Here is a 114,267-nt window from a genome sequence, read left to right as displayed (position 1 = left end):
GCGATGAATGCACACACGGCACTGGGCGAACGCATCGAAGCGCTCGGTCACGGCTACAAGGAACTCGAAATTCCGCCTGCCGGCCAACTCTCTGTGGACCTGCTAGCGCCCGCTGGTGGTCACGACCAGTTCGCACTGGAGCCGAATGCGTTGCACATCTGGCCGCGCGGCGGCTACATGTGCATTGCCTTGCCGAACACCGAAGGCAGCTTCACCGTCACGCTGTTTCTTCCCGCGCACGGTGAAGCGCCGAGTTTCGAAACGCTGCCGGATGCCCGATCGGCGCGCGCGTTTTTCAGCGAGCAGTTTGCGGATGTGCTGCCGCTGATTCGTGACTTCGACGAAGACTTCGGTGCGCATCCGGTCGGCACGCTGTCCACGCTCTACCTCGATCGTTGGCACATCGACGGCCGCGCGCTGTTGATCGGCGACGCCGCGCACGCGATCGTGCCGTTTCATGGCCAAGGCATGAATTGCGGTTTCGAGGACACCGTGGCACTGGCCGATCTGCTTGCCGAAGCACCTGACGACAGCGCCGACGTATTCGCCGAATTCCAGCGCATGCGCCAGCCCAATGCCAACGCGATCGCCGCGATGGCATTGGAAAACTACATCGAGATGCGCGACTCGGTCGCCGATCCGCATTACCTCGCGCGACGCGAACTTGGCGCATTGCTGGCCGAGCGCGCGCCCACGCATTACATGGCGCGCTATCGGCTGGTCACGTTCACTCACCTGCCCTATGCCTACGCGCTCGAACGCGGCCGCGCGCAGGATGCGCTGCTGGACTCGTTGCTGCATGGCTCGACGCGCGTGGCTGATGTGGATCTCGATGCCGCAGTGCGATCTCTGCATTCGAACCTTCCGCCACTGCCGCGTGACTGAGGATTTCACCACCGCGTACAACGGCACCGACTATCGCGTGCGGTTGTCGCGCGGCGGCTACGCAACGATCCGCATCGGCGCTCCGTTGCCGCCGGCCTTGCGCGAACACGTCGGCACGCAACCATGGGGATTCATCACCGCGTGGAATCCACATGGATTGCGGCAGAATCGGCTCGCAAACCGCGTGGCCCAACGACAGCTGGCCGATGCGCTGAAGGCATTGCCATCGACCGTTGCGATCCTTCCTGCCGTCGGCGTGGGCGACGCATGGCAGGAACCCAGCCTCTTCGTGGTCGGCCCTGATGTCGCATCGCTGAATGCATTCGCGGTGCTTTACGAGCAACTCGCCTGGGTTTACGGCGATGATCTCGGCCTGGCCCGATTGCGCTGGACGCACGACTAGCGGCAGTGCGCCGCATGGACAACCGCAGCCCCCATTGCGGACAATCGAGGCAATGACTTACGCCTCCACTGCCGTGCCCCTGCTCGAAGCGCGGGCCTTGAGCTTCCAGCGCCAGGACGAACCAGTGTTCGCGCCGCTGGATTTCCAGCTTCATGCGGGCGACCTGGTGCTGATTGAAGGCGACAACGGCAGCGGCAAGACCACCTTGTTGCGCATGCTTGCAGGCCTGTTGCATGTCGACGAAGGCGAACTGCTCTGGCAAGGCGAAACCCTGCAGCGCGATCAATGCGCGGGACAAATACTTTTTCTCGGACACCAGCTAGGTCTCAAGGGCGACCTCAGCTCACGCGAGAACCTGCGCATCGCTGTCGGCCTGCATGGTTGTCGCGATGGCGTCGACATTCCGGGCGTGCTTTCCAACATCGGCCTGCACGGTTACGAAGACGAACCGGTGCGACGGCTTTCCGCCGGGCAGAAGAAACGCGCCGCCCTCGCGCGACTGGTGCTGCTTCCGGCAATGCTGTGGCTGCTCGACGAGCCGTATGCAAACCTCGACCGCACCGGCATCGCGCTGGTCAACGCACTGCTGGAAGACCACACCGCCGCAGGCGGCGTGGCGCTGGTCACCAGCCACGGCACGGCGAGTTTCCACGGTGGCGAACCACAGCGGATCCGCATGCATGACTGAGCATCAAGCCAGCCTTGCACCCGCCTGCGCCGCCATGCTTCGACGCGACCTCACGCTGGCGTGGCGTCGTCGCGGCGATATCGCGATGCCGGTGCTGTATGCGTTGATCGTGACGATGCTGTTTCCGTTTGCGCTGGGGCCGGAGGACACGTTGCTCCTGCGCATCGCTGGCGGCGTGGTGTTGGTGACGGTATTGCTGGCGATGCTGCTGGCGCTGGATGCGATGTTCTCCAGTGATATCGAGGATGGATCGCTCGAACAACTCGTCATCGCGCCGCAACCACTGGCATTGATGCTCGGCATGAAAATTCTCGCGCACTGGCTGACCACGGCGTTGCCGCTGATCGTGATTTCGCCGCTGCTGGCCGCAATGCTGCATCTGCCGGTGGCGGTGATTCCGGTGTTGCTGCTTGCCCTGCTAATGGCCACGCCGCTGCTCAGCCTGCTCGGCGCCGTGCTGGTGGCACTGACGGCCGGAACGAGGCGCTCTGGTATGCTTCTCGCCTTGATGTTGCTGCCTTTGTGCGTGCCTGCGGTGATCTTCGCCGCCGGCGCGGTGGCAGCGGCCCAGCAGGGATTGCCGTGGTTCTCGCCCATCGCCTGGCTCGGTGCGGCGTTGGTTCTGGCGGTGGTGCTGGCGCCGATGGCCTGCGCTGCCGCCCTTCGTATCGCGCTGGATGCCTGAATCATGCCCGAGCGTCTGTCCAAGGGAATGCAACCATTCCACGGCAAGTCATCACTCAACCTTTTGTCTATGCATGCTTCATTCTTTCTGCGAACCCCACAGCCGATCAGCGCCTGCCACCCGGACCTTGGCTCATGAGTAGCTCGAGCTGGATCCCCCTCTGGTTGCACAAACTCGGCTCGCCGCCGATCTTCTATCGCTTCGCCGGCGTCGTACGTCCGTGGGCGATGGCGCTTGCGATCATCACCGGCGCCATCGCGTTGTACGGCGGCCTGGTGCTGGCTCCGGCGGATTACCAGCAAGGCGACGCCTATCGCATCATCTTTATCCACGTGCCGAGCGCGTGGATGAGCATGTTCATCTACGGCGTGATGGGCATAGCGGCGTTCATCGCATTGGTGTGGCGGATCAAGCTTGCCGAAGTCGTGGCAATGGAGTCGGCGCCGATCGGCGCGGCGTTCACCTTCATCACGCTGGTCACCGGTTCGCTGTGGGGCAAACCGATGTGGGGCACATGGTGGACGTGGGATGCGCGACTCACATCGGAACTCGTACTACTGTTTTTGTACCTCGGCGTGATCGGTCTCTACCACGCGTTCGAGGATCGTCGGCAGGGTGCGCGTGCCGCGGCGTTCCTCGCGATCATCGGCATCATCAACGTGCCGATCGTGCATTTCTCGGTGAACTGGTGGAATACACTGCACCAGGGCAGCACCATCAGCATCTTCGGCCATTCCAAGATGTCCGGCGCGATGCTGTGGCCGCTGCTGCTGATGATGCTGGCGACAAAGTTCTACTACATTGCGAGCCTGTTCCGTCGCGTGCGCACCGACCTGCTGTCACTGGAAAGCGGCAAGGACTGGGTGCGACAGATCGCGCAAGACGAGGCCCGCTCGTGACGCTCCAGCATTTCCTTTCGATGGGCGGTTACGCCGCTTATGTCTGGCCGGCTTATGCGGTGTTCTTCATCGTGCTGATCGCCGACGCGATCGCGCCGCGTATTCGTCGACGCCGCGTGTTGCGTGAACTGCGCGCGCGCATCGCACGGCAAGGTGTGCGGCAGACGCGCGCCGACTCTTTTTCCACCACGCCGTCCCCCTGACGCGAACGGCTGTCGAACATGCCCATGAATCCCACCCGCAAACGCCGGCTCGTCATCGTCACTTTGGTCGTGGCCGCTGCCGCGCTCGCGGTTGCGCTGGGCGTGTATGCCCTGCAGCAGAACATGAATTACCTGCTCACTCCGAGCCAGGTGCAATCGGGCCAGGCTGGCAGCTACAAGACGTTCCGTCTCGGCGGCATGGTCAAGGGCGGCTCGATCCAGCGCGACAAGGATTCGCTGAAAGTCACCTTCACCGTGGTCGATGCCGATGGCGCGATGCCGGTGGAGTACACCGGCATCCTGCCCGACCTGTTTCGCGACAATCAGTCGGTGATCGCTACCGGCCACATGGACAGCGCGCATTTCGTCGCCACCGAAGTGCTGGCCAAGCATGACGAAACCTACATGCCGAAAGAACTGAAGGACGCGATGGCCAAGGCGCACGGCAACAAGAAGATGCCGCAAGGGGTCGATCAGGGTGATGCCGGCCAAGGCGGCGCGCAGTGATTCCGGAGCTCGGCCAACTCGCACTGATCCTCGCGCTGCTGCTCGCCTTGGCGCAGAGCATCCTGCCGATCATCGGCGCGTGGCGCGGCAACCGGGCGATGATGGCGGTGGCGCGACCGGCCGCGTTCGCGCAAGGGTTTTTCGTGGTGCTGGCGTTCGTGCTGCTGGTGTGGGCGTTCCTGCGTTTCGATTTCTCGGTGCAGTATGTCGCTGAAAACTCCAACCTCGCGCTGCCGTGGTATTACCGCATCGCCGCGGTGTGGGGCGCGCACGAAGGTTCGATGTTGCTGTGGATCTTCATCCTCAACGTGTGGACGCTCGCGCTGGCAACGTTCAGTCGCCAGTTGCCGGAGCCGTTCGTCGCCCGTGTGCTCGGCGTTCTCGGGCTGATCGCGGTCGGTTTTCTCGCTTTCATCCTGTTCACCTCCGATCCGTTCGGACGTCTGCTGCCGATGCCGGCTGATGGCGGCGACTTGAATCCGGTGCTGCAAGATCCGGGCATGACCTTCCATCCGCCCGTGATCTACATGGGCTATGTCGGATTCTCGGTGGCGTTCGCCTTCTCCATCGCGGCACTGCTCGGCGGCGAACTGGAACAGGCTTGGGTGCGTTGGGCGCGGCCTTGGACCAACATCGCGTGGGCGTTCCTCACCTGCGGCATTGTCGCGGGCAGCTGGTGGGCTTATGCCGAGCTCGGCTGGGGCGGCTGGTGGTTCTGGGATCCGGTGGAGAACGCGAGCTTCATGCCGTGGCTGGTCGGTACGGCGTTGATCCACGCGCAAGCCGTCACCGAGAAGCGCGGCTCGCTGCGCGCGTGGACGATCCTGCTGTCGATCTTCGCGTTCTCGCTGTCGCTGCTCGGCACGTTCCTGGTGCGCTCGGGCGTGTTGACCTCGGTGCATTCGTTCGCATCGGACCCGCGACGTGGCCTGTTCATCCTGTGCTTCCTGGTCATCGTGGTCGGTGGTTCGCTGCTGCTTTACGCATTGCGCGCACCCAAGGTCGCAGGCGGAAAACCCTTTGCAGTCGTATCGCGCGAGAGCGCCATCCTCGTCGGCAATTTGATGTTCACCGTGGCCGCGGCGATGGTGTTGCTCGGCACGCTCTTTCCGTTGATCGGCGACGCGCTGAACCTCGGCAAGATTTCTGTCGGCCCACCGTATTTCGGCCTGATGTTTCCGTTGTTGATGCTGCCGATCGTGTTGCTGCTGCCGTTCGGTCCGTACCTGCGCTGGGGCAAGGGCGAGGTGCCCGTGCTCAAGCGCGTGATGGCACGTGCCGGCCTCGCCGCCGTCGCGTGCGCGATCATTGCCGCGTTTCTTGTGGACGGCCAAATGAAAGCCATCGCCGGCGTGGCCGCAGCTGTGTGGGTGGCTGTCGGTGTGGCGCTCTACGTGATCAAGCGCTGGCGCGAGATGCCGCGCGGCCGGCGCTATCCGGCGGAGATGGCCGGCATGCTGTTCGCGCATGCAGGCGTGGCTGTATTCCTGATCGGCGTGCTGCTCTCCGAATCGCTCAGCGTCACCCGCGACGTGCGCATGGCGCCGGGCGATGTGCAGCGCATCGGCGGCTACGCATTTCGTTTCGATGGCGTGACCGAAACGCAGGGCCCGAACTGGCGCGCGGATCAAGGCACGGTCACGGTGACGTTGAATGACAAACCGATCGCCGTGATGCATCCGCAAAAACGCATCTACACGCGCGAGCAGGTGCAGACTGAATCGGCGATCGATCCGGGCATCACGCGCGATCTCTACGTCGCGCTCGGCGAACCGATGGATGCGCAACACATCGACGGCGCGTGGGCGCTGCGGCTTTACAGCAAGCCGTTCATTCGATGGCTGTGGGCCGGCGGTTTGTTGATGATGCTTGGTGGTTTCGTCGCTGCGGGCGATCGTCGCTTCCGCGTGCGCCGCGTGGCCAATGCGCAAGACAACGCCACGCCCGACAAGGTAACCGCGCGTGAGGTTCGCGCATGAGCCGTCTCGTTCCGTTCTTCGGCTTCGTGCTCCTGGTCGCCTTGCTTGGCTTCGGCATCTGGTGGAACACCGGCCATGATCCGAGCGCGATTCCCTCGCCGCTGCTCGACAAGCCGGCACCGGAATTCAATCTGCCCAAGCTTTATGAGCCGACCGCGACGGTGAGCAAGCGCGACCTCCTCGGCAAGCCTTACCTGCTCAACGTGTTCGCCAGCTGGTGCGTGGAATGCGGTGCGGAGCATCCGGTGTTGCAGGCCGAGGCTCCGACGCTCGGCGTGGCACTGATCGGATACAACTACAAGGATGCGCCCGACGATGCGAAAGCTTGGCTGGCGGAACACGGCAACCCGTACAGCGTGCTGATCGCCGATGTACCCGGCACCACCGCGATCGATTTCGGCGTGTACGGCGCGCCGGAAAGTTTCCTGATCGATGGCAAGGGCGTGATCCGCTACAAGCACATCGGTCCGTTGACCAGCGACGTGGTGACGAGCGAATTGAAGCCGGCGATCGCTGTGTTGCTCAAGGAAAAGCCGTGATGCAACTGCTCCGTAGCAGCGCAGCCTGTGCGCGAACCCGTTTGCCGACGAAGTCCGTTCGCGCAGAGGGTGCGCTCCTACGGATCCTGTTCGCTGCCATGCTTTTTTTTGCTGGAGTGATGCATGCGCAGGCGATAGAACCGATGCCGTTTGCCAATCATGCGCAGGAGCTTCGCTTCCAGCATCTCACGGAGCAACTGCGCTGCCCGATGTGTCAGAACGAAACGCTGGCCGATTCAAACGCACCGATTGCACGTGATCTGCGTAACCAGATTTTCCAGATGATGCAGCACGGCAGCAGTGACGATCAGATCAAGCAATATCTGGTCGAGCGCTATTCGAAATTCGTGCTGTACGACCCACCATTGACTGCCGGCACCTGGCTGTTGTGGTTCGGTCCGCTGCTGTTTCTGCTGGCGGGCGCGATCGCGGTTGCGGTGGTGATTCGCAAGCGGGATCGCAGCGGCGCCATCGTTGAACCTTCAATCGAGAACGGGGACGACTGGTGAAAATCGTTTTCTTTCTCGTTGCCGCCGCGATGATCGCCACCGCGCTGATCGCGCTGCTGGTGCCGCTGGTGCGTCACGGCCGCCAATCAGGACGCCCACACGCATTCGTGCTGAGTCTGGTGATCGCCTTCGTGCTTCCGCTCGCAGCCGTGGGCCTGTATCTGTTGATCGGCACACCGGTCGCATTAAACGGTGTGCCGACCGAACCCGCGCAACCGCTTACTCTGAAGCAGGCCGTCACCGAATTGCATGCGCATCTGGCCGAACAGCCCGGTGATCTGAAGGGCTGGATGTTGCTCGCGCAGACCAGCACGATGCTGCACAACCCGGCCGATGCGCGTGATGCGTACGACCACGCGCTGAAGCTCGATCCCGAAAACGGCGAGGCGATGGTCGGCTGGGCCGAAGCCGATTCGATGATCCGCGACGACCACATGATCAATGGCCGCGCACTCGATCTGGTGAAGCGCGCGGTGCAGGCGCATCCGGACAACCAGCGCGGCTTGTGGCTGCTCGGCATCAGCGATTTCCAGCACGGCCAGTATCGCGATGCATCGGCAACATGGCGATTGCTGCAGCCGCAACTCGCACCCGGCTCGACCGTCGCCAAGGCGGTCGCCGAACAAATCGCCGTCGCCGATGCACGTGCCGGTGCCGCACCTGCCGAAGCTTCGAGCAGCGGCGCAATCCTCGCTGACACCCAAGGTGCATCGCTGCAGATACGCGTCAGTCTGTCGCCCGCGTTGACGAACAAGATTGCAGCGGGAGATGTGTTGTTCGTCTACGCCCGTGCGGAGCACGGCGCGCCGATGCCGCTGGCGGTGGCGAAACTCGATCCACACCAATTGCCAGCCAATGTCACGCTCACCGATGCGATGGCGATGGTGCCTGCGACGAAACTGTCGTCCGTGAAGCGCGTTTTCGTCGGCGCGCGGATCAGCCACAGCGGCCAACCGATTGCACAGGCCGGCGATCTCGAAGGCGACGCCGGCGTGGTCTCCGTAGACGCCAGCGCACCGATCGCGATCCGCATCGACAAGGTTCACCCATGACACAGGACGCGCGCCGTTATTTCGCCCTGCCCTCGCCGTTCTCGATGAAGCGCGGCGGCGAGCTTCGCGAAGCGCACGTTGCCTACGAAACCTGGGGCGAACTCAACGCGGCGCGCGACAACGCCGTGCTGGTGCTCACCGGTCTTTCGCCGAGCGCGCACATGACATCATGCGAAACCGATCCATCTCCCGGCTGGTGGCAGGACATGGCCGGTCCGGGCAAGGCGATCGATACCTCGCGCTGGTTCGTGATCTGCGTAAACTCGCTCGGCAGCGACAAGGGTTCCACGTGTCCCGCGTCGATCGATCCCGTCACCGGCAAAGCGTATCGATTGAGCTTTCCCGAGCTCGCACTCGAGGATGTCGCCAACGCCGCGCACGCTGCCGTCGCCAGCCTCGGCATCACGCAACTCGCCTGCCTGATCGGCTGCTCGATGGGCGGCATGAGCGCGCTCGCATACATGTTGCTGCACCCCGGCAGCGTGCGCGCGCACATCAGCGTGGACACCGCACCGCAAGCGCAGCCCTTCGCCATCGCAATCCGCTCGTTGCAGCGGGAAGCAATTCGCCTCGATCCTGGTTGGAACGACGGCAGTTACGATATTCACGCGGCAGAAGGCGGTGTTTATCCAGATACCGGCATGAGCATCGCGCGCAAGCTCGGCGTCATCACCTATCGATCGGCGATGGAATGGAACGGACGCTTCGCACGCATCCGGCTCGATCCGGATCAGCGCGAAGAGGAGCCGTTCGGCCGCGAGTTTCAGGTGGAGTCGTATCTCGAAGGCCACGCGCAGCGCTTCGTGCGCAACTTCGATCCCAACAGTTATCTCTATCTCTCGCGCGCCAGCGACTGGTTCGACATGGCCGAATACGGCAACGGCAGCGTGCAAGAAGGATTGAAGCGCATCCGCATCGAACGCGCGATGGTGATCGGCGTCAGCACCGACATCCTGTTCCCGCTGCAACAGCAAGAACAGATTGCGCAGGGACTGGAAGCCGCAGGCGCAGCGGTGGAATTCGTGGCGCTGGATTCACCGCAAGGCCACGATGCATTCCTGGTGGACATCGAAAATTACAGCCACGCGATCGGCGGATTTCTGTCGCGACTCTGAAAGTTTGTCGGCGCGTAGCGAAGCAGGCTTCGATGTTCCATCAACCGCTTCGATGCGCGACCGCGCGGCAACTACTCAGGCCTTCTTCATCAGATCACCGCCACGGCACGACGGACTTGGCGTCGGCGATATCGAAAGCATGCTGAAGCTGTTGGTGTCGGAACGTATGCGGAAATATCGCGATTCCGAATCGCCCTGCGATTCAAGTGGCGCCAGGTCGAGCTGAACCTGATAGACATTCCGATCGTCCGTGCACGATCGCACCGCGCCGAAAGTGAAACTCTTCGAATTATTTTTCGCGCCGTAATCCGCAGCCAGTTCCGCGTGCATGCGTCCAAGCTCATGCAAGGCCGATGGATCGCTCCATTCCTTCGCCTCGTGCCATTCGACCTGCAGCCATTCGTCGACAAAGTCACGCCCATTGAGCGCGACCGGCTGCACGCGCGTGACAGTATTTCCGTCGATTCGATACCGAAAAATGCCGGTGCGCGTCATCACATCCATGTCGCGCATGCCGACTTCGGCACGCAACTCGAAACCATCGGCCTTCGGCTTGAGCGCGGGTTCGGCATCACCGATCACATAGCCGTGCTGCTGATGGAACAGCGAGTGCGGACTGTCGACTTTCGCACCCGACGCGAGGACGTCCAGATCAAAGCCACTCCATCGCGAAGTGCACCATGGCGTGCCGTGGAACACTACGAGTCTGGGCGTCGCGCCGGACAACACGAGTGTCTTGAATCCAGCGCCGAACGCACCGGATATCTTGTCGTATTCCCCGCTGCGCCACCGCATTGCCGGTCGCCATGCACCATCTCGAGATGCGTAGACGAGGAGCAGATTGTCGTCGCCGCATTCGATCGAAAATCCGAGCTGCACCAGCAACCACTGTGGTGCGTTTTCAGGTTGCTGCACGGACACGATGATGTCGCTGCCGTAGGGCGCGGAAGCGTCCGGCTTCGGCTGCAAATTTTTCAGCGACGCCGTGAGCTCGGTCTGCATGCTGGCGACATCCGGCTTGGCGCTGTCTGCACACGCCAGGCGCGCATCGATCCATGCGGTCAGCGCGTCCTTGAGCATGCGGATATCGGTGCGGACCGCCGGAGGCACGTCGGTATCCATGTCCTCGACGGGCTGCGCCTGCAGATGCGCCTGCGCCTGCGCCACGGTCGCAAGTGGCGCCGCCAACAGGCAGTTCGTTGCCGCATGCAGCGGCGTCCACGCCAGCCATGCCAGCACTATCGCGATCAGGTTCCTGCGCATCGCTCTCTTCCTTTGTTCAGGCACAAGGCGTCGCGGCTGGTGCGCATCGATTCCGCCTATGGCTCGTTCGGCGCCTATAATGCCTCCTGCATCACGCATTCCGCTCCACCGATGGACACGCCTCTATGCTCACCCTGGATTTCCCCGGCAGCCGCACGCTGATCGACGCGATCGACAGCGCCGTCGCCAAGCCCAACACCCACGAACTCACCGACAGCCTGCGCAACAGCCTGTGCCGGCTGATCCGCGACAATGAGGTCAAGCTGCCCGACTGCGTGTTCGAAGCCTGCGCCGATCACTACGCGCGTCGTGAGTTGTATCGCAGCGACGAGCACGGCTACTGCGTGGTAGCGATGACCTGGGGGCCGGGCCAGGGCACGCCGATCCACGACCACGACGGCATGTGGTGCGTCGAAGGCGTGTGGAACGGCGCGCTGGAAATCGTGCAGTACGAACTGCTCGAGCACGACGCCCAGCACTATCGCTTCCAGCCGATCGGCTCGATCCAGGCCGGCGCCGGTTCGGCCGGCAGCCTGATTCCGCCGCACGAATACCACAGCATCCGCAATCCCAGCGACAAGTCGGTCACCGTGAGCCTGCATATCTATTCCGGCCCGATGACCCAGTGCGCGGTATTCCAGCCACTGCCCGAGGATCGCTGGTACGAGCGCGACGTCCGTGTGCTGGGACTCGACCGCGTCCACTGAACCCGGCATAATTCGCAGCTCACACATGCCGGTGTGGCGGAATGGTAGACGCGGCGGACTCAAAATCCGCTTGTGGTGACACAGTGGAGGTTCGAGTCCTCTCACCGGTACCAAATGCTTGTGATCAATCGTTGAATGGTAAAAAGGCGTCCAGGACAGTTGCCTGAGACCGCGAATGCATCTGGACCGTTGCGAGAGTTATCGATCTCGACTTGACCGACGGACGAACAAAAAGCCCCTGCGAATGGGGCTTTTTTTATAGGTCACGGGTTTTTGCAGAAACGAAAGGCGAAGCCCGGCCGGCGGTAAGCTACGGGCATCCGAAAAAGCAGGATCAGCGGAGGACGGTATGGAAACCGACAGCAATCGAATCGCGCGGCTGGAACGCCTCGCGATGGAAAATCTGGGCGCGCTCAACGCCCTGAGCCTGATGATGCAAGCGCTCATCGCAACTCACTCGCGTCCGCGAGACGCACTCATCGCTTTCGACCTGTTTCTGTCCAACTACGAAACGAGTGCCTTGGACCTTGGATTCGAAAGTGGCCACCCCACCGGCAGTCCGAAACTGGCCCTCGACAGCCTGAGACCGCAAGCGGATTTCTACCGCGATGCGTTGCTTGCCGCGATCCGCTATTAGGGTCAATTGCTCCTGCAGGCCACTTGCCCTTCCAACAACGCCGGCGTTGCAACACGTCGCCACGTTCAGACGTCCGAATCCTTACCGGGCAGAATGCCAGCGAACAGCTCACGCAGACTCTGGCGGATGACGCCCACTTCATTGGGATCGCCTTTGCGCAATGCCGTCATATATGCCTTGGCCTGCGACCAGGTGATATGTGGCGGAAGCGGCGGCACGTCGGGATCAGATTCGAATTCGATCAGTACGGGGCGATCCGCTGAAAACGCTTCGTCCCAAGCGCGTGCGATGTCTTCGGGTCGCTCGACGCGGATGCCCTTGAAGCCGAGCATTTCGGCGTACGCCGCATAAGGAAACGCCTCGACGTTCTGCGCGGGCTCGAACTTGGGATCGCCGGCCAGGGCACGTTGCTCCCAGGTCACCTGGTTGAGGTCGTGGTTCGAGAGCACCATCACCACGAAGCATGGATTCTTCCACTGTTTCCAGTATTGCTTGACGGTGACGAGCTCGGCGTTGCCGTTCATCTGCATCGCGCCATCACCCACGATCGCCAATACCGGGCGCTCCGGATGCGCCATCTTCGCGGCGATCGCATACGGAACGCCGCTGCCCATCGTGGCCAGTTTGCCCGACAACGAAGCCATCATGCCTTTCCGCAGTTTCAGATCGCGCGCGTACCAGTTGGTGTGAGAACCACAGTCGCCGCAGATGATGGCTTGATCCGGCAACTTCGGCGACAGCTCCCAGAAGATGCGTTGCGGGTTGATTGGACTGGCCGGCTCCATCGCTTTCGCTTCAAGCGCTCGCCACCACTTGCGCACGTTGAGTTCGATGCGTTCGCGCCAAGCCGGATCTTCTTTTACATGCAGCAATGGCAGCAACGAAGCGAGCACCGCCTGGCTGTCACCAATGAGGTTGACTTCGGCGGGATAGCGCATGGAGACGTTGCGTGGCGCGATGTCGATTTGCACCGCGCGCGCCTGACCATCTTCGGGAAGGAATTCGGAATACGGAAACGTCGTACCGATCATCAGCAGCGTGTCGCAGTCGTTCATCATTTCCCAGCTTGGCTTGGTGCCCAGCAGGCCGATGCTGCCGGTGACGAACGGGAGATCGTCCGGCAACACCGCCTTGCCCAGCAGCGCCTTGGCGACGCCGGCACCGAGCCGGTTGGCCACGGCGGTAACTTCATCCCCCGCCTTCAACGCACCCGCACCGACGAGGATCGCGACACGCTTGCCCGTATTGAGCACTTCGGCCGCGCGTTGCAGTTCGGTGAGGCTGGGAACCGGATGGGCTTTTGCGTAGCCGATGCCGGAATACACCACGCCGTTTTCGCGCGGCGGACTTTCAACGGCCGTCAGCTCCTGGATGTCGTTGGGAACGATCACGCAGGCGACGGTGCGTTCCGCAGCCGCGATGCGAAACGCGCGATCGATGACGTGACGCACCTGGGTCGGCGATGCGATGGTTTCGACATAGCCAGCGAGATCCTTGTAAAGCGATTGCAGGTCGACCTCCTGCTGGAAATCGCTGCCCAACGCACTGCGCTTGCTCTGACCAACGATGGCGACGACCGGCATGTGATCCATCTTCGCGTCGTACAGGCCATTCAACAGATGGATCGCGCCGGGGCCCGAGGTGGCGAAGCACACGCCGACCTCACCCGTGAACTTGGCATGCGCGCCTGCCATGAAGGCCGCCATTTCTTCGTGGCGCACGCGAATGTAATCGAAGCGATCGGCGGCCCGACCCATCGCTCCCATCAACCCGTTGATGCCGTCGCCGGGATAACCGAAGACCCGCTTGATTCCCCAGTCGCTCAAGCGCTGAAGAATCAAATCACCGACCGTTGGTTTCATCGCGTTCGCCATGCAGGGCAAGATGCGAAAAACTAGGCAGGCCACGGTGAATGCGTGGTGTTCGATCGATGACGATTCTGGCTCGGCCGATGAGCTGGACGACTCAGGCGTCGCTGTCGCGCTCGACGTCCTCGCCGTAGTGCGACGGGCCATCGTCCGGCAACTCGACATCCTGGTCGTCTTCGGTCGGCGGGCGCTGTTCTTCGGGCGACGAACGCGGCACGCCGGGCACGCTCGGCTCTGGGCCTGTATCAATGCCTGCGACGTTTTCGACCGGCTTGCCGTCGATATCGGCCTGATCGAATTCGCGCTTCACTTTATGCGGCGGCGGTACGTGGAAAGATGAATCGTTCTGCATCGTTTTTCGCTCCCTGCTGGTTTCACGCAATCTGCCACACACGGTCGTTGCGCGCGCGTGCACTCCATGTTCGACCGGGTTGACGCGCACTTCACTCGACGCGTCGCGGCCCGCCACGTGAAGACCGGTTGAGGAGATTCGCGTCATCGCTTCATGTGTCGCCGACTTGCCTTGGTCGATGCTCGCTGCACACTCGACTCAAGCGGACATGGCAATGACAGGCAAACAGCGCGATACGAAAAAAGATGGCGACGGTAGCAAGGTTGCCAAAAATGGCGGAGGCATCAAGTTCGCTGGAGCGAACGCGAAAAAGGTCAACCCCCAAGCAGGAGCGTCGAAAGGCGCTGTCAAAGGACCGGGACCCTCGCTCGATACAGGCGGCGGACGCGACCCGCATGACGGTCGCGCGCACCAAGGCTTCACCGGGGACGATGGTGCGCATCCATCCACCGACACTTCCGGCAGTCCGTCCTCGTTGCAGCCGGGCGCCGCTGGCGATCTTGGTGCGCAAGGCGACACTCGCAATCACGCGATGCCCGTGGGCAACGCCGAGCGCGTGACCGGTTCGCATAGTCCCAACGCAGGCGGCATCGAGGGATCGCCGGGTGGTCCGAAGAAAGGACCCAAACGCATACCGGGCGATGACGATCCGAAGGATGCATTGGCTGACCGGCCGAACACGCACAACGCCCAACGGAAATCGCAAGTCTGATCTGGCTGCGAGTCGAAGAGAATCGTGCGTGCGGATTCTGTTCGACTCGCGGACGGACTATCGCTTACGGACGAAGGTCCAACGCGTCGCGCAAACGCTGTCCGGCAAATCCCTGTGCTTCGCGAGCTTTCAACACCACGGCGCTGCAACCAAAGAATTCGTGCGTCACGCCGGTGTAGATTTTCCGCTCGACGGATACGCCGGCCTTCTTCAACGCGTCCTCCAGCATGCCGCCATCGCTGCGCAGCGGATCGAGGGTTGCGTTGATGATGGTCACTGGCGGCAGGCCGGTCAGATCGGCATTCACCAGATCGATCCGGGTGTCGCTCTTTTCGTCGTCGTTGTTGAGCAGGTGCCCCACGAACCACTCGACCATCGCCTTGTTGAGCGGCTTGGCAATCGCGTTCTCGATGTACGACTCGGTGTGCATGCTGCCAGTTTGCGCGACGGGATAGACCGCGAGCACGTGACGTGGTGAGGGGTAGCCAGAGCCGAGGATCGCGAGTGCCGTCGCCATCGCAAGATTGGCGCCGGCACTTTCGCCGGCAAGCGCCATGCGTTTCGGATCGCCATGCAGGCGTTCGGCATGCTCGGCCGCCCACTGATAGGTGGCGAACGCGTCATCCCACGCTGCGGGAAACTTATGTTCCGGGGCCAGCCGATAATCCACCGACACGACGATGGCCTGCACTTCTTGCGCCAGTGCGCGTGCGCCGGCGTCATACACTTCGGCGCTGGCGATCACCCATCCGCCGCCATGGAAATAGACAATGATCGGCAGGTTGTCCTTGCCCACCGGCGTGTAGACGAAGGCGTGGAGATCGCCGTTGGCTGTGCTGATCGTCTCGTCGCTGCGCACCACGCCGGGGATCAGCTCCTCCGGATCGGTCGACTTGCCCTGCTTCTGCAGAAGATGATTCACCGCGTCGGTGATGGTCGGCTGTGCGCGTGCTTCCGCGACGCCGAGCTTCTCGATCGCTTTCGGGCCCAAGTCCTCGTGTGCCTTCGCCAGATCGTGCATGTCGTCGTCGGCGCGCAATGCACCAATCGCGTCGGATACGGCGTTGATGATGGGATTGGGTTTGCCTTGGTCGCTCATGAAGCCTCCTGATCAAATTGCGCAATTTTTATCGGCGAATTGCCATGAAGCCCGTGGAAGCACGAGCGACATGGTTAGTTACGGCGACGGAGGCATTCCGGTTGCGCATTCACGCGTTTGCATTCAGCGACTGCCTTGCATCGTGCAATGCGGGTGAAGCGCCAACCGCGGTGCCTTCCGTCGATGGCGTGATCAGTCGCCACACCGATCAATCACCTCGATTTGATTTGTCCACGTGCACTTTCCCCTCCTATCAGAGGGTGTCCACGTTGCGTATCGATCCTGAGCAGAACTCCGGGAGACGCTGTCTTCTCCACACGCCGTCGCGAGCTGCCGGCCTGACTGTCAACGTGCGTTTCGAGCTTTCCCACGCGCATGCGCAGTGCATGCTCCAATCGAATCTCGTGGCGCGAGGCGAAAATGCGCCATCACTGGCGATGGGACCGGCCGACGTGGTCATTGCCATTCCCGTACATAACGAAATCGATCGCATCGATGCCTGCGTGCATGCGCTTTCGCAGCAGCAGGCATTCAGCTTCCTGGCCACGAACCGGGCAGCACGAATCCGCGCGGTTTTCCTGGTCAACAACAGCACCGACGGCACCGCCGAATGGCTTCTGCAGCATCTGCACGAATGGCCGCTGGCGGCGGTGGTTATCCAGGTGGATCTGCCCGATGCCGAACGCAGCGCGGGTCGCGCGCGCTGGCTCGTTAATCATGCGGCAATGGACATGGCGCATGCGGCGCATGGTCAACTCTTCATGACGGACGCCGACAGCTGCGTGCCGAACGACTGGGTGCGTCGCTACAGCCGGATGCTCGAACAGGGTTGGGATGCGATTGCCGGTTGCGTCGCGATCAACCAGGACGACTGCGAGCAGATCGTGAGTTCGCTGGATCATCGCAATCATCTGGAAGCTTGCTACACCGGGTTGATCGATGAACTGGAATCGCTGCTCGATCCGGTGCATCACGATCCGTGGCCGCGCCACTTCAACGCATCCGGCGCCAGCCTCGCCACAACGATGGCGGCGGTGCGACGACTCGACGACTTGCCTTCGCTGGCCTGTGGCGAAGACCGCGCGTTCATCCGAGCCATGGAAGCGCTGGACCTTCACGTGCGCCACGAAACCATGATTCCGGTTCGGACGTCCGGACGTCTGTTCGGCCGGGCGAAAGGCGGCATGGCCGACACCTTGCGGCATCGCTCGCACGTGCCCGACGCATGGTGTGACGATCGCCTGGAGCGTGCGGATCGCGCCTACCTTCGCGCATCGCTGCGCGCCACCTGGCGACAGCTGCACCTGCATCGCAAACCCGAACGCGTGCTGATCGAACAATTCGCAGCCGATCTCGGCGTGTCGCTGCACATCGTCGGAATGGCGGCGGAGCTCGAAACATTCGGCGCCTCTTGGCACGCGCTGGAAGCGGCCTCGCCGCGCCTGGTACGACGCGCGATCGCGCCCTCTCATCTGGCGCTTGAAATCCAGCGGGCACAGGATCTTCTTCGAACCGTGCGCCGTGGCGTGCGGCCGAACTGGCGCGAGCCGGACATACGCGATATCGATGCGGACGGCCCCGATACGAGCGTACCGATGGACTTGGGGATGAGCGCATGAACGTCGCCCCGGCCCATGCGCGACGATCGGTCAACGAACCGCTGATCGATTCGCTCGCCCGTGTGACAAATGATCTCGCCAAGGCGGCGCGCGAAGACGATCAGTCCGAAAGTTTTCCGACCAAGGCGATCTCCTTGCTGCAGCAGGCCGGATGCACGAAAGCCGTGCTGCCGAAAGTCTGGGGCGGTCGATGCCTGGGCTGGCGCCCGACATCGCGGGCGACGCTGCTCGATGTGCTGCAGGCCATCGGTGGCGTGCATCTGTCGGTGGCGCGTTTGTTCGAAGGCCACGTCAACGCCTTTCAACTGCTCTGGACATTCGGCACCTCGGCACAACGCGACGCGCTCTGTGCGCATGTGCATGGTGGCGGTTTGCTCGGTGTGTGGAACGCGCCTTCGCCGCGCGGCGAAATGTCGTTGACGGGACATCCACCGGCCGCTTTCCGGCTGCAAGGTTCCAAGGCTTATGCATCGGGTGCGGGACATATCGAACGGCCACTGGTGACCGCGAAACACGAGCAACTCGGCACTGTCATGGTGTGGCCGTTGGATTCGTACGTAACCGGACCGGCCAGCGAATGGAGTATGCAGGGCATGCGCGCGTCGACGACGCGTTCAGTGACATTCAATAGCGCGATCACGTCGGATCAGGTGTTCGGCGCGGCCGACGATTATCATCGCCAGCCAATTTTCTCCGGCGGTGCCTGGCGTTTTCTTGCCGCGCAACTCGGCGCCGGACGCGCCTTGCTCGATGTAATGCGGCTGACGCTGGTGCAACGCGGACGCGCCGACGATGCGCATCAACGCGCGCGCATGGCTGAAGGTGCTGCCGCGATCGAGACGGCGCGACTCTGGGTCGAAGTTGCATCAAGCGCCTCGTTCGACGATGCACTCGAAGCCGCCGAGGTCATTGCCAAGGTCGACATGGCGCGCATGGTCGTGGAGCGGCAGTTGCTCGACGTACTTGAAATCGTCCAGCGCTCGGTCGGCTTGAGCGCGTTCTCCCGGGCCAGCGAGCTCGAACGCATCGCGCGGGATCTGGCCACTTATCTGCGCCAACCCGCGCCCGACGGTTTGCGCGATGCGATCGGCCGTCGCGCCTTCGACGCACCGATTCATCCGACGCCGGGCCTGCACGATGATCTCAAGCGCTGACTATCACCTCGCGCTGGAAAATCTTCCGGTGGCGACCTTCGAATCGCTGGTCGGCGATCGCACGATTTTCGTCATCGCACCGCATCCGGACGACGAGAGCATGGGCTGCGGTGGCCTGCTCGCGTGGGCGGCGAGTCACGGCCGGCGCGTGGAAGTCTTGTTCCTCACCGACGGCGAAGCCTCGCATCCCGGGTCGGCCGTCGTCCCCGCCATCCAGCTTGGAAAAATCAGGATGCGCGAAGCCATCGCCGCGGCGGAACATCTTGGCGTGCCTTCCGGCAGCCTCGACTTCATGCACCTGCCTGATGGTTCGTTGCCGGGCATGAGCGACCACGCGTTCAGCACCATCACCGAGCAACTGCGACTGGTAATCGGGAAACTCGCGCCGTGCATGGTATGCGTCACCGCATCCACCGATCCGCATGGCGATCACCAGATGGCGCATCGACTCGCTGTTGCCGCCATGAGCGGCCTGGAACATTGCCGGCTGCTTGCGTATCCGGTGTGGAGCTGGGTTTTGCCGGCGGGCGAGAACGTTGCCGATCCGCACGGTTTTCGCGTGGACATCGCGGAGGCACGTGAAAAAAAACGCGGCGCCATTGCCGCGCATGCCAGCCAGCATGGCCGCGTCGTGACCGATTCACCGAAGGCGTTCGTGCTCCCTAAACGACTGCTTGATCGACTCGATCGAGGCTACGAGGTCTACCTTGAAGCCTGAGTTCGACGGACAGTATTTCGAAAACCTGTACGCGGAACATGCGGATCCGTGGAATTACGCCGACAGTCCGTACGAGGCGCAGAAATATGCAGCCACCATCGGCGTGTTGCCGCGCGCCACGTATCGTCGCGGACTGGAACTCGGATGCTCCATCGGCGTGCTGACGGCGCGGCTCGCCCGACTCTGTGACGCACTGACGGCGGTGGATATCAGCGAACGCGCGCTGACGATCGCAATGCAGCGCTGCGCGGATTCACGCGTGACGTTCGTGCATGCGCATCTGCCCGACGGCGAATGGAACGCGCCGTTCGATCTGCTGGTTCTCTCGGAAATTCTTTACTACCTCGAGCCCGATGCGATCGATCGACTCGCGTCGCGACTCACGCACCAGGCAGATCGCGGCGCCGACGTGGTGCTTGCGCACTGGACCGGAGAAACCAATTACCCGATGACTGCCGACGCGGCGGTCGAGCGCCTGCGCTCGTCGATGCCCGTGTCAGTGCTGGAGGAAGTGCGCCATCCCGAATACCGTCTCGACCTGTGGCGGTTCCACTGAGCCGCCATGCAGGTCGACCGACGTTACAACTCGCGCACGATGCGGAAACCGACGCGGCCGCTGCGTGCATCGCTGTCGACGCCCTGCCGGTAAGCCGAATCGACCTGTTCCGGCGAGCTGCCCCATGAGCCGCCGCGCACCACATGCGCGCTGCAACCCGGATTGATCCACGCGCTGCTGTCACTTGGTGCGCGCACGTAGTTCTCGTGCCAGCAGTCCAGCGCCCATTCGGACACGTTGCCGTTGATGTCGAACAGGCCAAACGGATTGGCGACGAAACTCATCACCGGCGCCGGACCCCAGAAGCCGTCCTTGTAGCCTCGGAACGAATGACTCCAGCGTCGGCCGCTGTGCGATCGATCGCCGGAACCGGTGAGGTTTTCAACCGGATGCGTCGGCATGTCGTCGCCCCACCAATAGCGAGTGTGCGTGCCGCCGCGCAACGCGTACTCGAATTCGGTTTCGCTGGGCAGCCGATAGACCTTGCCGGTGCGCTGGCTGAGCCAGTCGGCATACGCCTTGGCATCGTTCCATGAAATGTTGACGACCGGCAGATTGCCCGCGGCCGGATGTCCGGCGTAGTCGTCCTCCCAGCTGGCCTGATCGTCTTCGCGCAATGCGCCGCTGCGCTCGTCGTACACGCTCGCGCCGCCGAGCTTGACCGACTCGGGCACATAGCCGCTGGCGCGCACGAATTCGCGGAACTGATCCACGGTGATCGCGCTGCGTGCCATCGCGAAACCCTTGTCGATGGTGACCCCGTGCTGCGGCAACTCGGTGTCGTTGTGCGCGTCGTCATTGTCCGGCGCGCCCATCTGGAAACTGCCGGTGGGAATCACCACCATCGCCGGCGTCTTGCCCGGCAGGTCGACATAGCGATCGCTGAACACCTGCCCCGGCTTGTAGCTGGCGTAGAGGCGCGCATTGGTGAGCTGTTCGTCGAGATCGGCCAGCGTCGCCAGACCCGGATCAATCGATCGTGCCTGCTCCGCCAGTTTGGTCGCAAGTGCGCGGTTGCCCGCATCGAGCGCGGAATGCGCCTGCGCCAGGATGCCGCTGGCGCGTTGCTCACGCATGTCGTCGACGCGCTTGCGCACGTCCACCATCTGCTGCGAGCCGGGGCGAATCAAGTCGGCTTCGGTCAGCGCCTTGTCCGCATCCGCGAAACTGTTCTGCGCGACCGCTGCGAGTGCGCGATCGAGCACCGCGCGCTGCACCTGGAAAATGCCCTGCTCCGCCACCGCATTCTGCGGGTCCAGTTTCTGCACATCGCGATAGAGACCGAGCGCGCTGCCGCCGGCCGGCTGGTCGGCCTTGCCTTGTGCGAGCAGGCCGGCCGCACTCGCCAGCATCGGCCGCACCTTGGCCAGCGTCTTCAGGCTCGTTTCGAGTTGCGTGACTTCATCGCTCGCATTGGGCAGCGTGCGCAACGCGTTCAACAGATCGGTCGCCGAATCGGCGTCGCCGACCGCGATGTCCTGATCGATGCCGGCGACCAGCCGCGCACGCACGTCGAACAGACCTTGTGCTGCGCGACGGCTATCCGGCTTGTCCTTCAGCGCCAGCGCGAACAGCGCGGCGGCGCTGTCCTTGTCGCCAACGAGTTGCCCTGCATGCAACGCCTTGGTCGCGCGCGTGAGCAAAGCCTGGACGGCCGGCGTATCCGCGCTGAGCTGTTCGGGGAGATCCGCGTTCTTGCTGCTGCGCGCGGCGATCACGGCGGTCGGCGCCAGCGTCAACGGCGGCCCGGCGTTGGCTTCATCGATGGCCGTCGCACTCTGCAGCGGCGGCGCCACGCCCGCAGGCATCACGCCCATCGACATCGACCGGCGCGGCGCCTGGGTCGGATCGACATGAAAGACGCGCGGAAAAAAGTGGTACGTCAACGCGCAACCGAGCACGACGATGCCGAGCGATCCCCCGAGAGCGCGCTGACGGCGCAGGGTTGCGTTGCTTGGCATGGATGGGCGTCCTCGGTGCGGCCTGTTATGGTGCGCCGTCACCATAGGCACAAACCGCCGACAGGGCAATCCACGCCCTGCACCAAGGATCAGCATGTCGTTGCCCGAAGCACCCGATGCCGAATGGATCGACCATCGTGACGCACTGGACGCCTGGCTTGCCGCGCTCCCGGAGGATGCCGCGATCGGGCTCGACACCGAGTTCATGCGTCGCAATACTTTCTATCCGCAACTCGCGCTGCTGCAACTGGGATGGAACGGACGCTTCGCGCTGATCGATCCGCTCGCGTTCGACATCGGCGATGCGTTGCAGCCGCGGCTCGGCACGGGCACGGCCATCACCGTCATGCACAGCGCCGGCGAAGATCTCGAAACACTTTCGCCACTCCTGCCCGATGGACCATGCGTGCTGTTCGACACGCAAATCGCCGCTGCATTCGTGGGCATGGGGCTGGGCATCAGCTATCGCGCGCTGGTCGCTGAACTGGCTGGCGCAGATCTGGACAAGGGCGAAACGCGTTCGGACTGGCTGCAGCGTCCACTCACCGCTTCGCAACGCAGCTACGCCGCGCTGGATGTGGTGTATTTGCAGACCATCCACGAGCAACTGACCGAACGCCTGCGGCAACGCGATCGCAGCGCATGGTTCGCGGAAGATTGCGAACGGCTCCGGCGCCGTGCCAGTCATCGTGTGGGCGATCCGCAACCGCAACGCGCGCTGCGTGGTGCGGCCGACTGGCCGCTCGATCAACAGGCCATGCTGCGTCGCCTTCTGCTCTGGCGCGACCGCAGCGCACGCCGACTCGATGTGCCGCGCCCGTGGTTGATGGATGACGCACTGGCGCTCAGTCTCGCCCAGCATCCGCCCGTCGACGCCGCCGATCTCGATCAGCGCAGTCGCGGCCAGCGCGCGCTGCGTGCGCCACAACGCGCCGAACTGCTCGCGCTGATCGCGTCGCCCGTTGATGCCGACGAGCTCACAACCACCGCGCGCATTCCCGGCCATCCGCAAGGCGATTCCAAAAAAGCCCTCAGCGACATGAAGCACCACATCGACACACTTGCCGGCAAGCTCGACCTGCCCCCTGGCTTGCTATGTCCGCGCAAGGCGCTGGAAGAATACGTCGTCACCGCCGAATGGCCCGAGCTGCTTGAAGGCTGGCGTCGTGAGGTGCTGCACGATCTGCTGGTCGGGCTGCTGCCGGGTTGAGTTGAATCGCGCGTTGTCATTCCAGCACGATCGCCATCGTGGATGGGTACGCGACTTTCGAAAATCCGCAACCGGTCATTGGGAGATGTGGCGCTTGTTTTGGGAATGCGGCCGCCGACGTCGGTCAATGGTTTCTGATGCTTGAAAGTTCAGGCTTTGAAGCAGTTTGCCCTTTCACCGCAGCGCCAAATGCCGCTGCGTCCCTGTCAGCTCACGAACCAGAGACACACACGCGGCGATGCTCTCATCTTTCCAGACAGGGGTTGAACCGTGGCCGACACCGCTCGTGGTGGCAAATTCGTGTTCCTGCGCCGACTCAGCGGCGGGTTGATCACCGGTGCCGCCGACGACGATCCGAGCGGCATCGCCACCTACTCCCAGGTTGGGGCCGCCTACGGCTACGCGACGATCTGGAGCCTGTGTCTCGCGATGCCGCTGATGATTGCCATCCAGGCGATCAGCGCCCGCATCGGCCGGGCATCGGGCAAGGGCATCGCGGACAACATGCGCAACCACTATTGGCGTGGCTGGGCATACATGCTGGTTTTCGCCGTGGTCGTCGCCAACATCATCAACCTCGCTGCGGATATCGGCGCCATGGGCGCGGCGCTCAAATTGCTGATCGGCGGACCCGCTCTGGCATACGCCACGTTGTTTGCCGTCGGCTCGCTGCTGCTCCAGATGTACGTGCCGTTTTCGAAATATTCGCCGTTCCTCAAGGTTCTGTGCCTGAGTCTTTTCACCTACGTGGCCACGGTCTTCATCGTGCACGTTCCCTGGGGCGAGGTGTTCAAGGGCATCGTGGTACCGAAGGCGTCTTTCGACGCGAAGTACGCGGTTGCCATCGTGGCCATTCTCGGAACGACCATCAGCCCGTTCCTTTTCATATGGCAGGCAGCGCAGGAGGTGGAAGAAATCAGGCAGGACGACAACGAGCGCAAGCCGCTGAAGGTCAAGCCCTCGCAAGGTCCGGATGCGATCAAGCGCATCGGCATCGACACGATTTCAGGCATGGTGTTTTCCAATATCGTATGCCGTCTTCTGCTTGAAAAAAAAAAGATCGTCCTGCACGCGCACGGGAAAACCGACATCAAGACCTCGGCCGAAGCCGCGGAAGCGCTGCGTCCCGTAGCCGGCAAGTTCGCTTTCGCGCTGTTCTCCGCGGGAATGATCGGAACCGGCCTTCTATGCGTTCCCATCCTCGCCGGATCGAGCGGCTACGCCGTGTGTGGCGCGCTGGGTTTGCGTTATGGACTGGCCCACAAACCGAGAGAAGCGAAAGCCTTCTACGGGATTCTCATCGGCGTGACGCTGGCGGGCATCGCGCTCAACTTCACTCCGATCGATCCGATCAAGGCCTTGTTCTGGAGCGCGGTGGTGAATGGCGTCGCCGCCGTGCCTTTGATGATCATGATCATGATCATGGCGATGAACCCGAAAGTCGTCGGCAAGTTCACGTTGAATCGTTCTTTAAAAATCTGGGGCTGGCTCGCGACAGCGGTGATGGGCATTGCCGCCGTGGCGATGTTCGCGACGATGGGCGCGTGAGGTCACCGCGAGCCCTGCGCCCGGGAGCTTCCGTGGATCGCAGCGGTGACTGGCGCCCATCGTCTTCGCAAGTCACACGGCCTGGCACTTGTAGCAATCCATGCACCTGAAGCACATGAAAAACCTTGCGGCTGTCGGCGCTCTTGGCGAACACCGTCGTGCGCTGCTAACATCCGCCGCTCACGTGGGGCGGTAGCTCAGCTGGGAGAGCGTCGCGTTCGCAATGCGAAGGTCGTGGGTTCGATCCCCATCCGCTCCACCACTCATCCAGCGAAAAAAGGGCCTCGAAAAATTCACGTTTTTCGGGGTTTTTTCGTTTCCGATCCTTAGAGATTCGAGAGACTTCAGCGGCCCGCATCGCCATGTTTCCGTGATTCAATGAACGAAACAATGATCGACAAATTCCGGCCGCGGTTACGCGATCACACTTTCACCGACATAAAGGCATCGACATGGAATACAGGCAGCTTGGCCGTTCCGGCCTCATGGTTCCGGCGCTCAGTTTCGGCACCGGCACGTTTGGCGGCAGCAACGAATTCTTTCAACGCTGGGGCCAGACCGACGTCGCAGCCGCGAGTCGTCTCATCGATATCTGCCTCGATGCCGGCGTCAATTTTTTCGACACAGCCGACATCTACTCCGAAGGCGCGTCCGAGGAAATTCTTGGCGCCGCACTGAAGGGACGTCGTTCGCGCGCCATCATTTCTTCCAAGGCAACGTTTCGCAACGGTGACGGCCCGAATGATGTGGGATCGTCCCGTTATCACCTGACGCGCGCCTGTGAGGCCAGCCTCAAGCGCCTGGGCACGGATCACATCGATGTGTATTTCATGCACGGCTTCGACGCCAAAACGCCGGTCGATGAAACATTGCGCACGCTCGACGACCTCGTGACCAGCGGCAAGATCGGCTACATCGGTGCGTCCAACTTCTCGGGCTGGCACTTGATGAAATCATTGTCGACGTCCGAGCGGCACGGGCTGGCACGTTATGTCGCCTACCAAGGCTACTACTCGCTGGTCGGACGGGAATACGAGTGGGAGCTGATGCCGCTGGGTCTTGATCAGGGTGTGGGCTTGATGGTCTGGAGCCCGCTGGGTTGGGGCCGGCTCACCGGAAAGATCAAGCGCAATCAGCCAGCGCAAAGCGGGCGCATTGCGTCCGGCGGGGCTACCGGCGGCCCGCAAGTGGACGACGAATATCTCTATACCGTGGTCGACGCGCTCGATGAAATTTCGCAGGAGACCGGGAAGACCATTCCTCAGGTCGCGCTCAACTGGTTGTTGAGTCGCCCGACTGTGGCGAACGTGGTCGTCGGCGCCCGCGATGAAGCGCAACTGCAGGCCAACCTCGGGGCTGTCGGATGGGCGCTGACGGTGGAACAGATGGCGAAGCTGGATCGCGCCAGCCATCGCGCGCCTGTTTATCCCTACTGGCATCAGCTCGGCTTCGGTGAACGGAATCCACCGCCGACCACTTGGTGATCTTGCCAGCCGCTCGTCCGAATCACAGCCTGATGAAATACGGCACGGCCATCAATGCCGCGCCGATCAACACCAGCCAGCCGGTGCTCGACACCGCGTACGGAAACACCATCAACGCCACTCCGCAGATGATCGGAACGACGGCGCGTTGCTTGCGTCCATAGACGAAGTAGCCCAGACCGATCGCGCCGAACAGCACACCCCAAAGCAGCGACGCGGTTGTCACGAAATTCTTCTCACGGCATCAGTCTCGAATGGCATGCGGCAAGAGTGCCGTCAAAAACTGCGTCGCTGCGATCTTCAGGAGAAGAGGTCAGGCGCCGGCGTGAACTCGTTGGTGGATCGTGATCAGAGCTTCCGCTCCACACATGCCGCAAGCATCTTGAAACAGATCCCTAACCCACGCGCTGGAATCGAATATCGTGCCCTTCGCGTCGCGCGAGAAAACCTGTGACATGACCGTTGCCATCGCGTTCGAAAATGCGACGGATGCGCGGCTGGCTCGGTGTGAACAACACGTCGTGGACTTCGACATCGAGTGGCGTCGCTTTGGCGTTGTTGGTGGAGCTGACGAGCGCATCACCCTGGCGCGAAATCCTGACCATCGCATCGGCACCGGCAGAATACGTGCCTGCGTATTCGTCGAGCGCGGTCACCGGCAGATGGATGGCTGGCGGCGCGTCGGGTAATGCGAGCGTCTGGCTGGAAATCATGCGCCACGCGTCTGCTTCCTTCAGCCAGACCTCGGTGGAGCGGAAGCGTGCTTGCGTCACCTGCTCGTGGAAATGAAAGGTGCCGTTGTCGGTGAAACTGGTCACCGCCACGTTGCCATGCAATTCGAGTTTCCAGTCGGTTTGCACGAGCACGTTGTTGTTCGTGGTTTTCGGCGCGGGTGTTGCGGGTGCATCACCGACGATATCTTTCTTCGTCGCGATGTCGCCGCTTTCGTTCATGAAGATCACCCGATCGTCGAGCATGCGATCCAGCGCCTTCGTGTCATTGGACGCGGACGCATCGGAGAACGCCTGCGACAGTTGTTTCAGCTGTGTCGCATCGTCGGCTGCGCGGGCCTGCGCGGATGTCGTGCCGAACGCGAACAGTGCAACGAGGAAAATACATTTCATGTTGAAACCTCTGCTCCATGTGGGGCACCCGCTGCGGGAAAGAACACAACCCAAGTGGCGAAATCTTCGGAAAAACGCACGAACCGATGGGGCGTCCGTGCCGCGACGAAAATCGCATCGCCTTTTGTGGCCGGCAGCACCTTGTCGTCGACCTGCAGATCTCCGTTTCCGCTCACCACGATATAGATTTCGTCCTGCGCATGCGGCGTCTGGAAGTCCGAAATCATCGGCGCAAAAATCGAAAGGCTGACGCCAGCGCGTTGCATCACCTCATCGTCGTAAACGCCATTCGGCCATTTGACAGTCGCCGGCAACGGCAGTCGATCCAGTGTTTCAAGCAGCGACCAGTGTGCACTGGAAGGCATCTGATTCGATTCATTCGATGACATGGCCGTTGTTTCGACTTGCTCCCCAGAATGCCTGCCAACGCCATCGCTAGCCACGTCAAAGCTAGCGACGGGCTTTCGCGCGGGCTATCAAATCCCTGCCCGGCGCAGTGAGCCGATTCGCGCGAAGCGATGCGCGGACGGCGCTCGGCGTCATGCCAACGCAGCGGCGGAAGGTCGACGAAAAGTGGCTGTGATGACTGAAGCCCAGATCCTGCGCCAGCGCAGACAGATCGCTTTCGCCCTGCGCGAGCCGATCGAGCGAGTACGCAATGCGCAGACGCGTGCGGTATTCCGCGAGCGTGAATCCGGTCGCCTTGCGAAAAATGCGCGCCAGATAAAAAGGCGAGCAACCGGCCTTCGCCGCGAGCGCGTCGAGGCTGTCGACATTCGCCAGGTCGGCCTGTATCGCTTCGCGGGCGCGCTGTACGTGTGAGAACGCGGCGCTCGACAGCGACGAGGCGGATTCACCCGCTTTCTCGCCGCGCAGCACCGATTCGCAAAGCAGCGATGCCGATTCCTCCACTGCCAGCGCATCGTCGAAACCGCGCTTCAGCGACGAGTGCAGCGCGAGACAGGCGAAGAGATTCCTGCTCGACACCGAGCGACGGAAATCATCGCGTCCCTGCAGGCGCAGACCGAAAACCTCCTCTTCATGCTCCGGCGCGATTTCGAAGGCAGTGCATTCATCGCCATCCTCGAACGGATGAGAAATGCGATAGCTGTCTCCACCGCGATACAGCAGCGCGGTCGTCGAATCACCGATCACCACTTTGCCGCGGGCGTGATATCCGAATCCGTTGCGGCGAATCATGGTCAGGTGCGTGCGCTCGTCACCGCGTTCGCATCCGCAACCACCACGCGGGTGCCGACAGACGATGTCGGTCACGCGCAACAACGGACTGTCGAACAACGTGGTGAGAGTGGAAAGGCTCATGGCAAGCCCACAATGATCGCAGCGCGACGGACCGTCCAGCGCCGGAAGTCACGGTGCGATCCTCGTTTTCTTGCGGTCGTGTTCCGTCGCCGATCCCGATCATGCCCCCACACGCTGGCAACATCCGCAGCGCGAATGGCTGCGGATGTTGCCATGATGCGTCCGTCGAAAACGCTAAAGCGTCAGCCGCGCGCCGAGTAGAAAACTCCGATCCGGACCGGGCTCGAAATAACGGCCGTTGCCGTCGTTGACGATCACCGTGCCGATGTAGCGACGATCGGCAAGGTTGTCCACGCGTGCACTGAGTTGCAGTCGCTTGCTCTGATCGAGCGCGAACGTGTAGCTGACATCCATGTCCACCAAACCGTAACCGGCCGCACGTTGGGTGTTGGTGTCGTTGACCGTGACCGCGCTGACGCCGGTCAGCGTGACGCCTTCGCGCCAGCCGAGTTCGGCACCGTGTTCGAGTCGCAGCGAGCCGTAGTTGTCGGGCACGCCGGGAATGCGCGCGCCGGCAGGCACCAATGTATTCGGCGCGGCGCATGGCGTGTTTACGCAGGTAAGGAATCCGCTGCGGAAACGCGATTGCAGATGCGTGAAACCTGCGGCGAGTTGCCAGTCGTTGCCGAGTTGGCCGGTTAACGATGTTTCGATGCCTTGCCGCCGCGCCTTGCCGACGTTCTGGTAGGTGGAGCGTCCGTTTTCGTTGGTGGCCACCGCGAGTTCGTCGGTGGTGTCGGCGCGGAACGCGGCCGCATCGAATTCAAGCGCGCGGGTGATCTGCCATTTCGCACCGACTTCGAGATTGCGGCTGCGCGCCGGCCGCAAATTGAATGCGAGGCCGGCACCGCCATCGTTGCGATAACCCAGCTCGTTGTAGCTCGGCGTTTCGAATCCCTTGCCGTAGCTCGCGTAAAAACGCAGGTCATCGGCCGGACGAAACTGCAAGCCGAACACCGGCGTGGTCGCGGCGTATTGCACATCGCCACTGTCGTCGGGGTTCTGCGCGTTGATGTAGAAATCGTGCTCGCTGAAGCGCACCTCGTCATGGCGAAGTCCGAGCAGCAGCGACCACGGTTCGGCGAAGTGCCAGTACCACTGCGCGTACTCCGCCACGTTGTTGACGTTGTCGTCTTCGTCGCGGCGCAACCGGCCCTGCACGCCCAGCGCGTCGCCGACGAAGTTCTCGTAGCCGAGGCGATGCTGCTGCTGATAATCGCCGCTCGCACCGAACACGAATTCGATATCGCGCCCGGCCAGCTCGCCATGATGTGTCCAGCGTGCGTCGAGTCCGCCGTAGTTGGTGTCGGGCGCGACCACGCCGCCGGACTGCAGCGGGTTAGCCTGCGTCGCCACCGGAATCGACTGGAACTGAACGATGCTGCGATGGCCGTAGTAAGCCATCAATCGCAGTTGGTCGTCATTCGAAAGGGGTTGTTCGTAGATCGCGCCGAGCTGGTTTTGCTGGATGCTCTTGCGCGTGTCGAACTGGCTTGCCACCGACGTCGCCTGCGTCGGGTCCGCGTCGACCTGCGCGCGAGTCAGCCCCAGCGCATCCTGCGCCATCGGCTGATAAAGGCGATTGATCACCAGCGTGAGTTTGCGTTGTTGACCGAGGTCGATGCCGAACTTGGCATTGTCCGATTCGCGCCGCACGCGGCTGTGCTGGCGATAGCCGCCGGAGAGGAATTCCGACGCAGCGATGTTGTAGTCGACCGGTCCGACCACACCGCGCGTATCGAGTGAGTAGCGGAACGTGTCGTCGCTGCCGCCATAGACGCCGAGCGTGGTTTGCGGCACCGGCGTGCCGTCGGCGCTCCACAGTTGCACCACACCGCCGGCGGCGTTTCCGTAAAGCACGGAGAACGGTCCGCGCAATACTTCCACGCGATCGGCGCTGTCGAGATTGAAATGCGATACCTGCCCCTGTCCATCGGGCAAGGTGGCCGGAATGCCATCAACGAACAGGCGAATGCTGCGTACGCCAAACGTCGAACGCGCGCCGAAACCGCGTATCGATATCTGCTCGTCCTGCGCGTAATTCTGCCGATCGCGCGCGAGAATGCCGGGCACGCCCACCAGCGTCTCGGAGAGATTGACGCCAGCCTGTCCGCTGCTGGCAGTGACGTTCACTACGCTGATCGACGCGGGGATGTCGAACGGTGGAATATCCAGCCGGCTTGCGTTGACCTGCACGACAGGCAACGTCACCGCCGATTTATCAGGCGCCGTCGCCGCCTGATATGCCATCAACGGCGCAGTGAGCGTCGCCTGGACGACGAACACACCGACAGCACTTCGCCGAAGTCGTCGCGGAAGTTTCATGACATGCGGCACATCGACATCCGTGAGCGCCGGACCATCACCGGCAGACTTACTTTGTCGCACGGATCGTGATGTTGCAGTCAGTGCCGGATGTCGCGACGAACGTGCGAACGTTTCAGGGCGTCGCGACTTTCACCACGCCGCAAAGTTTTTCGAGCAACTCGTCCTGCACGTTGCGCGGCGCTTCGCCATCAACCGCCGGACGGATGTACTGACCATCAGACTGCATCAGCAACGAGCTGGTGTTGTCGACGAGATAAAGCTCGAGCGCGTTGCGCACTTTCTGCTGCAGCTTCTTGCCTTCGATCGGGAACGCCGCCTCGACGCGTCGGTCGAGGTTGCGCTCCATCATGTCCGCGCTGGACAAATACATCTGCGGATCGCCGTCGTTGGAGAACCAGTACACGCGGCTGTGTTCAAGGAAGCGGCCGATGATCGAACGCACGCGGATGTTTTCCGACACACCTTCGACGCCGGGACGCAGGCAGCACATGCCGCGCACGATCAGCTCCACCTGCACGCCGGCCATGCTCGCCTTGTACAGCGCACGGATCACTTTCGGCTCAGTCAGCGCGTTGACCTTGATGATGATCTGCGCAGTACGGCCCGCTTCGGCATGCGCGGTTTCGCGCGCAATCAGTTCGAGCAAAGTCTTTTTCAGCGTGAACGGCGCATGCAGCAGTTTCTTCATGCGCAGCACCTTGCCCATGCCGGTGAGCTGGCTGAAAAGCTTGTGCACGTCTTCGCACAACGCCTCGTCGGAGGTGAGCAGGCTGTAGTCGGTGTAGAGGCGCGCGTTGCCGGTGTGATAGTTGCCGGTGCCCATGTGCGCATAGCGCACGAGGTCGTTGCCTTCGCGGCGCTGGATCAGCATGAGCTTGGCGTGCGTCTTGATGCCGACCACGCCGTAAATCACCATCGCGCCAGCCTGCTGCAATCGCGAGGCCAGCGTGAGGTTGGATTCCTCGTCAAAGCGCGCACGCAACTCAACCACCGCGGTTACTTCCTTGCCCGCGCGCGCGGCATCCACCAGCGCGTCGACGATTTCGGAATTCGCGTTGGTGCGATACAGCGTCTGCTTGATCGCCAGCACCTGCGGATCCTTCGCCGCCTGACGCAGCATGTCGACCACCGGCGAAAACGATTCGTACGGATGCAGAAGCAGCACGTCCTGCTTGGCGATGACCTGGAACAGATCCTCGACGTGCTTTAGCACTTTCGGCAGCGCCGGCGTGAACGGCGGGTATTGCAGCTGCGGATAATTCACGTGACTGGCGATGCGGAACAGCCGCGCGAGATTCACCGGGCCGTTCACTTCGTAGAGTTCAGATTCGGTCAGGCCGAACTGCTTGAGCAGATAGTCGATCAGATCCTTCGGACAGTTGTCCGCCACTTCAAGACGCACGGCATCGCCGAATCGGCGCGAATACAACTCGCCGCGCAGCGCGAGCGCCAGATCCTCGACGTCTTCGGGGTCGAGCGTGAGATCGGCGTTGCGTGTCAGCCGGAACTGGTAACAGCCGAGCACCTGCATGCCGGGGAAAAGTTCTTCCGCATGCGCGTGGATCATCGACGACAGCAGCACGTAGTTGTCGCCGCCTTCGCAGATTTCCTGCGGCATGCGGATCAACCGCGGCAACACGCGCGGCGCCGGCACGATGGCCAGGCCCGAATCGCGGCCGAACGCATCGACGCCTTCCAGCCGGATGATGAAGTTGAGGCTCTTGTTCACCAGCAGCGGAAACGGATGCGTCGGGTCGAGGCCGATCGGCGTGATCAGCGGCGCCACCTCGTCGCGAAAATAGCGGCGCACCCACAGTTTCTGTTTGTGCGTCCACTGCTGCCGCCGCACGATGCGGATGCCCTGCGCCACCAGCTCCGGCAGGATGCGTTCGTTGAGGATCGCGTACTGCCGCTCGATCTGCTTGTGCGCGATCTCGCTGATCTCGGCCAGCGCACGGCGCGGCGGGATGCCGTCCGGCCCGATCAGTTCGTGATCCAGCGCGATCTGGCCCTTGAGGCCGGCCACGCGGATCTCGAAGAACTCGTCCATGTTGCGCGAGAAGATCAGCAGAAACTTCAGCCGCTCCAGCAGCGGCGTGCGCTCGTCCAGCGCCTGATCCAGCACGCGGATGTTGAACTGCAGCTGTGACAACTCGCGATGGATGTACAGCCGGTTGTCGCTCAGATCCGTCGCCACTGCGGGCGCAGGCACGGCGTCGTTGGCGGCCGGTGTAGTGGCGTCGGCGGGAGAACTGTCGCGAATGAGTCGGGTGTTCATGGCTACGAATCCGTGAATCGGTCAGAGAGGTCGCGCGTCCTGCCCGACGATGCGCCAACAGGCATGGTAGCGCCGTGTACGCGGGCTCACGGCTTTATGACAACCGGTTGGACAATGCAGTCTGTCATTGCTCCTTGACAGCCCGGTGACGTGATGCCGGCCACGGTCAGATGTGAGTCGCCGGACGGGCGAGCCGTTCGTGCGAAGCGAGGTAGCGGCTGGGCGCTGCGCCAAGTACGCGCCGGAATGCTGCCGTGAACGCGCTGGCACTGCTGTAGCCGAGGTCGACCGCCACGCGGGTGATCGGCGCGCCCGCGGCCAGCCGGGTCAGCGCCGCCAGCAGGCAGGCCTGTTGCCGCCATGCGCTGAAACTCATGCCGGTCTGTTCGCGGAACAACCGCGTGAAACTGCGCCGGCTCATGCCGGCCTTTTGCGACATCGCATCGATGCCGATCTCCAGCACCGGCGCCGCCATCAGTGCGCGGCACAATCGCAGCAGGCGCGGATCGCGCGGCAGCGGCGTGTTCAACGGCAATGCCGGCATCGCCGCGACCTCGTCCAGCAGCAAGGCCACCAGCCGGCCATCACGTCCATCCAGTTCGTATTCCGCCGGCAGGTCCGCCGCTTCCAGCAGCAACGCATGCAGCAGCAGCGATACGCCGATCACCCGGCAACGCGACGGCAACGCTGCTGAAGCTTCGGTGCGCACATAGACGCTGCGAGTGGAGACCGCGCCGCTCATATGGATTTCGTGCGCGACGCGCGCGGGAATCCACAACGCGCGGCGCGGCGGCACCACCCAGCTGCCTTCGTCGGTGATCACCGTGACCACGCCGGTGGCGGCATAGAGCAGCTGGCCGCGCTTGTGATCGTGCCGCGGCAGCACGAAGTGCGCCGGGTAATCGTTGCCGGTGACGACCACGTCGCGCGGCGTGTCCTCGTAATGGATGATGCGGGTATTGCGCATGCGCTCTGGCCCGGATTCGACAGTATCTGACCCATGGTTACATGCGGGCCGACCCCGGTCCTTTTAAAGTGGCGTCCGCCACCGCGATCCCCATCGCGCCCTTCCCCACTCGAGAGTTGCTCCCATGGATATCCGCGTCGACAAGGCGTTACCGGTTCATCCCGCCAGCTCGTCTGCGGCGACACCGGCTGCGACCGCGTCGGCCGAACGCACGCAGTTCACCGTGCTTGGCGGCATCAGCTTCGCGCACATGCTCAACGACATGATCCAGTCGTTGATCCTGGCGATCTACCCGATCCTCAAGGGCGATTTCCACCTGAGCTTTGCGCAGATCGGCTACATCACGCTGACGTACCAACTCACCGCGTCGCTGCTGCAGCCGCTGGTCGGCATGGTCACCGATCGCCGACCGATGCCGTACTCGCTGCCGATCGGCATGGGTTTCACCTTGTGCGGGTTGCTGCTGCTCGCGGTGGCGCCGAATTTCCCGATCCTGCTACTCGCCGCGGCGCTGGTCGGCACCGGTTCGTCGGTGTTCCACCCGGAATCCTCGCGCGTCGCGCGAATGGCGTCAGGCGGACGGCACGGGCTGGCGCAGTCGTTGTTCCAGGTGGGCGGCAACACCGGATCATCGCTCGGCCCGCTGCTGGCAGCGTGGGTGATCGTGCCGCCGCACGGGCGCACCAACGTGGCGTGGTTTTCGCTGGCGGCGCTGCTGGCGATCGTGGTGTTGCTGCAGGTCGGCCGCTGGTATCGCCACCAGCATGTGGTACAGGCCGGACGCCGTGTGGCCGTGGCGCTGCATCACCTGTCGCCGAAGAAAGTCGCGATGGCACTGACCATTCTCGGCCTGCTTATCTTCTCCAAATACTTCTACTTGGCCAGCCTCAGCAGTTATTACACGTTCTATCTGATCCACAAATTCGGCGTGTCGGTGCAGAGCGCGCAGACGCATCTGTTCGTGTTCCTGTTCGCCGTCGCCGCCGGCTCGTTGATCGGCGGCCCCATCGGCGACCGCATCGGCCGCAAGTGGGTGATCTGGGTTTCCATTCTCGGCGTCGCGCCCTTCACCCTGCTGCTTCCGCACGCCAACCTGATGTGGACCGGCGTGCTGAGCGTGGTGATCGGCCTGATCCTGGCCTCGGCGTTCTCGGCGATTCTCGTCTACGCGCAGGAACTGATCCCCGGCCGCGTCGGCATGATCTCCGGCCTGTTCTTCGGCCTCGCCTTCGGCATGGGCGGCATCGGCGCCGCCGTCCTCGGCCACGTCGCCGACGCCCACGGCATCGAATACGTCTACCGACTCTGCGCGTATCTGCCTCTGATGGGATTGATCACGGTGTTTCTGCCGCAGATGGAGCGGCCGGTCCGGGCGGCGGGCTGAAAACAGCACATAGCGAATGGCGCTCGATAAGCGCGACATCCGGTCGGAAGTTGGCATATCGTAAGGGCCGCCTCTTGCGCGTCGCGGCCATGCAACCATCGGCAACTGGAAGACGCCAGGGTCACGACTGACTCACCGAGCTCCGTCCGTCGGTGAAAAAGACCCTGGCGCCGCTCTCCGGGAGCCGGGCGCCGATGAAAAAGACCCGCGCTCGACTCTCCAAGAGCCAAGCGCTACCTGAAAAGACCCACGCCCGGCTCTCTCTGGAGCCAACCGCCGCTCAAAAAGACCCCACGCTCGGCTCTCCGAGAGTCATACGCCCCCGAAAAAGACCCACTTGCTGGGTGGAAAGAGCCAGACTCCACCGAATAAGACCCGGCGTCGACACTTCGGAGTGTCACGTCCGGCACTCGGAGACCCACCGTCGCCTCTCAACTGTCGGAAAATGTCTCTGGCTCCTTTGTTCAAAGTTAGAAATGTTGCTTTCACTTGGACCCAATGGATCAACGCTCAGGAGCCGTGCTGTGGCCGGATTGTAATAGCGCGTTTTTCAACGACAACAGGATTTGGAATCGACACTGGCGGAGCGGTAATGACAAACATATGGGTTAGCGCGGATGGCGTCCCTCTCCATTCCAACGAGCACCGTCGCACCCCGAAGACATGTCTTTCGACAGCTGCGATTCAACCTCGCCATTCTCGCCGCTAAGGTATAGGACATCGTTCACGACAGGGCGACCTTTCTCGTTGACCACCACCGCAGCCACATACCAAACCAGTGGTTTGTTTGGAGGGTCGCCGACGGTGAGTTGTACGTATACAAGGGAGGAGTCTTTTCCCGGTTCGGTTTTGACGATATGAAAAGCCTCGGGCTCAGCCTCTTCGTTGGCACCCGAAAAGACTCCGTTCTCGATGAGCCCAACCGGCGGTTTCAGGCTTGGGTCTGGAGTTCGTCTACGCCAGTCGATCAAGCATGCATTGTATAGATCAAAGCGATGACGCAATGCCAAGCTGAGGTATGGTGCGAAAGCCTTCATGTCCGCGCCATACGGAATGCCGAGCGGATGCCTTGCTACGAACTGCGTATAAAGGCCGCTGACTACGTTCTCGGATTGCTTCGTAACGGAAGGCTGTGCGCGTTGTGGAATATCCTGAGCTCGCATAATCACCGGCATAAGCCACAGGAGACAGATAAGCGACGGACGATTCATATCTCTACCTCAGGGAACGATGATGACGTGGTAAGCCGACGCGCTGTTTGACATGTCGTTACCATTGAGACGCATGATCCTTATGTTCGGCGGTTAGCCGGAGTATGCCCGCGAAGGTAAGCTGACCATTAATTGAGAATGAAAATGCTCCCACCGAGCGTGCGGAGCGACCATAACGCCGATAACGTGCCACTCATACCGTCAGGATGACGTAGGACTATTCAGTGTTTCGCCTTTGCTGCCTCCATTTCCACAGCTTTATTTGTTACGTCGATCACATCTTCTAAAACAAAATACCCCACGTAATTCTTAAAAGGCGTTTCTACGAAACGGCCAACTAACGCCACCTTGGCCGGTCCTTTTTGTGCCATCACTTGATCGATAAAGTCCTTAATCTCCTTCTTATCGTATCTTTTTTCATCGATAGATAGACCCAATGAGCCCAAGTCACTGCACTTGCTACCATATAAATGCCGCCCATGCATCGTAAACATGACATCAGAATGGAGTTCGAAGCTCTTTTCTCTAAATTGGTCCGTATGTTTTAAAAGATAACAAATATCTACAGCCGAGCGTGGCATAGCAGCATTGCAACTAAGACATATTGTCGCAATAGTTATAAATATTAAAACCTTAGTTTTATTAAATTAGCTGAGCATAAACGGTACCGTTATCCTCTCTTCGATTGCCGTCTGTACGACCGTGTCACGCTCAAATCGGCTTGAACCACCCTATTCCAGAGTCAGCCAGATTCAACAGCGTGCCACCCTGCCCACAGGATGGCACGCGCACGCTCAGTGCTTCGCCGGCGCCGGACCCTGCACAACCTGCGTCATGTTTTGTGGCTTGAGGTATTTCTTGAACGCGTTCTGCACTTCGGCAGCGGTGAGGTTGAGGTAGTACTTGGCGGCGACCATGGGTTGATCGAGCGGTTCGCCGTGCCAGCTCCAGGAGAGCAATGAGCGGGCGATGCCGTCGACGCTGGAGACCTGCACCGGGATCGAACGGATCTGATACTGCCGTGCGTTGGTGAGTTCTGCCGGAGTGACAGCGGTGTTGCGCATGGCGTCGAGGTTCTGCCGCACGAGGTCATCGACGGGCGCGACCTTGCCCGCATCGCTGCCGTACTGGATGTAGAACAGCGAGCGCGAGCGGTCGAAGCTCATGCCGGAACTCGCACCATAGGCGAAGCCGTGTCTCACGCGCACGTCCACCATCAGCCGCGATGCGAAACCGTTGCCGCCGAGCACGTCGTTGCCGAGTTCCAGCGCGTAGCGGTCGGGGTTGTGCATGTTGAGGCCGAGCGTTTGGCCGATCAGCACCTGATCCTGCGACGCATAGGCGTTGGGCACCACGACGTAGCTGGCCGGATTGAGCGGCACCGGTTTGGAAATCACATCCGGTTTCGCGCCCGCCGCTTCCCACTTGCCGAAATATTTCTGCACGGTGGTCTTGGCCTGATCCGGCGTGACATCGCCGACCACCACGATGGTGGTCATGTCGGGGCGATAGGTGCGCGCGAAATAATCCTTTGCATTCTGCAGCTGCAATTTGCCGACGCTGGCCGGCGTGGCCTGGCGCAGTGCGGGATCGCCGGCGGGATACAGGCCGGTGAACAGCGCATGGAACATCTTGTACTGCGGCGATTCCAGCTCGCCGGCCAGCGTGCGTGCAAGCGTTTGCTGCTGCACGTTGAACGCGTCCTGCGGCAGCGCCGGGTTCAGTTCGTTGTCGGCGAGCAGCTGCATGCCTTCATCGAAATGCGCGCTCGGCACGGCGAGGCGGAAATCCGCGCCGCCGCTCTGCGTGGCAGCGATACCGTCGAGTGCCTTGTGGAACGCGGTGCGATCCAGATGCGTGCTGCCGTAGTCGAACAGCGAGCCGAGCAACTTGCCGACGCCGTCCTGGCCTTGCGGCTCCTGCAGGTCGTCATTGTGATCGACATGGCCGACGACGGTGACGGTTTTGCTGGTGGACTCGGGCTGCACGATCAGGGTGATGCCGTTGTCGAGCGTCATCTTCACCGGGTCGAGCGTCCAGTGCGGCATATCGAGCTTGCTCAGTGCCTTGGCCGCCCAATCGGGCAGGGGCACGTCGAGCTTGTCGTCGCCGCCGAAGGATTCACTGCCGCCGAAGCCGTTGCTGTCCGGCGGACGCTTGCCGTTCGGGTCGGGCGTGAGCACCACGGTGACGCGCTGATCATGCTTGAGGTATTCGCGGGCGACGCGATTCACGTCGTCCACGGTGACGTTCTGGATCTGTCGCTCCGCTTCCTCGGGCGAATCCAGCCCCTGCCATGCGAGCGCCTGCGACCAAGAGCTGGCGAGATTCACGGCACTGTTTTTACTGAATCCAAACTGCGCCTGCTCGGAACGCTTGGCAGCGTCGACGAGATCGGCGGAGACGCCGTCCTTCAACATCGCGGCGATCACGCCATCGAGATGCGCCTGTGCCTGCGCTGCATCGCCACCTTTCGGAAAGCCAGCTTCAATCACGCCGATGCCGCCGAGGCTGAAAGGCTGCACCTGCGCATCGGCGCTCAGCACCTTGCCCTGTGCGGCGAGTTCGGAGAGTTCGCTGCGCGCGTTGTTGAGCACGTCCATCAGCACGGACGCAGCCGCGAAATCGTCGCTCTTCATGCCGGGCATGCGATACAGGAATTGCACCGAGCCGGTCGCGTCCGGCGTGGTGTTGTGGAGGGTCTGCGCGGCGAACGTCTGCAACTTCGCCGGTGTGCGCGCAGGCGTTTCGCTGCGCGGAATCGAGCCGAACAAGGCCTTGACCTTGCCGAGCGTGGCCTGCGGATCGACGTCGCCGACGATCACGAAGATCGCGTTGTTCGGCGTGTACCAGTCGTTGTAGAACTTGTGCAGCACCTGCGACGTGGTCGCGTCGAACGAGGGCCGCGTGCCGAGAGGATCGGCCTCATAGCCGGTGCCTGCGTAGAGCAAACCTTCGGCTTTCTCGAAGGCGAGGAAACCCGGATCGGAAATGTCGCGCGACACTTCCTGCTCGATCGCGCCCTTCTCCAGCGCCCAGTCCTTGTCGGTCATCTTCGCACCGCGCATGCGCGTGGCTTCGATGTGCAGCAGCACGTCGAGATAGGCCGACGGTGCGACGAAGTAATACTGGGTCGCGTCGTTGGTGGTGAAGGCGTTGTTGTCGCCGCCCATCTTGCCGGTCATCTCGTTCAACTGCGCGCCGCTCATGCCGGCGCTGTCGCGAAACATCATGTGTTCCAGCGCGTGCGCGGTGCCGGGGAAACCCTTCGGCGTCTGATAGCCGCCAGCGAGGTAGGTGATCTGCGTGGTCACCATCGGCGCCAGCTTGTCGTGCACGATGACCACGCGCAGGCCGTTGTCCAACGTGGCGCGCAACACGTTGCCGGACTGCGCCGCCTGTTCGGTGGTAGCGGCGGCATGCGCCTGACAGGTGCCGGCAAGCACGCCCATGCCCAGCATCAGGCTCCATGCCAGCGGCTTGAGTTTGTTCAACGTCATGGTCGATTCCTTTTGTGGGAAGTGATGAAAGGTGGCGATGTGCCACGCGGCGAATCAGCCATGGTGGCATGGCTCTGGTAGTCGCAAGGAAGTGCCGGAAGTCGCCCTGGCTGGCGCCCTGCGCGCGCCACTCAGCGGGCGCCGATCACCAGCGGCTCGGGTTCGAGCTGCACGCCGAACACGGCATGCACGCCGACTATCACGCGTTGCGCCAGCGCCCACAGCTGCGGGCCGCTGGCCTTGCCGTGATTGACCAACACCAGCGCGTGACGATTGGAGATGCCGGCGTCGCCTTCGCGCACGCCCTTGAAACCGGCGGTTTCGATCAGCCACGCGGCGGATAATTTCACGCTGCCATCGGGCTGCGGCCAAGCCGGCAGCTCGGGGTGATCCTGCTTCAACTGCGCAGCCAACGCGGCGTTCACGATCGGATTCTTGAAAAAGCTGCCGGCGTTGCCGATCACCGCCGGGTCCGGCAGCTTGCTGGTGCGCAGATGCACCACCGCTTCGGCGACATGGAACGGCGCAGGATGATCCACGCCCATGCGTGCGAGCTGCTCTTCGATGCCGGCGTAGTCGGTGCGCAACGCGCGGCTGCGTGGCAAGCGGAAACGCACGGCGGTGATGATGTAACGGCCCGGCTCGCGCTTGAACAGCGAATCGCGATAGGCGAATGCACAGGTCGCCTGATCGAGCTTGACGACGCAGCGCGCGCGCGTATCCCACGCTTCGACGCTCTCGACGAATTCGGCCACTTCGCAACCATAGGCGCCGATGTTCTGGATCGGCGCAGCGCCGACCGTGCCTGGAATCAGGATGAGATTCTCCAGCCCGGCGAAACCCTGGCCCAAGGTCCAGCGCACGAAATCATCCCAACGTTCGCCGGCGGCGACGGCGATGCGCGCGCTGTCGCCGTCGCTTTCCACTTGCACGCCGCGTGTGGCCATCGCCAGCACGGTGCCTTCGAAGTCCTCGGTGAACAGCACGTTGCTGCCTTCGCCAAGGACCAACAGACGTCCATTTCGCACGGCGGGAAAATCCAGCAACTCGGGCAGCTTTGTCGCGTCGCGAATTTCCGCGAGCAGCGTCGCTCGCGCATCCACACGCAGCGTGTTGCGATTCGCCAGCGAGGCGTTTTCGATCAGCGTATAGCCGCCCATATCCACTGGCTCAACCGGCATGCGGAACGTCTTCGCGTTGGCGGCGGATCTCGTTGACACATTCGCCGATCAGATGAGGGCCGCGATAGATCAGGCCCGAATAAATCTGCACCAGCGATGCGCCCGCGGCGATTTTTTCCGCGGCGTCGCTGCCGTCCAGCACACCGCCGACCCCGATCAACGGAACGCGACCTTGCAGTCGTTTGTGCATGCCGGCGAGCACGGCGGTCGACCGCTCGAACAGCGGCTTGCCGGAGAGTCCGCCGGTCTCGTTGCCCTGCGGATCGTCCGCGACTGCACTGTGATCGACGGTGGTGTTGGTGCAGATCACGCCGTCGATGCCGGTACGCGTGAGCACATCGGCAATGGCGTCGAGTTCGATTTCGGCGAGATCAGGTGCGATCTTCAGCAGCATCGGCTTGCGCTTGCCGTGTTGCGAGCCGAGTCGCTCCTGCGCCTCGCGCAGCACCGAGATGAAACGCCGCAGCGTGGCTTCCTGTTGCAGATCGCGAAGGCCCTGCGTATTCGGCGAAGAAATATTCACCGTGATGTAGCTGGCGTGTTCGTAGACGCGCGTGAGGCACAGCAGGTAATCGCTCACCGCTTTCTCGTTGGGCGTGTCCTTGTTTTTGCCGATGTTGATGCCGAGCACGCCGTGATAGCTGGACTGCTGCACATTGCGCACCAGCGCATCGACGCCACCGTTGTTGAAGCCGAGTCGGTTGATGATCGCCTCGTGCTGCGGCAGCCGGAACATGCGCGGCTTGTCGTTGCCGACCTGCGGCAAGGGCGTCACCGTGCCGACCTCGATGAAGCCGAAGCCCAGCGCATTCAGCGCGTCGAGATGTTCGCCGTTCTTGTCGAGCCCCGCGGCGAGGCCGACCGGATTGGGGAAATCAATGCCGAACACCGTGGTCGGAAAATCCGCTGGCGGGGTGGCGATCCAGTGCGCGAAGTCGCTGCGCTGGGCCACGCCCAACCCGTACATCGTGACGCGATGCGCGGTCTCGGCATCGAGCTTGAACAGCAGCGGGCGCAGGATGTCGTACATGGCTCAGGCAGGGTGTCCGGCATAGACGCGGGTGTCGTAATCGAAGCTTATCGTGCCCGCTTCGGCGCAGGTATCGAACAATTCGCACAGGGCGTGCAGCATCGGCGCGTGCTGCGGATGGCCTTCCTTCGGCACGTAGGACGAGGACATCAGCCGCCCGCGCAGCGCATCGAAATCCAGCCGCTGCGCATGCTCGAAACTTGCGCTGCCGCGATAACCGTCGCCGAACCACACGCGCATCCGCGCATCGTCGGCGTAGCGCTCGGCCACGCTGACGTAGTCGGTGCCGTAGGCCAGCAGCAAGGCTTCATAGCCTTCCAGAAAACGCGTGCCAGAGAGCCGGCGGGAATTCCACCAGATCGCGGCGAGTCCACGCGGACGCAGAATGCGGGCGAACTCGCGGCGTGTTGCCCGTTCGTCAAACCAGTGGAACGCCTGCGCCACGGTGACCAGATCCACACTGCCGTCGGGCAATCCGGTCGCATCGGAGGTGCCATCGATGGCGCGAAACGTGTCGTACGGCCTCAACCAGTTTTCGGCGGCCTGCCGCATTGGCGCGTTCGGTTCCACTGCCGTCACGCGATAGCCGGCGTCGAGAAACATCTTCGATGAAATGCCGGTACCCGCGCCGACATCGGCTACCAGCCAACCGACGTCGATGCCCTGCTCGCGCTGGAGCCATTCGAGCAACGCCGGCGGATAGTCCGGCCGATAGCGCACGTAGTCGTCGACGCGGTCGCTGAAGCGGTGGGTGGAATCGAATGCGCTCACGCGTTCATCCGGAAAGCCCTTGGCCACCATCGACGCAAAGCGTCTGTCCGGTGATCCATTCGGCCCACGGCGAAGCGAGGAAAAGTGCAGCGTGCGCGATCGACTCCGGCGTACCGAAGCGACCGAAGGGAATCTTCGCCAGCGTGGCGCGGTAAAGCTGCGGTTCGTCACGCCTGCGCCGATCCCACAGGCCATCGAAAAACTCGATCGAGCCTGGCGCGATGGCATTGACGCGAATGCGCTTGGCGGCCAGCGCCAGCGCCTGCGATGTCGTGTACTGGCTCAACGCCGCCTTGATCGCTGCATAACCCGCACCGTTCACGCGCGGATGAAACGCGGCGATCGAACTGGTGTGCAGGATGCATGCGTGCGTCGACGCTTCGAGATGCGGCAGCGCGAATCGTGATGCGCGCACGGCCGCCATCAGGTCGACATTGAAACCGGCGAGCCAGCTTTCGTCATCGTCACCGAAACCGTAGCCGCTGGCGTTGTTGACCAACACATCGATACCACCGAGCGCAGCAGCGGCATCGGCGATATAGCGCTCGATGGATGCGCCATCGGCGAGGTCGCAGGTTTGCACGTGCGCGACAGCACCGAACGCGACGATGTCATTGCGTGTCTGTTCGAGTGCTTCCACACCACGCGCGCAGATCGACACCGTTGCGCCAGCCTGCGCGAAGGCGAGCGCGATGCTGCGACCAATACCACGACTGCCGCCGGCGACAACGACCCGGCGTCCGTTGAAATCGAATGGCGTCGCGGATCGGGCGTCGGTCATCGCCGATCAGAACCAGTGCAGGCCGGCGCCGAGGAACAGGATACCGATGATGACCGCGATTCCGATCACCACGAGCGCGACATGCACATATCCCAGCACCAGCCCGGCGACCGCCATGCCACTGCCTTCCATCGAACCCAACGGCGCACGACGGATTTCGCTGCGCGCCATGTGGCCGCACACGATCGCGACGATGGCGCCGATAAACGGCAGCAGACACCAGCTGAGGATGCCGAACACAAGGCTGATCACTGCCAGCGAACTGGTGGGTCGCAACGGCGCGACGCCGGACTGCGGTGCATTGGAATCAGGCACGAAAACCGGCGTGTAAGGCGGTGGTTGGCTCATGGATTGCGTCCTGTGGAAACCAGAAAGTCTCGGGAGAAACACAGCTTGAAACACCAACACTTCAGCAGCGCTGCCTGTCTTGCAAGGCAGCGCATCGACGCTTAAAGATCGAACTTGATGCCCTGCGCCAGCGGCAGCGAATCGGAATAGTTGATGGTGTTGGTCTGGCGGCGCATGTAGACCTTCCACGCATCGGAGCCGGACTCGCGACCGCCGCCGGTCTCCTTCTCGCCGCCGAAAGCGCCGCCGATTTCCGCACCGCTCGTACCAATGTTGACGTTGGCGATGCCGCAGTCGGAACCGGCCGAGGAGAGAAACTGTTCGGCGGATTTGAGGTTGTTGGTGAAGATCGACGACGACAGTCCCTGCGGCACGTCGTTCTGCATGTCGATCGCATCGTCCAGCGTCTTGAAGGGCATCACGTAGAGAATCGGCGCGAACGTTTCGGTCTGCACCACTTCGTGCGAATTGGCGATGCCGGTGACGATGGTCGGCAACACGAAGTTGCCCTTGCGATCGGTCAGCGCCTTGCCGCCGGTGCGCACGGTGCCGCCTGCGGCCTTGGCCTTCTCGACGGCCGAAAGGTACGCGCTCACCGCTTCGGAGCTGTTGAGCGGGCCCATCAACGTGGTGGGCAGCGTCGGGTCGCCGATCTTGCCTTCCACCTGCTGGTACGCCTTGACCAGAGTCTCGAGCACGTTGTCGTGGATCGACTCGTGCACGAACAGGCGACGCGTGGTGGTGCAGCGCTGGCCGGCCGTGCCGACCGCGCCGAACACGATGCCGGGAATCGCCAATTTCAGATCGGCGTTTTCATCCAGAATGATCGCGTTGTTGCCACCCAGCTCCAGCAGCGAACGACCCATGCGCTGCGCCACGCGCTCGCCGACCATGCGGCCGACCTTGGTGGAACCGGTGAAGCTGATGAGCGCAACGCGCTTGTCGTCGACGAAGGACTGCGAGAGATCCGTACCCGCGTCGTTGAACAGGAAAAACAGATCCGGGAACCCGCCGGCCTTCAACGCGTCGTTGCAGATACGGATGGTTGCGATCGCCGACAGCGGTGTTTTCGGCGACGGCTTCCAGATACAGACGTCGCCGGCAATCGTGGCGAGCATCGCGTTCCACGCCCACACCGCCACCGGAAAATTGAACGCGCTGATGATGCCGACCAGACCCAGCGGGTGGTACTGGTCGTACATGCGATGGCCGGGACGCTCCGAATGCATGGTCGAGCCGTACATCATGCGGCTCTGGCCCACCGCAAAGTCGGCGATGTCGATCATCTCCTGCACTTCGCCATCGCCCTCCGGCTTGATCTTGCCCATCTCCAGCGCGACCAGCGAGCCGAGTTCATCCTTGTGCTTGCGCAGCGCTTCACCGCACAAACGCACCGCTTCGCCGCGTTGCGGCGCGGGCGTGGTGCGCCACACCTTGAACGCGGCCTGCGCGCGCTTGACGATCACTTCGTAATCCGCCGCGCTGGATGCGTGCACCGTGCCGAGCACGTCGCCCGTGGCCGGATTCACCGGCTGCAGCGCGCCGGCATCCGTGGTTTTCGACCACTCGCCCTGACCGAGGTAACTGCCTGACTGCTCGCCCTTGAGGCCGAGCGCGTTGAGGATGGCGTGGGACATGGTGTCTCCTTGACTTGCATGGCCGGGTGAGCGCCATGGGGGAATGGGAAACCGCCATTCTAACAGGGCTGCGCTGGGGTACTCACGACCGGCCGGCTGCCCCCAGCCTGGCTGCGGGCGATGGGCTCGTCGCGGCAATCATCAACTCCCTCTCCTGCTTGCAGGGGAGGGTTGGGGCGGGTGGGTCTTGATCCTGATTCAATCCCATGGAATGCGCACCGCGACTCCTTATGCGGGGGCGAGAGAAGCAAGCCGCGCGCGATCCATGCGAAAATCCGCTTGCTGCCCTCGTAGCTCAGTTGGATAGAGCGGCCCCCTCCTAAGGGGCAGGTCGGACGTTCGAATCGTCTCGAGGGCACCACCAATCAATACAGGAAAGGCCGGTCATGCCGGCCTTTTCCGTATTCGGCAATGCACCGTTACGAACTGCAGGACAACATCGAACAGCCGGCCTTGTGGCGAGCCCAGTCCGGCCGTTTCTGCGCGTAGACTTCGCGGCCCGGCTGGTCGTCGTAGGGTCGGCGCATCACGTCGAGCAGTTCGATGATGCCGCTGTTGTCGCCGCGCTCGGCCTGGTCGATGGCCTGTTGTGCGAGATAGTTGCGCAGCACGTAGCGCGGGTTCGCGGCGCGTATCGATTCGCGACGTTGCTCCGGTTCCAGCGAATCCTCTGCGAGGCGAGCCACGTAACCCGCCAGCCATTCGTTGAGCGCTGCCTCGTGCGCAACGCGTTTCTGTTCGTCGTAGAACGCCTCACGCATCGGTGCGAGCGTGGGTGCTTGAAGATCGATATCCGCGAGCGCACGAAACCACAACGTCATGTCGATCTCCGCCTGTTGCATCAAGGCGTACAACGCGTCCATCAACGCCACGTCACCATCGCGACATTCGGCCAAGCCGAGTTTCGCCGCGATGTTCGCGCGATGCGCCGATGCGTACATGGCCGCATAACGATCAAGCCCGGCCTGCAACGGCGCGACGTCGGCGAACAGCGGCGCGAGCGCGCCGGCCAGCCGGCTCAGGTTCCACCACGCCACATCGGACTGCTGGCCAAAACGATAACGGCGACGTTGCGCATCGGTGGTGTTGGGTGTCCATTCGGAATCGAAATTATCGATCCACCCATACGGGCCGTAATCGATGGTGAGGCCGAGGATCGACATGTTGTCGGTGTTCATCACGCCGTGCACGAAACCCACGCGCATCCAGTGCGCCACCATCAGCGCGGTGCGTTCGCAGACCTGCGCAAACCATTCGGCGTAAAGCGTTTCGCCCTGGCCATTCAACTCGGGAAAATCGCGACGGATGGTGAAATCGACAAGCAGTTTCAACAGCGCATGATCGCCACGCGACGACGGCAATTCGAAGTTGCCGAAACGGATGAACGACGGCGCGACGCGACAGACAATCGCGCCCTGCTCCGCCGCGGCATTGCCGTCGTAGAACATGTCGCGCACCACCTCGTCACCCGTGCCGACCAGGCTCAGCGCGCGCGTGGTCGGCACGCCCAGATGGTGCATCGCCTCGCTGCACAGAAATTCGCGGATCGACGAACGCAGCACGGCACGACCATCCGCGCCACGCGAATACGGCGTGCGCCCCGCGCCTTTCAATTGCAGCTCCCAGCGCTCGCCGGCATCGTTGATGATTTCGCCAAGCGACATCGCGCGACCATCGCCAAGCTGCCCGGCCCAGTGACCGAACTGATGGCCGCCGTAGTTCATCGCATACGGCTGCATGCCATCGAGCAGCGCATTGCCGCCGAACAGTTGCGCGAAAGCCGGCGTCGTCACATCGCTTTCGTCCATGCCAAGCGTCGCCGTCATCTCGGCGGAATGCGCGAGCAATCGCGGCGACGCCACGGGCGTGGGATCGACACGCGAGTACAGCGCGCCTTCCACCTGGCGCAGTCGCGCGCCCTGCTCCGGATCGGCGGGAAGTTCGCGCACGAACGCATTGTCGAATCGCAGATTGAACATGAGGATGCTCGGGAAAACCGTGCAATTTATATCCGGGCGATGTTGGCGGGATGCAAGATGACGCGGCAGATCTTCTACGGGCGCGCCAACGCCAGCTTTCGCATCGGCGAGCGATGAATCGCTTTCAACCGTTGATAGACGGTGAGCACGGCGGCGCCGTAATCCCTTGCCAGACTCGGCGTGTGGCTGTGGTAATAACCCACGCCGAGCACCGGATCTCGGGTCTGGCGCATGCCGTCATGCAGAATTTTCGCAGCCACGCTGATGTTGGTACGCGGGTTCAACAGGGTCAGCGGATCGCGCACGGCATCGCGATGCATCGGGTAGTAGACCTGCATGATGCCGACGTCCTGCACCGCCGAGCCGAACTGGCTCGCCGCTGCCATCGCCAGTTGCACGTCGTGGCGCTGGCCGCGCACCAGATGATCGTTGACGCGGAACAGCCACGGCGTCGGTGCGACCCGGCCATTCGGATACAGCGCTTTGGACTCCACAAGCGCAACGCTGTAGAGAAGCAGCGGATCGACGCCGGCGGTCTTGCCGACCTGCGACCAGAGACTCTGTCTCGAACCGATGTCGAGGTCGGGCTCCGCGATCGGCATCATCAGATCCATCGTGCTGGCTTCGGATAGCAGCTGATGATCGGATTCGACGGGCGATGACTGAGTGATCGGCGACGACGCGACTGACGCACTGGTTGAAATCGGCGCGGTCACGATCGCAGTTGAAACGAAGATGCGCGGCAATATCAGTGCCGTCGTGGACACCGGAATTTCAGCTGCAACCGCGGGAGCATCGACAGACGCAGGCTTCGCATCGATGCGAAAATTTTCGTTGCGCAACGACATGAACGCGACACTGGCTACGGTACCGATGGCGGCGAAAACCATGCACGCATATCGCAACGTGTTTGCGCGCATGTTCCAGGCGTTGGAAAGCTTGCGCGCGAACGGCGCGACACTGCGAATAATCATCCGACGCAGATCGGCGATCGTCGGCACGCGCCACTCATCCAGCGGCCACGCCGGCGGTACCAGCCATGTTTTCGTCGGTAGTGCCTTCAACGGTTGCGATGATTTTGTCGGGCGCGTTGACGACGCGGCCGATGGACGTGGCCGTCGAACTGGCGATGGCGGCACGGCGTTTCGACCGGCGCGCACGCGCGTCGATGCGGCGAATTTATCCTTGGCCAAAGCCGCCGGCGCGACTCGCTGCGCTTCGAGACGCGTGTTATTTACAGGATCACGTGCAAGCTCGACAGTCGCATGCCCAACAGACGCAGACGAACGCGCGCACGTCACCTGCGTTTCGCAAGGCGCAACTGCAAAGTCACCATCATCGGCGCGCTCGCGCTCGCCGTGCGGCAACTCGGTACGAATGGGAACCGAACCATCCATGCGTGAATCCTGATCAGAACGACCGAGGCGACTGAAGGCCGCATCCGGGTCGGCCATTAAATCAGGTTTGCGATGCCGCTTCATGCGCCCGGTAACGGACGACCCGCAGGAACCCGCGACCGGTTCGCATGCCGGCCGTTATAGTCGACCATCGCCACACGACAAAACCACATGACATCCATCAACAACCTCAACCACGATGCCCTGCCCGTGGATGCGTCGTTCATCGCCGATACCACGCGTTGGCTGGAACGCGCAGTGATCGGTTTGAACCTTTGTCCGTTCGCGCGTGCGCCGCATGTGCAAGGCAAGGTGCGCATGCGCGTGAGTCATGCGCGCGACACTGATGCATTGCTCGACGACCTGTGCGGCGAGCTGCAGTCACTGAATGCGTTGGCGCCGGATGAATGCGAAACCGGATTGCTGATTCATCCTTTCGTGCTGCAGGATTTTCTGGACTACAACGACTTTCTCGATGTTGCCGATGCGGCCGTGCAGACGTTGGGGCTTGAAGGCGAATGGCAGGTGGCGAGCTTTCATCCCGATTACCAATTCGCTGATAGCGAACCGGACGCAATCGAAAATTTCAGCAATCGCTCGCCGTATCCGACGCTGCACCTGCTGCGCGAATCGAGCATCGAACGCGCGATGGAAGTGATGAGCGATACCGACGCGATCTACCGCCGCAACATCGACACGCTGCAACGGCTGGGACTCGATGGCTGGCAGGCGCTGTGGCGCGAAAAGGTCGACTGATCGCGTTTTGCGAAGCATGCGGTTCAGGTCGATGACGGGCGATGCTGTCATGCTGCCCGCGTGAAAAATCTCCCCGACCCCTACGCCGAGAGCGTCGATCCAAGCGTGCAATGCACGACCTGCGAAGCCGTCTGCTGCCGCCTCACCGTCGTGTTGATGCCGGACGATCACGTACCCGAATGGCTGATCGATCGTGATGCGCACGGCATGGAAACCCTCGCCAAGGGCGAGGACGGCTGGTGCGCCGCGGTCAATCCCAACACGTCGGGCTGCACTATCTACGACGAACGCCCGGGCATCTGCCGCAAATACGCAATGGGCAGCCCGAGCTGTCGCGACGAGCGACTGAAGTGGTTCGGCACGGCGATTCCCACCGCGGTGCACATGCTGTAGGAGCGCACCCAGTGCGCGATGATTTTCGTCAAGATGTTTTCGGCGTCGCATAACGAAGAGCTTCGCGCACAGGGTGCGCTCCTACAGCGCAAAGATCAGCGCGACGTCGCTCGCATCGAGCACACGCCATTCGCCGATTGGCAGTTGACCCAGCGTGAGCGAACCCACTGAAATTCGCTGCAGCGTTTCGACATTGTTGCCGGCAGCGGCAAACATGCGTCGCACCTGGTGATAGCGACCTTCGGTGACGGTGAGTCGCGCATAGCGCCGTCCCAATACATCGAGTTTTGCCGGTGCCAACGGCTCCTTCTCGCTTTCGAGCATCATCGTGCCGCTGGCGAAGAGCTCGCCTTCATCGCCACGCAGATCCTGTGCGAGCGTGGCCTCGTAGACCTTGCTCACCTGCGCCTTGGGCGAAATGATCCGGTGCAGCAGCGCGCCGTCATCGGTAAACAGCAACAGGCCCGTGGTATCGCGATCGAGCCGGCCGACGCTCGACAGCACCGGCGAGCGCACGTTGTAGCGCGGCGGCAGCAGATCGTAGACGACACGTCCCGGATCCTTGCGCGAGCAGGTGATGTTGAGCGGCTTGTTCATCATCAGCACGAGCCCGGGTGGTGGATCGAGCGGCTCTTCATCGACGCGGATGTTTTCGTAGGGCACGACATCGTCCGCGTAAAGTACTTCGCCGTCGGCGTCGGTGATGCGGCCGGCGCGGAACAACTGCGTCACGTCCTTGCGGCTGCCGTAGCCGAGATTGGCGATCAGCTTGACCAGTTTCATGCGCGTACTCCGTTCGCTTCGATCACCTTGAAACCATCCTGCACGACTAGCGTGCGCACGTCGCGAAAAAGCGACGACAGTGTTGCTTCATAAGGCAGATGGCGATTCGCCACGATCAGCAATTTCCCTTGCGGCAATAGCGCATCGGCCGCGCTGATGAGGAAGGCGCGGCCGAGTTCCGGCAGATCGGCGCGCCCCTGATGAAACGGCGGATTGCTGACGATCGAGTCGTAGCGCTGCGGCAAACCGCGCGTGACGTCATGCCAGTGCACGGACGTTTCCAGCTCGCGCGTGTGCCTCTGTTTCGCATTCGCAAGGTTGATTCGTGCCGGCTCGAGCGCGCGCGCCTCTGCTTCGTACAGATCGATCGCATCAATGTTCGGGCATCGCGCGATGAGCTGTGTCGCCAGATATCCGTAACCTGCGCCGAGGTCGGCCACGCGGCCATGAAGATCGTGCGGCAGATGTTCCGCCAACAACGCGGATGCGCGATCGACATGATCCCAGGCGAACAATCCCGGCCGGCTGATATAGCCGTCCGGGATCTCGCGTGGTGCATCCAGCGCGAGCCACTCGGCGAGCAGCGATGCATCGACATCGCCGTCCTTCGGCGTGCTCCAGAACGTGCGGCATTTGTACTTGGACACGTGCTGCACGGCGCCGGCGAGCTTCGCCATATCCGCCTCACCCGACTTCGCGCCATCAGTATTCGGCATACTTGCGAGCACGGTGCCGCCGGTTGCGAGATGCGTGAGTGCGCGCGCAAACAGGGCACGCGCCTCGTCGCGCTGACGCGGCGGCAACACCATCACCAGCGAAAATTTTTCATCGGCTGCTGGCTCACCGACGTGCAAGCCATTGCGACCCAGTTCATCGGCGAACGGCATGAAGCCTTGCTCGCACAACCAGCCCGCCTGCGCCATTTCGCGCAGACGAACGCCTGCACGTGCGCGCAGGAAAAGCGCGCGGCCATCGCGTGGCAGGGACAGTTCCCATTCAAACGGAACGAACAATGCGGCCAGCGCCGAATCCGGCGCGGCCGCGAAGATGGCGGCAGGTTTCACGTCAGGTCTTCAACGATGGAACGGCGCCATTATACGTGCCGACAATCGATCGCCGGCATGACAGATCACGCGCCGCTCGATTGTCCGAGGCGTCCGACCCAGCGATACAGCACCACCATCACCGCGATGAAAGCCGCACCGCCCAGAAACATCGCCGGTACGCCTGCGAACGAGTCACCGACGAGCGCAAGCGGATAGTCCTTGCCGGAAAACGCCACGAACGCGGCGATAGCCACGCCAAGCAAACCCTCGCCGACTATCATGCCGGATGCAAGCAATACGCCGAGCTGCTTGGTCGCTTCGGGATTCTTGGAGCTGCGATCGGCACGACGATCGAACCACCATCCAGCCACTGCACCAACCACCACCATCAGCGTGCTTTGTGTCGGCAGATAAATTCCCAGGCCTACCGCCAATGGCGACAGATGCGCGGACTTGGTGGTGCGACGAAGCACCTCGTCGATGATGATCATCAACACGCCGATAGCGCCGCCGATCTCCAGCAGTTCTCCATCGATATTGTGTTGAATCACGCCCTGAGCCAGTGCCGAAATCAGGCCGGCCTGCGGCGCGGCCAGCGCATGCGCGCGAGGTGCACCAGGCGCGCCGACGAAACCGTAGGCATGGTTGAGCAGGTCGAGGATTGGCGGAATGATCGCGGCACCGGCAAGTACGCCGATGACGAGCGCCCATTGCTGCTTCGACGGTGTGGCATCCACGAGCTGACCCGTCTTGAGATCCTGCAGGTTGTTGTTGGCGATGGCTGCGGCGGCGAACACGATCGAAGTGATGAAAAGCGCGAACGCCACCAACGCTTTTTCGCTGTCCGCCGGCAGCGCCGACCGAAGGCCCAGCATCAGCAGCAACGCCGCGCTGATCACCACGATGATGCCGATGCCCGACAGCGGACTGTTCGACGAGCCGATCAAGCCGGCCATGTAGCCGCACACCGCGGAGACGAAGAAACTCATCAGCACCACGAAGATCAATCCGCCCACCACGAGTGCCACGATGTGGTCGCTCAAGCCATGGCCGGCGGTCATGGCGAAGTTCGCGATCAACCAGCCGATGGGAAACAGGCACGCCAGCGAAATGAGACCGACTTGGCCGATCGGAATGTCCTGTTCGGTGCGCGGCAACGATGCGGCGTTGCCGGCGTTGCGCGCACGCGATGCAGCCATTGCAGAACCCAATCCGCTGATGACCGGCTTGACCAGTTTGGCCAGCGTCCAGATGGCCGCTACGCCGATGGTGCCTGCGCCGACGAAGCGCACCTTGTGGCTCCAGGTGGCGTTCGCCAGATCAGCAATCGAACCCACGGCCGGCGCCAGCGCCGAGAAATGCGGCACTCCCCAACCCCATCCGATCAAGGCGCCCACCAGCATCGCGATGCCCACCCACAGCCCGACCAGATGACCGATACCGAACAGCGCGAACGACAGGAAGAAATCGAATCCGGTAACTCCACCATCACTGCGAACGCGGAAATAGTTCACGACATCGCCGGCGAAAACGCGCGTAGCCACCACGATGGCGAACGCGGCGGAGACGATCGAACCCCACAACACGGCAAGCAAGCCGGCGCGGTTCGATTCAGCGGCTTCTTCGGCGCTCATGCCTTCGCCCGTGCCGGCACCGACCTTGAGCACTTCAGCGCACGCCACGCCTTCGGGATACGGCAGATCGGAATTGGTCACCAGTGCGCGACGCAACGGAATCGAATACATCACACCGAGGATGCCGCCGAGTGCGCAGATGGCGAACGAGGTCCAGTAGTTGAAGCCGGTCCACCAGCCGATCAGGATCAGCCCCGGCAGCACGAAGATGATCGACGACAACGTGCCGGCCGCCGAGGCGACCGTCTGCACGATGTTGTTCTCCTGCATGGTGGCGCCCTTGAAGTAACGCAGCACCGCCATCGAGATCACCGCCGCGGGAATCGACGTGGCAAATGTAAGTCCTGCTTTCAGGCCGAAATAGACATTTGCCGCGGTGAACACCAGCGTGATCAGTATGCCGATGATTAGCCCGCGCAAGGTCAGTTCCTTGCGTGGCGCCTCGATGGATGTGGGCTGTGCGCTCAAGATGGTTCTCCCCCGGCTGAATGCCAGTGCGGAAGATAGCGTGGATGAGCGCGTGAGGCTATTTCCCGGCTGCCTGCGTCGCCAAGCGCAGCGTCAACGCACTTTCAAAATGCCGCTGCTCGCCAGATAACGGATCGACAAACGTTAGAGTTTTCGCCAGCAACTGCAGCGGCTGTTGATAGTCATCCGGCGACTTTTCCTGCAGCACGGGATACATCGTGTCGCCGACGATCGGCGATCCGAGTGCGGCCATGTGCACACGCAACTGATGCTTTTTTCCAGTGACCGGAAACAACGCGTAGTACCAGAGCTCTTCGCCTCGCGCGAGCACGTCGATGCGCGTATTGCTGTTCGGCTCGCCCTCGCCTTCCTGCATGCGGAAAAACGGCTCGCCCGCGACGAGGCGGGTGCGGCGCCGAAGGGGAAATGTCGTCTCGCTCATTGCCGGTGCGATCGCTTCGTAACGCTTGTCGATGCGGTGTTCGCGAAACAATGCCTGGTACGCCGAGCGGCTGACACGGTTCGCCGAAAACATCACCAGCCCGGCCGTCGCGCGATCGATCCGGTGCAGTGGCACCAAGTCAGCGTTGCGCAGTTTTTCGATCAATCGCCACAATAACGTCTGCTCGACAAACATGCCGGACGGCGTCACCGGCAGGAAGTGTGGCTTGTCGACAATGACCAGATGCTCGTCGATGTGCAGCACGGTTTCGGCGAATGGAATCGGCACTTCATCCACGACTTCGCGCTGATAGTGGATGTGCATGCCGTCGTTGCAAGGCGTGTCCATCGTCACGATTCGGCCGGAGCCATCGCGCACTTTTCCCCGCGCCATGCGGTCGATCCACTGCTCGCGCGTAATGGTCGGGAAGCGAATGCAAAGTCCATCGAGCACGGTCGCCCACGGTCCCGTCGGCAAGTACGCCGTGCTGGCGTGGAGATTGCGCTGTATGGATGGGTCGAATGGCTTCATGAGTTCGCGCATTCTAGTGCGCGCAAGGTCAGTCCATTTCCGCGGACGGCTCGGCGAACGGATGCAGCGCGTAGAATGGCCGGCTGTTGTCCAGAGACCCGCCCCATGGCGCTCAACTCCACCATCTACAAAGTCGAACTGCAGATCAGCGACATGGATAGGCATTACTACGCCACCCATGCGCTGACCCTGGCGCGCCATCCGTCGGAAACCGAAGAACGCCTGATGGTGCGGCTGCTGGCGTTCGCGTTGTACGCAGACGACCGGCTGGAATTCGGCAAGGGCATCAGCGACGAAGACGAACCGGCGCTGTGGCGCAAGGCGTATACCGACGAGATCGAACTGTGGATCGAAGTCGGCCAGCCCGATGAAACACGCATCCGCAAAGCCTGCGGTCGTTCGCGCCAGGTGGTGGTCATCAACTACGGCGGCAACGTGGCCGACATCTGGTGGAACAAGAACGGTGCATCGCTGGCGCGCAACCGCAACCTCACCGTACTGGATATCCCGACATCCACCGTCGCCGGCCTCGTCGCGCTGCTGCAGCGTGGCATGCGCCTGCAATGCCTGATCCAGGACGGCCAACTCCAGGTGATGAACGACGTGGATTCGGTAACGGTCGACCCGGTGAAGCGGATGGTTTCCGGCGCCTGATCGGTTGGCCGCCTTTTACCGGATAATCGCCCGGCCCTTTCTTCTCATCACACTGGAGTCACCCATGCGCTGGTTGCTGCCCCTGTTCGCCGTCATCACCCTCGCCGCCTGCAGTGCAGCGCCGAGCGCGCACGCCACCGGCCAGGTCGACAAGCTTGTCATCGTCGATCACAAGGTAGGCACCGGCGCCGAGGCGAAACCCGGCATGAAAGTCACCGTGCACTACACCGGCTGGCTCTACGACAACAGCGCCAAGGACAAGCACGGCAAGAAATTCGACAGCTCGCGCGACGCGGGCGAGCCGTTTTCCTTCAACCTCGGCGAAGGCCGGGTCATCGAAGGCTGGGACCAGGGCGTGGCCGGCATGCACGTGGGTGGACAGCGCACGCTGCTGATTCCTGCGGCACTCGGTTATGGCGCCAACGGCGCAGGCGACGACATTCCGCCGAATGCTTCGCTGGTGTTCGACGTGGAGTTGCTGGGGGTTTCCGGGCCCTGAAGTTTTTGGCGTTGCTGGATTTCGAAGCGAGCTACACGTAGCTCATCGAGGTTGAGTGCTCGTCAAAGGATGGTCAGAGAAAGCGAGCGGAAAAGTGAATACTCGGGTCACAGCTCCTCGTCATCCCGGCCTTCGCCGGCATGACGTAGAAACGTTCCTCAGTCGGTCAAACCTGAGCTGCAATGACCTGGTGATCCACTGAAAATACTGCGCCACGAAGCGGACGAGCGCGACCGAAAAACTACTCCCCTCTTTCCGCCGCCTCGCGTCCGAGCTGGCGAATGATCGCCTCTTCCCGTGCATCGATGATCGACTGCATCACGCTGTCCACGTCGGCCAGCGTCTCGTCGAATTCGAAATGTCCGGTGAGTTCCGTGTCCGGATGCAGTTCACCCAGCTCGTACAGCGCCCACATCTCTTCGGCGTAGTGCGTGTCCAGCAGCTCGGGCGCGAAACGCGAAAGGCTGATGGCGATATTGCCGACGTCGCGCCGAAGCATGGTGCGCGCCGAGTTGTTGCCGGACGCGCTCACGGCCTGCGGCAGGTCGATGATCACCGGGCCGTCCGGCCCCACCAGCACGTTGTATTCGGAAAGGTCGCCATGTATCAGGCCGACGCAGAGCATGCGCGCGACCTGCTGCATCAGGAAACGGTGGTAGTCGCGCGCGACCTCGGCGGTCAGCTCGACTTCGCCCAGTCGGGGTGCCGAATGGCCGTCCGCATCGATCACCAGTTCCATCACCAGCACGCCGTTGAAGTAGCCGTACGGTTTCGGCACGCGCACGCCGGCAGCGGTGAGCTGGTAGAGCGCGTCGACTTCGGCGTTCTTCCACGCGGCTTCGGCTTCCTTGCGACCGAACCTGGTGGCCTTGCCCATCGCGCGCGCCTGCCGGCTGCCGCGCACCTTGCGGCCTTCCTGGTATTGCACGCGGGCCTGGAAACTGCGCTGCGCCATGTCCTTGTAGACCTTGGCGCAACGGATGTCGTCACCGGAACGCACAACGTAGACGGACGCTTCCTTGCCGCTTTTCAGCGGTCGCAGCACCTGATCGATCACACCTTCGTCGATCAGATCCTGCAGGCCCTTGGGTGTTTTCATGCGTCGGAAGCTTCGGCGATTCGTGAATTAACGCCCATTATGGCCGATCGGCAGCGAATGACGTCGGCAACTGGCTCAGGCGGGGCTACCGGCACCCAGCGCGTCCCGTGCGGTTGCCGCGATTTCGAATGAATGCCGCCGCGCCGCATGCTCGAACACGTTGGCGGTGATCAGCAATTCGTCCGGCTTGTGCCGTGCGATGAACGCCGCAATGCCCCGCGCCACCGTATCGGGCGCGCCGACCACGGCGCAGGCCAGCGCGCGTTCCACCATCTGCTTTTCCGGTGCGCTCCAGTACGTCTCGATGTCGTCGATCGGCGGCGGAATCAGGCCCGGACGACCGCGACGCAGATTGATGAAACTCTGCTGTTGGGTGGTGAACAGTCGCCGTGCCTCGGCATCGGTATCCGCGCCCACCACGTTGATGCCGAGCATCGCGTAGGGCTGCTGCAACCGCGCTGACGGATGGAAGTCGCGTCGATAGAGTGCCAGTGCCTCTTCCATCGCGTCGGGCGCGAAGTGCGACGCGAACGCGAATGGCAGGCCGAGCCGGGCCGACAAGATCGCGCTGAACAAGCTCGATCCAAGCAGCCACACCGGCACCTCGATGCCTGCGCCAGGAACGGCACGCACCGGCTGGCCGGCAACGGCGGGTTCGAAGTAGCCAAGCAATTCCATCACGTCGTGCGGAAACGCATCGGCGCTGTCGAAATAGCGGCGCAACGCTTTGGCAGTCGGCTGATCGGTGCCCGGTGCGCGGCCCAGACCCAGATCGATGCGGCCGGGATAGAGCGACGCAAGCGTGCCGAACTGCTCGGCCACCTGCAGCGGCGCATGGTTCGGCAACATGATGCCGCCGGCGCCGACGCGGATGGTCGAGGTGCCACCGGCCACGTGGCCGATCAGCACCGAAGTCGCCGCACTGGCGATGCCCGGCATGTTGTGATGTTCGGCCAGCCAGTAGCGCCGGTAGCCGAGTTTTTCGGCCAGCTGCGCCAGATTCAACGTATTTCGGAACGCCTGCGCGGCATCGCTGCCTTCGGTCACCGGCGCCAGGTCAAGCACGGAAAAGGGGATCATGTCGAACTCTCGCCATCACGAAGCTCCCGATCTGGGGGCGGTCTGGCGGATTGCCATCGCCTCATCGTCATCGCATTGGGGCGCCTACAATGGCGAACCTCCGCACGCGGCACGTCGATGACAGAACCGGTACGCCTCGCCAAGCGCGTCATTGCGCTGACCCAGTGTTCGCGCCGCGAGGCGGAGCAATACATCGAAGGCGGCTGGGTGCGGGTCGACGGCGCGGTGGTGGAAGAACCGCAATTCATGGTCGATGCGCAGACCGTGACGCTCGATCCGCATGCCGAACTGATACCGACGGAACCTGCAACGCTGGTGCTGCACAAGCCGGTCCGTTACGACGCGGTCGGCGGTGCGAACCCTGCGAACGTCCTGATCACACCCGAATCGCGGTCGTCCGATGATCCGTCCGGCGTGCGTCCGCTGAAGCGGCATCTGCACCGGCTCACTTCGCCGCTGTCGCTGCCGACCCGTGCCAGCGGCTTGTTGATCTACACGCAGGACTGGCGCGTCACGCGCAAGCTCACCGAGGACGTCAATCGGGTCGAGCAGGAATTCGTGGTCGATGTCAGCGGCACGCTGGTCCCCAACGGGCTTGCCCTGCTCAACCACGGTTTGCGTTTCAACAACTACGCGATGCCGCCGATCAAGGTGAGCTGGCAGAGCGAGCAACGCCTGCGCTTTGCCTTCAAGGTGCTGCAACCGACCCAGATCGAGGCGATGTGCCAGGCAGTCGGACTCACCGTGCTGGCGATGAAACGTCTGCGTGTGGGGCGAATTTCGCTGTCGAAGTTGCCGGTGGGGCAATGGCGCTATCTCGCGCCGGACGAACGCATCTGAAGGACCATCGCCGCGATGGGTTTTCACTGTCCGCATGTACACAGGCGCTGTCGGAACCGCTTAGAATTCCCTGCGCGTCCCACGCAGCACATCACTCGACCACACTGAGGAGCACAGCATGAGCAAGGGCCTGGATTCAAAGAAAAGCGAAAAGAAAAAGCCGGAAAAGACGATGAAGGAAAAGAAGCTCGCCAAGCAGGAAAAAAAGAAGAACAGCAAGTAATCGTTTCTTCTAGCGAGTAATCACGTGCCGGACGGGGCGACCCGTGCCGGCACGTTCTTTTTCTAGTACTGGCCCATGTAATCGCGCTTGCCGATCTCGATGCCGTTGTGGCGCAGCAGCGCGTACGCCGTGGTCACGTGAAAGAAGAATTGCGGCAAGCCATAGCTCAGCAGATAACCCTGGCCCTCGAAGCGGCGCTCTTTCGGCGTACCCGGCCGGGTGACAATTTCGCGCGTAGCCGCATTGGCGAATTGCGATTCGTCCAGGCTGCCGATGAAGGCCAGCGTGCGACCGATCAGGTCGCGCAGTTCGCCAAAGCTCTGTTCCTTGTCGTCGAATTTCGGCACTTCTGCTCCGGCCAACCGTGCCGAGATACCGCGCGCGAAATCGCAGGCCACCTGCACCTGCCGGCTCAGCGGAAACATGTCCGGAAACAGCCGCGCCTGCGTCAGCGCGGACGCGTCGATATTCTTTTCCACGACATGTGCATCCGCCTTGGCCAGGATCGCGTCGAGCGCACCGAGCATCTGTCTGAAAACCGGAACGGAGCTGTCGTAGATGTTGCTGGTCATGCGGCTTCTCGAATCGTGGAAAGGATCCGGAAGTCTAACCCGCGTTGTGATCTTTCCCTTCGCGCAGCAGAAGGCTGCAGCAAGTCACCGCGCCCTCGGCTTTCTGCAATTCGGAGACATCCACCGAGATGACCTTGAAGCCTGCGCCGAGAAGACGCTCGCGTGTGCGCGGAAAACTCGCCGGCATCAGCAAGCCATCGTCGACACGTACCACGTTCGCGGCATGCGGCTCGGCCGGATCTATGTCGATGATCCGATAATCGGCGAACGGCTCGCGATCCACCCAATCCGGTTGCAGCAGAACTGTGTCGTCCGACAGTTGCGTCACCGCGGATTTCAGATGCAGGCAGCCACGCGTCGGCACGCCCTGCACGGTGTAACCGTGCGGCGCCACCAGCGCGCGCAGTTGCGCGATGCCCGATGCATTGCTGCGCGCGGATTCGCCCACGTAGAACGCGCGCCCCATGCGCATCACATCACCGCCATCGATGGTGCCCGGCGCTTCGATCGTTGCGAGCGGCCGGAATTTCTTCAGCGCAGCGGCAACGCTCGCGACTTCGGGACGACGCGATTCCGCACCGGGCCGGGTCATCACCGCGAGTTCGTCGATCACGATGGCGACATCCTCGACGAACACGGAGTCGGGAAGATCACGCTGAACCGACAACGTCACCACGCGGCAGCCGAGGGTTTCCAGCGCGTGCATGTAATCGCGATGCTGGTCGGCAGCTCGCGCGATGTCGATCGGTTCGCGCGCCACGAACGATAATTCGCACCGCGCCATGGCGGGACTGACTTCACGAGTAATGGCGATCCACATGGCGTTCCTTTCTTGCGGCGTCAATGACAAACAACCACTAGCAATGACGAAGTTGCCAGGCGGCTAAAGCCTCATCGTAGCGCGCGCGTGCTTCATCGTAGATATCGAACACGCACCGCACGCATCCTTCGCCACAGCAATCAGCGGCATCCGGTTCGACCGGAGGCATGGGACGTGGATCGGCGGTATCGTTTTTCATCGCGCGCAGCGTAGCGCTGTTCGCCGTGCCCGATGTCGAGACTTCGACCTCGACTTGGAAGATGGGCCGTCGGCTGCGAAGATCGGGAGAGAACGCTTTCGGGACCCACAGATGCACGCATGGCCGGCCCATCCAAAACGACGCGCGATCTGGCGCGATCTGGCGATCATGCTGATCGTCACGACACTGGCTGCCTGCAGCATGCCGCGCAAAAATGCCGCGACGGTGCGTTCGCCCTATCGCGTGATCGGCTACGACAAGGCGATGGGTAGCGAGATCCCGCCAGGTGATGTCGATCGAATCGATGTGCTGATTTTCGCGTTTGCCCGCGTGCTCCAAGGCTATGTGGTGCTCGATCCACCGGTGCAGCGGCGGCTCTCGCAATTGGTCGCTCTCCAACAGCGGCATCCGCATTTGAAGGTCGTATTGTCGGTCGGCGGATGGAAGGCCGGTGGTTTTTCCGAAGCGGCCGCCACCGTCGATAGCCGCGCGCGCTTTGCCGACAGCGCGGTGCAGTTGATGGTGGCGAATCATGCCGATGGCCTCGACATCGACTGGGAATACCCCGGCCACCACGAATCGGGCATTGTCTCCAACGTCGAGGACCGCGTGAATTTCACGCTGCTGCTGCAGGAGCTTCGTCGCGCACTCGATCGCGCCGGCAATGTGGATGGTCATCACGGCGCCGATCACTACACGCTGAGCATCGCCGCTGCCGATGGGCCGTTCGTCAGCGACATCGATATCGCCGCCGCGGCAGCGAGCCTCGACTGGTTCAACCTGATGACCTACGACTTCGTCAATTCGATGACGCCATTCACTGGCCACCACAGTGGCCTCAACGATTCGACGACAGCGCCCACGGACGCGCGCAGTACGGACAAGGCGGTACGACAGTTTCTCGCCGCCGGTGTGCCGGCGCGCAAGCTGGTGATTGGCGCAGCGTTTTACGGTCGCGAATTTGCCGAGGTCTCAGCCGGCAACAACGGGCTGTATCAGTCTTACGGCCACTACCAGGGTGAACACCCTTGGCCGCAGCTCAAGGCCGATTTCATCAATCAAAACGGTTTCGTTCGCCACTGGGATGCGAAAGCGCAGGCTCCGTATCTGTGGAACGCAACCACGCATCACTTCATCAGCTATGACGACGCGCAATCACTGGCCGCGAAGGCGAATTACGTCAAGGCGCACCAGCTCGGCGGCATCATGTACTGGGAACAGGGCGAGGATCCGCAGGGCGAGCTGCTGGATGCGATCTGGCGCGGCTTGCAGTAATTTCACTGTTGGCATCGGTCGACCGGAGATACAACGATGATCACTCCATCGGCACTGCACCCTGAAAGCACCACCAATCTCTATCTGCATGTGCGCGTGCTCATGGGGATGATCGTCGGTCTCGGACTCACTCACTTGCTGCGCCATTTCGCGCGCATCGTGGAGCATCCGAAGCGGCACGCCATTTATTGGGTGCACATGGCCTGGGCGCTGTCGATGTTCCTTTACCTATTGCATTTCTGGTGGTGGGAATTCCGGCTCGCCACTGTCGATCAGTGGACTTTCAACCTCTATCTGTTCGTGGTGATCTACGCGCTGCTGCTGTACCTGTTGTGCGCGCTTATATTTCCCGAGAATCTCGACGAGAACGAAAGTTATCGCAGCTATTTCTACTATCGCCGGAACTGGTTCTTCGGCGTGCTGGCCGCGGTTTACGTCGTGGACTATCTGGACACGTGGATCAAAGGTGCCGACTACCTGCACAGTTTCGGCGCGGTATTCCCACTGCGTAACGCGGGATATGTCGTGGCCAGCCTCGTTGCGATGAAGACGGACAAGGCGTGGTATCACGCCGCATTCGTGGTTGCCGGTCTGTTGTTCCAGCTCTACTGGATCGGGCAGCAGTTCGAGGTCTTGTGAACTGCCGCCCGAGCATCCTGCGCCGGATTACTTCGGCTTGCGAAAACGGTAAACGAACTGATCGGTATGGCCGCGGATGGATTTGTCGAACACCTTGATGGTGTGCGGGTCCTTCGGATTGCGCAGAACGCTGCTCTCGCCGTCGAACACGAAGCCCGCTGCCACGACCTGTTTCTTGACGATGGCCGGATCAATGCGGTGGAGCGTGTCGGTGTCGGTCATGCCGGTGCCGGCGGGCGCGACGTGGTCGACGATCACCCACAAGCCGCCCGGCTTGAGCGCATCGAACACCTGCTTGTTGAGCACCGCCGGATCCTCGCTGCCCATGAACTTGTCCGGATAGTCGTGGTAGTTCTGCGAGGTGAACACCACGTCGACCGGCTCGGGCGTGCTCAGTTGATTGGCCGCCTGATTCAACACGCTGACGTTGGAGTAATGCGGATCGGCGGCGAGCTTGACGGAGCCGGCGGCGTCATCGGTATCTTCCTTTGCATATTCGTTCGGCCACACCGCGTAGACGTGACCCTGCGGTCCGACGATGCCGCTGAAAACACGCGTGAAATATCCGCCGCCGGGAATCAGGTCGACCACTTTCTGACCCGGCTTGATTTCGGCGAATGTCGCCAGCGCTGCCACTTTGCGGCGTGCGTCATCGGCCTTGTCGGTCGCGCGGGCCGGATCGTTGATGGCCTTGGTGACAGCGGCAGATGCTGCGCCGTCATGCATGCCCGACATGGCGGCGAATGCGGCGACTGGAAGCGCGAGGGCGATCAATACGGCAAGAACCTTGGGACGCATGTCGTACTCCATGTTGGGGAAAGGAGCATGAATTGTGCGCCCAATGGCCGGCGTTTGTGCTGTGTCTCTTGGCACGTACATCACGGTCGATTTTCTTCTGCAATGCACCGCGGATTTTCAAGGTCGGTGTCTGGTCGAATCGGCGATGCAGAAACGGCAAGACAGGTCGCGCAACCTGCATTCCCGCGCCGAGAGCAGCCACTGCCCGGGCACGATTCCAGAGCTGCGGGTATAACTTGCCATGCGCGCCGCTGCGGCGCGTCATCGGTCAATGATCCATCAAGGGGAGCACCGCATGAGGCAAACCATAATCCGGTCCTGGCTGCTGATCGGCAGCGTGGCGACCACGTTCGGTGCGGCCGCTGCATCGACAGCCACGCATGACGATCACGGCATGCTGGGATTTTCCGCCGCCAATGCAGCCGCTCAGCGAAGCCTGGAACAGCGGTTCGATGCGCAGCTCGATCCCGCCGACCTGCGCGCATGGCTGAAACAGATGTCGTCCGAACCGAACCAGGTCGGCTCGCCGCACGACAAGGCGAACGCCGAATTCATGCTGGCGAAGTTCCGCGAATGGGGTTGGGACGCGCACATCGAAACCTTCGACGTGCTGTACCCGACACCGAAGAAAGTAGCGCTGGAACTGCTCGGACCGAAACCTTATATGGCCCTGTTGAACGAGCCCGAAGTGGCGGGCGATGCGACCTCGGCGATCCGCGACGGCGCGCTGCCGCCGTACAACATCTACGGCGGCGATGGCGATGTATCGGCGACGCTCGTCTACGCCAACTACGGCATGCCCGACGACTACAAGGAGCTCGCCCGTCGCGGCATCGACGTGCGCGGCAAGATCGTGCTTACCCGTTACGGCGGTGGCTGGCGCGGCTTGAAACCCAAACTCGCGCAGCAGCATGGTGCGATCGGCTGCCTGATCTATTCCGACCCGCATGAAGACGGCTACGCGCAGGGCGATGTGTATCCCAAGGGCGGCTGGCGTCCGGCGCAAGGCGTGCAGCGTGGTTCGGTCGCCGACATGCAGGTATACCCCGGCGATCCGCTCACGCCCGGCATCGGTTCCACGCCGGGTGCGAAGCGTCTCGCGTTGAAAGATGCAACGACGCTGCTGAAAATTCCGGTGCTGCCGATTTCCTATGGCGATGCCACGCCGTTGCTGCAATCACTGACCGGTCCGGTGGCGCCGCAAGGCTGGCGCGGTGCGTTGCCGCTGACGTATCACATCGGCCCGAGCACCGCGAAAGTGCACATGACGGTGGCGTCGGACTGGGGGCAGAAACCGGTCTACGACGTGATCGCCGTGATGAAAGGCTCGACCGCGCCGGATCAGTGGATCGTGCGTGGCAATCATCACGACGGCTGGGTGTTTGGCGCATGGGATCCGCTCGCGGGAAACATCGCGCTGATGGCCGAAGCCAAGGCGATCGGCGGACTCGTCAAGCAAGGCTGGCGGCCGCAGCGCACGCTGGTCTACGCAAGCTGGGACGGCGAGGAGCCGGGTCTGCTCGGTTCCACCGAGTGGGCCGAGACACATGCCGCCGAGCTGCAGCAGAAGGCCGTGCTTTATCTCAACTCCGATACCAACGGTCGCGGCATTCTCGGCGCCGGTGGGAGCCATTCGCTGCAGCATCTGGTGAACGAAGTCGCCGACGGCGTGATCGATCCGGAAACGCATGTGAGCGTGCGCGAACGCCTGCGCGCGCACATGCGCGTCGAAGCTGCCGGCGGCGCAAGCCCCGAAGCGAAGATGGACGCCAAGCTTGCCGCGGAGGGCGGTGATCTGCCGATCGAGGCACTCGGTTCGGGCTCCGACTTCAGCGCATTTTTGGAACATCTCGGCATCGCTTCGCTGGACCTCGGCTTCGGTGGCGAAGACGACAATGCCGGCATCTACCACTCGCGCTACGACTCGTTCGATCACTACATCCGCTTCGGTGATCCGACCTTCGTCTACGGCACGACGCTGGCCAAGGTCGCCGGGCATATCGTGCTGCGCAGTGCCGATGCCGATGTGCTGCCGATGCGCTTCGGCGATTTCAGCCAGCAGCTGGATCGCTACGTCGACGAACTGCACAAGCTGGTCGACGCCACGCGCAAGGCGACCGCCGAGCAGCACGAACTGCTCGACAGCCACGCTTTCGAACTCGATGCCGACCCGCAACATGCGATCGCACCGCCGGCACGCGAATCCGACGTACCGTCGATCGACCTCACCGCACTCGACGCAGCGAGCAGGAAGCTCGACAGGAGCGCGCAGGCATTCGAAGCAGCATATGCAGGTCGCGCGCAGACCAGCTTCAATCTGTCATCGGCGCAGAAGCGTGACGTGAACCGCCGCATGGCCGCGATGGAACAGGCGCTCGGCGACCCCGACGGCCTGCCCGGTCGCGCGTGGTTCAAGCACATGATTTATGCCCCGGGCATGCTCACGGGCTATGACGTGAAAACCGTGCCGGGCGTGCGCGAAGCGATCGAAGGCCGTCGCTGGGACGAACTGGCGCGCTACACCCAGGTCACCGCCGACGTGATCGATCGTTATCGTGCACAACTCGACCAGCTCACGGCCGCGCTGAAAAAATAGACGGCATCGGGAGGCGAGCCACGGATGGATCGACCGCGCCCTCGCCACGAGCGCGGGATCGAAAATCCCTACCCAACTGATGGGCTACGCGTGTCGGACGAGGGTCTGGCACAGTGGCGCGATCGGCTGCGTGCGGCCATTGGGGAATGCTCACCATGCGCGTATCGACACGGTTTTCCATCGGCGTGCTGTTCACGCTCGGCACGCTCGCCGCGCAAGCTGCCAACGATGCGAGCGGTCCCACCCACTACGCGCGCGCGGCCGGCCAGCCGATCGATCAGGCGTACACCGACCAGATCCTGAAGTTCACCACCGATCCGACGTTTAACTCGCCGCTCACCGATTACCTTCCCGCATCGAGCAGCGTGCCGACGCCGGAAAAAGTGCTCGGCCACATATCCGGCGCGCCGAACTACCTGCCTTACTCCGCGGACGTCTATCGCTATTTTCGCGCACTGGCAGCGGCGAGCCCGCGGGTCAAAGTTTTCTCGATCGGCAAAACCGAAGAAGGCCGCGAGATGATCGCGGTCGCCATCGCCGACGAGAATCTGATCGCCGATCTCGACGCCAACAAGGCGCGACTGGCTAAGCTTGGCGATCCGCGCACCATCGGCATGAACGACGCGACAGCCGACCAGCTGGTCGCCCAGTCCACGCCGGTCTACTACATCACCGGCACCATCCACTCCACCGAAACCGGCGCGCCCACCGCGCTGATGGAACTGGCTTATCGCCTCGCGGTGGACGACGCGCCGTACATCAAGCACATCCGTTCGAACGTAATCACGCTGATCACGCCGGTAGTGGAGGTCGATGGCCGCGACCGCATGGTCGATCTCTACAACTGGCATCAAGCGCACCCCGGCCAGAACCATCCGCCGCTGCTGTACTGGGGCCATTACGTGGCGCACGACAACAACCGCGACGCGATGGGCATGACGCTGGCGCTCACGCGCAACGTCGCCGACACGTACGTCGGTTGGCATGCGCAGGTGCTGCACGACCTGCACGAATCGGTGCCGTTTCTCTACGACAACACCGTGGGCGATGGTCCGTACAACGCGTGGATCGATCCGATCCTCACCGGCGAATGGCAGCAACTGGGTTGGAACAACGTGCAGGCGCTGACCCAGATGGGCATGCCCGGCGTGTTCACGCATGGCGATTTCGATACCTGGAGCCCGGGCTATCTGATGTTCATCGCCGCCATGCACAACGGCATCAGCCGCCTGTACGAAACCTTCGGCAACGACGGCGCCGACACGCTCAAGCGCACGCTCGACCCTGCCGACTATCAGCGCACCTGGTACAAGCCGAATCCGCCGCTGCCGGAAGTGACCTGGTCGCAGCGCGACAACAACAATTACGAGCAGACCGGCCTGCTCACCGCGCTGGATTATTTTTCCGGCAACGCGCAGTTGTTCCTGAAGAATTTCTACCTCAAGAGCAAACGCTCGATCGAGAAGCCACAGGAAGCCGGCCCTGCTGCGTATGTGTTTTCCGCCGACGACAAGCGCGTCGGCGCGCAGGCGCAGCTGCTGCATATCATGCAATTGCAGCACGCCGAGGTGAGCCGGCTGTCCTCGCCAGCGAGCGTGTCGATGCCTGCAACCAAGGGCGACGACGGCAAGCCGGGCAAGCCCACCACGCAAACATTCCCTGCCGGAAGTTATGTAGTGCGCATGGATCAGCCGTACTCGCGCATCGCCGATACGCTGCTCGATCGCCAGTACTGGTCGCCGAAAGATCCGCAACAGCATCCCTACGACGACACCGGCTGGTCGATGGGCGACCTGTTCAATGTGCGGGTGACGCGGGTGACCGATAACTCAATTCTGAAAGCGCCGATGAGCGCGGTCACGCAAGCCATCGATGTTCCCGCAGGCTTGGCGAGCATCGACGTGACGGCGACGACATTGCCACGCATCGCGCTGATGCACACCTGGCTGGACACACAGACGGAAGGCTGGTGGCGCATGGCGCTGGACAAGCTGCACGTCCGTTACGACTACATCAGCACGCAGGACATCGCGCGCATCGGCAACCTGCACGCGAAGTACGACGTGATTCTGTTCGGTCCGATCGGCGGCACCAGCGCGCAGCAGATCGTCGACGGTTTGCCCATGTGGGGCAACCCGATGCCGTGGAAGAAAACCGCGCTTACGCCGAACATGGGCAACATCGACAGCACCGATGACATTCGTCCGGGACTCGGCACGATGGGTCTGGCTGGGCTGAAGCAATTCGTGCGCGACGGCGGCCTGCTGATTACCGCCGAAGACACAGCGAAGTTCGCCATCGACGAAGGCCTTGCGCCGGGCGTGTTCGTCACGCCGACGAACCAGCTGAAAGTGGTGGGCAGCGTGCTGCAGGCGAAGTTCGTCGATCGCGAGAGTCCGATCGCCGACGGCTATCGGAGCGATGATCTCGCGATGTACAGCGCCTTAGGTCAGTCGTTCACCGTGTCCAACCAGATCACTGGCGATCGCGGCGTGCCGAACGCCAAGGATTTCCAGCGCCCGACCGGACGCGGCGGCCCGCACGACGTCGACACGCCCGAAGGTCGGCCCGGTACCGAACCGCCGGCGCTGCCGGATGCCAAGCCATGGCAGCCGCTGACGTTGAACGCCGAACAGATGCGCAACAATCCGTGGCTGATTCCGGCGAATCAACGACCGCGGGTGATCCTGCGTTATGCCGATGTCGGCCATCTGCTGGTGGCAGGCCTGCTCGATGGCGGCGACGAAATGGCCGAGCATGCCGCCGTTGTCGACGCGCGTTACGGCAAGGGGCATGTATTGCTGTTTGCCAGCAATCCGATCTGGCGTGGCGAAACCATCGGCAGTTATCCACTGGTGTTCAACGCCATCGCACACTTCGACGAACTGGATCAGCGCGCCTCGAAATAAACGCGCTCAGACGGCGCGCGAGGGCTGATGCGTTGCAAGGCTGACGTTGACGCGATTGCGCCCGTCGCGCTTGGCGCCATACAACGCTTCGTCGGCATGAATCAACAACTGGCGCAATTCGTAGCCCGAGTTGCTGCTGCTTGCGACACCGAAACTGGCGGAAATGCATATGCCGGAAACATCATCGTCGGCTGTGACCGAAGCGATCGCCAGGCGCATCAACTCGACACGGCCGAGTGCCTTTTCCAATGGGCAATCCGGCAGCACGATGCCGAACTCTTCGCCGCCCAGACGGCCAAAGATATCCGACGTGCGCAAATGCGCCTGGCAGGTGGCGACGGTGCGGCGAAGCACGCGATCGCCTACGGAATGGCCGTGCGTATCGTTGATGCTCTTGAAGTGATCCAGGTCGATCAGCACCAGACAGACTTCGCGCGCGGATTTCCGGCATGCCTGCAGTTGCTGTTCGGAGGCGGTGACGAAGTGCTGGCGATTGAAAATTCCGGTGAGTCCATCGCGGCGGGCAAGACCCATGAAGCGCAATTGGGATCGCTTGATGCGATAAGCCCAGAACGCAATGAACGCCACCACCATCAGCAGCAGCACGATGTACAGCCGGCTGGCTTCGCCCTTCTTTCGTCCGAACGCCTGCTGCAACTGCAGGATCTGGTTCTGCTTGCTCAACGTATCGATCTGCAACTTTTTCGAGAGCAGTTCCTGCTGCACGATCTGATAAGCCAGCACGCGCGAACTCAGCGCATCCTGATAGCGCTGGCTCGCCTTCATGTATTGCTCGTGGTACGCCAGCGCAGCGGCTGGATTGCCGTCGCCTTTCTCGATCATGTAGAGAACCTGGTAGGCCATGCTCAGCGACTCGGCGTACTGATCCTGCACGCTCTGCGCGATCACCCGCAATGCCGACTCGCGGGCCTGCTCGATATGGCCCGTGTCCAGATACGCCTTGGACAACAACGCATCGAACTGTGAAATCTGCCATTGATAACCGCTGCGCCGCACTTCGGCGTCGTGATCCGTCAGAAGCTGAATCGCCTGCCCCGACTTTTTTTGCTGTACATCGAGGCTCGCCACGAAAAAGCGGATGCCATTGGCATAGAGCGTGTCGCCTACTTTCAAACAAAGGTCGATGCCGTTCTGAAACTGTTGTCCGATGCCGGCGAACTTGCCATCCCGGTAGAGCGCGCCGAGTTTGACGAAGGTTATCTTGCAGGAAATTTCGTCGGCTGCCGGATGATCCTTCAACAACTTGTCGGCATAACTGGACGCCAGACCATATTGCCCGGCCTCGCCATAAAGATAGGCCGCTGTGGTGAAGGCCTGCGCACGGACATCCGGATCGCTGATTTCCGGCAGCTCGCCAAGCAGCAGATTCAGCTGCTTGAAGGCTTCGTCGAAGCGTGATCGCTCTGCCAGCGTGTTCACCAGAAGCAGGCCGCCGCGGAATCGCAGGATGGTATCTCCCGAGTTCTCGATCAATGCATCGATGAGCGAGGTCGACGCCTGATAATCGCCCTGATACCCGTTCTGCCAAGCCTGCAAATAGTCCAGATAAAACTTCTGTTCGGTCGACAAGTCGGCCGAGTCGGCGTGCAATTCATTCAGCAGCCGAAGGAACCGATCATGGTCGGACGTCTTTGAGTTGTCCGCCTGTACCAGCAGGTCCGCGACCTTCGGTTTTGTTGCCGTATCGCACAGGGCCATGCTTGGACCGAATGATCCAAGCAGGAGACAAACCGTTAGCCACACAATCCGGAACCTCAATGCGTGCATCGGTATTCCCAGCCGGTATCCGAAGTTTTCACGCATCGCTGTCGGTCTTGCATGTGCCAATTTCTCTCGCTTCGCCAGCATGTTTCAAATGCGACCGCGGTCCGCCCGAGCCGTCCCGCATAATCGACGCCGCGATCATGCGGGACAGCTGCCGTTCCGAATGTGAAGCACCATTGGCACTCCCGCACCGGCCGAACTCGTTGCCATGTCACATCAGGCTGTGTGCCGATTTTCAGGCACACAACTCCTGGTGGAACGCCGTGTCGTCGTTCATGCCCGGAAGCATCATGCAGCAGACCGTGGCGGGAAGCATCATGCAGCAGACGTTGCTGGCGCCGAGCGCGGTTTCGAGCTGTTGCGGATTCTTCGAAAGAAGGGCTTCCTGCAGTTCAGGGGCGATCTGCATCGCGGTCATGGTGGCCAGCATGTCGCTGCGCGAAGCGTTCCGCAGGTTGGCGTTCTGGCCGATCATTTCCAGGAAGTTGATGATGTTGGACATGTGAATTCTCCAGTAGGGGGCAGGGTTTGGATGTCGGGTCTGCTTCGTGATGAAACAGATGCCCGCGTTCAAGCCGCCCAAGAGGGCAGACTTGAAGTTCCATCTTAAGTGTGGCCCCGCCACGTAGCACTGGCGCTCATGCGGCGGCGTGCTGCAGTTCTCCTTTCCAGGGAGCTGCGGCGTGCAAAAACGCCCGCATACCGGCGTACGGACGTCTGATTGACCTCTTCAGCCGGCGTCGTTGGCAGCCGCGAGGTCGAGTTCGGCGAGTCGCGCCCGCATCACGGTGTCCGGCTGGAGTGCGCGGACGGGCGGAACCACCACCGTATCGGGCATGCCGATATCGGCTTTGGGCAGGTCGCCAAGGGTGATCCGCTCCATGCGCGGCTGCTGGATGGGCAACGTGGCGCAACGGTAGATGATCACTTCGTGCGTCAGCGGGTACTCGCGCGCGAGCACTTCCACCAGCAACTCACGATAGGCCGGCCCGGTCGAGAACCGGGTCAGCGACTGGTCGCCGACCAGGCCGACCTGCCACAGGATCAGATAAGCGGTCGGATCGATGCGGCGCTGGTAGAACAGCAACTGGCTCGCCTCGAAATGCTGACAACCGAAGTTGCCCGGATCGATGCCGAGATCGGCATACAGACAATCCTCAGCCGAGATGCCGGGCTCCATGTGGGCCTCGAAACCTTCGCTGCGCGCCATTTCGATGGTCTTGTGTGGCGCCCACGCAAACACACCCGGATGCCCATAGAAAGCTCCGCAGACGCGCTTGCCCGCGCGCACTTCGGCCATGATGGTTTCCACCATCTGCCAGTAAGTCTGCATGCGCGACTTACCTTCCTGATAAAGCGGTTGCAGGCTTCGCACGTCCGCATTCATCTGCTGCAGCCACAGCTCGACAATGCCATCGGAAAGGTTTGCAAACACCACATCCGCTTGTTCGATATGGCTGCGCGATAGCGGACTGATATGCGACCCGAGCGTCATGCCGAGCCCCACGTTGACCAGACTTCCGGTTGGCCGTTCTGCATTCATCGGTGCGCGCTCGCGACGTGGCGGAGCACGCATTATTTACTGCGCTTGAGGGTTGCGCCAGTTGTCCACGAGTTCTTGCGCCCACGCGTTCTGCACGACGCATTGAGTAAGCTGCCTCATCACATCATCAGGAGTCCGTCATGGAGTACGTGAAGCTCGGCCGCACCGGCCTGGACGTATCGCGCGTCTGCCTCGGTTGCATGACCTACGGCGAACCGCAGCGTGGCAATCACGCTTGGACGCTGGACGATGCAGCGAGCAGGCCGCTGATCCGCAAGGCGATCGATCTGGGCATCAATTTCTTCGATACCGCCAACGTGTATTCCGACGGCAGCTCCGAGGAAATCGTCGGCCGCGTGCTGAAGGAATTCACCCAGCGCGATGCGATCGTGCTGGCAACCAAGGTGCACGGACGCATGCACGCAGGCCCCAACGGCATGGGGCTGTCGCGCAAATCGATCATGGCGCAGATCGATCACAGCCTGCGCCGGTTGGGCACCGACTATGTCGACCTCTACCAGATCCATCGATGGGATCCGCACACGCCGATCGAGGAAACACTCGAAGCCATGCATGACGTGGTGAAGGCCGGCAAGGCGCGCTACATCGGTGCGTCGTCGATGTACGCCTGGCAATTCAGCAAGGCGCTGTACCTCGCCGAACAACATGGCTGGACGCGTTTCGCCACCATGCAGAACCACTACAACCTGCTCTATCGCGAAGAAGAACGCGAAATGATGCCGCTCTGTCAAAGCCAGGGCATCGGCGTGATTCCGTGGAGCCCGCTGGCGCGCGGCCGCCTCACGCGCGATTGGAACGACACCACCGAACGCATGCAGACCGATGAATTCGGCAAGACGCTGTACACCGTGCCCGACGCTGACAAGCGCATCGTCGAAGCAGTCGCCAAAGTTGCCGCAGCTCGCGGTGTGTCGAAAGCGCAGGTCGCACTGGCCTGGATGGCGCAGAAGCCGTTCATCACCGCGCCGATCGTTGGCGCGTCGAAGGCACAGCATCTCGATGATGCAGTCGCGGCGATGTCACTCGTGCTGACGCCGGAAGAAATCAGCGCGGTCGAAGAACACTACGTGCCGCACGAGATCGCCGGACACAGCTGATCACGACAGCCTTCGGACCAATCCCGCGCAAGATCGTCGATCGCGTTCGCGGTGGCGATCCTGTTGTGCGGTTTCAACAGCCTCATGCGATCCGTTGATGCTGATTGCGCGGCGGCGACGATGCCGAAACTGTTTCCTGCTCGAACGCCCGCCACCACGGCGACCGCAATGTCGAATCAGGCGTGATGGTTTCGCCCGGCCGAGGCTGCACCAGCTGCACGCCCTGCTCCGCGGCCAGCGCGCGAATGCGCTCGGCGGGTTCGTCCCAGCGATGCATTGCCAGATCAAACGTGCCCCAGTGCACCGGCATCATGGTGCGACCCTTCACGAGTCGATGCGCGGCAATCGACTGCTCCGGCTGCATGTGAACGTCGGGCCACAATTCGTTGTACGCACCGCATTCGACCAGCGTGAGATCGAACGGTCCGTAGCGTTCGCCGATCTCTGCAAAGCCGGCGTGCATGCCCGTGTCGCCGCTGAAGAACAACCGTTCGCGCAAGCCCATCACCACCCACGACGCCCAAAGCGTGCTGTCGCGATCGCCCAGTCCGCGCCCGGAAAAATGCTGAGCGGGCGTGGCTGCCAGCGTTAACGGGCCGAAGCTCGCTTCCTGCCACCAGTCCAGTTCGATCACGTGTTCAGCCGAGACGCCCCAAGCGGTCAGCCGTGCGCCCACGCCCAGCGTCGTGTAGAAACGGCCAACCTTGCCAGCCAGCGCGCGAATCGTGTCGCTATCCAGGTGATCGAAGTGATCATGCGAAAGAATCACCGCGTCGATCGGCGGCAAATCATCGACTGACAGCGCCGGGGGCGTGAACCGCTTCGGTCCCGCGAACGGCACCGGCGAAGCGCGATCGCTGAGCACCGGGTCAGTCAGCAGGCGCAGGCCGTCAATTTCGATCAGCGTGGTGGAGTGACCAAGCCACGTCACCCGTAGCGCCTGCGATGTCGGTCCTTTCAGCACATCAGCGCGCACCGGAACCACCGGCAAGGACAAGCGCGGTTTGCGGCGAAGGCTGCGATGAACCCAGAACATCCGCAGCACTTCACCCAGCTTGCCGGTATGCGTGACGGCGACGTTCTGGAAACGACCGTCGCGCCAAGTCAGCGCGCCGGTGTGATCCTGCTTGGACGTGTTGCGGCGCATCGCCACGCGCCAGCCTACGAGTGCGAGGGCGATGATGACTGCGATGAAAACGATGGACGCCATGACGGACTCCGGCAATAAGTAAACGATGCCGTGTACTTTATAGATGGCCATAAAAAAAGTAAACTGTCGCGTGTACTTTCAGGACAGCCGCTCGTGAATCGAAGCCTCACCAAACGTACTGCCATGCTGGACGCGGGTATCGCCGAACTCGTGGAAGCGGGCCTGGCCGGCGCGAGCATGGAATCGATCGCGGCGCGCGCCGAGGTTTCCAAGCGCACGCTGTACAAGCACTTCCCTTCCAAGGACGCGGTGTTTGAAGCCGTTTTCGCATTGCTGATCGAACGGGTCGATCCGCTCGGCAAGCTCCATTACGACGCCAAGCGCGACTTCGCCACGCAATTGCGCGAGATCGCAAAAAAGGAAATGCAGCTGATCTGCGATCCGGGTTTCGTGCGACTGAGCCGCGTCATGATGATCGAATGCATGCGCTCCGAACAACGCAGCCTTCAACTGATGGTGCAGTTCGGCGAAAAGGAAAACGGCCTGTTCCGCTGGTTCAGTGAAGCCGGCAAGGCCGGCAAGCTGGGCAAGCTCGATCCGCGCGTCGCCGCCGAGCTGTTCGTGGCCATGCTCAAGTCGCCGGCGTATTGGTATTCGGTCATCGGCTGGCAACCATCGCCACGCAAGGCGGCGCAGAAACGCATCATTGACGAGGCATGCACAACACTACTCAGCCGTCTGGCATCGCCGACGCGGCGATAGGTTCTGCAACGAGAACCCGCACAGGCCTATTCGTCGTCGACACTCAATCGTGCTTCGCTGGAAGCGCCTGCCCGGCAATCGCGGCGCGTATCTCGCGCAACTTCGCCTTGAGCGTTGCCTCGTTGGCCGGGCCGACGCGCAGCAAAAGTTTCTGTCCTGCCGAAAGCGATTCCAGCGACGGATCGACATACGCGTACGACGACTTCGATGGAATCAACGCGGCTGGCTGGTCGAGGTCGGGAGCGGCGAGCATGTTGTCGATCACCACGATCAGCCGGTCGTTGAAATATCCCCTGGGATAACCGAGCTGTCGATACGCGTCCTGAAACAGCGGATAGCTGCGCACGTACCACGACACCAGCGCTTTCGCGTCGACGTTTTCCACGATGCGCATGTACGGCGCGTAGCGCGCAATGTTCTGCTCGCTCATCAGCGTGCCGGCGGGGCCATTGATCGCGATGAAATTTCCTCGCGGCGTGCGAGCCGGCAGCATGAACGTGCCGAGTCCACGACGCGGCAGCGAGTCGATGGTCGCGACGATGCGCGGAATGACCTGCTGCGATATCAGCAGCGAGTGAACGTCACTCGCACCAGCCAGGTCGGCAAGTGCAGACGCCACGCTCGCATCGCTGTCGTCCAGTGCGGGCAACGCAGTCGTCGATGCGCTGGCCGGCACCGACGCCTGCGAAATCGGATGCTGGATCGGCGGTGGCGCCGGGTTGGCAACGTTCGTTGCTGCGGAAGACGCGGCCGTTGCCGGAGATGCCGATGTACCGAGCTGCGCCCCGCGACGCGCCAAATAGACGCCAGCGGCCACGACGCCCAGCACCACGATCCCAGCCACGATCCAGCCACCGGTGGAATTCTTCTTGCCCATCGCACGTCACCACTCGTCAGTTCAACGAGTTTTGGACTGACATGAGCACGATTCGTTCATCGCGATGCGAAAGCGTGCGTCCCGGTTTATCGCAAGCTGGTTTCCGCGCCTGCGCCGCAGGCGACGCCGTCTACGCCTTCAGCCGGTAGCCGGTGCGGAACATCCACCACACCGCGATCAGGCACAGCGCGAGAAACACCAACGTCATGCCCATGCTGATGCCAACGCTCACGTCGGACACGCCATAGAAACTCCAGCGGAATCCACTCACCAGATACACCACCGGATTGAACAGCGTCACCTTCTGCCAGATCGGCGGCAGCATGTGTATCGAGTAGAAACTCCCGCCGAGAAACGTCAGCGGCGTCACGATCAACAGCGGCACCAGCTGCAGTTTCTCGAAGCTGTCGGCCCAGATGCCGATGATGAAACCGAACAGGCTGAAAGTGACCCCGGTAAGCACGAGGAACGCGATCATCCACAACGGATGCGCGATATCGAACGAGACGAACAGCCGTGCCGTGCCCAGGATGATCAGACCGAGCATGATCGATTTGCTCGCCGCCGCGCCGACATAGCCCGCGACAATCTCGATGTACGACACCGGCGCAGAAAGGATTTCGTAGATGGTGCCGGAGAACTTCGGAAAGTAGATGCCGAACGACGCATTGGAAATGCTCTGCGTCAGCAGCGACAGCATGATCAGGCCGGGCACGATGAAGGCGCCGTAGCTCACACCGTTGATCGCCGTCATGCGCGAGCCGATGGCTGCGCCGAACACCACGAAGTACAGCGAGGTGGATATCACCGGCGAGATCACGCTCTGCAGCAGCGTGCGCCAGGTGCGGGCCATCTCGAAATGATAGATCGCTCGGATAGCGTGGAAATTCATGGGCGTTCACTCACCAGGCTGACGAAAATATCTTCCAGCGAACTCTGGCTGGTCTGCAGGTCCTTGAAGTCGATGCCCGCTTCGCCGAGCTTGCGCAGCAGCACGTCGATGCCGGTGCGATCCCCCTGCGTATCGAACGTGTAGACCAGTTCGTTGCCATCGGGCGACAGCTCCAGCGCATAATCCGACAGCGATGGCGGGACGCCTTGCAGCGGACGTTGCAGATGCAGCGTGAGCTGCTTGCGGCCGAGCTTGTTCATCAGCTCCGCCTTGTCCTCGACAAGGATCAGCTCGCCCTTGCTGATCACGCCGATGCGGTCGGCCATTTCTTCGGCCTCTTCGATGTAGTGCGTTGTAAGGATGATGGTGACGCCGGTTTCCCGCAGCGAGCGCACCATTTCCCACATGTCGCGCCGCAGCTCCACGTCGACACCCGCGGTGGGTTCGTCGAGAAACAGGATCTGCGGTTCGTGCGACAACGCCTTGGCGATCATCACGCGCCGCTTCATGCCGCCGGACAAGGTGCGCAGCCGGCTGTCCTTCTTGTTCCACAGCGAGAGATCCTTCAGCACCTTCTCGATGTACGCCGGATTCGCCGGCTTGCCGAACAGGCCGCGGCTGAAGCTCACCGTGTTCCACACCGTTTCAAATGCGTCGGTGGTCAGCTCCTGCGGCACCAGGCCGATCTTGCTGCGCGCCGCGCGGTATTCGCGTACCACGTCGTGGCCATCGGCGAGCACCTTGCCCTCGCTGGGATTCACGATGCCGCAGATGATGCTGATGAGCGTGGTCTTGCCGGCACCGTTGGGTCCGAGCAGCGCGAAAATCTCGCCCTTCCGGATCTCCAGATCGATGTGCCTGAGCGCTTGAAAACCGGAAGCGTAGGTCTTGCTGAGTTGCTGGACAGAAATGACCGACTGCACTCGAAATCCTTGAAGTGGCGGATAGGCAAACGGCGATGGTAAGCCGACGACATCCGAAGGGCCACCGGACAATGTGTTTCCGTCAGCGGACAAGGTCGGATTCACGGCCGGCTGACGCCTTTGGCGACACCATGCCCATGCATGGGGGCATGCACGGAGTTTCATCGATGACGCCCAGAGCCGCCGCTTCGGCGCCGCGCACACCGGTCGACGATCGGCCGAGCGTGCCTGCGCTCTATGTCGGCTGCGCGGGTTGGTCGATTCCGGCGCAATACGCCAGCGAATTTCCCGAAGGAAAAAGTCACCTCGCGCGCTATGCGCAGGTATTCAACGCGGTCGAAATCAACTCGTCGTTCTATCGCCCGCATCTGCCAGCCACGTATCGCCGCTGGTCAGCCACAGTACCGAAGACGTTCCGCTTCGCGGTAAAGATGCCGCGCGCGATCACCCACATGGCACGCCTGCGCGATTGCGGTCCGGCGCTGGAAACCTTTCTCGGCGAAGTCGATTTTCTCGACGGCAAGCTGGGCTGCCTGCTGCTGCAGTTGCCGCCGAGCCTGGCTTACGACCCCGCGATCACGCTGCCGTTCTTCGACCTGCTGCGCAAGAAGCATCGCGGCCCGGTCGCCTGCGAACCGCGCCATGCCAGCTGGTTTCACGGCACCGTAAACAACGCGTTGCGCGAACGCGGCATCGCGCGCGCGGCAGCCGACCCTGCACGTTTCACACAGGCCTCGGTACCGGCGGGCGATCGATCGCTGCAATACCTGCGTCTTCACGGCTCACCGCGCATGTACTACGACGCCTATGTCGATGACGTGCTAGGCCACGTCGCGCGCCGCATGCAACGTCCCTGCCGGCAGACCGCTGCACGCTGGTGCATCTTCGACAACACCGCGCTGGGGCATGCCACTGGCAATGCGCTGTCGATGAACCGGCTGTTGCGCGGTCAGGCCAAATAGACGGCTTCACCTCGCGTGCTCGTATCGCATCGGACACTTTCCCGCGTCTCCCACGGAAACGGTCATGCCTGAAGGTCCTTCCATCGTCCTGCTTCGCGAGGAGATCGCACACTTCTCCGGCAAGATCATCCGGCGCGCGGAAGGCAACGCGAAGATCGACATGCAGCGCGTGGCCGGCAAGCGCGTGAAGTCGATCCGGAGCTTCGGCAAACAGACCCTGATCGCACTGCCCGGCTTCGCCATTCGCATCCATTTGCTGATGTTCGGCAGCTACCGCGTCGACGAACGAAAGGACGCCGCGCCGCGCCTCAGCCTTGGCTTCCACAATGGTGAACTGAATTTCTACAGCTGTTCGGTGCGACTCATCGACGGCGAACTCGATGATTTGTATGACTGGCGTGCGGACATCATGTCCGACAGCTGGGACCCAAAACTCGCGCGCAAGAAACTCATGGTCATGCCCGATATGCTGGTTTGCGACGCACTGCTCGATCAGAACGTGTTCGCCGGCGTCGGCAACATCATCAAGAACGAGGTGTTGTATCGGATCAAGGTGCATCCGTTGTCGACCATCGGTGCACTGCCGCCGCGCAAGCTCGGCGAGCTGATCAAGGAAGCGCGCGAATACAGTTTCCAGTTTCTCGAATGGAAACGCGCCTTCGTGCTGCGCAAGCACTGGCTGGTGCACAACCGCAGCCGCTGTCCGATTCACGACATTCCGCTCGAACGCGCGCATCTGGGAAAAACGAATCGCCGCACATTCTGGTGCGACCTGTGTCAGAAACTCTACGAGGCGGATTGACCGACATGTCGCAGGCATCCGGTTCGCGCGTTGTCGTCATTGCCGCCCTCGTCGGAAATCTGCTCATCGCCGTGGCCAAGTTCGTGGCCGCTGCGTTTTCCGGCAGCTCGGCGATGCTCAGCGAGGGCGTGCATTCGCTGGTCGATACCGTCAACGAAGTGCTGCTGCTCTATGGACTCAAGCGCGCGGCGAAGCCAGCCGATACCAGCCATCCTTTCGGCTACGGCCGCGAACTTTATTTCTGGAGTTTCGTGGTCGCGTTGCTGGTGCTGGCGATGGGTGCGGGCGTGTCGCTGTACGAAGGCGTGGCGCGCATTCGCCAACCCGAGCCGGTCACGCATCCGCTGATGAATTATTTGGTGCTGGCGATTTCCGCCTTGTTCGAAGGCACATCGTGGACGCTCGCGCTGCGCGAATTTCGCCGGCTCAAGGGACGACTCGGTTACTTCGAAGCGTTTCGCCAAAGCAAGGATCCGAGCACGTTCACCGTATTGCTGGAAGATAGCGCCGCGCTGCTCGGCATCCTCGTCGCGCTGGCCGGCCTGGTCGGCGCGCAACTGCTGCATATGCCGGAACTCGATGGGGTTGCATCGATCGGAATCGCGATCGTGCTGGCCATTTCCGCCAGTCTTCTGCTGCGCGAAACCAAGGGATTGCTGATCGGCGAACCGGCCCATCCCGTCGTGCGCGACGCGATCATGAGGATCGCCAATGCGGACCCAGACGTGCGCTGCGCCAACGGCGTGATGACCGTGCAGGTCGGCCCGAACCAGGTCGTCGCCGCACTCAGCGCGGAGTTCGAAGATGCGCTCACCACGTCGCAGATCGAGGCATGCATCCATCGCATCGAGGACAAGGCCAAGGAGGCTTATCCCGAACTCACCGCGCTGTTCGTCAAACCGCAGACGCCGGAAGTCTGGCGCGCAAGACGCGAGGCGATCGCCGACGAGGACGAGCTTGCGCCATGAGCAGCCTGAGTCTGTTCGGCGACGGGCCGCAGCTGCTGCTCGACGACGCGACCGGTCGCATTGCACTCACGCCTGAACTCGTCGATGCGCCCACCGCGCAAGCGTGGTTCCAGCAACTTCACGAAGGCATCGCGTGGAAAAGCGGCCGTCGCGTGATGTACGAACGCGAGGTCGATGTGCCACGACTGCGCGCGTATTTCCGCGCCGACGATCCGCTGCTGCCGTTCGCGCTGCAGGACGCGCTCGCCATCGTCAGGACGTCGGTCGGTGCGCCGTTCGACAGCATCGGGCTGAATCTCTACCGCGATCAGCACGACAGCGTCGCGCCACACAACGACAAGCTCGCCGACATCGTGCGCGGCCAGCCGATCGCGCTGCTGTCGCTGGGCGCGATGCGCCGCATGACCATCCGCGCCAAACAGCCACCGCGGCGCGTGCTGCAGGTCGATCTGGAACCCGGCAGCCTGCTGGTGATGAGTTGGGAAACGCAGCGGCATTACGACCACGGCATTCCCAAACAGCGCGTGCCGATGGCGCCACGCATCAGCCTCGCGTTTCGCGTGCGCGGCGACAACGCGTGATCACCCGGCTTCCACGCTCGCGTGGCCTACGATGTGGCTCGTCTCGCTTGGCCCAGGAAGTAGTCGCATGAAAACCATCAAGCTCGCGACGTTCAACATCAACGGCGTGCGTTCGCGAATGCCGGCATTGCTCAAGTGGCTGGCGCACGAACAACCGGACATCGTGTGCCTGCAGGAATTGAAAGCGCCGGACGATGCATTCCCTTTCGCCGAATTGCGCGCTGCAGGTTACGGCTCGATATGGCACGGACAACGCGCGTGGAACGGCGTGGCGATTCTTGCGCGTGGAATGGACCCGATCGAAAGCCGGCGTGGCCTGCCCGGCGGCAAGGGCGATGACCAGAGTCGTTACATCGAAGCGGCCGCGCACGGCATCATCGTCGGTTGCCTGTACCTGCCCAACGGCAATCCGCAACCCGGCCCCAAGTTCGATTACAAACTCGCGTGGTTCGAACGTTTCATCCACTACGCGGCCACGCTGTATCGCAGCGGACATCCGGTGGTGTTGGCCGGCGATTACAACGTGGTACCAACCGACTTCGATATCTACAACCCGCGCTCGTGGTTGAAGGATGCGCTGCTGCAGCCGGAGAGCCGCGCCTGCTATCAGCGCCTGCTCGATCAGGGCTGGACCGACGCGTTGCGCGCCACGCATCCGGACGAGCGCATCTACACCTTCTGGGATTATTTCCGCCGTCACTGGCAGACCAATTCCGGCCTGCGCATCGATCATCTTTTGTTGAGCGGCGAACTCGCACCGCGTCTGAAAAGCGCGGGCGTCGACCGCTGGGTGCGCGACGAACCCAGCCCCAGCGATCACGCGCCGACGTGGATCACCCTGAGCGTCGCATCGACTCGCAAGAAAGCCGCATCGAAATCAAACCCGGTAGCGACGAAAAAATCTGCGGTGAAATCCGCGACGGCCAAAAAGACCGCGAAGCGCAAAACGGCAGCGAAGAAAAAAACCCCAACTACTCGTTGAAGTCGTTCAACGATCACGCATACGACAAGGCCGCGGGACTTCCGTCACGCGGCCTTCGCGTTGGCGCCAGTGAGGCGACTTACTTGCGGCGCTTGTCCGCGTCACGCTGGGCATCGGCGGCCTTGCCCACTTCCTTCTGCACCTTGCCTGCATTCTTCTCGATATTGCCGGCGACCTGCTTGCCCGTGTTGCCGGTGACTTTGCCGACAGCTTCCTTCACGGCGCCCTTCACTTCGTGCTTGGTGCCTTCGGTACGATTCTTGTCCACGTGAACTCTCCGGAGATGGGGCCTGCGGATTGCAGACGTCACCAAACTACGGATGTCGAAGTGGGCGAAGCGTGACCACCATGTGCGCATTGCGTTGACATCGCCGGCGTGCGCGACTCTCACGGCTCCGCGACACGCACTGCCGGATGCTGACTCGCGCAACCGCGCCATCCAACATCAGCGAGCCATGCATGGATCTGAAAAGCGGCTACCCGTTCTGGGCCATCAAGAACGGACTCATGCATGCGTTTCCCCAACTCCAGAAAGATCTCCGCTGTGACGTCGCGATCATCGGCGGCGGCATCAGCGGCGCCCTGATCGCCAACGAACTGGCGGAGCATGGCCACGACGTGGCGGTATTCGAGGAACGCGACATCGGCTGGGGCAGTTCGGCGGCCAGCACAGCCCTGCTGCAATACGAAATCGATACGCACATGATCGACTTGGCCAAGTGGTACGGCGAGGACGACGCCGCGCTCGCCTATCGCGCCTGTGCCGATGCCATCCCGATGCTGCAGGCCTTGTCCGGCGAACTGCGCGATGTCGATTTCGGCCGCATGTACAGCCTCTATTACGCCAGCCGTCGTCGCCACGTGCCGGTGATGCAGGAAGAAATGGCGCTGCGCAGAAAACACGGATTCGAGGTGAGCTGGCTGGAGCCGGGGGAGCTGCGCGATCACTACGGCATTGACGCGCCCGGCGCGATTCTCAGCGAACTGGCCGCGCGCATCGATCCGTATCGCATGGCCTATCGATTGTTCACGCGACTTGAAAAGCGCGGCGCAGGCGTGTTCGATCGGACACGCATTGAGAGGCTCGACGCCACTGACGACAGTGTCACATTGCAGACGGCCGATGGCGTGCAGATACATGCAAAGCACGTTGTTTTCGCAGCCGGATATGCCAGCCAGAAATGGTTGCATCAACGCGTTGCGCGCGACCGCAGCAGCTACGCCTTCATCACCGATCCGTTGAACAAGGCGAGCCTGCGCGCGCTCGCCGACACCATGGTGTGGGAATCGGCGCGGCCGTATCTGTACATGCGCAGCACCGGCGATGGTCGCCTGCTGGTGGGTGGCGAGGACGACGACATCGACATTCCGATTCGCCGCGACGCGCGCGTGGACAAGAAAGCGCGCACGCTGGTGAAAAAAGTCACGCGTGCCCTGCCCGGTCTGGAGCTCGCACCCGCGTTTGCATGGGCCGGCACCTTTGCGGAAACCGACGACGGCCTGCCTTTCTTCGGTACGCATGAGCAATACGGACCGCGCGTGCAATTCGCAATGGCCTATGGCGGCAACGGCATCAGTTACAGCATGGCCGGCGCGCCGTTGATTCGTGCATTGATCGAACGCCGGCCGCATCTGCTGGCTGATTTGTTCTCGTTCGATCGGCTGAAGCGATAGACCTTCGGCCTATCGCCCAATCGCGCCCCGCCGGCTATCGTTGGCCAACCGCATTCGCGGCACAACCGGGGAACGGCATGACGAAGTTGAAACCACGCGCACGGGCACTGGCGTGCCTGCTGCTGTCGATCACCGCGCTGAGCGCCTGCGCCACCGATGCGAAACCCAAACCCAAGGCCGATGACGACGCTTCACTGCCCGGCACCGTGTGGATCAACCCGGTCATCAAGGATTTCGGCCGCGTGCATCCGCGCCCCGACGCGGCAGTGCAACCCGACCCCGCGGCCGATTACAAGGTCATCGTCGACGTGGTCCACGGCAGCAAGGATCACACCGAGGTCTACGGTTCGCTGCAGCGGCTCGCGCGCATCGTCAACCTGATGGGCTTCGCCAAGGTGCCACCGGAGCATGTGCATATCGTCGCAGTGATCGAAGGCGAGGCCAGTATCGCGGCGGCGAACAACACCGAATATCGCAAGTTCTACAAGGTCGACAACCCGAACATCGCGATCATCCATGCGCTGAAACAAGCCGGCGTGACCCTGCTCGTCTGCGGACAGGCGCTGGCGGAGAACGGCTTGAAGGACACCGACGTCAATCCGGACGTCACGGTGTCGCTCTCCGCATTGAGCGATTTCGTGGTCTACGGGCAACGCGGCTACAGCTACATGCAGTTGTGATGTTCGCGGCGCGCAGCAAATATGCACGCTGCGCCTACGCAGGTGACGCGACCATCGCAGCTCCGTGCATGAGGCCAGCGGCATGACACTCACACCCGCGATCATCGATCACCATCCGCTGCCGTTGCGCGATCGCGCGGTGCTGATCACCGGTGGTGCGCAAGGCATCGGTCGCGGCATTGCGCAGGCCGTACTGGGCGCGGGTGGTTCGGTGATGATCGGTGATCTCGATGTGGAAGCTGGCCGCGCGTGCCTCGATGAATGGAAGGTTGGATCGCGCGCGGGGTTTAGCCGTCTGGACGTCGCGAAGGAAAACAGCGTGCAACGTTGGATCGCCTCGGCACACAAGCGCTTCGGGCACATCGACGGTCTGGTGAATAACGCCGGCATTGCCGATCCGCACCGCGGCAAACTCGCCGAACTCACTTTGGCGAGCTGGAACCGCTACATCGCCACCAACCTCACCGGCGCGTTTCTGTGCAGCAAGCACGCGCTGCCGGCCCTGGCCGATGCGCATGGCGCCATCGTCAACATCGCCTCCACCCGCGCGCTGCAATCCGAACCCGACACCGAAGCCTACGCCGCCACCAAAGGCGGCCTGCTGGCACTCACCCACGCCATGGCGATCAGCGCCGGGCCTGATGTGCGCGTCAACGCGATCCTGCCCGGCTGGATCGCCACCGACGCCTGGCGCAAACCCGCCGCGCGGCGCGCACCCAAACTGAGCCGTCAGGATCACGCCCAGCATCCTGCCGGTCGCGTCGGCACGCCGGAAGACATCGGCGGTTTGGCCGTCTATCTGTTATCCGCGCAAGCCAGCTTCATCACCGGCCAGCACTTCACCGTCGATGGCGGCATGACGGTGAAGATGCAGTACGCGTGATTACTTGTCCTTCAGGCCTTCGACCTGGATACGCAGCGTCACGTCCATGCTGAAGCCGTAGGACTTTCCCATGTCGAGGCCGAAATCGGCGCGATTGAAATGGGCCAGCGCATCGGCGCCGCACAGTTCGCGCTTGTACAGCGGATGCGGAATGCACTTGAAACTGTTGATGGTGAGCGACACCGGCTTGGTCACGCCATGCAGGGTGAGTTGGCCGTCCACACGGGTGGGTGCGCCGCTGACGAAGCCGGCGAGCTGGCCGTTGTAGCTGGCGTCGGGATACTTCGCGATATCGAAGAATTCCTTGCTGGTCGCCCATGCGTTCAACTTGTCCTGGCCGAAATCGATGCTGGACAGGTCGAGATCGACGTGCAGCGTGCCGCTGCCTTTTTGCTTGTCCAGCACGACCTTGCCGGTAGTGTGGTTGAGCTTGCCGCGCCACACCGACACGCCGCCCATGTGGTCGGCCTCGAAGCTCGGATAGGTGTGGTTCGGATCGAGCGTGTACGTGGCGGAAGCGGCCACAGTGGCGCCCATCGGCGCCAGCGCCAGCAGAGCCAGCAGTAATTTAGTTTTCATCGTGGCGGGTTTGATCCTCATGTCCATTCCTTGTGGTGATTGAAAACCGCGCCAGCGGCGGTTCTTGCAAGTGCGACGAACGGAAAGACGGTGAATCGACATCCTGTCCGCAGGTTCTTCCGATACAAGGCACGACCCGATGTGCTTGACGTCACTTATCCCCGGGGTCCGTTTGCCACATACTCGATGGCTGAAGTCACGGGAGATTCGCATGCACGTCCGGCATCTGCGTTCCATCTTCGCCAGCATGGCCCTGCCCTTCGGGCTGTCGTTCCTGTTTGCCACGCCGGTTTACGCGCAACGCGTCGATCCACAAACCAAGCTGATCGAACAGCGCAACGACATCGAGCAGCAGCTGGAACAAATCGCCGTCATCGATCGCAAGGTGATGGTGAAAATGCGCGACGGCAAGCTGATGGCGGCCGATATCTACAGGCCGAAGAACGCCGGCAAGGTGCCGATCATCTTCGAGCGCACGCCGTACAACTTCAATTACTGGGACGTGAAACTCGGCGCACCGGCGGACATGAGCCGCGAGCTTGAAGCCGTGAAACGGGGCTATGCATACGTGGTGATGCAGGAGCGCGGGCATTTCTTTTCGCAGGGCAACTACGACATCCTCGGCACGCCGCTCAGCGATGGCAGCGACGAGATCAAGTGGATGTCCACACAACCGTGGGCGAGCGGCAAGGTGGGTACGACTGGTTGTTCGTCCACCGCGGAATGGCAGCTGGCGGTGGTCGCACAGAACGATCCGGCGCTTGCCACGTTCAACGTGCAGGGTTTCGGCGCGGGCGTGGGTCGCGTCGGTCCGTATTTCGAGCAGGGCAACTGGTACCGAGGTGGCGCGGTGCAGTTGCTGTTCGTGTCATGGATCTACGACTACGGCATCCAGAATCAGGTGCGGCCGATGTTTCCGTCGAACACGACGCAAGCCGAACTGGTCAACGCCTCGCGCGATTTCGACCTCGCCACGCAGATGCCGCCGGTGGACTGGAACAAGGCGTTTTGGCATCTGCCGCTGAAAGACATGATCAAGGCCGTCGGTGGCCCGCCGGGCATCTTCGAGACACGCATGCCCGTATCCACCGGCGGCAACATGGTGGCTCGCACGCCGAACGATCCAGCCTGGTACAAAGGCGGCCTGTGGAACGACGGGCTGAAGATCAGCAAGCCCGGCCTGTGGTTCATGAGCTGGTTCGATGTGTCGGTGTCGCCGAATCTTGCCGCCTATAACGAAGTGCGCCGCACCGCGCCCAAGGCGGTTGCCGATCAGCAATACGCGGTGATCGCGCCGGTACTCCATTGCGCCTATACGCGCGCCACCAAGGACACCATGGTCGGCGACCTCGACATGGGCGATGCGCGATTCGAATACAACAAGCTTGTCTACGGCTGGTTCGACCATTTCCTCAAGGGCGAGGACAACGGCATCCTGCAGAAGCAGCCGAAGGTGATGTACTACGTGATGGGCAAAAACCAGTGGGAGCAATCGCCCACCTGGCCACCGGCCGGCGCCACCACGCAGGATTTCTACTTCAGCAGTGCCGGCAAGGCGAACACGCTGTACGGCGACGGCGCGCTCACCGCGAAACCCGACACTGACGATCATCCGGACGCGCTCGTCTACGACCCGGCCAACCCGGTCATGACCTTCGGCGGCGGTGGTTGCTGCCAGGGCACCGCGGTGAAGTTCGGCTCGTACGACCAGCGCAGCGAGGAAGCGCGTAACGACGTGCTGGTTTATGACTCCGAACCGTTCAAGGAGGGTACCGAAGTCAGCGGACCGATCACCGTGACTTTGTATGTCTCTTCCAGCGCGAAGGACACCGACTTCACCTTCAAGGTGATGGACGTCCATCCGGACGGCCAGGCGTTCAACATCACCGAGAACATCCAGCGCATGCGCTACCGCGACGGCTACGACAAGCCACTCGCGTGGATGTCGCCGGGACAGATCTACAAGGTGACGTTCCAGCCGATCGACACCAGCAACTATTTCGATGCCGGCCACAAGCTGCGCATCGCGATATCCAGCAGCAACTTCCCGCGTTTCGACCGCAATCTCAACACCGGCGGCAACAATTACGACGAGGACAAGGGTGTGATCGCGCACAACGTCGTGCACCACGACGCGCAACATCCATCGAAGATCACCATCACCGTGGTGCCCGGCGGCGGCAAGCCGATGAGTGTCGGCATGGACAAGCCGGACTGACGACTCAGCTGCGCGGCTTGCGCAATCGCTTTGCGTTGCCGGTGGCGCGCCGATGGAACGGCGCCATGCCGGCGGTGGCGATCTCCGCCGCGGCACGCATGGTTTTCTTTGCCGCCACGTCCGCGCTTATGCGAGGTGATGTGCCGATGCCGCAAAGCGCGGCAGCTTGTCGGTTGGCGAGGTTCAACCACTGCATCATCGACGCCTGGTAAAGGCTCGCCGCCTTCATCGACATGGCCTGCGCCGATTCGGCCGAGGCGTCGACTTTTTCCTGCACCATCCGGCCCATCTCGCGCCTGTCGGCGGCATCGGGATTCGCGCCCATCGACGCCATGCGCTGGCTGCGATGGGCGACGACTTCGCCCGACGCCAGCAGCATTTCCGCCGACTTCGTTGCCAGTGTCGTCCACATGGCGAACGGATTGATCGGCCACGACAGCGCGGAGGAACGAGTGCGACGGGACATGACGATGACCTCGAGTTGATGCGTATTCATGACCGATCGGCAGTGACGCGTGGGTGATGTGACGGCGCGCGACGATGTCACACGCTTCGACATTCTGCGAACAATCGCGTTCCTATACTTCACAGTCTGCTTTTGCGCCACTCCCCAACAAGGATCTCCATGAACGTCTCCCACGCCACTTCGGCCAACGTCGACGCGCTGTTCCAGCCCACGATGGTAGGCGACATCGAAGTGCCCAACCGCATCGTGATGGCGCCGCTCACGCGCAACCGTGCCAGCGCCGGCAACGTGCCGACCGAACTCAATGCCACCTACTACGCGCAGCGCGCGAGCGCCGGCCTGATCATTGCGGAAGCCACCCAGATCAGCCCCGAAGGTCAGGGCTACATCGCCACGCCGGGCATCCATTCGCGTGAGCAGATCGAGGGCTGGAAAAAAGTCACCGCCGCCGTGCACGCGAAGGGCGGGCGCATCGTACTGCAGCTCTGGCATGTGGGGCGAATCTCGCATGTTTCTCTGCAGCCGGATGGAAAGCCGCCGGTAGCGCCGTCGGCGATTCGCGCCGAAGCAAAAACCTTCATCGCCGAAGGCTTCGTGGATGTATCCGCGCCGCGTGCGCTGGCGCTCGAGGAAATTCCCGCGTTGATCGACAGCTATCGCCAGGCCGCGGCCAACGCGCGCGAAGCCGGTTTCGACGGTGTCGAAGTGCATGGCGCCAACGGCTATCTGATCGACCAGTTCCTGCGTGACAAGAGCAACCATCGCACCGACGCGTACGGCGGCGGTATCGAAAACCGCACGCGCCTGTTGTTCGAAGTGTGCCAGGCGGTGGCCGGCGAAATCGGTGCGGGCCGCACCGCCGTGCGCCTGTCGCCACTTACCCATTCCGGCGACATTGCCGATAGCAGTCCGCAACGCCTGTTCAATCGCGCGGTCGAACGGCTGGCCGGCCTCAACCTCGCCTACCTTCACATCATCGAAGGTGAAACCGCCGGCGCGCGCGAGCCGGAACCGTTCGACTACGAGCGGATGCGCAAGCCGTTCAAGGGCGCATGGATGGTCAACAACGGCTACGACCGCGCGATGGCCATCGACGAAGTCGCCAGTGGACGCGCCGACCTCGTTGCGTTTGGTCGCGAGTTTCTCGCCAATCCGGATCTTCCGCGCCGCCTTCGCGAAAATGCCGCACTCAACAAGCCGGATCCCAAGACGTTCTACGGCGGTGGTGCGGAAGGCTATACGGATTATCTCGCGCTCGATTGACCTTCCGGACACTCAGGCCTTGCGCTTGCGCACGTGCAAGGCCACCTGCGCACCATCTTCCGGGTGCAGGAAAAAGAACCCGGGCACGGACAGCAGCGGGATCACGGCCATCAACAGGAATGCGAGATGAAAATGCGCGACAGTCAAGCCGCCGCCGCGCATCGACACCAGCCCGAGCAGCATCGCGGCGATCGACACGCCGAAACTCACGCTGAGTTGTTGCAGCACGCCACCGAGTGACGTCGCGCGACTCAACTGCACCGCCGGCACGTCGGAATACGACAGCGTGTTGGAACTCATGAACTGGCACGAGCGCGTCAACCCGAATGCGAACACACAGACGACCACGATCCAGTGCGGCGTATCCGCGCGCAGAAACGCGAACGACGCCACCATCGCCGATCCCGCGATGGCGCTGCCGATCAGTACGCGATCGAAACCGAACACGCGCAGCAAGCGGATCAGGATCTTGCGGATCGAAAAACCGCTGATCGCACCAACGAACGTGAGCGAACCGGATACCACCGGGCTTACTCCGAAGCCCAGCTGCAACATCAGCGGCAACAGGAACGGCACGCCATTGAGTCCCACGCGGCAAAGCCCGCCGACCAGCGTGCCGATGCGAAACGAACGCTGGCGGAACAGCGTGAGATCCACCGCCGGCGCGGTGACCTTGCGCGCATAGCGCCCGAATGCAATCAACAGCAACACGCCGGTCGCAACCACGCCAGCAATCGCTGCGACCGGTATCGTCGGACGTCCAATGTTCTCCATGCCGTACTGCAGGAGCATCACCGCCATGCCGACCATCAGGAAGCCCGGGAAATCGAAACGCGCCGGCGACGCTTCACGGAAATCCTCGAAGTAGCGCAGCGCGAGAATCACCCCGGCGATGCCGAACGGCACGTTGACGAAAAACACCCAGCGCCACGACGCATAGGTCGTGAGCACACCGCCAAGCAACGGCCCGATCACCGGCCCGACCACCGCCGGCAGCGTCATGTACGTCATCGCGGTAACAAGCTGGCTGCGCGGAAAACTGCGAATCAGGATCAACCGCCCTACCGGTGTCATCATCGCGCCACCCAGACCTTGCAGCGCACGCATCGCGATCAGCATGGGGAACGTCGTCGCCATGCCGCAGAACATCGAGCCGACAGTGAAAACGATCAGCGCCAGCGCGAAGATGCGGCGTGCACCGAAGCGATCGGCAAACCAGCCGCTCACCGGAATGAACATCGCCAGGGCCAGCACATAGGTGGTCACCGCCAGGTTCATGCTGAGCGGCGTCACGCCAAGGCTGCGCGCCATCGCCGGTACGGCGGTCACGATGATGGTGGAGTCGAGTTGCTCCATCAGGAACGACACGGCCACGATGCCGGGAATCAGCAGGCGCAGGCGCGGATCACGCTCGACGGCGAACTGCGGCGTTTCCTGCACCGTTGCCTGCTCCTTCGCGTCCGCACTCATGCAGGCCGCCGGCTTCGCTCGATGGAGCAAAGAGACCGCACGCAGCGCACCTTGTTGCAGGCAGGAGATTTATGAAGGAAACTCACAAACATAGTTTATGAGTGAGGCTCACATAGTGTCAATTCAGCCGCCGACTGCGAAGGCGCCGCAACGAGAGCGCGGTCGATTGCGTGTCGCTGCGCTGCTGGATGCGAGTGCCACGCTGTTTACTGCGAAGGGCTACGAAGCCACCACCATGACCGAGATCGCCGCGCACGCCGGCGCATCGATCGGTTCGCTGTACCAGTTTTTTCCGTCGAAAGAAGCCTTGGCCGAAGCACTCTTCACGCGCTATGCCGATCACGCCTCGCGCACGCTGCAAACGCTTGTGGCGCGAGCGCCCGGCATGTCACCCACGCAACTTGCGAATTTGCTGGTCGATCGTATGCTGGATTTGCGCAAGGATCGAGACGCAGCCATCGCCCTCACGCACGTCGTGGCCGGCATCATGGAACGCCGCATGCCGTTGCGCGGCGCCATGCGCCAGCAGGTGGCGACCATCCTGCGTGCGGCGAATCACCGACTTACCGCACGTCAGGCGGATGCGGCGTCGGTGTTGATCGCGCAGGTGATGAAAATGGTACCCGCGTTGAAAACCGAGCAGGAGCAACGTCGCAAGCCTTTGATCGCGGAGGCGAGGAAGATGCTGGCGTTGTATATCGGGAATGTGGTTGAAGGGTGATTTTCGTGACTGACGCACGCTGGATGGGCGGATCAAGTGCTCAGGCAGGAGAGCAAAACTTCCCGATGCATCTTCAACGACATCGTTCATGCGTTGATGTGTCCGGCATATCCATTCCATGTCCGCGGACATCGAGCAGCTCGCCTTGGCAGCGTCGAAACTGCGTAGCCATGGTGATTCTTGTTGTGTGGTCGGGTGGCCAGATTCTTGCTGGTTGACCGGATCGCAACTGCTCGGAGTCGCTCATGTCGTCTGTCCTTCGTTTATACGTTCGCCGGCTGCTGCGATCCGCGTTGCTGCTGATGGCGGTTATCGTGCCGGCGGCTTTTGCCGCTCCCCAAGACAGCATCACATCGCTCTCATATCAGCTGCAGCCGGCGTTGGTGGATGGAAAGCTCGAAGCGCTCGACATGCGGATGGCCTTTGACATGCCGGCATCGGGTCTCGCGCGAATCAGACCGCCCCAAGGCATTGGCCAGGAAACACCGTCGCGCAAGGTGATGGCGACCGCCGTGCATGCGGGCACGCTGGCGAGCACTTCTGATGGAATATGGACATTGCATGCCGCGGCCGGCAGTCGTGTCGAAATCCTCTATCGCTTGACGCCCGCTACCGATGCCACATTGGTCGGCGGCAGTGGCTATCAGGACATATTGATGGGCGCGGACTGGTTCCAAGGGATGGGGGAAAATCTGTTCGCGCATCCCGACGGCGACACGAAGGCCGTCGTGCGGTTCGAATGGAAAGGTCCCGTGACATGGATGCTGGTGACGCCATTGCAGGAGCTGGCGAAAGCCGGGCCGCTCACGCTGCAGAATCTGCTGCAGACCACGATGGTCGGTGGCACCCATGTGCAACGGGCCACGCGCCCGATTCGTGGTGGCACACTTCGAATGGCCGCGGTCGGTCACTGGATGATTCCACTGGATGGTTATGCCGACATCGCCGCTGCCGTGATCAGCGAACAGCGCGCTTTCTGGAACGACACCACCGGCCCGTTCACCGTGACCGTGGTGGCGATGGATCGTAATGACTACTTCAACGCCGGCGTGGGTCGCGACGGCGCCTTTGCTGCCTACGTCGCCCGCAAGGTCACGCCCGTCACGGTGCACGGGTTGATCACGCATGAATACACACACATGTGGATACCCAGGCGCACCGGCCGCATGCCCGACGGCGCGGACGAACCCCTCGCCTACTGGTACTCCGAAGGTTTCACCGTATTCCATACCAGCCGCGCGATGCTGGGGTCGGGCGCGTGGACGCTTCAAGATTTTGCCAACGACTTCAACTCCATCAGCACCGGTTACGACATGTCGCCGGCACGACACATCACCAATAGCGAAGTGGCCACGGGCTTCTGGAAGAGTCGCGATGTGCAGGAGGTGCCATACAAGCGCGGCGCGATCCTGGCGTGGATACTCGATGCGCGGTTGCGCGCGCGAACACAGGGTCACAAAACGATGAACGAGGTACTGCTGCATATGCGCGATCGCTTTGCGGCCAATCCATCGCTTGGCGTGCGGGCGAATCTCGTGCGCAGCTATGCGGATGAAGGTGGTGGCGCTATCGAGGACTGGCTCTCGCGCTACATCGACAAGGGCGAGCAGATGGCACTGCCTGGCAGGCTATTTGAGGGCTGTCTGAAAATGCTGGAAGAACAGAAGGCAGGGATCGGAAGGGTGCGGTCGGTGATGGTGGTGCCCGGGTTGAGCGAGGATGCATTGAAGGGCTGCGTGAAGCGGATCGGAAGATGAGTTTGTGCCTGGGCGTTTGGTGCCTGGGCCGCCATCCTGACCAAGACTGGATCCAGCGCTTGATGCGCCCTGTCGCGCATCCACAAGCTTCAGAGTTTTGGTCTGTTGCTCGGCTTGTTGCGGGCGCGGCGTGGCCGTTTGCGTGCTATCTGGCACAGGCTGACAACGGTGGCGATTGCGCAGACGGTAACGGCCGTTAGTAGCCAGCGTGGCTGGGGCATCCATTTCCCCCTTCCCCACCGCTGCAGACTGAGGCGCCTCAACTCCGTGGACGCAAGTACAAACCGGACGACGTTTACGGCGGTTTCAAATCTACACTCGGCGCCGGCACACGCGATGCGCGGCGTATCCTCAGTGCAGCGTGGTCGGCATCAGACAAACCATCTAGGTGAATGGCATCCATGGAAGCTTCAGCGATTGCGGGCTGGTCGGATTTCTGGTGGCGGCCGAAGGTGCGGCAGCGGCGCTGGCGGTGTTGTTGTTTGTGGCGATCTCGATCAACCTCGCACGCATCAATCGAGCTGGCGGGTGTTTCGGGGCGCGCCAGCGGAACCATCGTCCTGCTCGCGGCCACGCTCGGGTGCGACGCTGGTGGCGCTGATACCGCACTTATCGACGCCGCAACTCGGTGTGGCGTTGCTGTCGACGCGGTGCCGGTGCCTGCGTGGGTCTTGCCGAGATGGTGCCGGCGTTGAAGACCGAGCAGGAGCAGAGTCAAGCCGATGATCGCGGAGACGAGGATGATGCTGGCGCTCTATATCGGGCAAGATAGTGGGCGAATAGTTGCGATGGCGATGCGTCGCCGATCCGCGCCACGATGGAAGCCATGCCGATCTGAAAACCGGCAACTCAGAGCCCCTCCAACCAATGTCATGCGCTACCAAGGTCCCCCATCAAGCGAGTGCATATTCGCTGGTATATCGGAAGGCGGGTCGACAGCAGGCTCAGCAAATAAATCGACATGTCGGAACAGCGCTGAAACGACGCCATGTTTGCCTGATTCGTGTCGTGCAGATCGATCAAATTCCGTCGCATGGCCTCGCCATGGTCGCGCTTTTCTTCCAGCAGATTCACCAGCGCCGCGGCCAGTCGCTGCGCCTCGCTCCGTCGACATGACTGGACACTCTCGCGAATTTGGACATCGACACGCCCAACCACTTCGATGATCGACGCAAGTTCATCGAGCAGGTTGTTTTCCATCGAGTCCCATGCGTGTGTCATGAATATTCCGCTCAAGGATCGGACACGGCACTGATTTTAAGCTGTCAAGGCTCGCACGGCATTTTTCAGGACTTGTGCGAGTGTCGTCAACAATTCGGGCCCAATGCAACTCCGGCCAGCCATACGCGCTCGTGATGAAACACTACCAACGTGACCGCAGATCGACCGGCGCGCGGGGAGAAATCGTCGAGCTGCATTTATTCGCCATGTCTGGCGTCAATGAAACTGCGGCTGTGCCAAAGATTTGCTCTCAAGACATCATGCGCGACTGAAGCCGAAACGCGCCCGTTGATCGCCCGCCCTTCGTGCCCGTTTTGGCTTCCCGAGAAGGATTTTCGCCCTGCTAGAATCCATCTGCCGGCGCACGGTATGTTGCCGGTTCGGGGATACACCACCTTGCTGGGAGTCGGTCGCGATGGCCATGCCGTTGTCGTGGAAAGTCGGAGCTGCCGTGGCGGCGGTTATTGTCGCCGTGCTTGCGTGGAACGGAATCTCCCAGTATTCCGCGGCACGCCACGCTGATGAAATCATGCGCGAGTCCGCACGCACCGCCGAACTTGAAGCGCAACAGGCCAAGGCGCATGCCGAGCAGTATCACGCCCAACTGGCGGCCGATCTGAAACATCAGCGTGATGACCTGTCCAGCACCTATCAACAGGTAAACGAGCAGGCGCAGCAATATCAGGCGCAGCAACTCGTTCTGCAGAATCGAAAGCAGCAGGAAGAACTCCGCGTGCAGGCAAGCTACAAGCTGGACCGGAACCAGCGCTGCGACGACGGCATCGTCATCAACCACAATGGGTCGAGTTTTTCCCAGGTGGTTGGAAACGATGGCTCGCCAATAACCTGCAAGGGCGACACGGCAAGCGCGCCACTGCGCTGAATCGTTACGCTTTCAGAGTCGCGCACGTCGCTGGCGGAAGACGATCGTGCGGGTGTCGCTCGCCATGGAAGCGCTTCTATTTCTTGCGGGAAACATTCAGAGCGATTGCCGCACGAATCAGTGCCTTCAATGCCGCGCCGTTGACCTTGTCGGATTCGTGGATGTCGATGGCACGGCGAGTATTGCCTTCGAGGCTTGCGTTGAAAAGTTTCGACGGATCGTCCAGCGATGCGCCCTTGGCGAAGGTCAGCTTGACGCAGTTCTTGTAGGTTTCGCCGGTGCAGAGGATGCCGCTGTGCTCCCACACGGGCACGCCGCGCCATTTCCATTCCTCGACGACTTCGGGGTCGGCCTGCCTGATGAGCGCGCGGACTTTCGCGAGTGCCTCCCCACGCCAGTCGCCGAGTTCCGCAATCCGTGCATCGATCAACTGCGAGGGATCGCCGCTGCTGGTTTCTTTCGTGCTGCTCTTCATGCTCATTTCCCATTGATCGAGTGATCAGTGTCGTGTCGCTTGAGTGCCATGAACGACACGGCGCACGACGTACTACTTAGGGCTGCTGCTGCACGCGAAGCAGATTGCCTGCGGGATCACGCACGGCACAATCGCGAATGCCGTACGGCTGATCGGTCGGCTCCTCGACGATCTCGGCACCACTGGCGACGATTTTTTCGAAAGCGGCATCGAGATTCGGAGTCGCCAGCAGCATGATTGCGTAAGTACCTTTCGCCATCATCTCCGCAATGGTGCGCTTTTCATCATCCGTGATGCCAGGGCTTGCAGTGGGCGGATACAGCACGATGGATGTGCCGGGCTGGTTAGGCGGGCCGACGGTGATCCAGCGCAGGCCGTTGTAGCCGACGTCCTTGCGCACCTCGAAGCCGAGCGTGTCGCGATAAAACGCGAGCGAGGCATCCGGGTCGGTCTGCGGAAGGAAGCTCGCATGAATGTTGATGTGCATGGTTTTCGTGCCCGCTGTGGAAAGAATCGTCATGCTAGATCCGGTTCGGCCGCGGGCGCTTCTCGATTCCTGACCGGTCGCGTGATCTGTCGCGCCACGCAGGATGGCAGTCCTTCCGTCGCGAGCGCCGCTTCACGCCGATAGACGCCGGGTGATACCCCGACCAGCTCGGTGAAGCGCGTGCTGAATGTTCCAAGCGAAGCACAGCCCACTGTGAAGCACACGTCGGTAACGCTGAGGTCACCACGACGCAGCAGCGCCATCGCGCGCTCGATGCGTCGCGTCATCAGATAGCTGTACGGCGACTCGCCGAAGGCCAGCTTGAACTGGCGACTCAGGTGCCCGCCCGACATGTGCACGCCGAGCGCAAGCGCTTCGACATCCAGCGGTTTCGCGTAGTCGCGATCGATGCGGTCGCGCACACGACGCAGTCTCGCGAGGTCGCGGAGACGTTGCGCTTCGGCGGTGCGGTTGTTCATCGGATCGAGCATCCCATGTGAGGCAAGTTGCGCTCAAGTCCGTCGGGAAAGCACAAGTGCGCGCGGGAAGAAATGGTTGTGCGGCCGTCGGCAGGCGTTACAACCCGTCGAGAGCAAGCACGGCAGCATGTGGATTTTTTTCACCCGGCGTAAGCATGAATCCCGCCACGATTGTCACTCCCGGTCTTCGACGTATGGAAGTAAAACTGGCCCATCACCACATCGAGCGATAGACGCGAGCGGCATCCTGTTCGACGCGCAGATCGCTCAACCCGGAGATTGCCATGGGCACGAAAAAATCATCGATCAACGACCTGCCGGAGAGAGATGGAAACCCGACGCAGCGCGCCATCGCTGCTCATCCTGTGGTGTCGCCGCAAGAGTGGCATGCAGCGCGTGAGCAATTGCTCGTCAAGGAGAAAGCCGTCATGCGCAGCCACGATGCGCTGGCCGCCGAGCGGCGACGCATGCCGTGGATGGCGGTTGAAAAAATGTATGCATTCGATGGTCCCGAAGGCAAGCTGAGCCTGCTGGATCTGTTCGCGGGTCGGCGTCAGTTGATCGTCTATCGCGCATTTTTCGAGCCCGGTGTGCATGGCTGGCCTGAGCATGCATGCATCGGCTGTTCGTTCGGCGCCGACCAGGTCGGTCACCTCGCTCATTTGAATGCGCGTGGCACCACACTCGCTTATGCGTCACGCGCACCGCAGGCAGACATCGCGCGGCTCAAGGCAAAAATGGGTCGGGAGAAAATCCCTTGGTACACCATCACCGACAGCTTCGACGCAGACTTCGGCGTGGACGAATGGCATGGCCACAATGCCTTTATCCGCGACGGCGATCGCGTGTTCCGCACCTGTTTCATCAACGGCCGTGGCGACGAGGCGATGGGCACGACGTGGAGCTACCTCGACATGACTGCGCTTGGCCGGCAGGAAATCTGGGAGGACTCGCCCCAAGGTTATCCGCAGAGCCGGCCATACAAATGGTGGAACTGGCACGAGCTTTACGAACCTGGCGCTGCCGTCGATCCGGCATGGGATCGCGTGTCGGAAGCCGGCGAGGCCGCTTTCCGCAAGCACGAAGATTAAGCACCGATGCACGGTTCGCGCAGGTATCGACAACAGCACAGGTCGCATCACACGCCGATGGAGACATACGCATGAACAATGCATTGAACGACGAACTGAAAGCACCCAACATCGTCGATCGCGACACCTACCTTGCTGAAGTGGACGCGCTGCGCGTTCGTGAAAAAACGCATATGCGCGAGGGCGATGCCATTGCCGCCTCACGCCGGCGCCTGCCGATGGTCGAAATGGATGCGACGACAACGCTCATCGGCGAGCGCGGCGAAACAACCTTGCTCGATGCATTCGAAGGACGTCGCTTGCTGATCGCGTATTACCTCATGTGGTTTCCGGGCCAACCGGCGCGCGCGCAGTGCGAGGGGTGCACGTTTTTTACCTCGCAGGTGCGTGAACTGTCGCCACTGCATGCGCGCGACGCCACCTATGCCACGTTCTGCCAGGGCCCGTACGAAGAAAGCTCGCGCTACCGCAACTTCATGGGCTGGACGATGCCGTGGTATTCGGCGCAGGCGTCGATTGACACCCTGCTGGCCGGACGCAAGCCCGGCATGATGCATCTCGTCTGTTACCTGCGCGAAGAGTCGCGCGTGTTCGAGACCTACTGGACCTGGATGCGCGGCGTCGAGGCGATGGACAACGACTACCGACTACTCGACCTCACCGTCTACGGTCGGCAGGAAACCTGGGAGGATTCGCCCGCCGGCTGGCCGCAACGATGGGATGGCAAGCAGCGCATGCGCACGTATGGACGTCCAACCGCGCAATGGTCGCGCGTCGAAGCCGGTTATTCCGACGATCTCGGAAACGGCGCTGACTGAGCCCGAAAAGTTCGCTGTGACTTCGCGTCGGGTTACTTCCGCAGCCGCGCGCCGGCACAGGGTGCCATGCCCGACTGCATCGCGTGGAACTCGATCGACAGACCGAGATCGTCACGCGTTGGCGCGAGGAAAGATTCGCCCGACAAGCCGCGATACGTTGTGAGCTTTTGCTCGTAACCACGCTCCACCCATCGTTGCGCGCGCCCCAGATCGATGACGCCATAGCTCACGCCAAGGATGCGCGGGCTGCCGTGTGCCATCGTTTCGGCAGCGATGCCGTTGCCATCCGGCTGCAGCGCGAGCAGTGCCGTCGGGCCAACCGGCACGCAGAAACCGCTGGCTCCCAACGCGGGCAACTTGATGGGCACCGCGTGACCGAAGCCCATTTTTTCGAGCTGTTTGCGATCGGATTCGGCGTCGCCCGACACCAGCCATATCGACGACATTTCGCGTGCGCCGTTCGGATGTTCGCGCGTCGCGTCGTAATCGCCCATGTTGGAAGGATCGAACTGATCGGGCGCGTAGTCCGCCGCATAGTCGATGAAGAAAGTGCTGCTCGATAAAGGCGCGTGGTCGAACGCAAACAGACGCCAGCCAGGTTTCTTTGCGTCACCCGGGCCACTGAAAAACGGCGTCACCGCGTAGTGCTGGTCCAACATCAAACGACGAATCGCGTCGAGCGCGGAAGAACGAAATCCAAAGCTTCGCGATCCGGGGCCGCCCTTGAATACGTTCTGGTCTTCCTTCATACCCGGATCGAAAACCGGGTCAGGTTTGGTGATGCCGAGCAGCTCGACAAAACTGCTGTCGGCAAGGCGCACATACCGATTCGCCACGCCGCCAGGATCGTGTCCGGGACGAACCTGAAAACCCAGCTTGACCGCCATTATCGACGTGACCTGATCGATGCTGCGCCCCCACAGCAGGATGTGATCGAGCCGCGTGGGCGACGTGGAAACGGGCGTTGCTTGTAATGCTCCGAAAGAAAGAAACACGACCGAACCCAGCAGCTTTGCGCGCATTGGAAACTTCCTCGGAGAAAGTGCAGCGATTCTGCCATCGGCGGTGCATGAAGGCCACGAGGAAAACGGAGAAAGGATGATGGGAAATAGAGAACATGCGGCTCGATATGTTCGACTGATTCGACTTCGTTCTTCGACTTTCGTTCGAACACATGTTTCACAGTCGCGCGAAATCACCCAGGTTCTCCGTTCTCCGTTCTTCGTTCTCCGCTCTACCTCATCCACTTTCAGACAGCGACGCCGCCAATCGTCGCAGCGTTCCCGAAGGATCGTTCTCGATCGGCAAGCCATGCGACGGAAGAATCCGAACCAGTCGCGGGTCGTCGGCCCATTGGCGCAATTGCGCGGCGAGCGCGTCGGCATCGTCGACGAGTTTCTTTTTTGCGAAGGCGGGAATCTGCGGTTCGTCGCCGGCGTACCCCATGCGCGCGAGCAACCAACCGCCGAAGCCGCCCGACTTCTGCATGTTCGCGATCAGATCGTTCACCACGATCGTCGTGCCGGCCGCACGCTTGATCACCAACGCGGATTCGTGGCCATCGGTGCCGGGCACGGTCACCAGATCCACTTCGGGATCTTCGAAGGCGTTGTGATCCGTATCGACGGCCACGATCTCCCGCACCTTGTCGATCGCGCCGGCAGGCGCGATCACCTGCACGTTGGGATAACGTGTTTTCCATATGCCGACATCGCGGCGATGGTGATCGCCTGGCACGACGAGAAAGGCCATCGAGCCGAACCCCTCGAGCGCCTGCATTTCGTCTTCATCGAGCGCGATCGCGCTGTAGACAACGAGTCGTCCGTCACGCAGGCGCGCGACTGTCATGCGGCGTTCGAAATCCACCAGCGGCATGCGGATATCACCTGTCACGGTGAGCAGGCCATCATCGACCTGCGCCAGCTTGCCGTGCGGCAGCACCTTCCATTCTTTGAGGATGTTCGGCATGTCACACCACCTTGCGCGAGGGCGGCCGCGGTGCAGCCGACAACGCGGTGTGCCATGGATGCGGTCGAAGCGATGTGAGCGACAACAACGCCATCAAACCATCGCAGGAACCGAGCGACATCGGCAGCATCGTTTGCCAGTGGAACCTGCACACGATTTCGCAGGTCGAGACGATTTTCGGAGAAGCCTCGCTGCATTCATCAGGGCGGCGTGTCGATTTTTGAGACGTTGACGTTAACTCTGCCCACATAACCTGAACTGGCTGATTTCCTGCGGTTTCCATAACGATCGTTTGGGGGTACGGTCACCGTCCCTTGATCGAAAGCGGAGTGCGTCATGGCCCTGTGGAAAGAACCCGTCAAAACCTCCTCCGCTGACACACCCGAAGTCGCGGACCTGACGCATCGCGCCAATCCTGAAACCCGACCGGAGGTTGAAACGCCGGCGCCATCATCGTCCTTTCGCTCCACGTCGGCGCCCACGCCCGTCGTGACGCCGAGCAAACCGAAGACCGAGTCACTGATCGCGCCCGAGATAACCATCGAAGGCAAGATCGAAGGCGCCGGTCACGTGCGCATCGCCGGCAGCTTCAAGGGCGATGTGAACGTGCGCGGCGACCTCACCATTGAACCCGGCGCGCGGGTCACCGGCAGCGTGCGCGCAGAGAAAGTAACCATCGCGGGCGAACTGGTCGGCAACATCGAATCCGCAGTGCATGTGGATCTGCTGCAGACCGGCGCACTCACCGGCGACCTGAAAGCCGGATCACTCAGCGTCGCGGCCGGCTCACGCATGCGCGGCCAGGCCGAGTTCGGCTGGGACGACGCCGATGGCAGCAACGCGCGCAAGCATCCCGGACACGATGGCAATGCGTTATGAGCCATGCGCCCCAGGGTAGCGCCGGGGCGACGCGTACCTGTCCGCACTGCCGGGAAACCATTCTGGAAAGTGCGAGTGTGTGTCCCGCCTGCCGCCACAAGCTGCGCTTCGCCGAACCGACCAGTACCGCCACGACGTCCGCCTCCACGCCGCTGCGCGTGGAAGGCAGCTTTCGCAATCCGGTTGACAACGGTGCGTGGGAATATTCGATGGTGCTGACCATCCGCAACGAGCGCGGCGAAGAAGTCGCGCGCAAGCTGGTTGGCGTCGGTGCCATGAGACCGGATGAACAACGCACGTTTACTCTCAGTGTCGAGATGAACCCTGCACCCACGGGCGGGAAGCGCACCTGGCATTAATGCGCGCAGTTCAGGGCGTGCATTACGCCGCGGGAACCGCGATGGCGACCACGCGACTCCATGGCGAGTGTGCGTGACTGTTTGTTTTGCACAGAGTTTCATCAGTCCGGGACATTCCCGACGCTCGCCCATTTCATTTTTTTACAGCTGATTTTTTGCGGTAATGAGGACCATCGGATCGATGCGTCCGCGATGAATGCCGGAACGTCCGGCGATCCGATGATTGGCCGAAACTTCTTCCGTCGATGCCGCAATGCAGCACGATTTAAGCGCAAAAAATGTGCACCGGCTCACACTTTTCGTGGACGCGAACGGGCAATCTCCCTGTCATCTTTCGCGGCAGGTACCACGGCCTTGCGATCGAGTCGGGTAGCAACGCGGCCCCATTCGATCGTCTTGTAACCCGACATTTCCTGATACGGCAGCGCATGGCAACACGCCCGCGCACGCAGCCTGACCTTCCGGAGAGCTACCGAAAATCACCCGAATTCGAACACGACGACGCATCAAACGCCAAAAAATTTAGATCGTTCTAAATTCAACAGGAGAGGGAGAGCAACAGCCGTAAAACACGCCAGGACACCAGCTGCAGACGGGCACCCGTGGGGGGAATCACCGTGCAGGCTCCAGTTCGATTCTTTGTGGACCACACCATCCGCAAGACGACGCAAAAGCCAAAACGGTCAGCTGTCTTTGACTTCATAGCGCGAGCCGGACTGAACCCGGACTCGCCGGAAAGACGCACTCGCATGGGGATCACCACAACATGAATTACCTGACGCACGTTTCCGCCCGCAAGCCGCTGTATGTCGCTCTCGCCCTGGCAACCTTGTCACTCGGCGGCCTGGGAATGCCTGCCAATGCCCTCGCGCAAAACTCTGCGCCTGCTTCAAGCGCGACAGCAACTCCGGCGCAAGCTCAAACGCCGAACAACGCCAAGGCGAAGAACGACAAGAACAAGTCGGCCGACAAGAGCAAGACCGCAAACACTGCAAACACCACCGACCTTCAGGCTGTCGTCGTCACCAGCTATCGCCAGTCGATCGACCAGAACGTGCAGGACAAGCGCGACGCCAATTCCATCGTCGAGGTGATCAACGCGCAGAACATCGCCCAGTTCCCTGCCAAGAACATTGCCGACGCGCTCGCGCATGTGCCTGGCGTGGTCATCACGCGCGAATCCGGTGAAGGCAAGACGGTCAGCATCCGCGGCCTGTCGCCCGAGCTGACCTTGACGGAGTTGAACGGCAATTACGTCGCCTCGGCCGATACCTCCGCGGGCCTCACGCGTTCGTTCAACTACACGATGATGCCGGCCAACATGTTTTCGGACATCAAGCTCTACAAGAGCCTTGAAGCGCGGCTGGACGAAGGCGGTATCGGCGGCAATGTGGACCTGCGCACGCGTCGCCCGCTGGAGATGAAGGCGAACGACGGCTTCATCTCCGTCAACGGTGCGGGATCGGACAACAGCGGCAAGATCAGTCCGCAGGTGTCGGCGTTGTGGTCGTGGAAAAACAAGGACCAGACCCTCGGCTTCCTCGTCGCAGGTTCGTACCAGAAGCGCCGGGATATCGACTACACGTCCAACGCGTCGAGCTGGCACTGGTGGGACAACAACTGCACCGATTACTCCACGTGTACCCATCAACCAACGGACACGAAGGGCCAGCCGTATGGTGCCGACGTGGCGCCCAATCTCGCGCTGTGGCCGGGTGGCGGCGTGGTCGATCAGGCCGGCAACAGCTACTCGGGCTACTGGATGCCACAGCAGTTTTCTACCAGCCGCAATCAGCTGGATTTGAAGACGCAGGGCCTGCAGGCCACCATGCAGTTCAAGCCCACCGATCATTTCCTGATGACCGGTAACTACTTCCGCTTCGAGCGTCAGCAAACGCAGATCACCAACACGCTGGAGGTTCCGGAATGGGGCTTGCCGAGCAACAGTGACTTCACCGATCAGCAAGGTCGCCTGCTCGCGCCGAACGGTTTGACGTTCGATCCATCGCACACCGTTGTCACCGGCGCGAACTACGTGCTTCCGCCCGCGGGTCAAGGCTGCAATGCGACCACCAACCCCAGCACCGGCGCGCAACGCCAGCCGGTCGATGTCTGCTCCACGGAAATCCCGTGGGTCACCGGCAACTACTCCGTTGAAAAGGCCACCTCGCAGACGATCAACCTCGAAGGCGAATGGGACAACGGCGGCGCTCTCAGTGGCACGTTCAACGTCGGTCGCACGTGGGCGACGGGTGGCCCGTCGATTGAACTGAACATGGCGGCCAAGCCGCGCAACTTCGTCAACGGCCAGTGGGTGGATGGCAGCAACGGCGCCGAGTGGACGCTGGACGGCAAGCCGACCATCACCGCCTCGCCGAATGTGCTGCAGAACATGCTGGCCGGCGCGGGTCAGGTGGATCTTGGTTCGACCGGCTCCAACATGGTCAACACCTCAACCTCGCAGAACTTTGCCCAAGCGGATTTCACGTGGGCCTTCGACAACAGCTGGATTCAATCGCTGCAGTTTGGTGCCAAGTTCCGCGACAACAACGCCGAACAGCAGAACAACGAGATGCGCTGGTACTGCAAGGGCACGACATCGCAGTTCCAGACCTGCGATCCGAATGCCGGTCAGTTGCCGGCAGGTTTCCTCGAGGCGAATTCGCTTGACGGCAATACCGAGGCATACAACGACAGCACCTTCCCGGCAATCAATTTCCCGGCCTACTACGACCATCTCAACTCGACCTACGACCGAGTGCTCTTCAACCACCCCGAAGACAAGTCGTCGATCCAGGAAAAGATTTCCGCAGCGTATGTGCAGGCGAACTTCGACACCGGCACGCTGCGCGGCAATGTGGGTCTGCGCTTCGTCAGCACCAAGCAGAACCTCACCGTCGCCGACGAGATCACCACCAACAATGCGGTGTACTACCACGACGCCGGCGGCAACATCCTGATCTGCCCGGCCACTGGCAAGAACGTCGCCGGCGGTGCCTGCGCGCCAGGTGATTTCCAGTATCTGCCGCAGGAACAAGCGGTGGTGCAGTCCTTTACCAACGCCTCCACCAGCAAGCGATACAACAAGTTCCTGCCGAGCTTCAACATCGCGTGGACGCTGGCAAACGACTTCGTAGTACGCGCCGCCGGTTCGCAAGCGATGGCCCGCGCCAACTACACCGATCTGGCCCAACTGGGCAGCCTGACCAACGATACGCAGGCTTACTACAACGACCGCAAGCAGTTCGGTGCACCGCTTCCGGGCTGGTACGGCAGTGGCGCCAATGCAGATCTGCAACCATTCACAGCCACCCAGTTCGATCTGGCGGGCGAGTGGTACTACGGGCCCCACTCCGTCATCGGCCTGGATCTGTTCAAGAAGGAAGTCAAAAACTTCGTCGTACCGGTCACCGTCGACAACATCAACGTGGATGTGGGCGGCACCTCGCAGAACTTCATGCAGTACAGCACCAACGCCAACGGTCGTTCGGGCGAATCCAAGGGCATCGAGCTCTACGCGCAGCACACGTGGGATGCGGGCTTTGGCTACATCGCCAATTACACGCTCAACAAGACCAACGAAACCCCGGTGTCGCTGGGGGACACGCTGGTCGGCAAATCCGAACTGATCGGCAGCGCCAAATACGCGGCCAACGTGTCGCTGTTCTACGAAAAGAACGGACTGTTGCTGCGCGCCAGCGACAATTGGACCGGTCGCACCATGCAGGGCTTGTCGTCGGGTCTGCCGATTTATTCGCAGCCATACCACCAGATCGATCTGAACGGCGATTACGAGTTCAACAAGCACCTGATGCTGACCGCGTCGATCATCAACCTGACCAAGTCGACGCCGCACGAGTATCTGGGCGACGACACCCGCGCGCGTTTGTACTCGCTCGAATACGCCGGACGTCAGTACTACGTGGGTGTGACCTACAAGTTCGGTGATGGCGACTGAGCAAGGAACGGACGAGGTCGGGTTTTTCACCCGACCTCGTCGTTGCAACAACGCATGCATCCCACTCCGTCGCAGGAATACATCATGAATTCGTCCAAGGCACGCCTCCCCCGTGCTCTCGTCATCGTGTTGTCGATTTTCGCGCTTGGAACACTCGGCGCAGGACACGCCAAGGACAACAAACACGCTCACTCCTACCCGGCCGTCGATGAAGCCAACCCGCTGGTCGGCACCGCGCCGCTCGATCGAAAAGAGTTGATCGGCAATGCGCCGCCGCCCGGCGAGCCGCTGTATTCGGGCATGACATCGCCGGGCGCGAGCCTGCCGCAAAGTTCGACCGAAGCGGCACCAGTCAACGTCAACGCCGACCTCAGCTATCCCACCGGTGTGGCGGTTTCCTATGGCTACGCGCGCCCCACCATGATCGGCTTCACTGGTGGCGGCTCGACGTATGGCGCGCGCGCCGCGCCGATGATCATGCCGGTGGTCGGCGACTGGAACATGCCGCCGGACTACGCGCCGTCGTACTACGACAAGATGAGCGAGAAGGCATCGCCCGGCTATTACGCGGTCGACCTCGCGACTTTCCACACGCGCGCCGAACTCACGGCGGCGCAGTGGTCGAGCCTGATGCGATTCACTTTCCCGGCAAGCCATCGCTCGAACGTCGTGGTCAATTTGCGTCACGCCGGTGGCGACGTGGAAGTGATCGGCGACCACACCATCCGTGGCATGGCTGAAGGCACGCGCGGCGAGCGCGATACGGATGGCGCTTATTTCGTGGCCGAGTTCTCCCGCCCGTTTGCGCGCTTCGGCACCTTCCACGCCAACGAGGACGAAAAAAATCGAGGGCTTGGTACCGAAGACGTGCAGGCCGACCGTCGCACGGTTTCCGGCCATTACGCCGGTGCCTACGTCACCTTCGACACGCAAGCCGGCGAGCAAGTGGTAGTGCGCATCGCCCACGGCCACAGCGTCGAAGAAGCGGACCAGCGACTGAATGCCGAAGGCCACGCCTTCGACTTCGATCGCGTGCACGACGAGGCGCGCGCGGCCTGGGCGAAACTGTTCGACCGTGTGGAAGTGACCGGCGGCACGCCGAAGCAGCGCATGTTGTTCTACTCCACGCTGTATCACTCCTTCGCCAGCCCGCGGTTGATCGCGCGCAAGGGCCAGAAATTCACCGATATGCATGGTCAGGTGCAAGTCGTCAGCTACGACCGCTACACGCCCGTGCCGTTTTGGGATACCGGCCGCAACCAGATCACCTTATTGATGTTGCTTGAGCCCGAAGTCGTCCGCGACATCATGCAGTCCGAACTGGACATGGCGCACGACCGCGGCTACATGAACACCTCGTTCCACGGCGACCACGCGGTATTCCTCTACGACGGCGCCATGCAACGCGGCATCACGTTCGATTACGCCGCCGCGTACGAATCGCTGCGCAAGAACGCCACCGATCCGAAGGGGCCGCGCGGTTATCTCGCCGAATACATGAAGAACGGCTGGATCTCCGACATCATTCCGCCGGGCAATCCGAGCCCGCCCTACGCTGCCGGAAAAGCCGGCGTCGCCACCACGCTCGAATACGCATGGGACGACCACGCGCTAGCCGATGTCGCGCGTCGACTCGGCAAGACCGACGATGCACAAATGTTCATGCGTCGCGCAACGAACTACCGCAACGTGTTCGATCCGTCGGTCGGTTTCATGCGCGGCCGCACCGAAGACGGCAAGTGGATATCGCCCTTCGATCCGGCTGAGCCTTACTACAACTTCATGTCGAAGGAAGGCTCGGGTTGGTCCACGCTATGGCTTGTACCGCATGACGTGCAGGGCCTGATGAATCTGCTCGGCGGTCGCGATGCGTTCAACGCCAAGCTCGACACGTTCTTCTCCACGCCGTATGCGCCGAAGGGCATCTGCCGCGACTGCACCGGCGTGATCGGGCAATACGTGCAGGGCAATCAGCCCGATCAGCAGGCGGCGTATCTCTATGCGTGGAGCGGCCAGCCGTGGAAGACGCAGGCACTGACGCGTCGCATCCTCGCCGACCTCTACGGCAGCGATGTCACCGGCTACGGCTATCCCGGCATGGACGATCAGGGCTCCACGTCATCGTGGTATGCGCTGAGCGCCATGGGTTTCTATCCGGTTGATCCCTCCACGCCCGATTACGTCATCGGCAGCCCGATCTTCGATCGCGTTCGCTTGCAGATGGGCAATGGCAAGGTTTTCGAAATCGATGCGCGCAACAACTCGGAGCGGAACAAGTACATCCAGTCCGCCACGCTCAACGGCAAGCCGTGGACCAAACCGTGGTTCAGCCATGCCGATATCGAGAATGGCGCGACGCTGGTACTCACGATGGGGCCGGAGCCGAGCAAGACGTGGGGCTCCGATCCGCACGACGCGCCACCTTCGATGTCGGCGATTGCGCCGTGATTTCCGCAGAACAAGTTTCGGTGCGATTCGTGCGCCGAGTGAATTCGATTCCGTTTTTCCTTCCTGACAGGAGAGCCCTGATCATGAATCTGTTGATCCGATCCAAGCGAATCATGTCGCTGGTGAGCCCGTTCTCGAAAATTGCATTTGGACGTCCATACGCGCCGCGCGTACGCCTGCCCATGACACTGGCCGTGACCGCTCTGATGACACTTGCCGCCGCGCTCGCGCCGACCACCGTCGTGCAGGCCCACCAATCCGGAATGCAGGCCGATGGGCCGACGACCGTCGCGCGATCCCGCGTTGCTGCGGATGTGCTGATGAGTTCGTACGATCCGGACAAGGCCTGGTTCCCCTCCAGCTGGTGGAATTCCGCCGTCGCGCTGCAAACGATTGGCGACTACATGCAACGCACCGGTGACCGTCGTTATGTCGGTCAACTGGACAACACGTTCGAGAAGGACAAGGGCGTGTTTCCGGCCGGCGTGTTGTCCGGCGATCCCCTGCTCGGCAATTTCACCAGCCGCGCCATCGATGACACCGAGTGGTGGGGCCTGACCTGGGTGCAGGCGTATGACGTGACCGGCAACCGGAAGTATCTGGACATGGCGGTCACCATCGCTACTTACGTGGACGGCTATTGGGATACCGGCACGTGCAGCGGTGGCGTGTGGTGGAACGCCGAGCGCACGTACAAGAACGCCGTCACCAACGGACTGTGGATTCGCCTCACCGCCGAACTGCACAACCGACTTCGTGGTGACCGCGTGTGGCTCGATCGTTCGCGCACGGCCTGGGCGTGGTTCCAGGGCAGCGGCATGATCAACGCCAACGGACTCGTCAACGATGGCCTCACCGATACGTGCACCAACAACGGACAGACCGTATGGAGCTACAACCAGGGCATGGCGATCGGCGCGGGCCTGGAACTTTGGCGCGCCACGCGCGACCCGACCATTTTGAAGACGGTGCGCCGGTTGGCGGATGCCGCGATCGGTACGAATGGACTGGTGTCCAACGGCGTCCTTACCGAAAGCTGCGATGCGCTCGACCAGACCTGCGACGACAACGGCAAGCAGTTCAAGGGCATCTTCATGCGTTACTGGACTGACTTGGTCGACACTACCAATGATCGAACTTATCGGTCCTTCCTCGACACGCAGGCCAACACCATATGGAACGACGATCGCGATGCGGCCGGCCGACTCGGCACCCGCTGGTCCGGCGCGACGAGTGACGACCATCCCAACGTCTTCGATTGGCGCACCGAGGCCAGCGCCATGAGCGCGCTGCTCGGCGAAGTACCGCTTTGGACACCACAGGAATCGCTCGCCGACACGCTGTCTCCCGCGCAACCGGTGATCATGCCGTCGGCGTCGGGCAATTCATCCATCGCCATCAATCTGGGAACTTCGGCGACGGGTTGGCTTCCGGTCAATGTCCAGGCATCGATCCAGGCGCCCGAAGGATGGAGCGTCTCGCCCGCATCGACGCAACTGCATCTGCGTCCGCACGGCACGGCAAACCCCGTCAGCGGCACGACGCCGCTGCAACTCACCGTGCCGTCCGCGGCCACCGACGGACATCATGCGATGACTGCCACCGTCACGGCACCCGGGTTGCGCTTCGACACGCAGGCCGATGTACTGATTGCGCATGCGATCAACTTCGACACGGGTACCGTCGACGAAAATCCGTGGTTGTTCGATGGCACCCACTCGCAGAGCAACGGCGTACAGAATCGGTTTGCCGATGGAAACTCGTACTTCACCTATCGCTTCCCGTTCCCGTCCGATACGACATCCGCGCATGTCACGCTGACCATCGACGCCGAATACCTGGTGCAGGTCAGCGCCGACAATCAGACGTGGACGACGGTGCTGAAGGAAGATCAGCCGATCACCGATGGCTCGAACAAGGCCGACCAGATCATCGACCTGACGCCGTACCTGCCGCCCGCCAGCAACGGTGCGAGGCCGGTCTATCTCAAGGTATCCGACTCGTTCCCCGATGATGGTTGGGGTGGACGCGTGTACCACGTCGCAGCGAATATCATCGAATAGCCGACCCCATGTTTTTCCCTCACTGATGAGGAACACCGAATGATGTTGAAGGCTCCGCGCGCGATGGTCTGGATGGGCATGACGGCAACGATGGGACTCGCCCCGGCAGCAATGGCGACGACGCAAGCCGCCACGTGGAGCGGCAAGATCGCACCATTGTCGACGCCATGGACGGCCGAAGTTTCGCCGCGCAACGCGCTGCCCGACTACCCACGACCGCAACTGGCACGCCCGTCGCTGGGGCATCCTCGATGGATGAGCCTCAACGGGTTGTGGCAATACGCGGCAAGCGATGTGCAGAGTGCGCCGCTGTTCGGCCAGACGTTGAAGGACAAGGTGCTGGTGCCCTACCCGATCGAGTCGGTGCTGTCGGGCGTACAAAAGCATTCGGACTTCATGACGTATCGCCGGATGGTGGATGTTCCGGCGAGCTTCACTGCGCATGGCCAGCACGTGCGGCTGAACTTCGGCGCCGTCGCGCAGAGCGCCACGGTGTACGTCAACGGTAAAAAAGTGGCTCGACATATGGACGGCTATACGTCCTTCAGCGCGGATATCACGGCAGCACTTCACGCGAAGGGCTCGCAGGAGATCGTCGTCGCCGTTCACGCGCCGGTGGACAGCGAGAACGTGATGGTCGGCAAGCAGCGACTGAAACCGGACGGCATCTTCTACACCGCAGCCTCTGGCATCTGGCAGTCGGTGTGGCTGGAGCCGGTGCCTGCCACCAGCCTGGCTCAACTGGATTTCACCGCAGTATCCAGCCTGGATGCCTTCACGGTGAATTCGACGCTGCAAGGCGACAGCGTCGACGCCGCACTGCACGTCATCGCGTATGTGGACGGCAAGCCGGTTGGCGAAGCGCGCGGACCCGCCAACCAACCGCTGCGCCTCGCCATCGCGCGTCCGCATCTGTGGAGCCCGCAAGATCCGTTTCTGTACACCTTCAAGGCAACCCTTGTTCACGGCGACCAGCGCGATGATGTGACCAGCTACGCCGGCCTGCGCAGCATCGGCATCGCGAAAGTCGACGGGCGCAATCGCATCGTGCTCAACGGCAAGCCGACGTTTCTGCTCGCCACGCTGGATCAAGGTTATTGGCCTGACGGCATCTATACCGCACCCACCGACGCTGCCCTCAAGTTCGACATCCAGAAAACCAAAGACCTCGGCTTCAACACCATCCGCAAGCACATCAAGGTCGAACCCGCGCGCTGGTATTACTGGGCCGACCACATCGGCCTGATGGTGTGGCAGGACATGCCGGCGCTGCCCACTGGCAGCAACGACAAACTCAGCGACGCCGACAAGGCAGGATTCCGCGCCAGCGTCTCCGCCATCGTCACGCAGCTCAAGGGCAACACCTCGATCATCGGCTGGATTCCGTTCAACGAAGGCTGGGGTCAGTGGAACATTCCGGCCGCAGCCGAACTGGCCGCACAGATCAAGCAACTCGATCCGTCGCGCCTGGTCGATGCGCGCAGCGGTGCCAATTGCTGCGACACCAAAGGCGATCCGCACGCCGGCGATGTCTACGACGTGCACGACTATCAAGGCCCCGGCCTGCCGAGCCCGGACGCCACGCGCGCCGCCATCGATGGCGAACACGGCGGCCTGACGCTCGGCGTCCCCGGCCATGTGTGGCCCAACACCGCCATCAATCCCTATGGCGGGGTGAAAGACAACGAAGCGCTCAACGAGGGCTACGTCGCCAACACCGCCGTGCTGCGCGACAAGGGCCCGGCCATCGGCGTATCCGGCAGCGTCTACACGCAAATCACCGACGTCGAAGGCGAGCACAACGGCCTGTACACCTACGACCGCAAAATCGAAAAAGTGGACGAGGCAAAAGTATGCGCGATCAATCAGGCGACGATCCGTGCGAACGGTTCACTCTGAGCATGCTTTGACGCAGGACCTGAGCAACGACTCAACGCCAGGCACTGATCTGGACGTATAAATGGAGACTTCAAGATCGGTCCCCTCCCCTCCAAACAGGGGAAGCTCGCTCTTGATCCTCAAAAGCGCGAGCGTGCCGATCACTTCGCAAGTCCTTGCAAGTCGGCAATGCAGCCACCGCGAATCTCTGGATAGCATCAACCGCGAACCGCTATGCTCCGCCAACGCGGCGCGGGGGCGCCGATCATCAGGGAAGCAAACATGACGACACGATCCATGGGACCGGGAGCGGGCTTCGGGTGGCTTTCGCAGGGCATCAGCGTGGCTTTCAATCAC

General features: G+C 62.0%; 105 protein-coding genes and 3 tRNA genes (1 of these 108 only partly in view). 58 read left to right on the top strand and 50 right to left on the bottom strand.

All coding sequences use genetic code 11. From position 1 onward, the window contains the following. From GSQ73_RS11105 to GSQ73_RS11050, 12 genes are all read left to right on the top strand, one after another. Positions 1-885, top strand: the 3' portion of a protein-coding gene (locus GSQ73_RS11105) for an NAD(P)/FAD-dependent oxidoreductase (RefSeq protein ID WP_158883971.1). 510 nt of this gene lie to the left of the window's left edge; only the last 885 of its 1,395 coding nucleotides appear in the window; its start codon lies off the left edge, out of view; it ends in the stop codon at positions 883-885. Next, positions 878-1,288 carry a DUF3293 domain-containing protein gene (locus tag GSQ73_RS11100; protein WP_254063387.1) on the top strand — a complete coding sequence of 137 codons (411 nt, stop codon included), beginning with the start codon at positions 878-880 and terminating at the stop codon, positions 1,286-1,288. The genes GSQ73_RS11105 and GSQ73_RS11100 overlap by 8 nt, the downstream gene beginning before the upstream one ends. A gap of 52 nt (positions 1,289-1,340) precedes the next feature. Next, positions 1,341-1,976 (top strand): cytochrome c biogenesis heme-transporting ATPase CcmA, encoded by a 636-nt coding sequence (gene ccmA / locus GSQ73_RS11095; RefSeq protein WP_158883967.1) that lies wholly within the window; start codon positions 1,341-1,343, stop codon positions 1,974-1,976. Then, positions 1,969-2,661 (top strand): heme exporter protein CcmB, encoded by a 693-nt coding sequence (gene ccmB / locus GSQ73_RS11090; protein WP_254063386.1) that lies wholly within the window; start codon positions 1,969-1,971, stop codon positions 2,659-2,661. The genes ccmA and ccmB overlap by 8 nt, the downstream gene beginning before the upstream one ends. 134 nt (positions 2,662-2,795) lie before the next feature. Then, positions 2,796-3,560, top strand: coding sequence for a heme ABC transporter permease (locus GSQ73_RS11085; protein WP_158883965.1), 765 nt, complete (start codon positions 2,796-2,798; stop codon positions 3,558-3,560). A 20-nt stretch (positions 3,561-3,580) separates the two neighbouring features. Then, entirely contained in the window at positions 3,581-3,763 is a 183-nt protein-coding gene (gene ccmD / locus GSQ73_RS11080; protein WP_158886413.1) for a heme exporter protein CcmD, read from the top strand. A 24-nt stretch (positions 3,764-3,787) separates the two neighbouring features. After that, positions 3,788-4,270, top strand: a complete 483-nt coding sequence (ccmE, locus tag GSQ73_RS11075) for a cytochrome c maturation protein CcmE (protein ID WP_174236097.1) — start codon at positions 3,788-3,790, stop codon at positions 4,268-4,270. After that, positions 4,267-6,249, top strand: coding sequence for a heme lyase CcmF/NrfE family subunit (locus GSQ73_RS11070; protein WP_158883961.1), 1,983 nt, complete (start codon positions 4,267-4,269; stop codon positions 6,247-6,249). Before ccmE ends, GSQ73_RS11070 begins: the two co-directional genes overlap by 4 nt. Further along, complete coding sequence (locus tag GSQ73_RS11065; protein ID WP_158883959.1) at positions 6,246-6,788, top strand: DsbE family thiol:disulfide interchange protein; 543 nt, start codon at positions 6,246-6,248, stop codon at positions 6,786-6,788. The genes GSQ73_RS11070 and GSQ73_RS11065 overlap by 4 nt, the downstream gene beginning before the upstream one ends. A 98-nt stretch (positions 6,789-6,886) precedes the next feature. Further along, positions 6,887-7,297 carry a cytochrome c-type biogenesis protein gene (locus GSQ73_RS11060; protein ID WP_174236096.1) on the top strand — a complete coding sequence of 137 codons (411 nt, stop codon included), beginning with the start codon at positions 6,887-6,889 and terminating at the stop codon, positions 7,295-7,297. Then, on the top strand, positions 7,294-8,349 hold the full coding sequence (locus tag GSQ73_RS11055) for a hypothetical protein (protein ID WP_158883957.1): 1,056 nt from the start codon (positions 7,294-7,296) through the stop codon (positions 8,347-8,349). Before GSQ73_RS11060 ends, GSQ73_RS11055 begins: the two co-directional genes overlap by 4 nt. Then, a complete protein-coding gene (locus tag GSQ73_RS11050) occupies positions 8,346-9,464 on the top strand; it encodes a homoserine O-acetyltransferase (RefSeq protein WP_158883955.1) in 1,119 nt (372 codons plus the stop codon). The genes GSQ73_RS11055 and GSQ73_RS11050 overlap by 4 nt, the downstream gene beginning before the upstream one ends. A gap of 75 nt (positions 9,465-9,539) precedes the next feature. Here GSQ73_RS11050 and GSQ73_RS11045 read toward each other — a convergent pair whose 3' ends face one another. Further along, positions 9,540-10,727 (bottom strand): hypothetical protein, encoded by a 1,188-nt coding sequence (locus tag GSQ73_RS11045; protein ID WP_158883953.1) that lies wholly within the window; start codon positions 10,725-10,727, stop codon positions 9,540-9,542. Between the two features lie 125 nt (positions 10,728-10,852). Here GSQ73_RS11045 and GSQ73_RS11040 point away from each other — a divergent pair, with 125 nt between their 5' ends. The 3 genes from GSQ73_RS11040 (at position 10,853) to GSQ73_RS11030 (ending at position 12,071) form a co-directional block, all read left to right on the top strand. Further along, entirely contained in the window at positions 10,853-11,434 is a 582-nt protein-coding gene (locus GSQ73_RS11040; protein ID WP_158883951.1) for a cysteine dioxygenase family protein, read from the top strand. A gap of 27 nt (positions 11,435-11,461) precedes the next feature. After that, positions 11,462-11,547, top strand: a tRNA-Leu gene (locus tag GSQ73_RS11035). Positions 11,548-11,783: 236 nt separating this feature from the next. Beyond that, positions 11,784-12,071 carry a hypothetical protein gene (locus GSQ73_RS11030; protein WP_158883949.1) on the top strand — a complete coding sequence of 96 codons (288 nt, stop codon included), beginning with the start codon at positions 11,784-11,786 and terminating at the stop codon, positions 12,069-12,071. A 65-nt stretch (positions 12,072-12,136) separates the two neighbouring features. Here the strand turns inward: GSQ73_RS11030 and GSQ73_RS11025 are convergent, their stop codons facing one another. Further along, positions 12,137-13,933: a thiamine pyrophosphate-requiring protein gene (locus GSQ73_RS11025; RefSeq protein ID WP_158883947.1), complete on the bottom strand. Its 1,797-nt coding sequence runs from the start codon at positions 13,931-13,933 to the stop codon at positions 12,137-12,139. Between the two features lie 103 nt (positions 13,934-14,036). After that, a complete protein-coding gene (locus GSQ73_RS11020; protein WP_158883945.1) occupies positions 14,037-14,291 on the bottom strand; it encodes a hypothetical protein in 255 nt (84 codons plus the stop codon). Between the two features lie 214 nt (positions 14,292-14,505). On the opposite strand from GSQ73_RS11020, the gene GSQ73_RS11015 reads away from it, so the two are divergent. Then, positions 14,506-15,003 (top strand): hypothetical protein, encoded by a 498-nt coding sequence (locus tag GSQ73_RS11015; RefSeq protein ID WP_158883943.1) that lies wholly within the window; start codon positions 14,506-14,508, stop codon positions 15,001-15,003. Between the two features lie 64 nt (positions 15,004-15,067). On the opposite strand, the gene GSQ73_RS11010 is transcribed toward GSQ73_RS11015, so the two are convergent. Then, entirely contained in the window at positions 15,068-16,102 is a 1,035-nt protein-coding gene (locus GSQ73_RS11010) for an alpha/beta hydrolase (RefSeq protein WP_158883941.1), read from the bottom strand. A 386-nt stretch (positions 16,103-16,488) separates the two neighbouring features. Between GSQ73_RS11010 and GSQ73_RS11005 the strand changes: the two genes are divergently transcribed. The 4 genes from GSQ73_RS11005 to GSQ73_RS10990 are packed head-to-tail and all read left to right on the top strand — an operon-like array spanning position 16,489 to position 20,149. Continuing rightward, on the top strand, positions 16,489-17,721 hold the full coding sequence (locus GSQ73_RS11005) for a glycosyltransferase family A protein (RefSeq protein ID WP_158883939.1): 1,233 nt from the start codon (positions 16,489-16,491) through the stop codon (positions 17,719-17,721). Continuing rightward, entirely contained in the window at positions 17,718-18,875 is a 1,158-nt protein-coding gene (locus GSQ73_RS11000; protein ID WP_158883937.1) for an acyl-CoA dehydrogenase family protein, read from the top strand. The genes GSQ73_RS11005 and GSQ73_RS11000 overlap by 4 nt, the downstream gene beginning before the upstream one ends. After that, positions 18,859-19,593 (top strand): PIG-L family deacetylase, encoded by a 735-nt coding sequence (locus GSQ73_RS10995; RefSeq protein WP_158883935.1) that lies wholly within the window; start codon positions 18,859-18,861, stop codon positions 19,591-19,593. Before GSQ73_RS11000 ends, GSQ73_RS10995 begins: the two co-directional genes overlap by 17 nt. Then, complete coding sequence (locus tag GSQ73_RS10990; protein ID WP_216844767.1) at positions 19,583-20,149, top strand: SAM-dependent methyltransferase; 567 nt, start codon at positions 19,583-19,585, stop codon at positions 20,147-20,149. The genes GSQ73_RS10995 and GSQ73_RS10990 overlap by 11 nt, the downstream gene beginning before the upstream one ends. 23 nt (positions 20,150-20,172) lie before the next feature. Here GSQ73_RS10990 and GSQ73_RS10985 read toward each other — a convergent pair whose 3' ends face one another. Next, positions 20,173-22,110 (bottom strand): formylglycine-generating enzyme family protein, encoded by a 1,938-nt coding sequence (locus tag GSQ73_RS10985; RefSeq protein ID WP_158883933.1) that lies wholly within the window; start codon positions 22,108-22,110, stop codon positions 20,173-20,175. Between the two features lie 94 nt (positions 22,111-22,204). Here GSQ73_RS10985 and GSQ73_RS10980 point away from each other — a divergent pair, with 94 nt between their 5' ends. The 4 genes from GSQ73_RS10980 (at position 22,205) to GSQ73_RS10965 (ending at position 26,352) form a co-directional block, all read left to right on the top strand. Continuing rightward, positions 22,205-23,320 (top strand): HRDC domain-containing protein, encoded by a 1,116-nt coding sequence (locus GSQ73_RS10980; protein ID WP_158883931.1) that lies wholly within the window; start codon positions 22,205-22,207, stop codon positions 23,318-23,320. Between the two features lie 270 nt (positions 23,321-23,590). Beyond that, entirely contained in the window at positions 23,591-24,868 is a 1,278-nt protein-coding gene (locus tag GSQ73_RS10975) for a divalent metal cation transporter (RefSeq protein ID WP_158883929.1), read from the top strand. 186 nt (positions 24,869-25,054) lie between these two features. Continuing rightward, positions 25,055-25,130 (top strand) — tRNA-Ala (locus tag GSQ73_RS10970). Between the two features lie 190 nt (positions 25,131-25,320). After that, positions 25,321-26,352: an aldo/keto reductase gene (locus GSQ73_RS10965; protein WP_158883927.1), complete on the top strand. Its 1,032-nt coding sequence runs from the start codon at positions 25,321-25,323 to the stop codon at positions 26,350-26,352. Between the two features lie 22 nt (positions 26,353-26,374). Here GSQ73_RS10965 and GSQ73_RS10960 read toward each other — a convergent pair whose 3' ends face one another. The 7 genes from GSQ73_RS10960 to GSQ73_RS10930 form a co-directional block, all read right to left on the bottom strand. Beyond that, a complete protein-coding gene (locus GSQ73_RS10960) occupies positions 26,375-26,578 on the bottom strand; it encodes a hypothetical protein (protein ID WP_158883925.1) in 204 nt (67 codons plus the stop codon). Between the two features lie 169 nt (positions 26,579-26,747). Beyond that, positions 26,748-27,476 (bottom strand): nuclear transport factor 2 family protein, encoded by a 729-nt coding sequence (locus GSQ73_RS10955; RefSeq protein WP_158883923.1) that lies wholly within the window; start codon positions 27,474-27,476, stop codon positions 26,748-26,750. After that, the gene (locus GSQ73_RS10950) at positions 27,473-27,865 is read right to left on the bottom strand and encodes a cupin domain-containing protein (RefSeq protein ID WP_158883921.1); all 393 of its coding nucleotides are present in this window, start codon (positions 27,863-27,865) and stop codon (positions 27,473-27,475) included. The genes GSQ73_RS10955 and GSQ73_RS10950 overlap by 4 nt, the downstream gene beginning before the upstream one ends. 61 nt (positions 27,866-27,926) lie before the next feature. Beyond that, complete coding sequence (locus tag GSQ73_RS10945) at positions 27,927-28,799, bottom strand: AraC family transcriptional regulator (RefSeq protein ID WP_158883919.1); 873 nt, start codon at positions 28,797-28,799, stop codon at positions 27,927-27,929. A 174-nt stretch (positions 28,800-28,973) separates the two neighbouring features. Then, entirely contained in the window at positions 28,974-31,124 is a 2,151-nt protein-coding gene (locus GSQ73_RS10940) for a TonB-dependent receptor (RefSeq protein ID WP_158883917.1), read from the bottom strand. Between the two features lie 115 nt (positions 31,125-31,239). After that, the gene (ppk1, locus tag GSQ73_RS10935) at positions 31,240-33,405 is read right to left on the bottom strand and encodes a polyphosphate kinase 1 (protein ID WP_158883915.1); all 2,166 of its coding nucleotides are present in this window, start codon (positions 33,403-33,405) and stop codon (positions 31,240-31,242) included. Positions 33,406-33,571: 166 nt separating this feature from the next. Next, positions 33,572-34,372: a helix-turn-helix transcriptional regulator gene (locus GSQ73_RS10930; RefSeq protein WP_158883913.1), complete on the bottom strand. Its 801-nt coding sequence runs from the start codon at positions 34,370-34,372 to the stop codon at positions 33,572-33,574. 124 nt (positions 34,373-34,496) lie between these two features. On the opposite strand from GSQ73_RS10930, the gene GSQ73_RS10925 reads away from it, so the two are divergent. After that, positions 34,497-35,756, top strand: coding sequence for an MFS transporter (locus GSQ73_RS10925; RefSeq protein ID WP_158883911.1), 1,260 nt, complete (start codon positions 34,497-34,499; stop codon positions 35,754-35,756). Positions 35,757-36,364: 608 nt separating this feature from the next. Here the strand turns inward: GSQ73_RS10925 and GSQ73_RS10920 are convergent. From GSQ73_RS10920 to GSQ73_RS10880, 9 genes are all read right to left on the bottom strand, one after another. After that, positions 36,365-36,967, bottom strand: a complete 603-nt coding sequence (locus GSQ73_RS10920) for a hypothetical protein (protein ID WP_158883909.1) — start codon at positions 36,965-36,967, stop codon at positions 36,365-36,367. A 221-nt stretch (positions 36,968-37,188) separates the two neighbouring features. Continuing rightward, complete coding sequence (locus GSQ73_RS10915; protein WP_158883907.1) at positions 37,189-37,548, bottom strand: hypothetical protein; 360 nt, start codon at positions 37,546-37,548, stop codon at positions 37,189-37,191. A gap of 213 nt (positions 37,549-37,761) precedes the next feature. After that, positions 37,762-40,467 carry a pitrilysin family protein gene (locus GSQ73_RS10910; RefSeq protein ID WP_158883905.1) on the bottom strand — a complete coding sequence of 902 codons (2,706 nt, stop codon included), beginning with the start codon at positions 40,465-40,467 and terminating at the stop codon, positions 37,762-37,764. Between the two features lie 131 nt (positions 40,468-40,598). Continuing rightward, positions 40,599-41,627 (bottom strand): UDP-N-acetylmuramate dehydrogenase, encoded by a 1,029-nt coding sequence (gene murB, locus GSQ73_RS10905; protein ID WP_158886407.1) that lies wholly within the window; start codon positions 41,625-41,627, stop codon positions 40,599-40,601. Between the two features lie 10 nt (positions 41,628-41,637). Beyond that, positions 41,638-42,678 (bottom strand): quinone-dependent dihydroorotate dehydrogenase, encoded by a 1,041-nt coding sequence (locus tag GSQ73_RS10900; RefSeq protein ID WP_158883903.1) that lies wholly within the window; start codon positions 42,676-42,678, stop codon positions 41,638-41,640. A gap of 3 nt (positions 42,679-42,681) precedes the next feature. Then, positions 42,682-43,449, bottom strand: coding sequence for a class I SAM-dependent methyltransferase (locus GSQ73_RS10895; protein ID WP_174236095.1), 768 nt, complete (start codon positions 43,447-43,449; stop codon positions 42,682-42,684). A gap of 4 nt (positions 43,450-43,453) precedes the next feature. After that, positions 43,454-44,230: an SDR family oxidoreductase gene (locus GSQ73_RS10890; protein WP_158883899.1), complete on the bottom strand. Its 777-nt coding sequence runs from the start codon at positions 44,228-44,230 to the stop codon at positions 43,454-43,456. A gap of 6 nt (positions 44,231-44,236) precedes the next feature. Continuing rightward, entirely contained in the window at positions 44,237-44,578 is a 342-nt protein-coding gene (locus GSQ73_RS10885) for a DUF4190 domain-containing protein (protein ID WP_158883897.1), read from the bottom strand. A gap of 101 nt (positions 44,579-44,679) precedes the next feature. Beyond that, positions 44,680-46,215, bottom strand: a complete 1,536-nt coding sequence (locus GSQ73_RS10880) for an aldehyde dehydrogenase family protein (protein ID WP_158883895.1) — start codon at positions 46,213-46,215, stop codon at positions 44,680-44,682. Positions 46,216-46,499: 284 nt separating this feature from the next. Here GSQ73_RS10880 and GSQ73_RS10875 point away from each other — a divergent pair. After that, a tRNA-Arg gene (locus tag GSQ73_RS10875) sits at positions 46,500-46,576 on the top strand. Positions 46,577-46,634: 58 nt separating this feature from the next. Here the strand turns inward: GSQ73_RS10875 and GSQ73_RS10870 are convergent. Then, positions 46,635-48,194 (bottom strand): YdiU family protein, encoded by a 1,560-nt coding sequence (locus tag GSQ73_RS10870; RefSeq protein ID WP_158883893.1) that lies wholly within the window; start codon positions 48,192-48,194, stop codon positions 46,635-46,637. Between the two features lie 74 nt (positions 48,195-48,268). Next, positions 48,269-49,591: a transglycosylase SLT domain-containing protein gene (locus GSQ73_RS18050; protein WP_254063385.1), complete on the bottom strand. Its 1,323-nt coding sequence runs from the start codon at positions 49,589-49,591 to the stop codon at positions 48,269-48,271. 171 nt (positions 49,592-49,762) lie between these two features. Between GSQ73_RS18050 and GSQ73_RS10860 the strand changes: the two genes are divergently transcribed. After that, entirely contained in the window at positions 49,763-50,347 is a 585-nt protein-coding gene (locus tag GSQ73_RS10860; protein WP_158883891.1) for a DUF1415 domain-containing protein, read from the top strand. A gap of 60 nt (positions 50,348-50,407) precedes the next feature. Further along, entirely contained in the window at positions 50,408-50,740 is a 333-nt protein-coding gene (locus GSQ73_RS10855) for a YkgJ family cysteine cluster protein (RefSeq protein WP_158883889.1), read from the top strand. A gap of 81 nt (positions 50,741-50,821) precedes the next feature. Here GSQ73_RS10855 and GSQ73_RS10850 read toward each other — a convergent pair whose 3' ends face one another. From GSQ73_RS10850 to GSQ73_RS10835, 4 genes are all read right to left on the bottom strand, one after another. Continuing rightward, positions 50,822-51,523: a pseudouridine synthase gene (locus GSQ73_RS10850; protein WP_158883887.1), complete on the bottom strand. Its 702-nt coding sequence runs from the start codon at positions 51,521-51,523 to the stop codon at positions 50,822-50,824. Continuing rightward, on the bottom strand, positions 51,520-52,587 hold the full coding sequence (locus GSQ73_RS10845) for a class I SAM-dependent methyltransferase (protein ID WP_158883885.1): 1,068 nt from the start codon (positions 52,585-52,587) through the stop codon (positions 51,520-51,522). Before GSQ73_RS10845 ends, GSQ73_RS10850 begins: the two co-directional genes overlap by 4 nt. Positions 52,588-52,652: 65 nt before the next feature. Further along, positions 52,653-54,671: an oligopeptide transporter, OPT family gene (locus tag GSQ73_RS10840; protein ID WP_158883883.1), complete on the bottom strand. Its 2,019-nt coding sequence runs from the start codon at positions 54,669-54,671 to the stop codon at positions 52,653-52,655. Between the two features lie 58 nt (positions 54,672-54,729). Further along, entirely contained in the window at positions 54,730-55,644 is a 915-nt protein-coding gene (locus GSQ73_RS10835; RefSeq protein WP_158883881.1) for a pseudouridine synthase, read from the bottom strand. Positions 55,645-55,749: 105 nt separating this feature from the next. On the opposite strand from GSQ73_RS10835, the gene GSQ73_RS10830 reads away from it, so the two are divergent. Together GSQ73_RS10830 and GSQ73_RS10825 are read left to right on the top strand one after the other, a co-directional pair. Next, positions 55,750-56,298 carry a YaeQ family protein gene (locus GSQ73_RS10830; RefSeq protein WP_158883879.1) on the top strand — a complete coding sequence of 183 codons (549 nt, stop codon included), beginning with the start codon at positions 55,750-55,752 and terminating at the stop codon, positions 56,296-56,298. Positions 56,299-56,362: 64 nt separating this feature from the next. Further along, a complete protein-coding gene (locus GSQ73_RS10825) occupies positions 56,363-56,797 on the top strand; it encodes an FKBP-type peptidyl-prolyl cis-trans isomerase (RefSeq protein ID WP_158883877.1) in 435 nt (144 codons plus the stop codon). A gap of 241 nt (positions 56,798-57,038) precedes the next feature. On the opposite strand, the gene GSQ73_RS10820 is transcribed toward GSQ73_RS10825, so the two are convergent. After that, the gene (locus GSQ73_RS10820; protein WP_158883875.1) at positions 57,039-57,896 is read right to left on the bottom strand and encodes a PA4780 family RIO1-like protein kinase; all 858 of its coding nucleotides are present in this window, start codon (positions 57,894-57,896) and stop codon (positions 57,039-57,041) included. 75 nt (positions 57,897-57,971) lie between these two features. Then, a complete protein-coding gene (locus GSQ73_RS10815; RefSeq protein ID WP_158883873.1) occupies positions 57,972-58,976 on the bottom strand; it encodes an LLM class flavin-dependent oxidoreductase in 1,005 nt (334 codons plus the stop codon). A gap of 117 nt (positions 58,977-59,093) precedes the next feature. On the opposite strand from GSQ73_RS10815, the gene GSQ73_RS10810 reads away from it, so the two are divergent. Beyond that, a complete protein-coding gene (locus tag GSQ73_RS10810; RefSeq protein WP_158883871.1) occupies positions 59,094-59,816 on the top strand; it encodes an rRNA pseudouridine synthase in 723 nt (240 codons plus the stop codon). A 285-nt stretch (positions 59,817-60,101) separates the two neighbouring features. Here the strand turns inward: GSQ73_RS10810 and GSQ73_RS10805 are convergent, their stop codons facing one another. The 3 genes from GSQ73_RS10805 to GSQ73_RS10795 are packed head-to-tail and all read right to left on the bottom strand — an operon-like array spanning position 60,102 to position 61,630. Continuing rightward, positions 60,102-60,611, bottom strand: a complete 510-nt coding sequence (locus tag GSQ73_RS10805) for a DUF1993 domain-containing protein (RefSeq protein WP_158883869.1) — start codon at positions 60,609-60,611, stop codon at positions 60,102-60,104. Positions 60,612-60,645: 34 nt separating this feature from the next. Next, positions 60,646-61,431, bottom strand: a complete 786-nt coding sequence (locus GSQ73_RS10800; protein ID WP_158883866.1) for an arginine deiminase family protein — start codon at positions 61,429-61,431, stop codon at positions 60,646-60,648. 37 nt (positions 61,432-61,468) lie between these two features. Continuing rightward, the gene (locus GSQ73_RS10795; RefSeq protein WP_158883864.1) at positions 61,469-61,630 is read right to left on the bottom strand and encodes an oxidoreductase-like domain-containing protein; all 162 of its coding nucleotides are present in this window, start codon (positions 61,628-61,630) and stop codon (positions 61,469-61,471) included. Positions 61,631-61,741: 111 nt separating this feature from the next. Between GSQ73_RS10795 and GSQ73_RS10790 the strand changes: the two genes are divergently transcribed. Further along, entirely contained in the window at positions 61,742-62,905 is a 1,164-nt protein-coding gene (locus GSQ73_RS10790; RefSeq protein WP_158883862.1) for a glycoside hydrolase family 18 protein, read from the top strand. Between the two features lie 36 nt (positions 62,906-62,941). Then, positions 62,942-63,544: a hypothetical protein gene (locus GSQ73_RS10785; RefSeq protein ID WP_158883860.1), complete on the top strand. Its 603-nt coding sequence runs from the start codon at positions 62,942-62,944 to the stop codon at positions 63,542-63,544. Between the two features lie 27 nt (positions 63,545-63,571). Here GSQ73_RS10785 and GSQ73_RS10780 read toward each other — a convergent pair whose 3' ends face one another. Next, positions 63,572-64,342 (bottom strand): methyltransferase, encoded by a 771-nt coding sequence (locus GSQ73_RS10780; RefSeq protein ID WP_158883858.1) that lies wholly within the window; start codon positions 64,340-64,342, stop codon positions 63,572-63,574. A gap of 295 nt (positions 64,343-64,637) precedes the next feature. Between GSQ73_RS10780 and GSQ73_RS10775 the strand changes: the two genes are divergently transcribed. Further along, entirely contained in the window at positions 64,638-66,938 is a 2,301-nt protein-coding gene (locus GSQ73_RS10775; RefSeq protein WP_158883856.1) for a transferrin receptor-like dimerization domain-containing protein, read from the top strand. A 155-nt stretch (positions 66,939-67,093) separates the two neighbouring features. Then, a complete protein-coding gene (locus tag GSQ73_RS10770) occupies positions 67,094-69,847 on the top strand; it encodes a M14 family zinc carboxypeptidase (RefSeq protein ID WP_158883854.1) in 2,754 nt (917 codons plus the stop codon). 6 nt (positions 69,848-69,853) lie between these two features. On the opposite strand, the gene GSQ73_RS10765 is transcribed toward GSQ73_RS10770, so the two are convergent. The 3 genes from GSQ73_RS10765 to GSQ73_RS10755 form a co-directional block, all read right to left on the bottom strand. Continuing rightward, on the bottom strand, positions 69,854-71,566 hold the full coding sequence (locus tag GSQ73_RS10765) for a GGDEF domain-containing protein (protein WP_158883852.1): 1,713 nt from the start codon (positions 71,564-71,566) through the stop codon (positions 69,854-69,856). A 301-nt stretch (positions 71,567-71,867) separates the two neighbouring features. Next, positions 71,868-72,134: a hypothetical protein gene (locus GSQ73_RS10760; protein WP_158883850.1), complete on the bottom strand. Its 267-nt coding sequence runs from the start codon at positions 72,132-72,134 to the stop codon at positions 71,868-71,870. Positions 72,135-72,362: 228 nt separating this feature from the next. Continuing rightward, on the bottom strand, positions 72,363-73,175 hold the full coding sequence (locus tag GSQ73_RS10755; protein ID WP_174236120.1) for an SAM-dependent methyltransferase: 813 nt from the start codon (positions 73,173-73,175) through the stop codon (positions 72,363-72,365). Between the two features lie 140 nt (positions 73,176-73,315). Between GSQ73_RS10755 and GSQ73_RS10750 the strand changes: the two genes are divergently transcribed. Beyond that, a complete protein-coding gene (locus tag GSQ73_RS10750; RefSeq protein ID WP_158883848.1) occupies positions 73,316-74,293 on the top strand; it encodes an aldo/keto reductase in 978 nt (325 codons plus the stop codon). Positions 74,294-74,375: 82 nt separating this feature from the next. Here GSQ73_RS10750 and GSQ73_RS10745 read toward each other — a convergent pair whose 3' ends face one another. Further along, positions 74,376-75,503 carry an MBL fold metallo-hydrolase gene (locus tag GSQ73_RS10745; protein WP_254063384.1) on the bottom strand — a complete coding sequence of 376 codons (1,128 nt, stop codon included), beginning with the start codon at positions 75,501-75,503 and terminating at the stop codon, positions 74,376-74,378. A gap of 93 nt (positions 75,504-75,596) precedes the next feature. Here GSQ73_RS10745 and GSQ73_RS10740 point away from each other — a divergent pair, with 93 nt between their 5' ends. Continuing rightward, positions 75,597-76,205: a TetR/AcrR family transcriptional regulator gene (locus GSQ73_RS10740; protein ID WP_158883846.1), complete on the top strand. Its 609-nt coding sequence runs from the start codon at positions 75,597-75,599 to the stop codon at positions 76,203-76,205. 43 nt (positions 76,206-76,248) lie between these two features. Here the strand turns inward: GSQ73_RS10740 and GSQ73_RS10735 are convergent, their stop codons facing one another. The 3 genes from GSQ73_RS10735 to GSQ73_RS10725 all read right to left on the bottom strand — a co-directional run bounded on the left by GSQ73_RS10735 (position 76,249) and on the right by GSQ73_RS10725 (position 78,897). Next, on the bottom strand, positions 76,249-77,082 hold the full coding sequence (locus GSQ73_RS10735) for a DUF3014 domain-containing protein (RefSeq protein WP_158883844.1): 834 nt from the start codon (positions 77,080-77,082) through the stop codon (positions 76,249-76,251). A gap of 130 nt (positions 77,083-77,212) precedes the next feature. Then, complete coding sequence (locus tag GSQ73_RS10730) at positions 77,213-77,974, bottom strand: ABC transporter permease (protein WP_158883842.1); 762 nt, start codon at positions 77,972-77,974, stop codon at positions 77,213-77,215. After that, complete coding sequence (locus GSQ73_RS10725; protein WP_158883840.1) at positions 77,971-78,897, bottom strand: ABC transporter ATP-binding protein; 927 nt, start codon at positions 78,895-78,897, stop codon at positions 77,971-77,973. The genes GSQ73_RS10730 and GSQ73_RS10725 overlap by 4 nt, the downstream gene beginning before the upstream one ends. A 167-nt stretch (positions 78,898-79,064) precedes the next feature. On the opposite strand from GSQ73_RS10725, the gene GSQ73_RS10720 reads away from it, so the two are divergent. The 5 genes from GSQ73_RS10720 to xth all read left to right on the top strand — a co-directional run bounded on the left by GSQ73_RS10720 (position 79,065) and on the right by xth (position 83,192). Beyond that, positions 79,065-79,859 (top strand): DUF72 domain-containing protein, encoded by a 795-nt coding sequence (locus tag GSQ73_RS10720; protein WP_158883838.1) that lies wholly within the window; start codon positions 79,065-79,067, stop codon positions 79,857-79,859. A 64-nt stretch (positions 79,860-79,923) separates the two neighbouring features. Then, a complete protein-coding gene (locus tag GSQ73_RS10715; RefSeq protein ID WP_158883836.1) occupies positions 79,924-80,661 on the top strand; it encodes a DNA-formamidopyrimidine glycosylase family protein in 738 nt (245 codons plus the stop codon). Positions 80,662-80,666: 5 nt separating this feature from the next. Further along, on the top strand, positions 80,667-81,629 hold the full coding sequence (locus GSQ73_RS10710; protein WP_158883834.1) for a cation diffusion facilitator family transporter: 963 nt from the start codon (positions 80,667-80,669) through the stop codon (positions 81,627-81,629). Further along, the gene (locus GSQ73_RS10705; protein WP_158883832.1) at positions 81,626-82,210 is read left to right on the top strand and encodes an alpha-ketoglutarate-dependent dioxygenase AlkB; all 585 of its coding nucleotides are present in this window, start codon (positions 81,626-81,628) and stop codon (positions 82,208-82,210) included. Before GSQ73_RS10710 ends, GSQ73_RS10705 begins: the two co-directional genes overlap by 4 nt. A gap of 67 nt (positions 82,211-82,277) precedes the next feature. After that, on the top strand, positions 82,278-83,192 hold the full coding sequence (xth, locus tag GSQ73_RS10700) for an exodeoxyribonuclease III (protein ID WP_158883830.1): 915 nt from the start codon (positions 82,278-82,280) through the stop codon (positions 83,190-83,192). A 79-nt stretch (positions 83,193-83,271) separates the two neighbouring features. Here xth and GSQ73_RS10695 read toward each other — a convergent pair whose 3' ends face one another. Further along, positions 83,272-83,460, bottom strand: coding sequence for a CsbD family protein (locus tag GSQ73_RS10695; protein ID WP_158883828.1), 189 nt, complete (start codon positions 83,458-83,460; stop codon positions 83,272-83,274). A gap of 191 nt (positions 83,461-83,651) precedes the next feature. Here GSQ73_RS10695 and GSQ73_RS10690 point away from each other — a divergent pair, with 191 nt between their 5' ends. The 3 genes from GSQ73_RS10690 to GSQ73_RS10680 all read left to right on the top strand — a co-directional run bounded on the left by GSQ73_RS10690 (position 83,652) and on the right by GSQ73_RS10680 (position 86,429). Then, a complete protein-coding gene (locus tag GSQ73_RS10690) occupies positions 83,652-84,866 on the top strand; it encodes an FAD-dependent oxidoreductase (RefSeq protein WP_158883826.1) in 1,215 nt (404 codons plus the stop codon). Positions 84,867-84,943: 77 nt separating this feature from the next. After that, complete coding sequence (locus GSQ73_RS10685) at positions 84,944-85,546, top strand: DsrE family protein (RefSeq protein ID WP_158883824.1); 603 nt, start codon at positions 84,944-84,946, stop codon at positions 85,544-85,546. A gap of 82 nt (positions 85,547-85,628) precedes the next feature. Beyond that, positions 85,629-86,429, top strand: coding sequence for an SDR family oxidoreductase (locus GSQ73_RS10680; protein ID WP_158883822.1), 801 nt, complete (start codon positions 85,629-85,631; stop codon positions 86,427-86,429). Here GSQ73_RS10680 and GSQ73_RS10675 read toward each other — a convergent pair whose 3' ends face one another. Next, positions 86,430-87,029 carry a YceI family protein gene (locus tag GSQ73_RS10675; RefSeq protein WP_254063383.1) on the bottom strand — a complete coding sequence of 200 codons (600 nt, stop codon included), beginning with the start codon at positions 87,027-87,029 and terminating at the stop codon, positions 86,430-86,432. Positions 87,030-87,219: 190 nt separating this feature from the next. Between GSQ73_RS10675 and GSQ73_RS10670 the strand changes: the two genes are divergently transcribed. After that, positions 87,220-89,226 carry a CocE/NonD family hydrolase gene (locus GSQ73_RS10670; protein WP_216844766.1) on the top strand — a complete coding sequence of 669 codons (2,007 nt, stop codon included), beginning with the start codon at positions 87,220-87,222 and terminating at the stop codon, positions 89,224-89,226. Between the two features lie 4 nt (positions 89,227-89,230). Here GSQ73_RS10670 and GSQ73_RS10665 read toward each other — a convergent pair whose 3' ends face one another. After that, on the bottom strand, positions 89,231-89,692 hold the full coding sequence (locus tag GSQ73_RS10665) for a polyhydroxyalkanoate granule-associated phasin (RefSeq protein WP_158883820.1): 462 nt from the start codon (positions 89,690-89,692) through the stop codon (positions 89,231-89,233). Between the two features lie 159 nt (positions 89,693-89,851). Here GSQ73_RS10665 and GSQ73_RS10660 point away from each other — a divergent pair, with 159 nt between their 5' ends. Then, on the top strand, positions 89,852-90,955 hold the full coding sequence (locus GSQ73_RS10660) for an alkene reductase (protein WP_158883818.1): 1,104 nt from the start codon (positions 89,852-89,854) through the stop codon (positions 90,953-90,955). Positions 90,956-90,967: 12 nt separating this feature from the next. Here the strand turns inward: GSQ73_RS10660 and GSQ73_RS10655 are convergent, their stop codons facing one another. Then, a complete protein-coding gene (locus GSQ73_RS10655; protein WP_158883816.1) occupies positions 90,968-92,425 on the bottom strand; it encodes a DHA2 family efflux MFS transporter permease subunit in 1,458 nt (485 codons plus the stop codon). A gap of 115 nt (positions 92,426-92,540) precedes the next feature. Between GSQ73_RS10655 and GSQ73_RS10650 the strand changes: the two genes are divergently transcribed. Together GSQ73_RS10650 and GSQ73_RS10645 are read left to right on the top strand one after the other, a co-directional pair. Then, a complete protein-coding gene (locus GSQ73_RS10650; RefSeq protein ID WP_158883814.1) occupies positions 92,541-93,146 on the top strand; it encodes a TetR/AcrR family transcriptional regulator in 606 nt (201 codons plus the stop codon). A 245-nt stretch (positions 93,147-93,391) separates the two neighbouring features. Then, positions 93,392-94,903, top strand: coding sequence for a hypothetical protein (locus GSQ73_RS10645; RefSeq protein WP_158883812.1), 1,512 nt, complete (start codon positions 93,392-93,394; stop codon positions 94,901-94,903). An 870-nt stretch (positions 94,904-95,773) separates the two neighbouring features. On the opposite strand, the gene GSQ73_RS10640 is transcribed toward GSQ73_RS10645, so the two are convergent. After that, entirely contained in the window at positions 95,774-96,124 is a 351-nt protein-coding gene (locus GSQ73_RS10640; protein WP_158883810.1) for a hypothetical protein, read from the bottom strand. A gap of 415 nt (positions 96,125-96,539) precedes the next feature. Here GSQ73_RS10640 and GSQ73_RS10635 point away from each other — a divergent pair, with 415 nt between their 5' ends. After that, positions 96,540-97,007, top strand: a complete 468-nt coding sequence (locus GSQ73_RS10635; RefSeq protein ID WP_174236092.1) for a hypothetical protein — start codon at positions 96,540-96,542, stop codon at positions 97,005-97,007. A gap of 76 nt (positions 97,008-97,083) precedes the next feature. Here GSQ73_RS10635 and GSQ73_RS10630 read toward each other — a convergent pair whose 3' ends face one another. The 3 genes from GSQ73_RS10630 to GSQ73_RS10620 all read right to left on the bottom strand — a co-directional run bounded on the left by GSQ73_RS10630 (position 97,084) and on the right by GSQ73_RS10620 (position 98,448). Next, positions 97,084-97,482: a DUF1801 domain-containing protein gene (locus GSQ73_RS10630; RefSeq protein ID WP_158883808.1), complete on the bottom strand. Its 399-nt coding sequence runs from the start codon at positions 97,480-97,482 to the stop codon at positions 97,084-97,086. Between the two features lie 76 nt (positions 97,483-97,558). Further along, entirely contained in the window at positions 97,559-98,002 is a 444-nt protein-coding gene (locus GSQ73_RS10625) for a VOC family protein (RefSeq protein ID WP_254063382.1), read from the bottom strand. Then, the gene (locus GSQ73_RS10620) at positions 97,999-98,448 is read right to left on the bottom strand and encodes a helix-turn-helix transcriptional regulator (RefSeq protein WP_158883806.1); all 450 of its coding nucleotides are present in this window, start codon (positions 98,446-98,448) and stop codon (positions 97,999-98,001) included. The genes GSQ73_RS10625 and GSQ73_RS10620 overlap by 4 nt, the downstream gene beginning before the upstream one ends. A gap of 284 nt (positions 98,449-98,732) precedes the next feature. Here GSQ73_RS10620 and GSQ73_RS10615 point away from each other — a divergent pair, with 284 nt between their 5' ends. Both GSQ73_RS10615 and GSQ73_RS10610 read left to right on the top strand, forming a co-directional pair. Then, complete coding sequence (locus GSQ73_RS10615) at positions 98,733-99,539, top strand: DUF899 domain-containing protein (RefSeq protein ID WP_158883804.1); 807 nt, start codon at positions 98,733-98,735, stop codon at positions 99,537-99,539. Between the two features lie 71 nt (positions 99,540-99,610). Next, positions 99,611-100,357, top strand: coding sequence for a DUF899 family protein (locus GSQ73_RS10610; protein WP_174236091.1), 747 nt, complete (start codon positions 99,611-99,613; stop codon positions 100,355-100,357). Between the two features lie 32 nt (positions 100,358-100,389). Here the strand turns inward: GSQ73_RS10610 and GSQ73_RS10605 are convergent, their stop codons facing one another. Together GSQ73_RS10605 and GSQ73_RS10600 are read right to left on the bottom strand one after the other, a co-directional pair. Beyond that, on the bottom strand, positions 100,390-101,379 hold the full coding sequence (locus GSQ73_RS10605; protein ID WP_158883802.1) for a VOC family protein: 990 nt from the start codon (positions 101,377-101,379) through the stop codon (positions 100,390-100,392). A gap of 217 nt (positions 101,380-101,596) precedes the next feature. Further along, on the bottom strand, positions 101,597-102,325 hold the full coding sequence (locus tag GSQ73_RS10600) for a hypothetical protein (RefSeq protein ID WP_158883800.1): 729 nt from the start codon (positions 102,323-102,325) through the stop codon (positions 101,597-101,599). A gap of 336 nt (positions 102,326-102,661) precedes the next feature. Here GSQ73_RS10600 and GSQ73_RS10595 point away from each other — a divergent pair, with 336 nt between their 5' ends. The 6 genes from GSQ73_RS10595 (at position 102,662) to GSQ73_RS10570 (ending at position 113,931) form a co-directional block, all read left to right on the top strand. After that, complete coding sequence (locus tag GSQ73_RS10595; protein WP_158883798.1) at positions 102,662-103,204, top strand: polymer-forming cytoskeletal protein; 543 nt, start codon at positions 102,662-102,664, stop codon at positions 103,202-103,204. Next, complete coding sequence (locus GSQ73_RS10590) at positions 103,201-103,563, top strand: hypothetical protein (RefSeq protein ID WP_158883796.1); 363 nt, start codon at positions 103,201-103,203, stop codon at positions 103,561-103,563. The genes GSQ73_RS10595 and GSQ73_RS10590 overlap by 4 nt, the downstream gene beginning before the upstream one ends. Positions 103,564-104,329: 766 nt before the next feature. Next, on the top strand, positions 104,330-107,521 hold the full coding sequence (locus GSQ73_RS10585; protein WP_158883794.1) for a TonB-dependent receptor: 3,192 nt from the start codon (positions 104,330-104,332) through the stop codon (positions 107,519-107,521). 84 nt (positions 107,522-107,605) lie between these two features. Beyond that, positions 107,606-109,969 (top strand): GH92 family glycosyl hydrolase, encoded by a 2,364-nt coding sequence (locus tag GSQ73_RS10580; protein ID WP_158883792.1) that lies wholly within the window; start codon positions 107,606-107,608, stop codon positions 109,967-109,969. 83 nt (positions 109,970-110,052) lie between these two features. Continuing rightward, entirely contained in the window at positions 110,053-112,032 is a 1,980-nt protein-coding gene (locus GSQ73_RS10575; RefSeq protein WP_254063381.1) for a glycoside hydrolase family 76 protein, read from the top strand. A 39-nt stretch (positions 112,033-112,071) separates the two neighbouring features. Then, positions 112,072-113,931 carry a sugar-binding domain-containing protein gene (locus GSQ73_RS10570; RefSeq protein WP_216844764.1) on the top strand — a complete coding sequence of 620 codons (1,860 nt, stop codon included), beginning with the start codon at positions 112,072-112,074 and terminating at the stop codon, positions 113,929-113,931. Positions 113,932-114,267: the final 336 nt, after the last annotated feature.

Origin of the sequence: Rhodanobacter sp. L36 (genome assembly GCF_009765755.1) — a bacterium.
Classification (GTDB): Bacteria; Pseudomonadota; Gammaproteobacteria; order Xanthomonadales; family Rhodanobacteraceae; genus Rhodanobacter.
This window is presented reverse-complemented; position numbering and strand designations above follow the sequence as displayed.

Bases quoted from the DNA above. Each gene is read 5' to 3' on its own strand.
- ccmA (WP_158883967.1), top strand. From the start codon at position 1,341: ATGACTTACGCCTCCACTGCCGTGCCCCTGCTCGAAGCGCGGGCCTTG.
- ccmB (WP_254063386.1), top strand. From the start codon at position 1,969: ATGACTGAGCATCAAGCCAGCCTTGCACCCGCCTGCGCCGCCATGCTT.
- GSQ73_RS11085 (WP_158883965.1), top strand. From the start codon at position 2,796: ATGAGTAGCTCGAGCTGGATCCCCCTCTGGTTGCACAAACTCGGCTCG.
- ccmD (WP_158886413.1), top strand. From the start codon at position 3,581: ATGGGCGGTTACGCCGCTTATGTCTGGCCGGCTTATGCGGTGTTCTTC.
- ccmE (WP_174236097.1), top strand. From the start codon at position 3,788: ATGAATCCCACCCGCAAACGCCGGCTCGTCATCGTCACTTTGGTCGTG.
- GSQ73_RS11065 (WP_158883959.1), top strand. From the start codon at position 6,246: ATGAGCCGTCTCGTTCCGTTCTTCGGCTTCGTGCTCCTGGTCGCCTTG.
- GSQ73_RS11060 (WP_174236096.1), top strand. From the start codon at position 6,887: ATGCTTTTTTTTGCTGGAGTGATGCATGCGCAGGCGATAGAACCGATG.
- GSQ73_RS11050 (WP_158883955.1), top strand. From the start codon at position 8,346: ATGACACAGGACGCGCGCCGTTATTTCGCCCTGCCCTCGCCGTTCTCG.
- GSQ73_RS11045 (WP_158883953.1), bottom strand. From the start codon at position 10,727: ATGCGCAGGAACCTGATCGCGATAGTGCTGGCATGGCTGGCGTGGACG.
- GSQ73_RS11040 (WP_158883951.1), top strand. From the start codon at position 10,853: ATGCTCACCCTGGATTTCCCCGGCAGCCGCACGCTGATCGACGCGATC.
- GSQ73_RS11030 (WP_158883949.1), top strand. From the start codon at position 11,784: ATGGAAACCGACAGCAATCGAATCGCGCGGCTGGAACGCCTCGCGATG.
- GSQ73_RS11025 (WP_158883947.1), bottom strand. From the start codon at position 13,933: ATGAAACCAACGGTCGGTGATTTGATTCTTCAGCGCTTGAGCGACTGG.
- GSQ73_RS11020 (WP_158883945.1), bottom strand. From the start codon at position 14,291: ATGCAGAACGATTCATCTTTCCACGTACCGCCGCCGCATAAAGTGAAG.
- GSQ73_RS11015 (WP_158883943.1), top strand. From the start codon at position 14,506: ATGACAGGCAAACAGCGCGATACGAAAAAAGATGGCGACGGTAGCAAG.
- GSQ73_RS11010 (WP_158883941.1), bottom strand. From the start codon at position 16,102: ATGAGCGACCAAGGCAAACCCAATCCCATCATCAACGCCGTATCCGAC.
- GSQ73_RS11005 (WP_158883939.1), top strand. From the start codon at position 16,489: ATGCTCCAATCGAATCTCGTGGCGCGAGGCGAAAATGCGCCATCACTG.
- GSQ73_RS11000 (WP_158883937.1), top strand. From the start codon at position 17,718: ATGAACGTCGCCCCGGCCCATGCGCGACGATCGGTCAACGAACCGCTG.
- GSQ73_RS10995 (WP_158883935.1), top strand. From the start codon at position 18,859: ATGATCTCAAGCGCTGACTATCACCTCGCGCTGGAAAATCTTCCGGTG.
- GSQ73_RS10985 (WP_158883933.1), bottom strand. From the start codon at position 22,110: ATGCCAAGCAACGCAACCCTGCGCCGTCAGCGCGCTCTCGGGGGATCG.
- GSQ73_RS10980 (WP_158883931.1), top strand. From the start codon at position 22,205: ATGTCGTTGCCCGAAGCACCCGATGCCGAATGGATCGACCATCGTGAC.
- GSQ73_RS10965 (WP_158883927.1), top strand. From the start codon at position 25,321: ATGGAATACAGGCAGCTTGGCCGTTCCGGCCTCATGGTTCCGGCGCTC.
- GSQ73_RS10955 (WP_158883923.1), bottom strand. From the start codon at position 27,476: ATGAAATGTATTTTCCTCGTTGCACTGTTCGCGTTCGGCACGACATCC.
- GSQ73_RS10950 (WP_158883921.1), bottom strand. From the start codon at position 27,865: ATGTCATCGAATGAATCGAATCAGATGCCTTCCAGTGCACACTGGTCG.
- GSQ73_RS10945 (WP_158883919.1), bottom strand. From the start codon at position 28,799: ATGAGCCTTTCCACTCTCACCACGTTGTTCGACAGTCCGTTGTTGCGC.
- GSQ73_RS10940 (WP_158883917.1), bottom strand. From the start codon at position 31,124: ATGAAACTTCCGCGACGACTTCGGCGAAGTGCTGTCGGTGTGTTCGTC.
- ppk1 (WP_158883915.1), bottom strand. From the start codon at position 33,405: ATGAACACCCGACTCATTCGCGACAGTTCTCCCGCCGACGCCACTACA.
- GSQ73_RS10930 (WP_158883913.1), bottom strand. From the start codon at position 34,372: ATGCGCAATACCCGCATCATCCATTACGAGGACACGCCGCGCGACGTG.
- GSQ73_RS10925 (WP_158883911.1), top strand. From the start codon at position 34,497: ATGGATATCCGCGTCGACAAGGCGTTACCGGTTCATCCCGCCAGCTCG.
- GSQ73_RS10920 (WP_158883909.1), bottom strand. From the start codon at position 36,967: ATGAATCGTCCGTCGCTTATCTGTCTCCTGTGGCTTATGCCGGTGATT.
- GSQ73_RS10915 (WP_158883907.1), bottom strand. From the start codon at position 37,548: ATGCCACGCTCGGCTGTAGATATTTGTTATCTTTTAAAACATACGGAC.
- GSQ73_RS10910 (WP_158883905.1), bottom strand. From the start codon at position 40,467: ATGACGTTGAACAAACTCAAGCCGCTGGCATGGAGCCTGATGCTGGGC.
- murB (WP_158886407.1), bottom strand. From the start codon at position 41,627: ATGGGCGGCTATACGCTGATCGAAAACGCCTCGCTGGCGAATCGCAAC.
- GSQ73_RS10900 (WP_158883903.1), bottom strand. From the start codon at position 42,678: ATGTACGACATCCTGCGCCCGCTGCTGTTCAAGCTCGATGCCGAGACC.
- GSQ73_RS10890 (WP_158883899.1), bottom strand. From the start codon at position 44,230: ATGACCGACGCCCGATCCGCGACGCCATTCGATTTCAACGGACGCCGG.
- GSQ73_RS10885 (WP_158883897.1), bottom strand. From the start codon at position 44,578: ATGAGCCAACCACCGCCTTACACGCCGGTTTTCGTGCCTGATTCCAAT.
- GSQ73_RS10880 (WP_158883895.1), bottom strand. From the start codon at position 46,215: ATGTCCCACGCCATCCTCAACGCGCTCGGCCTCAAGGGCGAGCAGTCA.
- GSQ73_RS10870 (WP_158883893.1), bottom strand. From the start codon at position 48,194: ATGTTCAATCTGCGATTCGACAATGCGTTCGTGCGCGAACTTCCCGCC.
- GSQ73_RS18050 (WP_254063385.1), bottom strand. From the start codon at position 49,591: ATGGATGGTTCGGTTCCCATTCGTACCGAGTTGCCGCACGGCGAGCGC.
- GSQ73_RS10860 (WP_158883891.1), top strand. From the start codon at position 49,763: ATGACATCCATCAACAACCTCAACCACGATGCCCTGCCCGTGGATGCG.
- GSQ73_RS10850 (WP_158883887.1), bottom strand. From the start codon at position 51,523: ATGAAACTGGTCAAGCTGATCGCCAATCTCGGCTACGGCAGCCGCAAG.
- GSQ73_RS10835 (WP_158883881.1), bottom strand. From the start codon at position 55,644: ATGAAGCCATTCGACCCATCCATACAGCGCAATCTCCACGCCAGCACG.
- GSQ73_RS10830 (WP_158883879.1), top strand. From the start codon at position 55,750: ATGGCGCTCAACTCCACCATCTACAAAGTCGAACTGCAGATCAGCGAC.
- GSQ73_RS10825 (WP_158883877.1), top strand. From the start codon at position 56,363: ATGCGCTGGTTGCTGCCCCTGTTCGCCGTCATCACCCTCGCCGCCTGC.
- GSQ73_RS10820 (WP_158883875.1), bottom strand. From the start codon at position 57,896: ATGAAAACACCCAAGGGCCTGCAGGATCTGATCGACGAAGGTGTGATC.
- GSQ73_RS10815 (WP_158883873.1), bottom strand. From the start codon at position 58,976: ATGATCCCCTTTTCCGTGCTTGACCTGGCGCCGGTGACCGAAGGCAGC.
- GSQ73_RS10810 (WP_158883871.1), top strand. From the start codon at position 59,094: ATGACAGAACCGGTACGCCTCGCCAAGCGCGTCATTGCGCTGACCCAG.
- GSQ73_RS10805 (WP_158883869.1), bottom strand. From the start codon at position 60,611: ATGACCAGCAACATCTACGACAGCTCCGTTCCGGTTTTCAGACAGATG.
- GSQ73_RS10800 (WP_158883866.1), bottom strand. From the start codon at position 61,431: ATGTGGATCGCCATTACTCGTGAAGTCAGTCCCGCCATGGCGCGGTGC.
- GSQ73_RS10795 (WP_158883864.1), bottom strand. From the start codon at position 61,630: ATGAAAAACGATACCGCCGATCCACGTCCCATGCCTCCGGTCGAACCG.
- GSQ73_RS10790 (WP_158883862.1), top strand. From the start codon at position 61,742: ATGCACGCATGGCCGGCCCATCCAAAACGACGCGCGATCTGGCGCGAT.
- GSQ73_RS10785 (WP_158883860.1), top strand. From the start codon at position 62,942: ATGATCACTCCATCGGCACTGCACCCTGAAAGCACCACCAATCTCTAT.
- GSQ73_RS10780 (WP_158883858.1), bottom strand. From the start codon at position 64,342: ATGCGTCCCAAGGTTCTTGCCGTATTGATCGCCCTCGCGCTTCCAGTC.
- GSQ73_RS10775 (WP_158883856.1), top strand. From the start codon at position 64,638: ATGAGGCAAACCATAATCCGGTCCTGGCTGCTGATCGGCAGCGTGGCG.
- GSQ73_RS10770 (WP_158883854.1), top strand. From the start codon at position 67,094: ATGCGCGTATCGACACGGTTTTCCATCGGCGTGCTGTTCACGCTCGGC.
- GSQ73_RS10765 (WP_158883852.1), bottom strand. From the start codon at position 71,566: ATGGCCCTGTGCGATACGGCAACAAAACCGAAGGTCGCGGACCTGCTG.
- GSQ73_RS10760 (WP_158883850.1), bottom strand. From the start codon at position 72,134: ATGTCCAACATCATCAACTTCCTGGAAATGATCGGCCAGAACGCCAAC.
- GSQ73_RS10755 (WP_174236120.1), bottom strand. From the start codon at position 73,175: ATGAATGCAGAACGGCCAACCGGAAGTCTGGTCAACGTGGGGCTCGGC.
- GSQ73_RS10750 (WP_158883848.1), top strand. From the start codon at position 73,316: ATGGAGTACGTGAAGCTCGGCCGCACCGGCCTGGACGTATCGCGCGTC.
- GSQ73_RS10745 (WP_254063384.1), bottom strand. From the start codon at position 75,503: ATGGCGTCCATCGTTTTCATCGCAGTCATCATCGCCCTCGCACTCGTA.
- GSQ73_RS10735 (WP_158883844.1), bottom strand. From the start codon at position 77,082: ATGGGCAAGAAGAATTCCACCGGTGGCTGGATCGTGGCTGGGATCGTG.
- GSQ73_RS10730 (WP_158883842.1), bottom strand. From the start codon at position 77,974: ATGAATTTCCACGCTATCCGAGCGATCTATCATTTCGAGATGGCCCGC.
- GSQ73_RS10720 (WP_158883838.1), top strand. From the start codon at position 79,065: ATGACGCCCAGAGCCGCCGCTTCGGCGCCGCGCACACCGGTCGACGAT.
- GSQ73_RS10715 (WP_158883836.1), top strand. From the start codon at position 79,924: ATGCCTGAAGGTCCTTCCATCGTCCTGCTTCGCGAGGAGATCGCACAC.
- GSQ73_RS10710 (WP_158883834.1), top strand. From the start codon at position 80,667: ATGTCGCAGGCATCCGGTTCGCGCGTTGTCGTCATTGCCGCCCTCGTC.
- GSQ73_RS10705 (WP_158883832.1), top strand. From the start codon at position 81,626: ATGAGCAGCCTGAGTCTGTTCGGCGACGGGCCGCAGCTGCTGCTCGAC.
- xth (WP_158883830.1), top strand. From the start codon at position 82,278: ATGAAAACCATCAAGCTCGCGACGTTCAACATCAACGGCGTGCGTTCG.
- GSQ73_RS10690 (WP_158883826.1), top strand. From the start codon at position 83,652: ATGGATCTGAAAAGCGGCTACCCGTTCTGGGCCATCAAGAACGGACTC.
- GSQ73_RS10685 (WP_158883824.1), top strand. From the start codon at position 84,944: ATGACGAAGTTGAAACCACGCGCACGGGCACTGGCGTGCCTGCTGCTG.
- GSQ73_RS10680 (WP_158883822.1), top strand. From the start codon at position 85,629: ATGACACTCACACCCGCGATCATCGATCACCATCCGCTGCCGTTGCGC.
- GSQ73_RS10675 (WP_254063383.1), bottom strand. From the start codon at position 87,029: ATGAGGATCAAACCCGCCACGATGAAAACTAAATTACTGCTGGCTCTG.
- GSQ73_RS10670 (WP_216844766.1), top strand. From the start codon at position 87,220: ATGCACGTCCGGCATCTGCGTTCCATCTTCGCCAGCATGGCCCTGCCC.
- GSQ73_RS10665 (WP_158883820.1), bottom strand. From the start codon at position 89,692: ATGTCCCGTCGCACTCGTTCCTCCGCGCTGTCGTGGCCGATCAATCCG.
- GSQ73_RS10660 (WP_158883818.1), top strand. From the start codon at position 89,852: ATGAACGTCTCCCACGCCACTTCGGCCAACGTCGACGCGCTGTTCCAG.
- GSQ73_RS10655 (WP_158883816.1), bottom strand. From the start codon at position 92,425: ATGAGTGCGGACGCGAAGGAGCAGGCAACGGTGCAGGAAACGCCGCAG.
- GSQ73_RS10645 (WP_158883812.1), top strand. From the start codon at position 93,392: ATGTCGTCTGTCCTTCGTTTATACGTTCGCCGGCTGCTGCGATCCGCG.
- GSQ73_RS10640 (WP_158883810.1), bottom strand. From the start codon at position 96,124: ATGACACACGCATGGGACTCGATGGAAAACAACCTGCTCGATGAACTT.
- GSQ73_RS10635 (WP_174236092.1), top strand. From the start codon at position 96,540: ATGGCCATGCCGTTGTCGTGGAAAGTCGGAGCTGCCGTGGCGGCGGTT.
- GSQ73_RS10630 (WP_158883808.1), bottom strand. From the start codon at position 97,482: ATGAAGAGCAGCACGAAAGAAACCAGCAGCGGCGATCCCTCGCAGTTG.
- GSQ73_RS10625 (WP_254063382.1), bottom strand. From the start codon at position 98,002: ATGACGATTCTTTCCACAGCGGGCACGAAAACCATGCACATCAACATT.
- GSQ73_RS10620 (WP_158883806.1), bottom strand. From the start codon at position 98,448: ATGAACAACCGCACCGCCGAAGCGCAACGTCTCCGCGACCTCGCGAGA.
- GSQ73_RS10615 (WP_158883804.1), top strand. From the start codon at position 98,733: ATGGGCACGAAAAAATCATCGATCAACGACCTGCCGGAGAGAGATGGA.
- GSQ73_RS10610 (WP_174236091.1), top strand. From the start codon at position 99,611: ATGAACAATGCATTGAACGACGAACTGAAAGCACCCAACATCGTCGAT.
- GSQ73_RS10605 (WP_158883802.1), bottom strand. From the start codon at position 101,379: ATGCGCGCAAAGCTGCTGGGTTCGGTCGTGTTTCTTTCTTTCGGAGCA.
- GSQ73_RS10600 (WP_158883800.1), bottom strand. From the start codon at position 102,325: ATGCCGAACATCCTCAAAGAATGGAAGGTGCTGCCGCACGGCAAGCTG.
- GSQ73_RS10595 (WP_158883798.1), top strand. From the start codon at position 102,662: ATGGCCCTGTGGAAAGAACCCGTCAAAACCTCCTCCGCTGACACACCC.
- GSQ73_RS10590 (WP_158883796.1), top strand. From the start codon at position 103,201: ATGAGCCATGCGCCCCAGGGTAGCGCCGGGGCGACGCGTACCTGTCCG.
- GSQ73_RS10585 (WP_158883794.1), top strand. From the start codon at position 104,330: ATGAATTACCTGACGCACGTTTCCGCCCGCAAGCCGCTGTATGTCGCT.
- GSQ73_RS10580 (WP_158883792.1), top strand. From the start codon at position 107,606: ATGAATTCGTCCAAGGCACGCCTCCCCCGTGCTCTCGTCATCGTGTTG.
- GSQ73_RS10575 (WP_254063381.1), top strand. From the start codon at position 110,053: ATGAATCTGTTGATCCGATCCAAGCGAATCATGTCGCTGGTGAGCCCG.
- GSQ73_RS10570 (WP_216844764.1), top strand. From the start codon at position 112,072: ATGATGTTGAAGGCTCCGCGCGCGATGGTCTGGATGGGCATGACGGCA.